The organism is Actinocorallia sp. A-T 12471 (assembly GCF_033875155.1).
Lineage (GTDB): Bacteria > Actinomycetota > Actinomycetes > Streptosporangiales > Streptosporangiaceae > Actinocorallia.
Map to the genome: position 1 here is coordinate 795,730 of NZ_JAWZTE010000001.1, position 112,673 is coordinate 908,402.

Here is a 112,673-nt window from a genome sequence, read left to right on the forward strand (position 1 = left end):
ATCGGACTCGCCACCGCCAAGGCGTTCAAGGCCAAGGGCGCGACAGTCGTCATCGGGGACGTCGATGAGGAGGCGGTGGCCAAGGCCGCCGAGGAGATCGGGGTCAAGGGAGTCCGCCTCGACGTCACCGACCGCGCCTCGTTCGAGGCGTTCCTCGCCGAAGCGGGCGACTACCGCGTGCTCGTCAACAACGCGGGCATCATGCCGATCGGGCCGGTCCTCGAGGAGTCCGACGCCGACGCGCGCCGCTGCATCGACGTCAACGTGCACGGGGTGATGCTCGGCACGAAGCTCGCCCTCGCCAAGTTCGTGGCGGACGGGCGCGGCCACGTCGTCAACGTGGCGTCGATCGCGGGCATCCTCCCGACGCCGGGCCTCGCGCTGTACAACGGCAGCAAGGGCGCGGTCCTCATGTTCACCGAGGCGGCGCGGCTGGAGGTCGCCAAGCACGGCGTGCACGTGAGCGCGGTGCTGCCGACGTTCACCAACACCGAGCTCGTCGCGGGGACGCGCAGCCCGAAGGGGCAGAAGAACGCAGAGCCCGAGGACATCGCGGCTGCCGTCGTCGCGCTGATCGCGCGGCCGAAGCCGCGGGTGACCGTGCCCGCGAAGTTCGGGCCGCAGCTGAGGTTCGCGAGCCTGCTGCCGCAGGCGGTCCAGGACAGGCTGAACGCGCGCCTCGGCCTCGACACCATCTTCCTCGACTTCGACGAGTCGGCTCGCAAGGGCTACGACGCCCGCATCCGCTCGTGACCCGGCCCCCGGAGGCCGCGCCGCGGCCTCCGGGACCGCAGGTTCGGACGAACCCGCCCGGAAAGGGACAGACCGCTTTCGGTCGTTCAGGATCGTTACGACAGCTTAATTTTCGCTCGGACGGAGCCGCGACAGGCGGCGCGCAGATGGTGGTTTCCCGTGCTGACGCCTGTTCTGTCGGCTCTGTCGTACCAGCGTGCTCGCGGGTGTTAACGAATTGTTCGCGGCAACCAAGATCGTCTCTGGCTGTAACATACGTTTCATCCGAATGACGGAGTCTGATTGGGTAGGGATTCGCCCTAAACTCGCAACGTGAGTGAAGATCGGCCGGTTTTCGTTGACGGTAGCGGCAGACGCCGCCGCCTCCTGCGCATCGGGGGCATCGTCCTGAGCGTCCTCGTGCTCGGCTACGTCGCCGTTCTCGCGGTCAGCGTGGCCGTGCGCTCCGATGTGCCGATGAAGACCTGGGTGCTTCCGGAGGAGCCCACCGAGAGCCCCAAGGGCAAGACCCCCACCGAAGCGCCGCCGACGCCGGAGGCGCGCAGGGTCCCCGACGGCCAGCGCAACGGCCAGGGCGGCCAGAACCCGCAGCGGCCCGACGACGACACCCCGCAGGACAAGCCGTCGTCGCAGACGCCGCAGAGCGGATCCCCCAAACCCGCGACGCCCCGGCCGGTCGAGACCGATACGGCACAGCCGAAACCGGACCCCGAGCCGGAACCCGATCCCGAGCCAGAACCCGAGCCGGTCGATCCCGTCGACCCCGTCGAAGAACCCCCGGTGGGCGCACAGAGATGAAACACCGCGAACCCCGAGCCCACTGGTTCCTCATCGGGCTCGGCTCCTTCCTGCTCGCGCTGCTGCTGCTGTTCGACGGGTTCGTGCAGGGCGTCGTCGGCGAGACCAAGGACACCGAGGCGGCGGGCGGCGGCATGCTCGGCCCCGCCGAGGTCACCCAGGGCGGCCCGGTCGTCAACACGGGCCAGGGCACCACCCAGTCCGCGCGGATGCCGGACAAGACGATCGCCCTGACCTTCGACGACGGCCCCGACCCCGAGTGGACCCCGCAGATCCTCGACGTGCTCGCCCAGTACGACGCCAAGGCGAGCTTCTTCATGATCGGCGGCCATGTCTCCGAGCACCCCGACCTCGCCCGCAGGGTGCTCGCCGAGGGCCACGAGATCGGCAACCACACCTACTCGCACGTCGACCTCGCGTCCTCGCCCGAATGGCGGATCAAGCTCGAACTGAGCCTCACCCAGCGCGCGCTGGCCGGCGCGCTCGGCGTGAAGACGCGGCTCATGCGCATGCCGTACTCCGGCAGCGCGGGCGGCGCGACCGAGGGCCAGTGGCGGGCCGCGCAGATCGCCGGCGCGGAAGGCTACATCGTGGTCTTCACCGACCGCGACACCCGGGACTGGGAACGGCCCGGGGTGCAGTTCATGGTGGACGAGACGCTGAAGAACACCGACTCCGGTGAAGGCGCGATCATCATGCTGCACGACTCCGGCGGCGACCGGACGCAGACCGTGCAGGCGCTGAAGGAGTTCATCCCGATCCTCCAGGCCAAGGGCTACCGCTTCACCACGCTCGCCGAGGCCCTTGAGCTGCCGCGCGCGGAGGTGCCCGCGTCCGTCCGGAGCCAGGCCGCGGGCAAGCTGATCGTCAACAGCCAGCGGGTCGCGCACTTCGCCGTCGACGTCCTCGGCGTGCTGTTCCTCATCGGCGGCGCGCTCGGGCTCATCCGCATCTTCCTGCTGATGGTCATCGCCGTGCGGCACGCCCGCACGACACGTCGCGCGCGCAAGGCGCCCGGCATGGACGACGATCCGCCCTCGTTGACCGTCATCGTCCCGGCGTTCAACGAGGAGATAGGGATCGCGGCGACTATCTCGTCGCTGCGGGACACCGACTTCGCGGGCGACCTGCGGATCATCGTCGTCGACGACGGGTCGACCGACCGGACCGCCGAGATCGTCAGGGAACTCGCCGACTCCAAGCTCACGCTGATCACCAAGGACAACGGCGGCAAACCGTCCGCGCTGAACGCGGGGATCACCCACGCCACCAGCGAGATCGTCGTCATGGTCGACGGCGACACGGTCTTCCAGCGCGACACGCTGCGCAAGATCGTCAGACCGTTCCGCGACCCGCGCGTCGGCGCGGTCAGCGGCAACGCCAAGGTCGCCAACCGGCGCGGCATCCTCGGCCGCTGGCAGCACATCGAGTACGTCATCGGCTTCAACCTCGACCGCCGCATGTTCGACGTGTTCGACTGCATGCCGACCGTGCCCGGCGCGATCGGCGCGTTCCGGCTCGCCGCGCTGAAGAAGACCGGCGGCGTCAGCGAGGACACCCTCGCCGAGGACACCGACCTCACCATGGCGATCAACCGCGCCGGATACCGCGTCGCCTACGAGGAGTCGGCGATCGCGTGGACCGAAGCGCCCGCGTCGCTCAGCCAGCTGTGGCGACAGCGGTACCGGTGGTGCTACGGCACGATGCAGGCGATGTGGAAGCACAAGTCGTGGTTCCGCGAGAAGAACGGCAGGCTGTGCCTGTCCTACCTCACGCTGTTCCAGGTCTTCTTCCCGCTGCTCGCCCCCGCCGTCGACGTGTTCGCGCTGCACGCGCTGCTGTTCGGCGACCGCAAGCAGATCGCGGTCATCTGGCTCGTGTTCATCGGCGTCCAGGTTCTCGGCGGCGCGCTCGCGCTGATCCTCGACAAGGAGAAGCTGACGCCGCTGTGGGCGGTGCCGCTCCAGCAGCTCGTCTACCGCCAGCTCATGTACCTGATCGTCATCCAGTCGCTCGCGACCGCCGTGCTCGGCTCGCGGATGCGCTGGCAGACGATCCAGCGCGCGGGCACGTTCAACGAGCCTGGCGCGGTCGTGCCGATGGTCGTCACCGACACCGGGCCGATCTCGGTGCCGATGGAGTTCCGCAAGCCCAAGTCCGAGCCGGACGCCGCCGTCAAGGTGGCGGGGACGCTGAACGAGCCCGTCGCCCCGGCCGTCCCGGCCCCGAGGGCCGAGCCCGTCGCGTCGGCGGAGCCGAAGGACGACGTCGTGTCCGCCTGGGCCGCCGAACTGAAGGGCGAGCCCGCCGCGCCCGCTTGGTCGAGGGAGCCGAGGGACGAGCCCGTCGCGTCGGCGTGGTCCGCCGAGGCCACGGACGAGCCGGTCGCGTCGGCCTGGTCGGGCGAGCCGAAGGACGAGCCTGTCGCGTCCGCGTGGTCCGGGGATCCGGACGAGCCCGTGGCGTCGGCGTGGTCCAGCGAGCCGAAGGACGAGCCTGTCGCGTCCGCGTGGTCCGGGGATCCGGACGAGCCCGTGGCGTCGGCGTGGTCCAGCGAGGCGAAGGACGAGCCCGTGGCGTCCGCGTGGTCCAGCGAGGCGAGGGACGAGCCTGTGGCGTCCGCGTGGCGTGCGGATCGGGCCGAGCCCGCGCCGCGCGACGACGACCCGACCCGGACCCTCCTCGACGCCACCTCCGCGTTCCCGCTCCCGGTCCCCAAGGACCGCCCGGCCGACCCCGCGCCGGAGGAGGAGCCCCCGCCCGCCCTCACGACCGCCGTCGACGTCCCCAGGCCCACGAGCGCCGCCGACGACCCCTACCCCTACGCGACCCACCTTGACGACGGCCCCGCCGCCCGCGCCTGGTGGGAGGACGACACCCCCGACGAGCCCGAGCCCGCCGACCCGAGGCCCTGGTGGGAACAGGACACCCCGCTCCCCGCCACCCCGACCGTCCCGACGCCTGAGGTCGCGACCGTCGCCGACGCCGACCCGTCCGACGAGGACGCCGAGTGGACCCCCCTCGACCCGGCCGCCTCCCAGACCGACGTGACAGTCGCCCTTTCCACGACGTGGCTTGAGGACTCCTCGAACCCCGAGGACCCCGTCTCCGAGCCCCTGGAAGGTTCCGACGCCGCCTCCGCCGCGTCCCTGACGGACCCCGAGCCATCGGACGCGCCGGAGGAGCCGGACGGCTTCCAGCCGCCGGAGGAGCCCACGGACCCCGAGGCCGACCCCGACGGCGATCAGGAGCCGACCGACCTGACGGACTCCGCGGAAGCGCTGGAGTCAGAGGACGCGGAGACCTCCCCGGAGGACGAGCCATCGCCGTCCGGCCTGTTGACTTCTCTGGAGGATGAGCCCGAGCCGTCCGGCCTGCCGGAGCCCGAGCCGTCGGAGAAGCCCGAGGAGCCGGACGGCGTCGACCGCCCGGATGAGCCGGTCGGCACCGGGCCCGTGCGCCTGCCCGAGCCCCGCCGGGGCTCAGTGGTCATGGCGGCGGCACGCCCCACGACCACGAAGCCCGACCCCGACAACGAACCCGACCACACGAGCTGACGCCCCCGCAGCGAACCCGCTCGCGCTCGCGGGCGGGTTCGCTGCGTTGAGCGGCGGGTGCGGTCAGCGGCGTTCCTGGAGGCCGGAGATCAGGGCGAAGGCGCTGCCCTGGGGGTCGCGGACGGTGACGAGGCGGCCCGCGGGGCTGTCCACGAAGGGTCCGGTCTGTTCGGCGCCCAGGTCCTTGGCGAGCTTCAGGGAGGCGTCGACGTCGTCGACGGCGAAGTAGACGAGCCAGTGGGGCGGCACGTCGGGCGGCAGGTCGGGCGGGATCGGCATCATGCCGCCGATGGTGTTGCCGCCGCTCTTCCACTCGGTGTAGTAGGCGTCGCCGCTGGTCTCCCAGCCGAAGACCTTCGGGTAGAAGGTCTGGGCGGCGGCCGGGTCGCGGGTGTTGAGCTCGTTCCACGCCCACGCGCCGGGCTCGTTGACGAGTTCCGCGCCCTTGTGGTCGAGGGCCTGCCACGCCATGAAGAAGACGCCCTCGAGGTCGGTGTACCCGGCCAGCTTGCCCGCGTTGAGCACCTGCATGGGCGGCACCTCGACGGTCCCGCCCGCCTCCCTGACCTTCTCGGTCGTGGCGTCGATGTCGTCGGTCGCCACGTAGGTGGTCCAGTGCGGCGGCGAGTCGGGGCTCATCGTCGGCGAGATCCCCGCGACGACCTTGCCGTCCAGATGGAACTGCCCGTATCCCTGCGCCTCGGGACTGGCGTCGAAGCCCGCCCGCCACCCCAGCAGCGCGTCATAGAACCGCGCGGCCGCATCGGTGTCCGGCACCGCCACATCCACCCAACACGGCGTCCCCGCCTCAAACCCACGACGATTCGACATACCCGATTCCTCACACCACCCCCCACCCCCCAAACCCCCCACCCCCACCCCTTTACCCCAACCCCCCCAACCCCATACCCCACAGTCCCTTCGGGACCGCGAGCCCAGACCCCCCCGCCCCCCACTCCCAAGCCCGCAGAGCTAAAGCCCCTCAGCCCCGCACCCGGGACCGTGAGGAACCCCCAGCCCCATGCCCTACGCTCCTGGGCCCGTAGGGCTAAAGCCCCTCAACTCCCGCACTCGGGACCGTGGGGAACCCCCAGCCCCACGCCCTACGCTCCCGGGCCCGTAGGGCTAAAGCCCTCAGCCCCCGCACTCGGGACCGTGAGGGCAACCCCCAGCCCCACGCCCCGCCGTCCCCTCCGCGACTCGCGAAAACCCCCAGCCCCCCCGCCCTACACTCCCGGGCCCGCAGGGCCAGAACCCCAGCCCCACACTCCCGGGCCCGCAGAGCTAAAGCCCCTCAGCCCCCCACTCGGGACCGTGGAGATAGCCCCCCAGCCCACGCTCTACGCTCCCGGGCCCGTAGGGCTAAAGCCCCTCACCCCCCGCACCTGGGACCGTGAGGATAACCCGCCAGCCCACGTCCTACGCTCCCGCGCCCGTAAGGCTAAAGCCCCTCACCCCCGCGCTCGGGACCGGGAGGATAACCCAGCCCACGCCCTACACTCCCGCGCCCATAGGGCTAAAGCCCCTTAGCCCCGCGCCCGGGACCGTGAGGAACCCCAGCCCCACGCCCTACGCTCCCGGGCCCGCAGGGCTGAAGCCCTTCAGCTCCCGCACTCGGGGCCGTGAGGGTAACCCCCAGCCCCATGCCCCGCCGTCCCCTCCGCGACTCGCGAAAATCCCCAGCCCCGCACGCCAGGGAGTTGATGGCGCGTCGGTCAGTGCGAGGCCCGCGTGCCGGAGCGCCGCGCGGGCGCGCACTCTTCTCCGCGCAGTTCCGAACGGGCTGCGCGGCAAGTCCGCACCGCGCAGACAGAAAGCCTCCTCCCGCCGGGGAGGGCGGGCCGCGGCCGGAGCGATTCCCCCTCCCGCAGTCCCCAAGGGACCACGGGAAACCTAGAAAGCGCGGGCCCCCACCGCAGGGGAAGGCCGGGCGCGGTCGGGGGTTCCGTCCCACAGTCCCGAAGGGACCGCGGGAAAGCGGGGCGCGCGGGCCGGGTCTTCCTCCCGCAGTGGGGAGGGCGGGGTGGGCGGACTTCTTCCCATGGTGTCGAAGGGGCTGTGGGTGAGGCCGGGGTGCGGGGGCAGGGGTCTTTTCGGGCAGTGCCGGAGGGGCTGCGCGGGGGGTTTGGGGCGTGCGGGTGGGAGCCCTTGTTCCTGCGGCGTTGGGGGCAGGAGGGCTCTTCTTTTCGCAGTCCGGATGGGCTGCGGGGAGGTTACGGGCCTAGGCGGCGGCGGCCTTGGTCGCGGAGGCGGCGTTTTTGGGAGGGGTCGAGCATGAGGTAGGCGGCGGCGGGGATGGCGATCACGCCGAGGATGAGGAGGGCGGCCAGCCAGCCGGGCAGGATCCACCAGAGGAAGATCGCGGCGGCTCCGCCGATGAGGATGGTCTTGGTTCGGGGTGCCATGGGCTCCACCTTTCCCGCTTGGTCCCTCCACACTATGCGGTGACCAGCGCGAATTCCTCCCTCACGAGAGGTAGCCCAGGACCTCCTCATGGAGGAGGCCGTTGGAGCAGACGACGCTGCCGCCCTCGGCGGTGTGCTCGCCGGACAGGGACGTGAAGGTCCCGCCCGCCTCCTCGACGATCACCTTGAGCGGCGCGATGTCCCACAGGCTGACCTCGGGTTCCGCCGAGACGTCGACGGCCCCCTCGGCGACCATCATGTGCGACCAGAAGTCGCCGAACGCCCTGGTCCGCCAGACGTTGCGGGTGAGGTCGAGGAACCCGTCGAGGCCGCCGCGCTCCTCCCAGCCGCTGAGGCTCGAGTAGGAGAACGACGCGTCCGCCAGCGAGGAGACCTTGGAGACCTGGAGGCGCTGTGCCTTGGTGAGGCTCCGCCCGGTCCACGCCCCGCCGCCCTTGGCGGCCCACCAGCGCTTGCCGAGGGCGGGGGCCGACACCAGCCCGACGACGACGTCGCCGTCCTCCATGAGCGCGATGAGGGTCGCCCAGGCCGGGACCCCGCGCACGAAGTTCTTGGTGGCGTCGATGGGGTCGACGACCCAGACGCGCTGGCTGAAGCCGCTCTTGCCGTACTCCTCGCCGATCACCGCGTCGCGGGGCCTGGCGCGCCTGAGCGTGCCCCGGATCTGCTCCTCGACCGCGCGGTCGGCGTCGCTGACGGGGGTGAGGTCGGGTTTTGTCTCCACGCGCAGGTCGAGCGCCTTGAACCGGCGCGTCGTCAGGTCGTCGGCCGCGTCCGCCAGGACGTGGGCGAGGCGGAGATCGTCAGAGTATCCATCGGCCACGACTGGAAAATCTACTGTATGCGGGGCGTCGCGGGTCGGGTCGGGTCGCTGACTCTCGGTCAAGTGGCCAGACATATCCGTACTTGTAATGGAACCGCTGTCTACTTGTGAGTAACGGACTGTTGATCAGGCCATGGTGGGACGATGGCCGCATGCCGCACGTTTTCCCCGAGTGGGTGGCCGAGCTGACCGATCCGCGCCGCGCGCGGACCCTTGAGGAGCTCGCCGACAGGCTCGTCCCGCTCGCCGAACAGGCCGTCGACGTCTCCCGCAGGCTCCAGGAGCAGCTCGCCGACCTGAATGCGCCGTTCGAGACCGACGCCCTGCGCGCGCTCGTCGACGGCCTCCAGCGCCGTGCGGAGGGCGCGTTCACGGAGGTGAACGCCGAGATCGAGGGCACCGCCCGCACCCGGATGGACCGCCTGCTGGCCAGCGAGCGCCCCGAGGGGCGCGACGCCCTGCGCGCCGAGCTGATCGAGGCCCTGACGGGACAGCAGCGGGTCGTCGCCGAACGCCTGAGCGCCTGCACGGGCACGGCGGTGCAGAACGCCGCAAAGGTCCTCCTCGACCGGACCGCCGAACTGGCCAGGTCCGTCGCGGGCCTTGTCCAGCAGGTCCTGCCCGCCGCCCAGGAGGGCCTCGCGCTCGCCGGACGCGTCTCCGGCCTCACCGGACGGGTCCGCGCCCAAGGCCGCGGCGGCGTCCCCAGGTGGATCATGACCGAGGCCGCCGAGCTCGCCGGGGTCGCCGACGAGACCCTCGCCAGGCTGGAGCTCGAATGGTCGATGACGGGCGCGCGGGCCGCCGCGGCGCGCACCGCGCTGCGCGCCGCCGAGGAGGCCGCGGTGAGCGAGGTGACGGCGGCGCTCGCTCGTGAGGTGGCCGACCTCGCGCCGGAGCACATCAGGGTGCTCGGTGATCTGGAACATCGTGTGCTGACCCGGATCGCCACGGAATCGTCGGGGGATTTGCCGGAATCAGTCCGGTAAGAGACCATGGTCCCGATTCCTTGAGACATAAGGTTCGGTGGCCCGTCCCGTGCATGATCACGTCTCCCACTTCACCTACGGCCCGGTCACCCCGGTCCTCGGGTACGTCTTCTCCGTTCTCGGCTCCATGCTCGGCCTCCAGTGCACGGCCCGCGCGCGGGCCGTCCAGAGCGTCCAGCAGCGCAGCGCCTGGCTCGTCGGCGCGGCGGTCGCGCTCGGCGGGACCGGCATCTGGGTGATGCACTTCGTCGGCATGCTCGGCTTCAGCATCCCCGGCACCCGCATCGGCTATGACGTGCCGCTCACGATCTTCAGCGCGGTGTTCGCGATCGCCGTCGTCGGCGCGGGGCTGTTCCTCGTCGGGTTCGACAGGCCGCTGCTGCCGGGCGGCGTCCTGGCCGGCTGCGGCATCGCGGTCATGCACTACACCGGCATGGCCGCCATGAACACCGGCGCGACCATCGAGTACGCGCTCGACCTGGTGATCGTCTCGGTGCTGATCGCGATCGCCGCCGCGGCCACCGCGCTGTGGTGCGCTGTCCGGCTCGACGGCTGGGCGACGATGCTCGGCGCGTCGCTGATCATGGGCGTCGCGGTCAGCGGCATGCACTACACCGGCATGGCGGCGCTGCGCGTCTCGGACGTCACCGACGTCGCCGTCGAGGGCACCGGGATGTCCCACGTGCTGCTCCCGCTGGTCGCGAGCGTCGGCCTGGTGACGGCGGTGCTGCTCGTCGTGGTCGGCGGCTCGGCGAGCAAGCGCGAGCGGGAACGCGAGAAGGAGTTCATGGACCGCCTCGACCGCCAGATGCGTCTCCTCGACTGACCCTCAGACGCCCGCTTCATCCCGGTTCGTCAGCAGTCTCCGGAAGGACTCGAGCCGCTCCGGCGAGCTGTGCCCCGCCGCGACCCAGGCGTCGAGCGCGCACGCCTCCTCGACGTGCGAGCACTGCGGCGGGCAGAGCGCCGCGCCCTCGACGAGGTCGGGGAAGCCGAGGATCAGATCTTCGGGCGGGATGTGCGCGAGCCCGAAGCTGCGCACGCCCGGCGTGTCGATGATCCAGCCGCCTTCCGGCAGTTCGAGCGCGATCGCCGACGACGAGGTGTGCCGCCCCCGCCCGGTGACCGCGTTGACGTGCCCGACGGCCCGCCCCGCGTCCGGCACGAGCGCGTTGACCAGGGTCGACTTGCCGACGCCCGAGTGCCCGACGAGCACGCTCATCCGGTCGGCCAGCAGTTCACGCAGCCCGTCGAGTTCGCCGCCCTTGCGGGTCGAGAAAGATTCGACCCCCAGCGGCTCGTAGATCGCCAGCAGCTTCTCCGGCGACGCCAGATCCGCCTTGGTCAGGCACAGCAGCGCGTCCATCCCGGCGTCCTTGGCGGCGACCAGGCACCTGTCGATCATCCCGATGCGCGGCTCGGGGTCGGCGAGCGCGGTGACGATCACCAGCTGCTCGGCGTTGGCGACGATCACCCGCTCGACGTCCTCGGTGTCGTCGGCGGTCCTGCGCAGGACCGAGGTGCGCGGCTCGACCCGGACGACCCTGGCCAGCGCGTCGGGCTGGCCTGAGACGTCGCCGACCAGGCCGACCCGGTCGCCGACCACGACGCCCTTGCGGCCGAGTTCGCGCGCCCGCATCGCGGTGACCTCGGTCCGCCTGCGCCGCGACTGCCGCACCAGCACCCGGTACCGCCCCCGGTCGACCGCGACGACGAGGCCCTCGACCGCGTCCTCGTGGGCGGGCCGCTGACGGGTGCGCGGCCGCGAGCCGCGTCCTGGCCGTACCCGGACGTCGTCCTCGTCGAGATGTTTCCAGTCGCGCGCTATGACAGCTCCAACATCCGGGTCCACAGTTCGGTGAACGTCGGGAGGGTCTTGCCCACGGTCGCGGGGTTCTCCACCTCGACGCCCGGGACGGCGAGGCCGAGGGTCGCCGCCGCCATCACCATCCGGTGGTCGTCGTAGGTGTGGAACAGGCCCCCGTGCAGCGGGCGGGGCCGGATGACGAGGCCGTCGGCGGTCTCCTCGGCGTCGCCGCCGAGCCGGGTGATCTCGGTGACGAGCGCGGCGAGCCTGTCGGTCTCGTGGCCGCGGATGTGGCCGATGCCCCGGAACCGCGACGGCGAGTCGGCGAGCGCGGCGACCATCGCCAGCACCTGGGCGAGCTCGGAGCACGCGCTGAGGTCGACGTCGACGCCGTGGATGGCCCCGGTGCCGCGCACGGTCAGTCCGCGCTCGGCCGACCAGGACACCTCGCCGCCCATCAGCGCCAGCAGGTCGCGCAGCCTGTCGCCGGGCTGGGTGGTGTGCTCCGGCCAGTGCCGCACGGTCACCTCGCCGTCGGTGACGAGGGCGGCGGCGAGGAACTGGGCGGCGTTGGAGAGGTCGGGTTCGATCTTCCACTCGCCGCCGCGCAGCGCGCCCGGCGCGACCCGCCACACGTCGGGCTCGGTCTCCACGCTCGCGCCGGCCTCGCGCAGCATCCGCACGGTCATCTCCAGGTGCGGCGCGGACGGCACGGGCGGCCCATCGTGCCGCAGTTCGACGCCCTTGCCGTAGCCGGGCGCGCTGAGCAGCAGCCCGGACACCAGCTGGGAGGAGCTCGACGCGTCCAACACCACGGTCCCGCCCGCGACCGCGCCGGTGCCGCGCAGCGTGAACGGCAGCAGCCCGCGCCCCCCGTCGTCGATCGCGACGCCGAGGTCGCGCAGCGCGCCGAGCAGCGGGCCCATCGGACGGGTGCGGGCGTGCGGGTCGCCGTCGAACGCGACGGGCCCGTCTGCGAGCGCGGCCAGCGGCGGCACAAAACGCATGACGTTGCCCGAGAGCCCGCAGTCGATCGACGCGGGCGCGGTCGGCGTGCCGGGCGAGACCCGCCACGTGGTGCCGTCCTCCTCCACCCCGATGCCCAGCGCGCGCAGGGCGGCGGCCATGAGGAGGGTGTCGCGCGAGCGCAGCGCGCCGGTGAGCACGGCGCCGTCGGGGGAGTGCGCGGCGAGGATCAGCGCGCGGTTGGTCATGGACTTGGAGCCCGGGAGCTCGACGACGGCCGAGACGGGCCCGCGCGCGACCGGAGCGGCCCACGGGGTCGTGCTGGTGGTCATGCGGCAAGCCTATCGGGGCCGCGCAGGGGGTGGATCGGGGCGGGAAAAGGACCAATGTAGGGTCGAAGCGAACCTTGGTCCTCCCCCTTTCGGAGGAGGCGCGGTAAATGCTTGTCCTGACCTCTTTTCTGGGAAGGTGCCTTCATGGATGAGCTGCTCCTCGCGCGCCTTCAATTCGGCGTGACGACGGTGTACCACTTCATCTTCGTGCCCGTCACGATCGGGCTGTCCCTGCTGGTTGCGCTGTTGCAGACGGCCTGGGTACGGACCGGGCGCGAGCACTACAAAAGGGCCACCAAATTCTGGGGGAAGCTCTTTCTCATCAACTTCGCGCTCGGCCTGGTGACGGGAATCGTGCAGGAGTTCCAGTTCGGTATGAACTGGTCGGACTATTCGCGGTTCGTCGGCGATATCTTCGGCGCGCCGCTGGCGATCGAGGCGCTGCTGGCGTTCTTCCTCGAATCGACGTTCCTCGGGATCTGGATCTTCGGCTGGGGCAAGCTGCCCAAGCTCGTGCACCTCGGGTGCATCTGGCTCGTGGCGATCGGCACGACGCTGTCGGCCTACTTCATCCTCGCCGCGAACTCCTGGATGCAGAACCCGGTCGGCTACACCTTCAACGAGCAGGCGCAGCGCGCGGAGCTGACCAGCTTCACCGACGTCCTCACCAACAAGGTGCTGCTGTGGGCGTTCCCGCACACCATCAGCGGCTGCCTGGTCACCGGCGGGCTGCTCATGGCCGCCGTCGCGGCCTGGCACCTCAAGCGGCAGCGCAACCTCGACACGATGCGCTCGTCGCTGCGGCTCGGCCTGGCCGTCACGCTGATCGGGACGTTCGGGTTCTTCCTCAGCGGCGACCAGCTCGGCAAGGTGATGACCGAGACCCAGCCGATGAAGATGGCGGCCGCCGAGGCGCTGTACGAGACGAGCCAGCCCGCGTCGTTCTCGCTGTTCACCATCGGCACCCTCGACGGGACCGCGCCGACGTTCTCCATCGAGATCCCCGACCTGCTGTCCTTCCTGGCCACAGGAACCCTGGACGGCGAGGTCAAGGGCATCAACGACCTCCAGGCCCAGTACGAGGCCCAGTTCGGCCCCGGCGACTACCGCCCCTACATCCCCATCACCTACTGGGGGTTCCGGATCATGGTGACGGCCGGGATGCTCATCGGCCTCGTCACCGTCGTCGGCCTCTGGCTCACCCGCAAGGGACGGCTCCCGACGAAGAAGTGGGTGTGGACCCTCGCGATCTGGTCGGTCGTGCTGCCCTTCGTCGGCAACGCGTTCGGCTGGATCTTCACCGAGATGGGCCGGCAGCCGTGGCTGGTGTTCGGCCTGCTCAAGACCGAGGACGGGGTGTCGCCGACCGTGCCGGGCGGGACTGTCCTCACGTCGCTGCTCGTCTTCACCGCCCTGTACGGAATCCTCGCGGTCGTGGAGCTCGGCCTGATGATCAGGTTCGCCCGCAAGGACCCGCCGGAGGAACCGAAGACGCCCGACGCCGCCAAGCTCGAGTTCGCGTACTGAGGACGGGGACATGCACCTTCACGACGTCTGGTTCATCGCGATCGCGGTCCTGTGGATCGGCTACTTCTTCCTCGAGGGGTTCGACTTCGGCGTCGGCGTCCTGACGAAGTTCCTCGCCAGGGACGAGCGCGAGCGCCGCGTGATGATCAACACGATCGGGCCCGTCTGGGACGGGAACGAGGTATGGCTCATCACCGCGGGCGGCGCGACCTTCGCGGCGTTCCCCGAGTGGTACGCGACCCTGTTCAGCGGGTTCTACCTGCCGCTGCTGCTCATCCTCGTCGCGCTCATCCTGCGCGCCGTCGCGTTCGACTACCGGGGCAAGGGCAAGACGCCGAGGTGGCGCGACGCCTGGGACCGCTGCATCTTCTGGGGGTCGCTCGTCCCGGCGATCCTGTGGGGCGTCGCGTTCGCCAACATCGTGCGCGGCGTCAAGCTGAACGCCGACCACGACTACGTCGGCTCGTTCCTCGACCTGCTGAACCCGTACGCGCTGCTCGGCGGGCTGGTCACGCTCGTGCTGTTCACCTACCACGGCGCGGTGTTCACCGCGCTCAAGACCGACGGCGAGATCCGCGCCCGCGCCAACCGCTTCTCGATCGCGCTCGGCGTCGCGGCGCTCGTTCTCGCCGGGGGCTTCCTGCTGTGGACGCTGGTCCAGCGCCCCGACGCCTGGGCCATCGGTACTGCCGTCGTCGCGGCGGTGTGCCTCGCCGCGTCCGTCCTGGTGTCGCTGCGGCTCCGTGAGGGCTGGGCGTTCCTGCTGTCGGGCCTGGCGATCGTCTTCGCGGTCGGCACCCTGTTCCTCGCCCTCTACCCCTACGTGATGCCCTCGACGCTGACCGAGGCGTCGAGCCTGACCGTCGAGAACGCCTCGTCCACGCCCAAGACCCTCGGGATCATGACGTGGGTCGCGGCGATCTTCCTGCCGATCGTGCTGCTCTACCAGGGCTGGACGTACTGGGTGTTCCGCAAGCGCATCCACGTCGACCACATCCCCGACGCCGAGCCCGAGGCGAAGGCCGCGGCCGCGTCATGAGGCCCTTCGACCCCCGGCTCGCCCGGTACGCCCGCGCGACAATCCCCTACCTCGTGGTGTGCGTCGTGCTGGGCGGGGCCGCGGCCGTGCTCGTCATCGCGCAGTCGTGGCTGCTCGCGCACGCGATCGCGACCCTGAGCGTGCCCGCCGCGCTGCTCGCGGTCTTCGCCGGACGGGCGGTGCTCGCCTGGCTCCAGGAGGTCGCCGCGCACCGGGCGTCGGCGGGGGTCAAGGCACAGCTGCGCGCGGCGGTGCTGCGCGCGGTCACCCGCGAGGGGAGCGCGCCCGGATCGTCGGGCGCGCTCGCCGCCCTCGTGACGCGCGGGGTCGACGCGCTCGACCCGTACTTCGCGCGGTACCTGCCGCAGCTCGTGCTCGCCGTCGTCGTGCCCGTCACGGTGCTGGCGGCGCTGTTCGCGCTCGACCCGGCGACGGCCGTCATCGTGGCGGTGACGCTGCCGCTGATCCCGCTGTTCGGCGTGCTCATCGGCACCTACACCGCCGCGCGCACCCGGCGGCAGTGGCGGGCGTTGAGCCTGCTCGCCGGGCACTTCGCCGACGTCGTCGCCGGCCTCACCACGCTCAAGGTGTTCGGCAGGGCGCGCGCCCAGCTCGCCAAGATCGAGGAGGTGTCCGGCGAGCACCGCAAGGCGACGATGGCGTCGCTGCGGATCGCGTTCCTGTCCGCGCTCGCGCTCGAACTCGCCGCGACGCTGTCGGTGGCGATCGTCGCGGTCTCGGTCGGGCTGCGGCTCTTGCACGGCGGGATGCCGTTCGAGACCGCCCTTTTTGTCCTGATCCTCGCGCCCGAGGCGTACCTTCCGCTGCGGCAGGTCGGCACCCACTTCCACGCTGCCCAGGAGGGCCTTGCGGCGGCCGAGGAGATCTTCGCGGTGCTGCCCGAGGAGCAGAAGAAGGCCGCGCCTTCGCCCTTCCCCGCGCAGGACGGGCCGCCGCGCGTCGCGATCGCGGGTCTCGTCGCGCGGCCCGGGCTGCCGCCGCTCGACCTCGTCCTCGAACCCGGGACGAGCACCGCGCTCATGGCACCGTCGGGGACGGGCAAGTCGAGCCTCGCCGCGGTCATGCTCGGCCTGCTCACCCCGCACGCCGGACGCGTCGACCTCGACGGCCGCGCGCTGGGGGAGGGCACCGACTGGGACGGGTTGCGCCGGACCGTCGCATGGATGCCGCAGAAGCCGTATCTGTTCCCCGGCACCGTCGCGGAGAACATCGCGCTGGCCGTGCCGGGCGCGCCCGACGACGCAGTTCGCGCGGCCGCCCGCGCGACGGGAGCCTACCCCGACCGGGTGCTCGGCGAGAACGGGCACGGGCTGTCGGCCGGGCAGCGCCAGCGCGTCGCGCTCGCCAGGGTGCACCTGCGCTGCGCGCTCCTGCCCGTCACGCTCGTCCTGCTCGACGAGCCCACCGCGCACCTCGACGCGGCGACCGAACTCGACCTCGCCGGGGGCATCGAACGGCTCGCCGAGGGCCGCACCACACTGCTCATCACCCACCGGCGCGGCCTGGCCGACCACGCCGACCTGACCGTCGTCTGGTCGGCGGCGCAGGAGAAGACGGGAGCGCTGCTGTGAACTCCATCCGGGCGAGGCTCACCCTCGGCGCGGCGCTCGGCGCGGGCGCGCTGGTCTGCGGGATCGGCCTCATGGCGACCTCCGGCTGGCTGATCTCCCGCGCCAACCAGCAGCCGCCCGTGCTGTACCTGATGGTCGCCATCACCGCCGTGCGCACGTTCGGGCTCGGCAGGGGGGTGCTGCGCTACACCGAACGGCTCGCCTCCCATGACGCGGCACTGCGGCTGCTCACCCGGACCCGCGTCGCGGTCTTCGACAGGCTCGCCGACCTCGCGCCGGGGCGGCTCGGCGCGTCACGCACGCTCGGGCTCGTGGTGACCGGCGTCGACGGCGTCGCCGACCGGTGGCTGCGCGGCAGAATCCCGATGTTCTCGGCGGTGGTCGCCGCGCTGGCCGCCCTCACGCTGCAGACCTGGCTGCTTCCCGAGGCGGGGCTCGTCCTGCTGGCGTCGCTCGCGCTCGGCGGGGTCGCGGCCCCGCTCGTCGCGGCCTCGGCGGTCCGGCGCGCGACCGTACGCGAGGCGAGGGGACGCGACCGGATGTCCGAGGTCGCGACCCGCACCCTGCACGGGCTGCCTGAACTCGTCGCCTACGGCGCGGTGCCCGACCGGCTCGCCGAACTGGAGAAGGCCGACGCCGAACTCGACAGGGCCACCGGACGGTCGGCCTGGTCGCTCGGCGTCGCCGACGGGATGACCCTCCTCTCCTGCGGGGCGGCGGTCTTCGGGGCCCTGGCCCTTGCCGTGCCCGCCGCGCGGGCTGGCGACCTCGATCCCCTGTACGTCGCGGTCCTCGCGCTGACGCCGCTCGCCGCGTTCGAGGCAGTCACCGCGCTCTCGTCCTCCGCGCAGCAGATGCTGCGCTCTCGCGCCGACGACGCCCTGCTCGCCAGGGTCCTCGACGCCGAACCCCCCGTCACCGACCCCGACGCGCCCACCCCGCTCCCGCACGGGGTCGCGCTGCGCGTCCGCGACCTGCGCGTCCGCTGGCCCGACGCCGACCGCGACGCGCTCGACGGACTCGACCTCGACCTGCCGCCCGGCCGCAAGGTCGCGGTGTTCGGCGCGAGCGGCGCGGGCAAGTCGACCCTCGCCGCGGCGCTGCTGCGTTTCACCGGGTACACCGGGTCCATCACGCTCGACGGCGTCGAACTCGCCGACCTCGCGGGCGACGACGTCAGGCGGGTCATCGGGCTGTGCGCCCAGGACGCGCACGTCTTCGACACCACGGTCGCCGAGAACGTCAGGCTCGCCAGGCCGGGCTCGTCCGACGCCGAGGTCGCCGCGGTGCTGCGCCGCGCGGGCCTCGACCTGCCGCTCGACCGACGGGTCGGCGAACACGGCGCTGCCGTCTCGGGCGGCGAACGGCAGCGGATCGCGCTCGCCCGCGCGCTCCTCGCCGACTTCCCCGTCCTGATCCTCGACGAGCCCGACGCCCACCTTGACGAGGACACCGCCGACCGCGTCCTCGCCGACCTCCTCGCGGCGGCCGGGGACCGCACAGTCCTGCTGATCACGCACCGGCCCGGCGTGCCAGGCGCGGACCCCGTCCTGCGGCACGTGGACGAGGTGATCACGCTGACCGCGCCGGAGCCCGCCGATTCTGTCGGGGCGGCTGCGTAGTCTGGGGACCATGTGCGGGCGATACGCGACGGCGCGGGCGCGTCAGGAACTCCTCGACGAGTTCCGGATCGAGGTCGATGAGACGGTGGCCGACGACGGCCGCGACCTCCTCCAACCCGACTACAACGCCGCCCCCACCAAGGACGTCCCCGCGGTCCTGGTCAGGCCCCCGCACGGCTCGGACACCCCCGAACAGGCCCTGCGCACCCTGCGCATGGTCAGGTGGGGCCTCGTCCCCTCCTGGGCCAAGGATCTGTCCATCGGCAACCGGATGATCAACGCACGCGTCGAGACCCTCGCGGAGAAGCCCGCGTTCCGCCGTGCCTTCGCCCGCCGCCGCTGCCTGCTGCCCGCCGACGGCTACTACGAGTGGTACAAGGGCGAGAACGGCAAGAAGCAGCCGTTCTTCATCCGTCCGGACGACGGCGGCGTGCTGCCCATGGCCGGGCTGTACGAGCTGTGGAAGTCCCCGGAAGGCGAGTGGCTGTTCACCTGCACGGTCATCACCGCCGAGGCCGCCGACGAACTCGGCCACATCCACGACAGGATGCCGATGACCGTCACCGACCCCGACGCCTGGCTCGACCCCGCCCTCACCGACACCTCCCGCGCCGGAGCCCTCCTTGTCCCCGCGATGACCCGGAACCTCGAGGCGTACCCCGTCGGCAAGGAGGTCGGCAACGTCCGCAGCACCGGCCCCCAGCTCATCAAACCCCTGGCCGACCCCACCCCACCCATAGGCGACCCCTCCGACACCCCCGACGAGGGCGACACCCTCTTCTGACCCCCTACGCGTGTGCGGGTGGGGGTCGGTCAGCGGAGGACGCGGCGGTCGAGGACTCGGGCGAGGGCTTCGACCACGGCCGGGTCGTACTGGTAGGCGGAGTCGGCGCGCAGGCGGTCGAGGACGGCCGCGCCGCGGTCGCGGTCGCGGGAGTCGCCCATCAGGTCGTCGTAGGCGTTGGCGGCCTTGATGATGCGGCTGGCCAGCGGCGGTCCCGGCTTGCCCGACGCGTCGCGGTACGGGTCGCACTGGGCGCGCACGATCCGCGCGACCATGTCGAGCACGCCGGTCTGCTCGATGACCGCCGCGCCGAGGTCGGCGATGCGGCACTGGTCCTCGGGCGCGGCGAGCACGGTCGCGCCGCCGGGGATCGGGTCGGGCAGCGACAGCTGCCCGATGTCGTGCATGAGCGCCGCGTACTCCAGCTCAAGAAGTTCGGCCTCGGCCATGCCGAGCTCGCGGCCCATCGCCACCGAAAGGCGGCTGACCCGCAGCGAGTGGCCCGTCTCGACGTACCCGCCGACCTCGGTGACCCGCGACAGTGCGCGGACCGTCTGGAGGTAGGTCGTCCGCACCGCCGCGTACCTGCGGAACGCGAACTGGGTGGTGAGTATCGGGGCGGTGAACAGCAGCAGCGCCGCGAGCCCCATCACCGACGTCGCGACCGCGATGAGCATCCCCGTCGCCGACGAGGCCGCGCACAGCAGCGCGCTCGCGCGGAACTCGTCAAGGAACGCGATCCCGAACCGCGCGCGCACCGCCTCGGACCTGATGAGCGCGGCCACCGTCATGTCCGCGAGCGCGGCGGCCATCGAGATCGCCGTCATCAGCCCGAGCGCCGTCCACCACTGATGCCGGGTCAGCGGCTCGCCGGTGAACAGCACGTCGGCCAGCGGCCGGAACAGGATCGCCACGACCGCCGCCGCCACCAGCCGCCGCGCCATCGCGTCGATGCGCGGCGACCGGTTCACCGCCACGTGCGGCAGCGTCCCGGCGACCATCCCGCACGCGGTCACCGCGACCACCTGGAACGGCGAGTGCGCGACGGGGTCGCCGCCGACGCTCAGCAGCATCCCGTACGCCAGCGCGCCCGCCCGGCTGATCGGCGCGACCTCACGGCCGCCCGGCATGTTCATCCGGAACAGCTCGCCGAGCGCGATGAGCACGCCGAAGATGATGGCAGGTTCGAGGTCGTCAACACCGCCGTTGGCCGCGAGCCACGTCATCGCCGCGACGACCAGCGCGGCCGCCGCGCCCATCACCACGAGCTGGGCGGAGTCCAGATGCTGCCAGGCCGAGCGCTCGCGGGTCGCCTGGAGTCTGCTGCCGGCTACCACGCGCCCTCACCTGACACCCGGATCGGCGTGCTGGGGTCGTCGTGGTCCTGGCGGGTGGTCTGCGCCTCGGCGGGCGCGACGACCTGGTCGGGGGAGACCCAGCCGACCTTGTCCAGCGCGCGCAGGAACGCCGCGACCATCTCCGGGTCGAAGTCGACGCCGCTGCACCGCTCGAGCTCCGCGACGCCCTCGGCGACCGACCGCGCGGGCCGGTAGGAGCGCGTCGACGTCATCGCGTCGAAGGCGTCGGCGACCCCGATGATGCGGGCGAACTCGGGGATCTCGTCCCCGGCGAGGCCCATCGGGTAGCCGCGCCCGTTCAGTTTCTCGTGGTGGTGCATGATCCCCGTCAGGGCCTCGTCGAGGAACCCGATCTCGCGGATGATCTCCAGCCCGCGCATGGGGTGGAGCTGGATGGCGGCGAACTCCTCCTCGGTGAGCGGCCCCTCCTTCTGGAGCACCTTCGTCGGCACGCCGAGCTTGCCGACGTCATGCAGCATCCCGGCGAAGCGGATCGCCTCGACCCGCGCCCTGCCCATCCCGATCTCCTCGGCGATCATCACCGAGCCGCGCGACACCCGCTCGCTGTGGCCGCGCGTGTAATAGTCCTTGGTCTCCACCGCCTGGCACAGCGTCGCCAGGGTCGCCTCGTGCGCGCGCTGCTGGGCGAGGGTCTGCGCGAACGCCCACCGCGCCACCAGCAGCGGCAGCAGCACGAGCACCGCCGAGAACGCCCCGATGGTCCCGTAGATCCCGGCGATGAGCAGCCCGAACGAGCCGTAACCGAGCAGTCCTGGCGCGAGCAGCCGCGTCTCGGCGCGCAGCTCGCGGACCGTCGCGGACTTGCTGAGCAGCAGAATCCCCCACACCAGCGCGAGGTTGCACGTGACGTACGCGAGCAGCGCCACCGCGAACGGAAGGATCTGCTCCTCGGGCGCGGCCGCCAGATCCGGGTTGAGCGCGTCGAAGATGAGCCCCGCGACGAACCCGCACAGCGCGAACTGCGCCCCGTTGTACACCCGCTTGACGAGCGCGACACGCTGCCAGGTGAACAGCGCGCACGCGCCGACGAGCCCCGCCCCGGCCGGGCCGAGCAGCACGACCGAGGCGAGGCACGCGGAGAAACTCAGGGAGACCCGTGCCCGCTCCACGCTGAGCAGCGCGGGCACGGAGTCGCAGACCAGAAACAGGACAGCCATCGCCGCGAGCTTCGTCCATTCGACGTCAGCGTAGGACGCGGTGGCCATGAGGGTCGCCGAAAGGGCGACCACGGTGCCCACGTACGTCCAGGCAGCGAGGGGAAGACCTGCGACCGGCAATGCCGCCTCCGGTGTGACGAGGTGACCGACGCCGCCGGGGTCAGACCCAGGAAACGCCCGCGGGATCGGTCAGCAGCACCATCGCGGACGCCGCGGCTCCCGCGGCGACCATCAAGTACCTGAGCATGGCGATGTACTCCCCCCGAAGTGAATCCGGGGAGTCTCCCCCGGATTCCGTCCTTGCTCCCGGCCACTGGCCAATGACAAGACTAGCCAACGAGATGATCGTCCTACAGGAACAAAGGAAATCGAGAGCAAAGCGTGAACTCTGCGTCACTCTGTGTTCGTGAGGTGGACGGGGCCGACGGGGGTCGGTGGGGCCGTCAGCGGCTCCTCGCCCACTCGACGGTGGCCTCGAGGCCGTCCTCGAGTGCGGTCGTGGGACGCCAGCCGAGCCCCGCGAGCGCGGGAGCCGGGTCGAGGGCCATCGCGGGCAGGTCGCCGAGCCTGAACGGCGCGGAGCCCGGCTCGTCGGCCGCGCCGGCCACCCGCGCGACGAGCGTGTGCAGCGCACGGTCCGACGTCTGAACACCTGTGCCGATGTTGAAGCGGCCGCCCGAGCCGGACTCCAGCGCGCGGGCGTAGGCGTCGACCACGTCGAGGACGTAGACGTAGTCGCGGGTGTTGCCGCCGTCGCCGAACACGATGGTCGGCTCGCCCTTCAGCAGCGCGGCGGTGAAGATGGAGACGACGCCCGCCTCGCCCTCCGGCGTCTGGCGCGGCCCGTAGACGTTCCCGGGGACGATCGTGGTGAAGTCAAGACCGTGCAGGTCGCGGTAGGCCCCGAGGTAGGTCTCGCCCGTCGTCTTGGAGGCGGCGTAGGGGGAGCGGGGACGCAGCGGCGCGTCGCCGCCCACCGGAAGCGCGTCGGGGACGCCGTAGACGGCGCAGGAAGAGGTGTAGACGGTCTTGCGCGCGCCCGCCGCCCGCGCCGCCTCGAGGACGTTGACGGTGCCGAGCACGTTCGTGTGCGCGTCGCGCAGCGGGTCGGCCACGCTCACCCGGACGCTCACCTGGGCGGCCAGATGGCAGATCACCTCGGGCTCGACCTTGACGGCGAGGGCCTTGAACGCGGGATCGGCGACGTCGAGATCGTGCAGTTCGACGGAGTCCGCGAGGTTCGCCCGGTTCCCCGAGACGAGGTTGTCGACCGCGACCACCTCGTGCCCGTCGCCGAGCAGGCGGTCGACAAGATGGGACCCGATGAACCCGGCGGCGCCGGTGACGAGAATGCGCACGCCAACACACTAGCTGTGTTTGTCCGGTCGCGGTTTCGCCGCTCCGGCGAGTCCGAACGGGAGGGCTAGTCCTCGTCGCCCGCGAGGACGCTCTCGATGCGGCCGAGCACCTTGGCCTTCAGGTCGGCGGGCACCGGGTCGCAGCCACAGGACTTGCTCACCAGCTTCTTCACCGCCTCTTCCAGGCCGTACTCGCGCAGGCAGGGCCCGCACTCGTCGAGGTGCTCGGTCACCTCGGCGCAGCTCGCGTCGGCGAGCTCGCCGTCGATGTAGGTGTAGACCTTCGCGAGCACCTCGGTGCACGGCGTCGCGTGCTCGTCGCCACAGCTCATCTCGAACCCTCCCGCGTGAGGCCGCGCTCGGCAGCGTAGTCCTCAAGCATCGAACGAAGCTGCCGACGGCCGCGGTGGAGCCGGGACATCACGGTGCCTATCGGCGTGTTCATGATGTCGGCGATCTCCTTGTAGGAGAAGCCCTCCACGTCGGCGAGATACACCGCGATGCGGAAATCCTCGGGCAGGTCCTGCAGGGCCTGCTTCACGTCGGAGTCAGGCAGGTGCTCCAGCGCCTCGGCCTCGGCCGACTTGAGCCCCGACGAGGTGTGCGACTCGGCCCTGGCCAGCTGCCAGTCCTCGATCTCCTCGGTCCCGGAGTTCTTCGGCTCCCGTTGCTTCTTGCGGTAGGAGTTGATGAAGGTGTTGGTGAGGATGCGGTACAGCCACGCCTTGAGGTTCGTGCCCTCCTTGAACTGGTGGAAGGAGGCGAACGCCTTGGCGAACGTCTCCTGCACGAGGTCCTCGGCGTCGGCGGGGTTGCGGGTCATCCGCAGCGCCGCCGGATACAGCTGGTCCAGGAACGGAAGCACATCACGCTGAAAGCGCTCTCGGCGCTGCGCTCCGGTCTCCGCGGTGCCCGGTACGGTACCCACCCCCTGTGCAGGGATCATCGTCGGATGATCCAGACCCACTTGCGGTCTGTACGACAATAGCGGTACGCCCTTACCGACCGTGTCGGCGGGCCCCGTGAGTACCTGCATCCTTTCCTTCCTCTCCTAAGCGTTACGTCAAGGTCGAACAGGCGAACCCCCTCCCGCATTCCCGCTGCTCGGCACGGTGTTGACCAAAGCGAAGAAGGTTAACCGGGGGCGCGGCGGGGGAGGATGTACCGGCACGCTTTCTAAGGAGTCTCCGCCTTGCTGCCGCTCCCGGGCAGGCCGCACACGCTGCGCTCGCCCGCCGATGATCCCCACCTCGGCTACTGGAAGTTCTACCGGGCCGTGGCCCACGCCCAGCTCGCCCGCTGGCTGCCCCGGCGCAGTTCGGTGATCCTCGACGTGTCCGGGGGTGAGAGCCGGTCGGCCAAGCAGGCGGCCGCCGCCGGGCACCATGTCCTCGAGGTCGTCTCGCGCCCCGAGGGGCCCGCGGCGCACCAGCGGATCGTGGCCGACCCGTTCTCCCTCGACTTCCTCGTGGACGGCGGGATGGACGCGGTGATCGCCGAGGACGGGGTGCTGTCGCGCAGCCTGGCGACCGAGCAGACCGTCCACGAGATCGCCAGGGTGCTGCGGCCCGGCGGGCGCGTCCTGCTGTGCGTTGACTCCCTGACGCTCGGCCTCGCGGTGCTGGCCGAGCAGAACCTGTGGCCGCACCTTTCCGACGTGCCGCGCGCGGAGGTCGTCCTTGTGCCCTGGCCGGACGGGACGATCACCCGCTGCTTCTGGTCGGACCAGCTGCGCGAGTTCCTCACCGACGCAGGTCTTGAGGTCGAGTGGATCAGGCCGCGCACGGTCGTGTCGCCGTCGACGGCCGAGCACGTCCTCACCAAGGACCCCGACGCCCTGGCCAGGCTCGTCCGCACCGAGCTGCAGACCCCCTACGACACCCGCGTGGAGGACGAGTCGGTCGGCATCCACCTGCTGGCCAGCGCGATCAAGACCTGGTGACGCGCTCCCCGGCGCGCCGACCCGCGCGCCGGGGCCGGCTCGGTAGGTTCGGATGCGCACATTCCGTGACCGATCCCGACCGCCGGGTGATCGGGGCGGGCGCGAGAGGACAGGGGGTTTCGGTGGCCGAGGTGCGTGCGGAGCTTGTGTCGAACGTCTGGAAGGTGCTGGTCGTCGAGGGGGACCGGGTGGACGAGGGCGACACGCTGGTGATCCTTGAGTCGATGAAGATGGAGATCCCCGTCCTGGCCGAAGATCCCGGGGTCGTCGCGGTGCTCGACGTGGCCGAGGGCGACGTCATCCAGGAGGGCGACCGCATCGCCGTCATCGAGTGAGCCGTGATCGAGTGAGCCGCGATCGAGTGGGCGGCGACGGGCTCGGGTGGCGGATGGGTTCGCCCGGCGTGCACAATCGCGCCATGGAGAATCTGGCCACGGATGGGCACGAGGCGGCGTTCTGCGCGCACTGCGGCGGCGAGACCGCGCACGCGGCGGACGGGGAGCACGCCGCGTGCGCGGCGGCGCTGGTGATGGAGCCGCCGCGGTACTGCGTCGCGTGCCGTCGGCGCATGGTCGTCCAGGTGACGCCGCTCGGGTGGCGCGCGCGCTGTGCCGCGCACGGCTCCCTCGCGTCCGCCTGACGCGCCTCTGACAACGGCGCGGCACCCCAGAGACGACCCCTCAAGAACCCCTACCGCTACAAGTCGCGCAGCTGATTTCTGTGGGAACCCGCGAGGGATCGGCCCGGGGGTGCGGCACTAGGGTCGGGACTCGTGAGTGTGCTCGTCGTGACCGGTACCGACACCGGGGTGGGGAAGACCGTCGTGACGGCGGCGCTCGCGGCGTTGGCCGCCGCGCGCGGCGCGAAGGTCGCCGTGGTGAAACCCGCCCAGACCGGGGTCGGTCCGGACGAACCCGGTGATCTTTCCGAGGTGGGCCGGCTCGCCGGCGTCACCGACCTGCACGAGGGGAACAGGTTCCCCGACCCGCTCTCGCCCGCGGCCGCCGCCCGGGTGAGCGGGCTGCCGCCCGTGCACCTGCCGCAGGCGGTCCCGCTGATCCGCGACCTCGCCGCGACCCGTGACCTCGTGCTCGTCGAGGGCGCGGGGGGCCTGCTCGTCAGGTTCGACGAGGAGGGCAACACCGTCGCCGACCTCGCGCGCTGGCTCGGCGCGCCCGTCGTGGTGACCGTGCGGGCCGGGCTCGGCACCCTCAACCACACGGCTCTGACGCTCGAGGCGCTCGCGCACCGGGGCGTCCAGCTGGCCGGACTCGTCATCGGGTCATGGCCGGACGAGCCCGATCTCGCGATGCGCTGCAACCCGCGCGACCTGGAGACCCTGGCGGCCCGGCCGCTCGCCGGCGCGCTGCCCGCCGGGGCGGGGCGGATGGACGCCCCCGAGTTCCTGCTCGCCGCCCGCGCCGGGCTCTCCCCGGTGTTCGGCGGCGTTTTCGACGCTGGTACTTTCCGTCAGACTCAAGCGAGAGGCGCATAGCGTGACTGACATCCTTGCGATAGCCAGGCAGCAGGTGCTCGAAGAGGGCAGGGGCCTTGACGCCGCGCAGGCGCTCGAGTGCCTTTCCCTCCCCGACGACAGGCTTGAGGAGCTGCTCGGCCTCGCGCACGAGGTGCGGATGCGGCACTGCGGCCCGGAGGTCGAGGTCGAGGGCATCGTCTCGGTGAAGACCGGCGGCTGCCCCGAGGACTGCCACTTCTGCTCGCAGTCCGGCCAGTTCTCCTCACCGGTCCGCGCCGCGTGGCTCGACATCCCGTCGCTGGTGGAGGCCGCGCGCGAGACCGCCAAGACTGGCGCGACGGAGTTCTGCATCGTCGCCGCCGTCCGGGGGCCGGACAAGCGGCTGATGGACCAGGTGAAGAAGGGCGTCGAGGCGATCAACGCCGCGGTCGACATCCAGATCGCCTGCTCGCTCGGCATGCTGACCCAGGAGCAGGTCGACGACCTGGCGTCCTGGGGCGTGCACCGCTACAACCACAACCTTGAGACCGCCCGCTCCCACTTCCCCAAGGTCGTCACGACCCACACGTGGGAGGAGCGCTGGGACACCCTGCAGATGGTCCGCGACGCCGGGATGGAGGTCTGCTGCGGCGGCCTCATCGGCATGGGCGAGTCGCTTGAGCAGCGCGCCGAGTTCGCCGCGCAGCTCGCCGAACTCGACCCGCACGAGGTCCCGCTGAACTTCCTGAACCCCCGCCCCGGCACCCCGTTCGAGAACTTCCCCCTGGTCGAGGGCGCGGAGGCGCTGAAGACCATCGCGACGTTCCGCCTCGTCCTGCCGCGCACGATCCTGCGCTACGCGGGCGGCCGCGAGCTCACCCTCGGCGACCTCGGCACCAAGGACGGCCTGCTCGGCGGCATCAACGCCATGATCGTCGGCAACTACCTGACGACCCTCGGCCGCGACGCCACCAAGGACCTCGACCTTCTCACCGAACTCCAGATGCCCATCAAGGCCCTCAGCCAGACTCTGTAAAGCAGTAGGGCCCGTGCCGAGCACGGGCCCTTTTCAGTTACCTGGCCTTCTGAGGCGGGTGACGAACTTGTAGCGGTCGCCGCGGTAGAAGGACTGCGCCCATTCGACGGGTTCGCCGGTGGTGTCGAAGGACTGGCGGGAGATCAGCATCAGGGGCAGGCCGACGTCGACGCCGAGGATCTGGGCGTCGTAGGGGGTGGCCAGGACCGTCTCGATGGTCTCCTCGGCCTCGGCGAGGTGGACGTCGTACGCGGCGGCCAGGGTCTCGTAGAGGGAGAGGTTGCGGGACAGCTCCTTGCGGAGGCCAGGGAAACGGCGCGCGGGCAGGTGCGTGTAGTCGATCGACATGGGGTCGCCGTCGGCAAGGCGCAGCCGGTGGATGCGCAGGACCCGGCCGCCCGGCCGGATGCCCAGCAGGGTCGCGAGGCGTTCGTCGGCCGTCAGGTAGGCGACGTCGAGCATGCGGGTCTCGGGGAGCAGGCCGTGGTGGCGCATGTCCTCGGTGTAGCCGACGAGCTGGAGCTGGTGCGGGACCTTCGGCTTGGCCACGAAGGTGCCCTTGCCCTGGATGCGCTGGAGCCGTCCCTCCACGACGAGTTCGGCGAGCGCCTGCCTGACCGTCGTGCGCGAGGTGCCGTAGCGCTCGGCGAGGGTCCGCTCCGGCGGGAGCGGGCTCCCGGCGGGCAGCGACGTGATCAGCTCGACCAGCAGCTCCTTCAGCCGGTAGTACTTCGGCACTCGGGGCGAGCTGGCGAGCGGGTTGCCCGGCATCTGCGGCCTGCCGGGCGGGCTCGCGAGCCCGTAGTCGCCCAAGGCGTGTTCGGCTGTCAACGAAGCTCCTTGTTCACCGCCGGTTTGGCTCGATGTTACGCGAGCAGGTTACGGGGCCACAGAGCGGGCGACCGCCGCCAGTGCCTGGTCGAGGGCTGTGAGTTCCGCCTCGTCAAGACTCGCCCGCGCGGTGATTCTCAGGCACGCGCGCCCGTCCGGCACCGAGGGTGGCCGGAAACAGCCAACCCGCAATCCATGGTCAAGGCATATTTCCGCAGCACGAAGGGCCTTTTGGGGCTGTCCGAGAAACACCGGGACGACCGCCGCGTCCGGAACGCGGGTCTCCAGCCCGTGCGCCTCGGCGATCTTGGTGACCCGCCTGGCGACGGCGCGGGCGCGTCCCGGCAGCTCGGGTGAGTTCTCGATCACATCGAGCGCGGCGAGCGCCGAGCCGAGCGCCGCGGGGTTCAGACCGGTGTCGAAGATCATGCTGCGTGCGGTGTCGATCAGCGTCTCGCGTACCTCGGGCGCGCCGAGGACGGCCCCGCCCTGGGAGGCGAGGGACTTCGACAGCGTCAGGGTGAGCACCACGTCGGGTTCCCCGGCTATGCCCGCCGCCCACGCCGCGCCGCGCCCGTGCTCGCCGACGACGCCGAGCGCGTGCGCCTCGTCCACCACGAGCATCGCCCCGTGCGCCCGGACGACCTTGTGCAGCGCGGCGAGCGGCGCGAGGTCGCCGTCCACCGAGAAGACCGCGTCGGTGACGACGAGGGCGGTCTCCTCGTCGCGTTCGGCGAGCGCCCTGTCCACGGCCGCGACGTCACGGTGCGGCACGATCTTCACCCGCGCCCGCGAGAGCCGGCAGGCGTCGACGATCGAGGCGTGGTTGACCTGGTCGGAGACCACTAGCGCGCCGGCCCCGGAAAGGGCGGTCACCGCGCCGAGGTTGGCGAGGTACCCGGAGGAGAACGTGAGCCCGGAAGCGGCCCCGCAGAAGGCGGCGAGCCTGGCGTCGAGCTCGTCGTGCAGGAGCGTCGTCCCGGTGACGAGCCGGGAGCCGGTCGAGCCGGTGCCGAACTCGCGCAGCGCACTGACGGCCCCGTCGACCAGCCGGGGGTCGCGGGCCAGGCCGAGGTAGTCGTTGGAGGCGAGGTCGACGAGCCCGTCGAAGTCGCCGGTGCGGGGGCGCAGCCTGCGGCGCAGCCCCGCGGCGTCGCGCCGCGCGGTCGCCTCGGTCAGCCTGCGCAGTGGGTCGGGACGGTCGGTGGCGCTCACCGGCCCATCCTCGCAGCACGGCTTTCCCGTGGTCCCTCGGGGACCGCGACAAAAGAAGGCTGGAATGATGAGAAGGTGCCTACCTTGCCCGACCTCGTCCGCAGGCAGACCGATCTTGACCAGCGCGACCTGGAGTGGCTGCACGCGCTGGTCTCGGACTGGCAGCTGCTCGCTGACCTGTCGTTCGCCGACCTCGTGCTGTGGGTGCCGCAGAAACGCCCCGACGGGGCCGCGAGCTGGCCGCCCAAGGCCGTCGAGGGCTGGGTGTGCGTGGCCCAGATGCGCCCGACGACGGGCCCGACCGCCTACCCCGACGACCTCGTCGGCAGGATCGTGCGCACGGGCAAGCGCGGCCTGATCGACGTGGCGTGGCGGGAGCGGCGCATCGTGCGCGAGGGCGACCCGGAGTGGGGGAGCGGCATCCCCGTCCGGGAGGAGTCGATCCCGATCCTCGCCAGGCACGGCGGCGAGGCCAAGATGATCGGCGTCATCCAGCGCAGCACCAACCTGAGCTCGGCGCGGACCCCGTCGCGGCTTGAGCTGACCTACCTGCAGAGCGCGAGCGACCTCGCCCAGATGATCGCTGAGGGACGGTTCCCGGTGCCGGGCGCGGAGGCCAACCTGATCCGCTCCCCGCGCGTCGGCGACGGGCTCCTGCGCGTCGATCGGACCGGCCGCGTCGTCTACGCCAGCCCGAACGCCCTGTCGGCCTACCGGCGGCTTGGCCTGGCCACCGACCTCGTCGGCGAGCACCTCGGGGAGACGACGGCCGAGCTGTCGGAGACCGGCCAGCCGATAGACGAGTCGTTCATCGGGATGCTCAGCGGCAAGGCGCACCGCGAGGTCGAGGTCGAGGCGCACGGCGCGTTCGTGCAGCTCAGGATGATCCCGCTGATCGTCGCGGGGGAGCAGATCGGGTCGATCGCCCTCATCCGCGACGTGACCGAGCTGCGCTGGCGCGACCGCGAACTGCTCACCAAGGACGCGACGATCCGGGAGATCCACCACCGGGTGAAGAACAACCTCCAGACCGTCGCGGCGCTGCTGCGGCTCCAGGCGCGGCGGCTGCGCGTCCCGGAGGGCAGGGAAGCGCTCGAGGAGGCGGTCCGGCGGGTCGGGTCGATCGCGATCGTGCACGAGACCCTGTCGCACACCCCCGACGAGCTGATCGACTTCGACGAGATCGCCGACCGCGTCATCGCCATGTCGGGCGAGGTGATGGCGTTGGAGATCAGGGTGCATCCGCGTCGGCGCGGCAGTTTCGGGGTGCTGCCCGCGGCGATCGCGAGCCCGATCGCGATGATCCTCACCGAACTGCTCCAGAACGCGCTCCAGCACGGCCTCGCCGGACGCGGCGGGACCCTTGAGGTCGTCGTCTCGCGGACCGAGGAGCGGATCTCGGTCGAGGTCAGCGACGACGGCGTCGGCCTGCCCCCGGACTTCGACCCGGAGAGCGCCGACAGCCTCGGCCTGCAGATCGTGCGGACGCTCACCGAGTCCGAGCTCGGCGGGAGCCTGAAGTTCGGGAACCGGGAGGGCGGCGGCACGAGCGTCGTCCTCGACCTGCCGTTGGAGCCTCGGCCCGCGGGGCCGAGACCGTACTAGCGCGGGATCAGGTGTCGCCTTCCGGGCGGATGTAGACCTCGTCCTGGCCGTCGGGGCGGGTCAGGGTCAGCTTGGCGTTCGCGACGGCCCAGCCGTACTCGCCCGCCTCACGGCCGCAGCCCTCGCGGGTGACGGTCAGGGTCAGCTTCCGCTCGGCGGCCTTGTACCCGCCTCCGGCCTGGCAGCCCGGCTCGTCCCAGCTCCATGTGCCGTCCACGGCGAACGCGTACGAACCCTCACCTTCGGCCACCTGCCAGGGGCCGATCAGTTCGAGGGGGAGGCCGGGCATGCTCCGCACCGGGGTCGGCGTGGCCTCCGGGAGGTCGTCCTCGCCGCCTCCGCACCCGCCGAGCGCGCCGAGGAGCGCCGTGGCGACGCCCGCGATGATCACCGTCCGCATCATGCCGCCGAACCTACACCGCGACGCGGTCATCACGCCCGTTTCGTTGGAAACAGCACAAGGGACGCACGCCTGAGAACCCGCACACGCCTGAGACGCCTTCGCGCGGCGGCGGCAGGGTCCCGGAAGGTACAGGCCCGATGCCGCACGCCGCGCGAGGTGTGCTTGCGGTGCCGCTCAGCCGTGCTCGACGCAGGACTGTGCGGGCTTGGTGTGCTACAGGGCTGCGGCGTTGGCGCGGGCGCGGGCCCGGGCGGCGCGGCGCTTGACGGCGCGACGCTCGTCCTCGCTCATGCCGCCCCAGACTCCCGCGTCCTGGCCTGACTCAAGCGCCCAGCGCAGACAGGCGTCGGTCTCGGTGCACTTGCGGCAGACCTGCTTGGCCTCTTCGATCTGAAGCAGGGCCGGGCCGGTGTTGCCGATCGGGAAGAACAGCTCGGGGTCCACGTCACGGCAGGCTGCGCGGTGGCGCCAGTCCATGCGTCCACTCCTTACTCGCCGTGAAACCCATGTGAATGGTTTCACGATGTCGGGTCGCCCCGGGCCGGGGTGTGGCATCCGGGTGGTCGCGCCTGCGCATCCCAACGGCTGGGTCCTTCGCGGCGCACTTTGAGCGTGTCAGGGCGGCAATGGAGCGCGCAAGTACTTGGAGAAAGGTTTCTCCTGGTATGGCTGTCGGTTGTGTCACACCGTTGGAACATGGGTGACACATTCACCGGGTAAGCGGTTGTCCACAGACGTATCCGCAGCTCAGTGCAATGAGAGTTAGGTCTCAGCGCATTTGTGGCAGAGGTCTCCGGGGTCTCGGAACGGTCTCAGATGACGACTCGTAGCGCCGCTGGCACACTGCGGAACACCATGTGCTCGCGCGTTCCCACATAATCGCCGTCCACCTGCAATGCGATCGGCCTGCGCGCGGTGAGGGTGAGTTCCGACGCGTCGTGCAATTCCACGATCTGTCTTCCCCTCGGTCCGCCGGTCGCCGGAAGGAGCATGTGGGCGAGGGCGGCGAGCACGGGGCCGGTACGGAGAGTACGGATCGCGAAGAGGTCGAGGCCCGCGCCGAGGCTCGCCCTTGGGCTCGGCACGATGGGCCGGGGACCCAGATAGGTGTAAGGGGAGGTGTTGGCGACAAAGGCGAGGAAAATGCCGCGCGCGACGCGTCCGTTCGCGTGCGCCTCAAGCGCCGGAAGCGACCGGTTCGTCCCGGCGAAGAACCGTCGCAGCGCGCACTGCACATAAAGCAGGTTCGACGCCTTGCCCGAGCCCTTCGCGCGCGCCTCCTCGACGGCCTCGACGACCTCGGCGTCGAAGCCCGCGCCCGCCGTGAACGTGTAGTAGCGGCTTTCCTGGCCCGTGGTGACGTGGCCGAGCGCGACGGTTCTGGTGTGCCCGCCGCGCAGCGCGCCGAGGATCGCCGCGAGGGACCGCATCGGATCGCCGGGCAGGCCGAGGGAGCGGGCGAAGACGTTGGCGTTGCCGCCCGGCAGGATCGCCAGCGCGGGCCTTGTCTCGGCGGTGCCGGGGACCGACATGAGGCCGTTCACCGCCTCGTTGACTGTGCCGTCGCCGCCCAGCGCGATGAGGACGTCGTACTCCTCACGGGCGGCGCGCGCGGCGAGCTCGATCGCGTGGCCCCGGTGCCCGGTCTCGGCGAGCTCGACCTCGAGATCGCCCACGAAGGCGCGGACGAGAAGGTCACGGACCTTGCGGGTCGTGGTCGACGCCTTGGGGTTGGCGATCAGCATGGCACGCACCGCGCCAGCGTATGCCACGGGCACGCGGCGGTACCCTGGCGGGCGTGTCACAACGTCCCGCCGCCCTCGCCGCCGCAGCCGCCCTCCAGTCCGCCACGGGCCTCGCGGCCCTCGCGTTCGGCCTGTCGATCGCCGTCGAGACGGTCCTCGGGCACTGGTCGAACCTCGCCACCGCGATCTCGGCGTCCGCCCTCACCGCAGGCGGCGGCCTGCTGATCCTCTGGATAGCCAGGGGCCTGTGGACGGCCCAGCGCTGGAGCCGCTCCCCGGCCGTCCTCACCCAGCTCTTCGCCCTCCCGGTCGCGGTCTCCCTCATCCAGAGCGACCGCCCCTGGTGGGGCTACCCCCTCATCACCGTCGCGATCCTCGCCCTCCTCACCAACCTCAGCCGCCCCGTCCTGGAAGCCCTCTACGCCGACGACATAGCCGAGGCCGAACGCGCGGCCGAGGAGGCCGAGCGTGCGGAGGCGGAAGCCGAGGCCGAGCGCAAGGCACAGGGCAAGCGCAAGAAGGGCCAGAACAACAAGAAGGCCGTCTAGGGTCCCAGACGGCCTTCTCGGTGTTCTCTAGTCCTCCGCTGTCAGACCCTCTCTGAGCTGGGCGAGGGTTCTGGCGAGGAGGCGGGAGACGTGCATCTGGCTGATGCCCAGTTCGGTGGCGATCTGGGACTGGGTCATGTTGCCGAAGAAGCGCAGAAGGAGGATCTTCTTCTCGCGCGGTGGCAGTTTCTCCAGCAGCGGCTTCAGGGACTCGCGGTACTCGACGCCCTCGAGGGACTCGTCGATCATGCCGAGGCTGTCGGCCACGGCGGGCGCGTCCTCGTCGCCGGAGTCGGGCGCGTCGAGGGAGACCGTGGAGTAGGCGTTGGCGGACTCCAGGCCCTCGAGCACCTCCTCCTCGGTCATCTGGAGATGGGCGGCGAGTTCCGCGACGGTGGGCGCGCGGCCCTCCTTCTGGGCGAGCTCGCTGATGGCCTTGGTGAGGCTCAGCTTGAGCTCCTGCAGCCGGCGCGGGACCCGCACCGCCCAGCCCTTGTCACGGAAGTGCCGCTTGATCTCGCCGACGATGGTGGGCGTGGCGTAGGTGGAGAACTCCACGCCCCGCTCGAGGTCGAACCTGTCGATCGACTTGATCAGGCCGATCGTGGCGACCTGGACGAGGTCGTCAAGCCATTCGCCGCGGTTGCGGAACCTGCGCGCCAGATACTCCACAAGGGGTAGATGCATCTCGACGAGCTGGTCCCGGATGCGCTGCCGCTCCGGGTCGTCCTCGGGCAGCGCCCGCATCGTGTGGAAGAGCTCCTTGGCCCGGGTGCGGTCGGGGACCGCGCTCGACCGGGGAGGCTCAGGCACGACGACCTCCTCGGTCACCGTCTCCTCCTGGGTTTCCTCCGGGGAGGTGCGCTCGGCCGGCGTCACGCCGCTCCACCCGCGCCGCGCCGCTTCTGGAGGGTGACGGTCACCCGGTCGTCCGGCCCGGCCGCGGCGTCCACCTCGCCGGCCAGGGACGAAAGAACGGTCCAGGCGAACGTGTCGCGGCTCGGTGTGCGGCCGTCGACCGTCAGCACCGAGACCGAGATGCGCATGGCGTCACCGGTGAGTTCGAACTCGCAGTTCAGGTCGGTTCCCGGCACCGCCTGGGCGAGCAGCATCGCGCATGCCTCGTCCACGGCGATGCGCAGGTCCTCGATCTCGTCGATGGTGAAGTCGAGCCGTACCGCGAGCCCGGCCGTAGCGGTGCGGAGCACCGACAGATAGGCACTCGCGGCAGGCAGCTTCACCGTGACCACATCGCGCAGGGTGAGCTTTGTGCCTGCCGTCATGGCAGCGGTTTCCTCAGTCACGTGTCTCCCTCTTCGGGGTTGCTCCGCTCCCTTGAAACTACCGTGTGCCGAGCCCTCCGGGGTGATGCCACGCTACCGCGCCACCGCGCGGAGCGCCTCGCCCGCGAGCCGGTACCCCGTCCACTCGTTCATCGCCTTGGCCCCGAGGGACTCGTAGAAGCGGATGGACGGGGTGTTCCAGTCCAGGCAGGCCCACTCGTAACGCGCGTATCCGCGGGCCACGGCGACGCGGGCGAGCTCGGCGAGCAGCGCCTTGCCGTAGCCTCCGCCGCGCGCCTCCGGTGTGACGTAAAGATCTTCCAGGTAGATCCCGTGCTTACCGGTCCAGGTGGAGAAATTGAGGAACCACAGGGCGAAGCCGACGGGTGTGCCGGACGGGTCCTGCGCGATGTGGGCGAAGACCTTCGGCTCCTGGCCGAAAAGGGCCGCGCGCAGGTCGTCCTCGGTGGCCTCGACCTTGTCGAGTTCCTTCTCGTACTCCGCGAGGTCGCGGATGAACCCGAGGATGACGGGCACGTCGGCGACGGTGGCGGATCGGACCTTGATGCTCATACCGGCCACCCTAACGACGGGACGGCCGTGCGGCGGCTCAGTTTCCGCCGCGCCAGAGGTCGGGCCCGAAGACCTCGTAGGCGATCCGCTCGGCGGGCACTCCCTTGGCCAGCAGGGCCGCCTTGGCGGACCGCAGGAAGGGCAGCGGGCCGCACAGGAGCGCGGTGACGCCGTCGGGGAGGTCGAGGGAGGCGAGGTCGGGGTAGCCGCGCAGAGCGCCGGACGCGCCCGGCTCCTCGTACCAGACGTGCAGCGACGCCCCGGGCAGCTCGGCCGCGCACGCCTCCTGGTGGGCCCGGTGCGCGTGCGTGTCGGGGCCCCGGTCGCCGTGTACGACGATGACGCGTCGGCCGGACCGTTCCCGCGCGAGGGCCAGCAGCATGGACAGCGTCGGGGTGATCCCGATTCCCGCTGACGCCAGCAGGAGGGGCCCGTCGCCGTCGGGGAGGACGAGGTCGCCGAACGGGGCCGAGACGGTGATCTCGTCGCCGGGCAGGACCGCGTCGTGCAGGATCGCCGAGACCTCGCCCGCGGGGCCGTCGTCGGGCCTGACGCGCTTGACGCTGATCTGCCACTCGGCGCGTCCGGGCGCGGAGATGAGGCTGTACTGGCGGATCTGGCGCGCGCCGTCGGCCGCCTCGACCTGCACGCTCACGTACTGGCCGGGCAGGAACGGCCCGGCGGGCGTGCCGTCGGAGGGGCTGAGGGTGAAGGAGACGACGTCGGCGGTCTCGCGGACGCGTCCGGTGACGCGCATCGGCCGCCACACCGCGCCCTCGGCGGTCCCGGCCGCGCGGTACAGGTCGGCCTCGGCGGCGATGAGCGCGTCGGCCATCGACCAGTAGACCTCGTCCCAGGCGGCGGCCACCTCGGGCGTGACGGCGTCGCCGAGCACCTCGCCGATCGCGGCGAACAGGTGCTCGTGCACGATCTTGTACTGCTCGGAGGTGATGCCGAGCGAGGCGTGCTTGTGCGCGATCCTGCCGACCACCGCGCGCGGGTCGGCGGCGGGCGCGTCGGCGAGCAGCAGGCCCGCCCAGGCGGCGATGGAGCCCGCGAGCGCGCGCCGCTGGTCGCCGCTGGCCTGGTTGCCCCGGTTGAACAGGTCGCGCAGCAGCTCGGGGCGGGCGGCGAACATCCGCGCGTAGAAGCGCTCGGTGATCCGGTCGAGGTGCGCCCCGACGACGGGCAGGGTCGCGCGGACGACGGGTGCGGCGGTCGCGGAGAGGGACATCGGGGCCTCCTGATAACTGGTAGATCATCTACTGATTTAAGGGCGAAGAAAAAGCCGCGCGGGGGCGCGGCGGCGGTCTCAGTCGGGCGGCCGGACCGAGAGCCCGATGAGGACGGGCCCGGACGGCGAGGAGACCAGGTCCTGGATGGTGAGGGGGTCGAGCGAGGCGTAGAAGGCGTCCTGCGCGCGGCGCAGCGCCCCGCGCAGGCGGCAGTCGCCGCGCAGTGGGCACGGGGTGTCGCCATCGCAGGCGACGACCTCCTCCTCGCCCTCGAGTTCGCGGACGAGCCAGCCCACCGACGCGCGGCGGCCGAGCGCGGTGAGGCCGAGGCCGCCGCCCCTGCCGCGCCGCGTGTCCACCACGCCGAGGTGGCCGAGCCTGCTGATCGCCTTGGCCATGTGCGCGTACGGCACCTCGACGGACGCGGCGATCTCCCGCGTCGTCAGCGGTCCGCCGTCGCCCTCGGACGACGCGAGCCGCATGACCGCCCGCAGGGCCAGGTCGGTGAACTTGGTGAGCCGCACACCTCGACGCTAACAAACTCGCATCTTGGATACCAATTAAAAGCGCCGTGGCCTCCGTCACGCCATGACGTGTCGTGGGGGAACGAAAAGCGCCCTGGCGCCGTCCCGCAGGCCGCTAGGGCAGGAGGGGCGGCGCCAGGGCGTCAGACGCGCGGGCGCCGCCGCGGCGGCGCCGTGGCGAGGGTCACGCCTTCTTGGTCTCCCAGAAGATGGCGTCGATCTCGGCGATCTTGCCGAGGAGGTCCTCGGCGACCTTCACGTCGAGGCTGCCCTTGGTGCCACCGGCTCCGGCGAGCTTGGTGGCCTCGTTGAACAGCTCGTGGAGCTGCGGGTACTTCTCGAAGTGCGGCGGCTTGAAGTAGTCGGTCCACAGCACCCACAGGTGGTGCTTGACGAGGTCGGACCGCTCCTCCTTGATCGCGATCGCGCGGGCCTTGAACTGCTCGTCGTCGCTGGCGTGGTACTTCTCGATGGTCGCCTTGACGGACTCGGCCTCGATCCGGGCCTGCGCGGGGTCGTAGACGCCGCACGGCAGGTCGCAGTGCGCCGAGACGACCGTGGTGGGTCGGAGAACGCTCACGGGTCGTGGTTCCCTTCGTGAGTCATGGTGGATCGGATCTTGTGGTTCAGACATTACTCCGGCCGTGGGGCGGCGTGATCGAGGAGGTGCGCGCAGGTGTGGAAGAGAACGCGGACGCGGTTCAGGCCGGTGCGGGTCGAGGGCGTCTCGATGCTGCCGGGACTCGCGCCCGGCGACCTGCTCATGGTCGGGACGGGCGCGCGGGTCCGCCCCGGCGACGTCGTCGTGGCCGAGCACGCGGGGGTGCTGCTGGTCAAGCGCGCGACGTTCCGGCAGGCCGTCGACGGCGGGGGCGAGGGCTGGTGGCTGGAGAGCGACAACCAGAAGGCCCCCGGCCGACGGGACAGCTGGGACTTCGGCGCGGTCGCGGACACCGCGATAGTGGGGCGCGTGCTGTTCCGCTATTGGCCCCTGCTGCGTTTGCGGCATTGGGGCGAGCAGTAGCGGCCGCTCCTTTTGCCGTCCTCGGCGAGAAAGATGTTGTCGCAATTGTCGGCGGCGCACACGCCGAGCGCGGTGAATCCGCGCGCGCCGATCACCAGGCCGAGGCCCATGGCCGCGCCCGCCGCATAACGGTCGGGTACCGAACCGTCCTCGATGAGGTGCATGTGCCAGGAGCTGTCGTCGTGGTTGGACAGCGTCGGATGGACCGGATGGCGCAGCAGCAGCTGGTTGACGCCGTCGGCGGCGCGGTTGTGGTCGCCCTCGGCGGCGGCCTGGAACACCGCGCGCAGGTCGGCGCGGAGCTGCCGCATCGCCTCGAGGTCGCGCTGGGTCACCCTGCCCATGAGGTGCGGCCGGATGAGCAGCAGTTCGCGCAGTGTGTCGAGGTCGCGCAGCGCGTCGACCGACGGCTCGCGCGTGTTGACCAGCTCGACCACCAGGTCCGCGTAAGAAAGGAGGTCCACGAGCGCCCTCACGGTGATCACAGAAATCGTCGCCGGCGGTATGCCAGAAATCGCCCTTGTCTGTGAGTATCACACCCGGCCGGGACAGGTGAACCGCCGATTCGCGGGAACGCCGGATAATTGTCCGCCGAAAGTGCCGGCGGCCGGAGTTCCCCGGGGGAAGCCGCTGGTCGGACGGAGATTATCCGGCGTCCCGTGCGCGCCGGAGGCCGCCGAATTCACATGGTGAAAACAATCTTGCCGAACTGCTCGCCCGCAGCCATCGCGGCGAAGCCCTCGCGCGCGTCGGCGAGCGGCAGGACCCGGTCGATCGGCGGGCGCAGACCCGTCGTGTCCAGCAGGCTCAGCAGCGCGGCGAGCTGGCCGCGGGTGCCCATCGTGGTGCCGACGACCTGGAGCTGGAGGAAGAACGTGCGGGTCAGCTCGGCCGGGGGCGCGTCGCCGGACGTCGCCCCGGAGATGACGATCCGGCCGCCGGGCCGCAGCGCCCGCGTCGAGTGCGCCCAGGTGGCCGCGCCGACGGTCTCCATGACCGCGTCGACCTTGCCGGGCAGCCGCGCACCGCTCTCGAAGACCGCGTCAGCGCCGAGTTCGAGCGCGCGCTTGCGCTTGGCCTCGCTGCGGCTCGTCGCCCAGATGCGGTAGCCGGTGGCCGCGCCGAGCGCGATCAACGCGGTCGCGACGCCGCCGCCCGCGCCCTGCACGAGCACGGTTCCGCCCGGCTTGACGCCCGACTTGTCGAACAGCATCCGGTAGGCGGTCAGCCACGCCGTCGGCAGGCACGCGGCCTCCTCGAACGACAGGGACGCGGGCTTGGGCACGAGGTTGCGGCGCGGCACGACGACCTGCTCGGCGAAGGTCCCGTCGTGGACCTCCGACAGCAGCGACCGCTTCGGGTCGAGGGTCTCGTCGCCGTGCCCGCGGTCGGGGTCGCCGATCACCGCGTGCACGACGACCTCGTTGCCGTCCTCGTCGATCCCCGCCGCGTCGCAGCCGAGCACCAGCGGAAGCTGCTCGGCCCGCACCCCCACGCCCTTCAGCGTCCACAGGTCGTGGTGGTTGAGCGCGGCGGCCTTGACGGTGACGGTCGTCCAGCCGTCGGGCGCCACGGGGTCGGGGCGCTCGCCGAGCTGGAGTCCGGACAGCGGGTCCTGCGCGTCGATACGCGCTGCGGTGACAGCGAACATGGCCGCACCCTAACGGGAGGGTGAGGTCGGCCCCGGCGCGGGGTTGGTCCGGGGCGACGGACTGTCCCCCAGCGCCGGGCCGGGCCTCAGATGCGGTTGACGCCCTCGGCACGGGCCTGGGCGGCGACCGCGGCGATCACCGCGGGGGCGACGCGCTCGTCGAACGGGCTGGGGATGATGAAGTCCTCGGTCAGCTCGGCGTCGGTGACGACGTCGGCGAGCGCCTCGGCGGCGGCGACCTTCATGCCCTCGGTGATCGAGTGCGCGCGCACGTCGAACGCGCCCTTGAAGATCCCGGGGAAGGCCAGCACGTTGTTGATCTGGTTGGGGAAGTCGCTGCGGCCGGTGGCGACGACGCGGGCGTGCGCGCGGGCCACCTCGGGGTGGACCTCGGGGGTCGGGTTCGACAGCGCGAAGACGATCGCGTCGTCGGCCATCGTGGCGATGGCGGACTCCGAGACGGTCGAGCCGGACAGGCCGATGAAGAAGTCGGCGCCGCGCAGGGCCTCCTCGGTCGAGCCGGTCAGGCCCGCCTTGTTGGTGTCGGCGGCCAGGGCCTTCTTGACGTCGTTGAGGCCGTCGCGGCCCTCGTAGACGAGGCCCTTGCTGTCGGACACCGCGATGTCGCCGACGCCCGCGTTCAGCAGGATGCGGCAGACCGCGACGCCCGACGCGCCAGCGCCGGCGATGACGCCGCGCATCTGCGACAGCGGCTTGCCGATGAGGCGCGAGGCGTTCTTCAGCGCGGCGAGCGACACGATCGCGGTGCCGTGCTGGTCGTCGTGGAAGACGGGGATGTCGAGGGCGGCGCGGAGCCTGTCCTCGATCTCGAAGCAGCGGGGGGCGCTGATGTCCTCGAGGTTGATGCCGCCGAAGGACGGGGCGAGCCTGATGACCGTCTCGACGATCTCGTCGACGTCGGTCGTGGCGAGCGCGATCGGCACCGAGTCGACGCCAGCGAACTCCTTGAACAGCAGCGACTTGCCCTCCATGACCGGCATCGACGCGGCGGGCCCGATGTCGCCGAGGCCGAGCACCGCGGTGCCGTCGGTGACGACCGCGACGACCTTGGAGGTCCAGGTGTAGTCGTAGGCGAGCTCCGGGTGGTCGGCGATGGCGGTGCAGACGCGCGCCACGCCGGGCGTGTAGGCGAGGGAGAGGTCGTCCTTGTCGCGGACCGGGATGGTCGAGCGGACCTCGAGCTTGCCGCCCACGTGGAGCGCGAAAGCCGGATCGTCGGAGTAATCGGGAAGGTCAGTAGCCACAGCGACCCCACTGAAAGAAGAAGTTTCGGAATTTCGGGCAGACGCCAGAGGTAAAGACACCCTGCCTTCAGGTGGGGGGGTGTCGGGTTGGTCGCCTCTCGAGAACACGGGGGTCACCCGTCCAGCGATTGTGACATACCCGTGCCGGACTTCAAACAGCAGGTCCCGGGTGAGGGATAGGTCACTCTTGTCCGTTTCTTTCCGGTTCGCTGGAGCGGTCGACGGCGGCCGTGATCCAAAGGATCGCGGCCTCGTCGGCGTGCGGCCACGCCCCACGCTGGACGCGGCCCCCTAGGACATTATTTAGCCCTGAAGGAAAAGGCGCAATATTTCTGCGGGAGCTGTCTTGCCTGTTGGGACAGATTTGTGCTGCGGCTTTGTGCCCCGTCAGTCCAGGTCGTCGTCGTCCTCGTCGTCAAGCCGGGCGAGCCAGGTGGCCAGGCGCTCGACCGGCGTCTCGAACTCGGGGTTGAGGTCGACGAACTCGCGCAGGCGCTCGGCCACCCACACCATCGAGACCTCCTCCTCGCCGCGGCGGGCGACGAGCTCCTCGATGCCGCGGTCGGTGAAGTACATGCCGTCTGTCTCCTTGCGTCCGGGTCTTCTTGAGCCGAGAGGGCCCCGGCGCGTACGCCGGGGCCCTCCCACTGATCTCACCGGCCCCTCAGGGCCTGTCCGTCGCGGCTAGCCGCGCGGGAACAGCCGCGTGAGGATCGCCTCCTGCTCGGCGAGGTGGGTCTTGGTGGACCCGACCGCCGGAGAGGACGACGCCGGACGCGACACGAGGTTGAGCTTCGCGTCGAGGTAGTGCGGCAGCACGAGCGCCAGCGTGGGCCACGCGCCCATGTTCTTCGGCTCGTCCTGCACGTAGGTGATCTCGACGCCCGCCGGGTACTTGGCGAGCTCGGCCTTGATCTCGTCGATCGGCAGCGGGTACAGCCGCTCGATCCGCACGACGGCCGTGTCGTTCGCGCCTGCCTTGTCGCGGGCCGCGACCACGTCGTAGTAGATCTTGCCGGTGGTGAACAGGACGCGCCTGACGCCCGCCGGTTCGGTCTTGTGGTCGGGGATGACCGGCTGGAACGCGCCCGAGGTGAACTCCGCCGCCGCCGAGGTGGCGGACTTGGAGCGCAGCATCGACTTCGGCGTGAACACCACGAGCGGCTTGCGGCGGCCCGAGAGGGTCTGCCAGCGCAGCAGGTGGAAGTAGTTCGCCGGGGTCGTCGGGTACACGACGGTCATGTTGTCCTGGGCGCACATCTGCAGGTACCGCTCGATGCGGGCGGAGCTGTGGTCCGGGCCCTGGCCCTCGTAGCCGTGCGGCAGCAGCAGCGTCACCGACGAGCGCTGACCCCACTTCTGCTCGCCGGAGGAGATGAACTCATCCACGATCGACTGCGCGCCGTTGGCGAAGTCGCCGAACTGCGCCTCCCACGCCACGAGCGCGTCGGGGCGCTGGAGGGAGTAGCCGTACTCGAAGCCCATCGCCGCGAACTCGCTCAGCAGCGAGTCGTGGACGTAGAACTTGTTGACGCCGTGGAAGAACGCCGACAGCGGGGTGTGCGTCTCGCCGGTCTTGCGGTCGACCAGCACCGCGTGCCGCTGGCCGAACGTGCCGCGCTGGACGTCCTGGCCGACGAGGCGGACCGGGTGGCCGTCGATCAGCAGCGAGCCGAACGCGAGGAGCTCGCCGGTCGCCCAGTCGATGGCGTCGTCGTCGATGCTCTTGACGCGCCGGTCCAGCACGGGCTGCAGGCGCGGGTGCACCTGGAAGCCCTCGGGCAGCGACGACTGCGTCTCGATGATCCGCTTGACGGTCTCGGCCGAGATCGCCGAACCCGCCGCCGCGTGGTCGATCGGGATGCGGTCCTCGTCGGGCGGACGGACCACGGCCCCGGGCGGGGTCGGCTGGCTGGCCGCCTCGCGCACCTCGGTGAAGGCCCGCTCGAGCTGCTGCTGGTAGTCCTGCAGCGCCTGCTCGGCCTCCTCGACGGTGATGTCGCCGCGGCCGATCAGGGCCTCGGTGTACAGCTTGCGGACCGAGCGCTTGGCGTCGATCAGGTCGTACATCAGCGGCTGGGTGAACGAGGGGTTGTCCGCCTCGTTGTGGCCCCTGCGCCGGTAGCAGACCATGTCGATGACGACGTCCTTCTTGAACGCCTGCCGGTACTCGAACGCCAGGCGCGCGACGCGGGCGCAGGCTTCGGGGTCGTCGCCGTTGACGTGGAAGATCGGCGCCTGGATCATCCGGGCCACGTCGGTGGAGTACACCGACGAGCGCGAGTACTCCGGCGCGGTGGTGAAGCCCACCTGGTTGTTGACCACGATGTGCACGGTGCCGCCGGTGCGGTAGCCGCGCAGCTGCGACAGGTTCAGGGTCTCGGCGACCACGCCCTGCCCGGCGAACGCCGCGTCGCCGTGGATCAGGATCGGCAGCACCGAGAAGCCCGACTCGCCGATGTCGATGACGTCCTGCTTGGCCCGCACGACGCCCTCGAGGACCGGGTTGACGGCCTCGAGGTGCGAGGGGTTGGCGACCAGCGAGGTGTGGATGTTGTGCCCGTTCCACGCCGCGAACTCGCCCTCGGCCCCGAGGTGGTACTTGACGTCGCCGGAGCCCTGCGCGGAGCGCGGGTCGAGGTTGCCCTCGAACTCGCCGAAGATCTGCGAGTAGGACTTGCCGACGATGTTGGCAAGCACGTTCAGGCGGCCGCGGTGGGCCATGCCGATGACGGCTTCGTCGAGGTTCGCCGTCGCCGCGGCGGTGATCACCGAGTCGAGCAGCGGGATCAGCGACTCGCCGCCCTCGAGGGAGAACCGCTTCTGGCCGACGAACTTGGTCTGCAGGAACGTCTCGAACGCCTCGGCGGAGTTGAGCCGCTGCAGGATGTGCAGCTGCTCCTCGCGCGAGGGGGCCTCGAACGGCCGCTCGACCTTGTCCTGAATCCAGGCCCGCTCTTCGGGGTCCTGGATGTGCATGTACTCGATGCCGACGGTCCGGCAGTACGACGCGCGCAGCACGCCGAGGATCTCGCGCAGCGGCATGGTCGGCTTGCCGCCGAAGCCGCCGGTGGCGAACTCGCGCTCCAGGTCCCACAGGGTGAGGCCGTGCTGGAGGATGTCGAGGTCGGGGTGGCGGCGCTGCTTGTACTCGAGCGGGTCGGTGTCGGCCATGAGGTGGCCGCGCACGCGGTAGGCGTGGATCAGCTCGTGGACGCGCGCGATCTTCGCGATGTCGTTCTCGTGGGTCGCGGAGATGTCCTGGACCCAGCGGACCGGCTCGTACGGGATGCGCAGCGACTCGAAGATCTCGTCGTAGAAGCCCTGCTCGCCGAGCAGCAGCGCGTGCACGACGCGCAGGAAGTCGCCGGACTGCGCGCCCTGGATGATGCGGTGGTCGTAGGTCGACGTGAGCGTCATGACCTTCGAGATCGCCATCCGGGCAAGGGTCTCCTCGGAGGCCCCGGCGTACTGCGCCGGGTACTCCATCGCGCCCGCGCCGACGATCGCGCCCTGTCCCGGCATGAGGCGCGGCACGGAGTGGACCGTGCCGATCGTGCCGGGGTTGGTCAGGCTGATCGTGCCGCCCATGTGGTCTTCGATGGTGAGCTTGCCGGCGCGCGCCTTGCGCACCAGCTCCTCGTACGCCGCCCAGAACTGGCGGAAGTCGAGCGTCTCGGCGGCCTTTATCGACGGGACGACGAGCTGGCGCTGGCCGTCGGACTTCTTGATGTCGATCGCCAGGCCGAAGTTGACGTGCTCCGGCTTCACCATGGTGGGCTTGCCGTCCACCTCGGTGTAGTAGGCGTTCATCTCCGGCATCGCCTTGAGCGCCTGCACGATGGCGTAGCCGAGCAAATGGGTGAAGGAGACCTTGCCGCCCGTGCCCCGCTTCAGGTGATTGTTGATCACGATGCGGTTGTCGATCAGCAGCTTCGCCGGTACGGCGCGCACGCTGGTCGCGGTGGGCACCGACAGGCTGTTCTCCATGTTGGCCACCGTCTTGGCGGCCACTCCACGCAGTTTCACCTCCTCCGCTCCGGAGGACACCGGCAGGGGCTGCGCCTTGGGCGCGGCCTTCGCCGGTGCGGGGGCGGGCGCGGCCTTGGGCGCCGCGGGCGCGCTGGGCGCCGCAGGGGTGCTAGGGGCGGCCGCAGGCGCGGCGCCGTTCACTGGCTGAGCGGGCTTCGCGCCCGGCTGGTAGTCCGCGAAAAAGCTCCACCAGGCACGGTCGACCGTCTCAGGGTCTTCCAAGTACTTCTGGTAGAGCTCATCGACCAACCACTCGTTGGCGCCGAAATCACTCAGATCGGCAGGGGTGTGCGACTCGCTCGACACGGCGGAGATCGCCCTCTTCCGCAGCTCGCAGGTGGGTTCTAAACGTCCATAAGGCTACTCGCCTTGGCGAGCGTGTGCTGCCGTGACCTCCGCCGTACGCGGGGACGGCCCGTGTCCGGGGACGGCCGGGACGTGTCGGACAGGGGTGGGGTCGCACTAGAGCCGGATTCGGTTCAGTGCTACCAATGGGTATCGGCCCATGGTCCACTGGGGTCCCACCCGCTCTCGGCTCGCCCGCCGACGCCCGAGGGCCGCACACGTCAACGTCAGGGAGCGCAAACAATGTCTGAACTGCGGTACGACGGCAAAGTCGCGATCATCACCGGCGCCGGGCACGGCCTGGGACGGCAGCACGCGCTGGAGCTCGCCTCCAGGGGCGCGAAGGTCGTCGTGAACGACCTCGGCGGCGACCTGCACGGCGAGGGCGAGTCGGCGAGCCCCGCGCAGGAGGTCGTGGCGGAGATCATCAAGAACGGCGGCGAGGCCGTCGCGAACGGCGGGAACGTGGCCACCGAGGAGGGGGCCGCCTCCATCGTGCAGACCGCGCTGGACGCGTTCGGCCGGATCGACATCGTCATCAACAACGCGGGCATCCTACGGGACAAGTCGTTCAAGAACATCACCGTCGCCGAGTGGGACGCGGTCATCGCCGTCCATCTGCGCGGCGCGTTCCTGGTCACCAACGCCGCGTGGCCGCACCTGCGCGAGGCCGGTGCGGGCCGGGTCGTCAACACCTCGTCGCCGGCCGGGCTGTTCGGCAACTTCGGCCAGGCCAACTACTCGACGGCCAAGATGGGCCTCGTCGGCTTCACCCGGACCCTCGCGGCCGAGGGCGCGAAGGCGGGCATCAAGGTCAACGCGATCGCGCCGGTGGCCTACACCCGGATGACGTCCGACCTGTTCCCCGCCGAGTTCGCCGAGAAGCTGGGCGTCGAGCAGGTCACCCCGCTGGTGGCCTACCTCGCGCACGAGAGCGTGCCGGACAGCGGCCAGGTTTACACCGTGGGCGGCGGGCACATCGCAAGGATCTTCGTCGCCGAGGGCCCCGGCTTCACCAAGAAGGACGGCCTGAGCGTCGAGGACATCCGGGACAACTGGGGTCAGATCTCTGAGCAGGAGCCGTCGGCGGTGTACGCCAACATCGGCGAGCAGACCACCGCGACCTTCCAGAAGCTGGCCTGATGATCAAATTCACCAGCCGGGACGGGGTGGGCACGATCACCCTGTCCCGGCCAGAACGGCTCAACGCGATCACCCCGGAGAACGTCGAGGAGATCATCGCGATCCTCAACGGCCTCAAGACCGACGCCGAGACCAAGGTCGTCATCCTGACGGGCGAGGGCCGCGGTTTCTGCGCGGGGATGGACATCCAGGGGCAGGGCCTCGGCGACTCCGGCGGCGGCTCGGGCGAGGGCCAGGGCCGCGTCCAGCGGATCTACCAGGGCATGGCGCGGTCGGGTGAGATCGTGCTCGGGCTGCGGGAGATCCCACAGCCGGTGATCGCGGCGCTGCGCGGACCCGTCGTGGGGATGGCGTTCTCGATGGCGCTCGCGTGCGACCTGCGGGTGGCCGCGCCGTCGACCAAGTTCCACACCCCGTTCCTGAACCTCGGGTTCTCGGCGGGCGACCTCGGGCTGACGTGGATGCTGCCGCGCCTCATCGGCACCGCGCGGGCCGGGGAGATCTTCTACCGGGCCCAGTCGATCGACGCCGAGCGCGCGCTCGGTCTCGGGCTCGTCACCGAGATCGCCGACGACGACGTCGCGGCGGCCGAGGCGCTGGCGGCCGAGCTGCTGACGCGTTCGCCGTTCGGGCTGCGGCACACCAAGGAGCTGCTCAACCTCTCCCTCGACGCGCCGGGCCTGCGCACCCAGCTCGCGATCGAGAACCGCACGCAGACCCTCGGGTTCCTCACCGAGGACCTGCTCGAGGGCATCGCGGCGACGATGGAGAAGCGGCAGCCGAAGTTCCGCGACCGCTGAGCCTGCCGGGAGCCCCCGTGACGTCGTCCGGGGGCTCCCCGCGCGGGTCATTCGGTCGACAGCGCCGCCTTCGGGCATGACCTGACGGCGTGGCGCACCTTGTCCTCGAGACCCGGCGGGACGTCCTCGACGAGGATCGTGAGGTTGTCGTCGTCGTCCAGGTCGAAGACGTCGGGGGCGAGCCCGACGCAGACGCCGTTGGCCTCGCACACGAGGTAGTCAGCGGTGACCTTCATGGCAGTTTCCTTTCAGACGGGCTTGCGACGCGTTGTACCACCGCGCGCCCCAACTCTCCGAATCCCGTTCGGTTCTGTCAACGCCCCCGGTCCGTCGCGGACGGGCCGCCACGGCCGAAGTAGAACACGTTCTAATATGACGGCACAAGCCCCCGTCCGGGGCCGGTGTGGGCGAGGCCACACCCCCCGGCACTGGGCTGTGTCCACCCCATGCGGGAGGGTTTCCTACCCACCCCGAACACGTGTGAACAAGAGGCCCCCGGACATGAGCGAGACAGTTCCCGAGATGCCCGCCGACCTGCTGCGCGCGGCCCTCAACGCCAAGGGCTTCATGCCCCCGGACGAGGGCAGGGCGCTGTATGAGACCGCGGTGCGGTACGGGCGGCTCGGACCGATGCTCGAGGTCGGCACGTACTGCGGGAAGTCGGCGGTCTACTTCGGCGCGGCGGCGCGCGCGGCCGGGACCGTCCTGGTGACGGTCGACCACCACCACGGCAGCGAGGAGAACCAGGCGGGCTGGGAGCACCACGACCCGTCCCTGGTCGACCCCTGCACGGGCCGCATGGACACCCTCCCGGTCTTCCGCAAGACCATCGGCTCCGCGGGCCTCGAGGACGTCGTCATCGCCATCGTCGGTACCTCCGAGGCCGTCTCCGCCCTGTGGTCGACCCCTCTTTCCCTGCTCTTCATCGACGGCGGCCACAGCGAGCACTTCGCCCAGGCCGACTACACCCTCTGGGCCGACAAGATCATGGTCGGCGGCTGCCTCGCCATCCACGACGTCTTCCCCGACCCCGCTGACGGCGGCCAGGCCCCCTTCCACGTCTACAACCGCGCCCTGGCCTCCGGCGCCTTCACCGAGGTCCGCTCCGAAGGCTCCCTCCGCATCCTCGAACGCACCTCAGAAACCAACCCCCTAACCCCCGCCTAAAAACTCACCCCTCACCGGGCGCGACGAGGCCGTGTTCGTAGGCGAGGATCACCAGGTGGACGCGGTCGCGCACGGCGAGTTTGGTGATCGCGCGGGTCACGTGGGTTTTGGCGGTCAGGGGGCTGATCAGCAGGGTGCGGGCGATCTCGTCGTTGGACAGGCCCCTGGCCACCAGGCGTACCACCTCGTTTTCGCGGGTGGTCAGGGCGGCGAGGGAGGCGGCCGGGCGGGACGGCTTGCCGGCGAAGCGTGCGATGACGCGTTGGGTCACGCCGGGGGAGAGAAGGGCCTCGCCGGCCGCCGCGACGGCCACCGCCCTGCGCAGCTCGGCGGGCTCGATCTCCTTGGTGAGGAAGCCGCTCGCCCCGGCCGCCAGAGCCTCGAAGAGATGGTCGTCGGTGTCGAAGGTGGTGAGGATGACGATCCTCGTCGTGGGGCGGGCGGCGCGGATTCTGCGCGTTGCCTCGATGCCGTCGATGCCGGGCATGCGGATGTCCATGAGGACGACGTCGGGGGCGAGGCGGGCGGCGAGGTCGACGGCCTCGGTGCCGGACGCCGCCTCGCCGACGACGGCGATGTCCTTCGCCCTGGCCAGGAGGCTGCGGAAGCCCGCGCGGACGAGGGCCTGGTCGTCGGCGAGGAGCACGGAGACGGTCACGCCGGGGAGCCTTCCACAGGACAGGGGAGGGTGGCGTGGAGGGTGAAACCGTCGTGGGACTGCCACTCCAGGGTGCCGCCCAGGGCGGTGACGCGCTCGCGCATTCCGGTGAGGCCGTGGCCGGGGACGACGGGGGAGGACGCGGACCCGTCGTCGGAGACCGTGACGCGCAGTGCGCCGCCGTCGGCGGTGAGGCGGACGGTCAGGTGTGCCGCGCCGGAGTGCCTGAGCGCGTTGGTGACGGCCTCGCGCACGACCCGGTAGGCCAGGAGGCCCTGCGCGGCGGGGACCGCCTCCAGATCGCCTTCGCGGACGATCTCGACGGCCAGGCCGCCCGCACGCGCCGCGGCGAGCAGCGTCCCGATGTCGGCGACGCCGCCGCGCGGCGCGCCGCGCAGTTCGCCCACGAAGGTCCTCAGGTCGGCCATGGCCGCGCGGCGGGCCGTGGCGGCGGTGCCGAGGGCGTCGCGCGCGGCGGGGAGGTCGACGCCCGGGCCGTCGGGGTCGTCGGTGAGGGCGTCGGCGGCGACGCTCAGGTGGACGCCGACGACGGCGAGGGTGTGCGCGACCACGTCGTGGACCTCGCGGGCGATCTCCAGCCGCTGCTCGGCGAGCCTGGTCAGCTCGACCTGCGTCAGCCGCGCCTCGTGCTCGGCGCGCCACCTCGTGTACTGCCGCCACGCGGTCGCCCCGCTCAGCAGCAGCCCGAGCCACAGCGCCTCGGTGCCGACCCGCGCGATGACCGCGCCGCCGTCAGCGCCGAAGAGATGAGCCTCCCCGCCCACGCCATAGGCGAGGACGAACAGCCCGACCCCCACAGCCCAGCCGAGCCGCCCGGCCAGAGCCGCGCCCACCAGCGCCGCGCTGAACGGCCACAACCACCCGCCCCCGTACAGCTCGGCGGTACGGAACCCGAGCAGAACGAGCCCCGAGAACACCAGCACGGCGACCGGAAACCGCCGCCGCACCAGCAGCGCCCCGCCGAGCAGCACCCCCACCGAGAACGCGCCCTCATACGTGACAGGCTCACCGATCAGCGCGGGCCACACGCACACGGCACAGAAGGTCAGCGCCGCAAGCACCCCATCGCCCCCGAAGCCCCTCACCAGGCACCCCTCCGGCCCACAGCCGCCGCGAGCACGACCCAGACGAGGTCGGCGGCGAGCAGCACACGTTCGACGAGTCCGATCGGCGCGGAGTGCGTCAGCGCCATCCGGTCCACCAGGCACACGACGAACAGTACGAGCGATCCCCCCGCGACCACCGCGCACCAGGTCAGCGCCCGCGACGGCATCCCGCCCGCCCGCGTGAACACCACGATCCCGGCGAACAGCAGACTCAGCCCCGCCCACGCCGCGAACCCGTGGACACTCTCCGAAACCGACGGCGCGTGCCACATCCCGGGCGGATCAGCCGGAAAGACCACGCACAGCGTCAGTGACGCCGCCGCCCCACCGAACAACCACCTCGCCCTCCCCTTTCCGACGAGCGTCGCGAGTCCCGCGACGGCGACCACGATCCCCGCGATCCCGACGGTCACCAGCCACCCGTAAGGCCCGTTGACGTACCGGCTCACCACCTCCGCGACCGGGTCGTACTCCCGGTGCACGAGATCGGACGCCGCGAACGCCACACCCGTCACCCCCGCCCCCACCCAGGCAAGCCAGACGACGGGATTTACGGCGGTATGAGCCATGTTTTGTGTCATGGACGGAAAGCTAGGTTCCGTACCCGGTTGTCCGCGTCGTTCGGGGAGAGGCGGTCTGTCGTGCTCCGTGCGAGTACCCGCGTACGCCGTGGGGAGTACGCGGGTGTGCGGTGCGGAACGCGTCAGGTGTGGGCGGGTTGGGGGCAGTCGCAGGGGGGGGAGAGGGGGGAGGGGGCCAGGGGGCGGCCGTTGATCTCCTTGAAGATGCGGGCTGCGGGGGTGGCGTCGGCGAGGGCCTCGTTGGCCAGGAGGACGGCGGCGGCGGTGTAGGTGGAGCGGTCCCCCGGGAAGTGGCGCTGGTGTTCGAACTGCCAGCCGGTCCAGTAGGAGCCGTCCTCGTGGCGCAGGAACTGGATGTCGGCGAAGACGTCGAAGGCGCGGGGGTCGCCTGCGGCGTTGAGGGCCATGACGAGTTCGCAGGTCTCCGCGCCGGTCACCCACGGCTGGTCGGAGACGCAGCGGCAGCCGAGGCCGGGCGCCATGTAGGTGTCCCAGCCCTTGGCGATGAGCTCATCTGCGGCCCTGCCGCGCACCGCGCCGCCGAGGACCGGGTAGTACCAGTCCATCGACCAGCGCGACTTGTCGGCGAACGCCTCGGGGTGGTGGGCGATGACATGGCCGAGACTGTCGGCGGCGAGCTCCCAGTCGGGCTGCGGCTCGCCGAACCGCTCGCCGAGCGCCACCGCGCAGCGCAGCGCCTGGTAGATGGACGAGCAGCCGGTCAGCAGCGACTCCGCGCCGACCGAGCCGTCCTCCCAGCGGATCCACTTGACGTCGCCGAGCGGCGTCTGCAGGCCCACGACGAAGTCGATCGCCGCCCGCACCATCGGCCACATCGAGCGCACGTAATCCTCGTCGCCCGAGACGAGCAGTTCGTGCCACATGCCGACGGCGATGTAGGCGGCATGGTTGGACTCGCCGCCGGTGTCGGTGACCTTCTCGTCCTCCCACTTGGCCGGCCACGACCCGTCGGGGCGCTGCTCGCCTTGCAGCCACCCGTACGCGCGCCGGGCCTCCTCCCCGAAGCCCGACGCCGACAACGCCATGGCCGCCTCGACGTGGTTCCAGGCGTCGACCTTCCCTGCCGGGTAGCCGTCGAAGGACGCGTACCAGGGGATGGCCCCCGAGGGGTACTGCTGACGGACGATCGAAAGGGCCGTCGCCTTGACCTGCTCGGGGGTGAGGATGACGTCAGCCCGCATAGGACGGCTTGGTCAGGTAGACGACGACGCTCTTGCCGATGACCGGGTTGAGCACCTTCTCCGCCAGACGGGTCGCCAAAGGCTGCTTCATGATGTCCCACACGAGGATCTGGTGGTACGCCTTCACCGCGGGGTTCTCGGTGTTCTCCAGCCCGGCCGCGCACTTGAGCCACCAGTACGCCGAGTGCAGCCCGTGCGCGTGGTGGTGCCCGTCGATGCGGAAGCCGATGGACTTGAGCTTGGCCTCGAGCTCGGCCCGGGTGTAGATGCGCACGTGCCCGCCGGGCGCGGTGTGGTAGTCCTCCGACAGCGCCCAGCAGATCCGCTCCGGCAGCCATGACGGCACGGTCACGGCGACCTGGCCGCCCGGCTTGAGGACGCGGAACAGCTCGCGCATCGCCTTCATGTCGTCGGGGATGTGCTCCATCACCTCGGCGGCGACGATCTTGTCGAAGGTGGCGTCCTCGAACGGCAGGTCGAGCGCGTCGCCCTCGACGGTCTCGGCCGACGCGCCCTCGGGGGCCTGCCCCTCGAGCTCCATCGCGCCGAACATCGACTGGACGCTCTTCAGCTCCTCGGCGTCCATGTCGAAGGCCGTCACGGAAGCGCCTCGGCGGTACAGCTCGAAAGCGTGCCGTCCGCCGCCGCAGCCCATGTCGAGGACGCGCTCCCCCAGGGCGATGGGGAACCGCTGGAAGTCAACGGTAAGCAGAGGGGGCTCCTTCCACCGGCGGATCGGGTGGTGATCCGCGATCGGGGGTCAGCGTGCGGATGCGATCGCTGCCCGGTAGTGCTCGACGGTCGCCTTGGCGACCGCGGACCAGGTGTAGCGCTCCTGGACGCGCCGGTATCCGGCCTCGCCGACGCGCTCGCGTTCCTCGGGGGAGTCGTGCAGCTTGCGCAGTGCCGCGGCGAGTTCCTCGACGTCGCCGGGCGGCACGAGGACCGCGGCGTCGCCGACGACCTCGGGCAGCGCCCCGGCCGCGCTGGCGACCAGCGGGGTCCCGGACGCCATGTGCTCGACGGCGGGCAGCGAGAACCCCTCATACCGGGACGGGACCACCGCGATCTCGGCCGACGCGAGCAGGTCGCCGAGTTCCTCGTCGGAGATCCCCGACACGAACCTGACCTTGTCGCCGAGCGCGAGTTCCTTGACGAGCTTCTCGGTGGGCCCGTCCTTGCGCGGCCGGCTGACCACGACGAGGTGCACGTCGCGTTCGGTGGCGAGCTTGGCGACGGCGCGCAGCAGCACGTCGACGCCCTTGAGCGGCGAGTCGGCGCTGGCCATCGCGACGATCCGGCCCGCGACGCGCTCGGCGCGCGGCCCGCGCGGGTGGAAGATCGAGGTGTCGACGCCCAGCGGCAGCACGTGGATGCGGCCGGGGTCGGTCTTGAAGTCGTGCGCGATGTCCCGCTTGGACGAGCTGGAGACGGTGAGGACGCGGCCGATTCTGGCCGACACGAACGCCTGCATCCGCACGAACCCGTACCACCGGCTCTTGCCGAAGACCTGCTTCAGCCCGGCCCAGCCGCCGATCTTGCGGGCGGCGTCGAGCTCGATCTTGCGGTCCTGGCTGATCGGGTGGTGGATGCTGGTGACCATCGGCAGGACCTTGGGGATGCCGAGGTTGCCCAGGCCAAGCACCTGGTTGTCGTGCACGACGTCGAAGTCGCGGCGGCGCTTCTTGAGCGCGCGCAGCACGCGCAGGCTGAAGGTCAGCGGCTCGGGGAACCCGCCGGTCCGCATGTGCGCGAACTCCAGCACGTCGATCCAGTCGCGGAACTCGCCGAGCTTCGGGGTCCGGAAGGGGTCGTCGTCGTTGTAGAGGTCGAGGCTGGGGACCTTGGTGAGGGTGATCGACGCACGGTCGAGGACGGGATAGGGCTGGCCGGAGAACACCTCGACGGTGTGCCCGAGATCGGCGAGTTCGCGGCTCAGATGCCGCAGATAGACGCCCTGCCCTCCACAGTGGGGCTTGCTCCGGTAGGAAAGCAGTGCAATCCGCAGCGGCTTCTCAGCGCTCACGCCCACCTCTTCATCATCGCGCCCGGATCAATCCAATGTTGTACAGAGTGTCTGACTCTAGCCCGGCCATGTTACCGATGGGTTCCTTGGTCTTCTATGGGGAAGGGCGGGCCACCTTGGGGTGACCCGCCCTTGTTTGAGGGTATTCGCCCAACGTTGTAGGGAGTTGTAGCGGTTCAGCTGCGCCGAGGGGTCGGCGTGAACCTGACCGGGATCTCCTTGAAACCGTTGACGAAGTTCGACCGCATCCGCCGGACCGGCCCCGCCTGCTGGATGTCGGGCAGCCGCTCGGCCAGCGCCCCGAATAGGACGGTCAGGTTCATCCGGGCCAGGTGGGTGCCCAGGCAGTAGTGCGGGCCGCCGCCGCCGAACCCGATGTGCGGGTTCATGCCGCGCCCGATGTCGAACGAGAACGGGTTCTCGAAGTGCTCCTCGTCCCGGTTGCCCGACGGGTAGAACATGACGACCTTGTCGCCCGCCTTGATCTTCTTGCCGCGCAGCTCGACGTCCTGGGTGGCGGTCCGCCGGAACAGGTTGAGCGGGCTGGTCCAGCGGACGATCTCGTCGGCCGCCGAGGAGATCAGCGACGGGTCGGCCTTCAGCCGCTCCCACTGGTCGGGGTGCTCGAAGAACGCGAGGATGCCGCCCGCGGTGGCCGTCCGGGTCGTCTCGTTCCCGGCGATCGTGAGCATCAGGATGAAGAGGTTGAACTCGTCGTCGGTGAGCAGGTTGCCGTTCTCGTCCGGCTGCAGGAGCTTGGTGGCGATGTCGTCGCGGGGCTCGGCCTTGCGCTGCTCGGCGATGCCCTGCGCGTACATGTAGATCTCCGCCGCGGCGGCCTGGGCGGCCTCGGGGCCCGCCTGGAGCTCGGGGTCGTCGTAGCCGACGAGCTCGTTCGACTTCTCGAACAGGAAGTCGGCGTCCTCCAGCGGCGCGCCCATCAGCTCGCAGATGGTCTGCAGCGGCAGCGGCGCGGCGATCTGCCTGACGAACTCGGCCTCGCCGGTCTCGCACACGTCGTCGATCAGCCGGTGCGTGATCTCCTCGATGTGCTCGCGCAGCCGGTTGATCATCCGGGGGGTGAAGCCGCGGTTCACATAGGACCGCTGCCGGGTGTGCTTGGGCGGGTCCATGAACAGCATCATCTGCTGCTGCAGCGCCAGGTCCTCGGGCGTCATCTCCTGGAACATCGACGTGCGCAGCGCCGCCGAGAACAGGTCGGGGTTGCGCGAGACGTAGACGATGTCCTCGAGCTTGGTGATGGCCCAGAAGCCAGGGACGCTCGGGTCGGGGTCGTAGTGCCAGTGCACGGGGTCGTTGTGGCGCAGCCACGTCCACTGCTCGTGCGGCGTACCGCTGCGCTCGTACTGCTCGAGCGCGATGATGTCGATCTTCGGGATCTCGGGTGCGGACATGCGCGGACTCCTCGAAGGGTGGGACGGACGTGCTTCAGCCGAAGTTGAGGTGGGCGGAGGAGTTGAACCCCCCGTCCGGGACGCGCAGCGCGCCGGCGAGGCCGGAGGGCGTCCAGGGGCCGTCCGGCGAGGTGACGACCTGGGCGACCGCCGCCGCGGCCATGACGGCGACCTTGCCGCCGTAGACGACGAACACCTGCCCGTTGACGGACTCGGCGGCGGGAGAGGCGAGGTAGGCCACGAGGGGCGACACGTGGGCGGGCGACAGCGGGTCGGGTCCGTCGGCGGGGGCGGCGCCGAAGACCCCGGCCGTCATGTCGGTGCGCGCGCGGGGGCATATCGCGTTGGTGCGGACGCCGATCCTGCCGACGGCCAGGGCGGTCGAGAGGGTCAGTGCGGTGATGCCGCCCTTGGCCGCCGCGTAGTTCGGCTGGCCCGGCGCGCCGATCATGAACGCCTCGGACGAGGTGTTGATGATGCGCCCGTAGACGGGACCGCCCTCGCTCTTGGAGACTCCACGCCAGTACGTGACCGCGTGACGCGAGGTGACGAAGTGGCCCTTCAGGTGCACCCTGACGACCGAGTCGAACTCCTCCTCGGTCATGTTGAAGATCATCCGGTCGCGGGTGAAGCCCGCGTTGTTGACCAGGATGTCGAGCGACCCGAACGCGGCGAGCGCGGCCTTGACCAGGCCCTCGCCGGTGTTCCAGTCGGCGACGTCGCCCGCGTGCACGACGGCCTCGCCGCCGCCGTCGCGGATCTCCTCGGCGACCGCGTCGAGCGCGTCGCCGGGCAGGTCGTTGAGGACCAGCCGCGCGCCTTCCGCGGCGAGGGCGAGGGCTTCGGCGCGGCCCAGGCCCCGGGCCGCGCCGGTGACGATCGCGGTGCGCCCGTCGAGGCGCGTGTCGGCGGCGGGAGGGGTGTCGCTCATGAACGCTCCGGGATGTGACTGCGGATGATCTAACGCTTGCTTGGTTCAACTCAAGTCAACGGTGAGACGCGAGTCTCGTCAAGGGTCTCACTCCGGTGTGCGGTGTGTCACACGCCACTTCCCCGGAGCGCCCGTCGCGGATGGTCAGGGGCTGAGCGCGTACCGCATCGGAACCTGCCCGTCGACGCGCCGGACCATGCCCCGTCCTTCCAGCACGCGCAGGTGTGCGGCGGTCTCACCCGTGGCCAGATGACGGCTGACCGGCGGCATCGTCTCCCACGGGTAACTCCAATGGCACCGCGAGGTGAGGGCCCACAGCGTCTGCGGCTCGGCCGTCAGCAGGCCGAGCACCTCGTTGAGCCGTTCCTCGTGGTGCTCGATGATCTCCTTCGCGCGGCGCGGGATGCCGCTGAAGGAGTACTGGTGCGCCGGAAGCGCGTCCTCGATGCCGAGCCCCGCGGTCATCTCCAGGGAGCGCAGGTAGTCGCCGAGGGGGTCGACGTCGGGCAGGTCGTAGGGGTACAGGCCGACGTGCGGGGTGATCTCCGGCAGCACGTGGTCGCCGGTGAACAGCACGTCTCGGTCTTCCAGGTGCAGGCAGATGTGGCCTGGCGAGTGGCCGGGCGTCCACACCGTGCGCAGCGCGCGGCCCGGCAGGTCGATCAGGTCGCCGTCCTCCAGCTCACGGTCCGGCACCGCAGGCGGGTCGGGGCGGTAGTCGTTGTCGGTGAAGTCCGACCCGTCGGCCTCGGACGCGCCCGCGCGCACCAGCCAGTCGCCGAGCCGCTCGTCGGCGCGCTCGCGCATGATCCGGATCAGCTCGGCGTCCGCGCGGTGCATCGCGACCCACGCCCCGGACGCCTCACGCACCCTGCCCGCGAGCCCTGCGTGGTCAGGATGCATGTGCGTGACGACGACCCCGTACACGTCCGCGACTGACGTGCCGAGCTCCACGAGCCCCTCCTTGAGCGCCTTCCACGACGCCGGATGCTCCCACCCCGCGTCGATCAGCACAGGCCCCCTGGGACTCTCCAGCACGTACACCAGCGTCCGCCCCAGCGGATTGCCGGGAATCGGCACTGGCACGCTCCACACGCCCGGCCCGTGATCCGGCATGGCACTCCTTCTGTTGGGGGTAACGCCGTTGAGGGGTAACGCCGTTGAGGAAAACACTGTCGACGCGCACGCGCGGCGCGTCGGCGGCGGTGCGGCCGCCGACGCGTCACGGGGTCGCTCAGACCCGCTCGATGATGGTGGCCGTCGAGAGGGCTCCGCCGCAGCACATCGTGACGAGCGCGGTGGCGCCGTCGCGGCGTTCCAGCTCGTGCAGCGCGGTGGTGATGAGCCGCGCGCCAGTCGCGCCGACCGGGTGGCCGAGGGCGATCGCGCCGCCGTTGACGTTGACCTTGTCCATGTCGGGCTTGTGCACCGAGGCCCACGACAGCACGACGGCGGCGAACGCCTCATTGATCTCGACGATGTCGATGTCGTCGAGGGACATGCCGGCGGTCTCCAGCACCTTCGCGGTCGACTGGACCGGCCCGTCGAGGTGGTAGTACGGCTCGGCGCCGACGAGCGCCTGCGCGCGGATCACCGCGCGGGGGGTGAGGCCGAGCGCCCGTGCCTTCTCCTCGGACATGACGAGCACGGCCGCGGCCCCGTCGGAGATCTGCGAGCTGCTGCCCGCGGTGTGCCGGTTGAGGACGGGCCGCAGCTTCGCCAGGCCCTCGAGGGTCGTCTCACGCAGGCCCTGGTCGCGGCTGACGGTGATGCGCTCGCCGGTCTCGTTGCCCTCTTTGTCCACCTGCGGGATGTCGTGCAGCGGCGCGATCTCGCGCTCGAACCTGCCGTCGGCCCACGCCTTGGCGGCCAGCTGCTGTGAGCGCAGGCCGAACGCGTCGAGGTCCTCGCGGGTGAGGCCGCGCCGGTCGGCGATCCGCTCGGCCGCCTCGAACTGGTTCGGCAGGTCGACGTCCCAGTCCGGCGGGCGCGGGTTGGCGGGCAGCACGTTGGAGCCCAGCGGGGCGCGGCTCATCACCTCGACGCCGCAGCCGATCGCGACGTCGACTATGCCCGCCTCGACCAGCGCGGCGGCGAGGTGGACGCCCTGCTGGGCGCTGCCGCACTGGGCGTCGACCGTGGTGACGCCGGTCTGCCAGGGCAGTCCCGCGTACAGCCACGCCTGGCGGCCGACGTGTCCGCCCTGCTCGCCCGCCTGGGTGACGCAGCCCGCGAACACCTGGCCGACCTCGGCGGGGTCGATCCCGGCCCGCTCGACCAGGGCCTTGAGGGTGCGGCCCAGCACCTCCTGCGCCTTGACGCCAGCGAGCCAGCCGCCCCGCTTGCCCTGCGCGGTGCGGACCGCCTCGACGATGACAGCTCGTCCCATGCCAGGCTCCTCCCGAATAAGGTTCGGGGCTAACTGTAACGTGTTCTAGTTTGGTGCGTCGAGACTCACCTTCAGCGAGTGGTAGGTCGGCACGAGCACACCGCGCGCGGCGCGCCGCGACACGACGCGGTAGGGGCGGCCGGTCTCGGTGAGCGCCTGGAGCATCCGCGTCACCTGGGTCCGCGCGACCGCCGCACCGAGGCACAGGTGCCGCCCGGCCCCGAACCACAGCTGCCGCGTCTCGGCGACGTACTCGCGCGTGACGTCGAAGGCCCCCGCCCCGTTGTTGGCCCGGTGGGTGAGCACGATGACGCGCTCACCGGCCCTGATCAGCCTGCCCTCGACCGTCACGTCCTTGGCCACGTGCCTGCCGATCACCGGCGCGGGCGTGGCCACCCGCAGGCCCTCGCGCACCGCGTTGGGCATGAGGTCGGGCCTGGCGAGCAGCGTGCCGAGCTGTCCGGTGTCGTGCAGCAGCGCCACGGTCCGCGACGTGCCCGACGCGCCGGTCTCGGTCCCCGCGACGGCGAGCAGCGTCGCCAGGCCGCGCGTCAGCTCAAGGCTGAACCCCAGCTCACGGCAGCGCCCGAGGATGGTGTCCTGTCCCGCCGACGCGTACGCCTCGGGGACGGCACGCGTCAGCTCCGCCGCTATCTCGGCGGCCTTGCGCACCTTGTCTTCCGGCAGTTCCGTCGATGACGTGGTGCCGAGCGCGAGCGCCGCCAGCTGCTCGCCGAGTGAGAACAGGTTCTCGTAGGGTGCGTCCTCCTTGCCGAGCCGCAGGCCGAGCAGGTCGGCGACGAGCCGTCCGGCCAGCACGCGGGTCGCCACGGCGACGTCAACCGTCTCGCCCTCGCGCAGCCGTTCGGCAAGCCGTCTGTAGTGCTCGCCTTGCGCGCGCTCCACGAGTTCGGCCGCCGCCTGTTCGGTGAACAGATCCCTTGCGGCGGTCCTTACGCGGGTGTGCTCGACGCCGTCGAAGAGCCCGGCCATCTCCGCGCCGAACAGCTGGCTCCACATGTGCCCGACGCCGCCCTCGCCCGCCATCGTGAAGCCGCCGTGGTCGTTGAGCACCCTGCGGGCGACGACCGGGTCGGTCACCAGCCAGCCGAGCCTCGGCACCCGGGTGAGCCGCCCGGCCAGCCTTGAGCCCCTCAGCAGGGCGTACAGCCAGGGATTCCCCTGGCGGAGGAGGCGAGCCTCATACCGGTCCATTTGGTTCTCCGTCCTTGTTCCCGTGCGATGATGCCGCGAACAAAGCAGGGCAAAGTAGGTACTAACCCCCAAATGCATTGAGTACGACGACGCCTGGGCGACCACGGCGCGAGGGGACAGGCTGGTCGGCATGAGAGCACGGATCGCGGGCGTCTCGGCGTATCTGCCCGAGCACACGGTGACCAGCGCGGAGGTCGAGGCGCGGATCGGCCCCTACCGGCCGCACCCGACCATCGTGGAGCGGATGACCGGCATCCGTGCCAGGCACGTCATGCGCCCTGACCAGCAGGCGTCGGACCTGGCCGTGGAGGCCGCCGCCAAGCTGCTCGCCGACACCGGCGAGGCCCCCGACCTGCTGCTGTTCGGCTCGGCGTCGCAGGACCTCGTCGAGCCCGCGACCGCGCACATCGTCGCCGCCAAGCTCGGCCTCACCTGCCCGGTGTTCGACGTCAAGAACGCCTGCAACAGCTTCCTCAACGCCATGCAGGTCGCCGACGCGCTCATCCGCACGGGACAGCACCGCAAGGTGCTCGTGTGCAGCGGCGAGGCCCCCTCGCGCGCGGTCCGCTGGGACGTGCGCGACCGCGCCCAGTTCGTCGACTCCTTCGCGGGCTACACGCTGTCCGACGGCGGCGCGGCGATGCTGCTGGAGGCCGCGCCGACCGGCCTGTTCGGCTTCGAGTTCGCGGCGGTTTCGGCCAAGTGGAAGGTCGGCACACTCCCGGCCGGAGGGTCGATGCATCCGCGCGACCCCGACTACACCTACTTCTCCGGCGACGGACGCAGGCTCAAGGACGCGTTCCTCGGCCAGGGCCCGGGGCTCTGGCTCGACGCGCTCGCCAAGAACGACCTGACCTGGGACGACTTCAAGGTCGTCCTCGTCCACCAGGTCACCCTTCCCTACCTGGAGACCCTGCGGACGATCCTCGGCATCCCCGCCGACAGGCTCGTCGTCACCCTCGCCGACCACGGCAACGTCGCGTCCGCGACCATGCCGCTGCAGCTGGCCGGGGCCGTCGCCGAGGGGCGGCTGTCGCCCGGCGACAAGATCGCGTTCGTGGGCCTCGCCGGGGGCGTCAGCCTCGGGGTCGCCTTCGCCGAGTGGTCGTGAGGAGGCCCCGTGAACCTCTGGGTGGTCATCCCGGCCTACAACGAGGAGAAGTCGATCGGCGCGACGCTCACCAGGCTCGCGCAGCAGACCGACCTCGACTTCACCACGCTCGTGGTGGACAACGGCAGCACTGACGGAACCGCGGAGGTCGTCCGGGGCTTCCCCGGCGTGCGGCTGCTGGCCGAACCGGACAAGGGCACGGGCTCGGCCGCCGACACCGGATTCCGGCACGCCATCTTCGGCGGCGCGACGCACATCGCCCGCACTGACGCCGACTGCCTGCCCGACGACGCCTGGATCGCGGCGGTGCGGGCGGCGTTCGGCGCTGGCCTGGAGATGGTCAGCGGCCCGCTGCGGCCGCGCACCGACGAGTTCAGGCTCAGGTTCTGGGAACGCCGCCTGCTGCCCGCCGTGGTGTCCGTGGCCGCCACGTTCGGGCGGTTCAGGCCCGGCAACCGTGACCCCGAATACCTCGGCCCGTACGTGATGATGCCGGGCTGCAACCTCGCCATCACCGCCGAGCTGTACGAGAAGGCCGGGGGCTTCCCGCGCACCAGGATCGAGGACGTCCACGAGGACCGCGCCCTGGTCAACCGGGTCAGGAAGATCACCCGCGCGTACGGGCTGCGCAAGGACATGACCGTCTACGGCTCGGTGAGACGGCTGCGCGCCTACGGCCTTACAGGGACGCTCGCCTGGTACGCCGACCATCGCTACACGCCCACTGTCGTGGACATCAGGTGAGGTCGGAGATGGGCGGAACACGGAAGGGAGGGGACTGGGAGAGACGGCTCTACATGAGCGCGCATCCCTTCGCCTACCCACTGCTGCGCGCCTTGGCCCGCTTCGGCGATGTCGTACGCGTGCCGGGCCTCGGCGTCGTCGTCAATGACGCGTCCGCCGCGCGCGACGTTCTGCTGGACGGTGAGACGTTCCGCAAGGACGGGCCCGGCTCGCCCGGCGACCTGTGGACGCCGATCCTGGGCCCGTCGGTGCTGCTCAACATGGAGGGCGACGCCCACCGGGCGCTGCGCCGCAAGCTCGCCGACCTGTTCACGCCGTCGTCCACCGCCGAGATCTGCGCGCGCGTGCTCGCCGAGCCCTTGCGCGACCTGTCAGCGCGGTTGGACAAGGGCGAAGAGATCGACCTCGTTGACGTCATGCGCGTCATGGCCGGGGGCGTCATCTGCGAGGTGATCGGACTTCCCGACATCGACGAGCACGCCTGCCGTGAGATGTTCGAGGCGGGCGAGCGGATCGTCTCCATGGTCGGCCTGCGCACCCGCACGCTGTCGCCCGCCCAGGTCGCGGTGGCCCGCGAGGTGCTCGACCCGATCGGCGAGGTCGCCGCCCGCTCCTTCCACGCGGGCGACGAGACGACCGTCATGGGCCGGATGCGCGCGCTGGGCCTGTCGGAGGGCGAGGCGCGCGGCGCGGCCGGGGCGTTCTTCCTGACCGGCACCGAGACCGTCGCGACGCTCGTGCCGCGCCTCGTCGCGCTGCTGCACGACCACGGCGAGCTGGCCCGCGTCGCGGCCGACCCGGCGCTGCTCGACCCGGCGATAGACGAGGCGATGCGGGTCACCACGCCGACCCCGGTGATGCTGCGCAGCGTCCACGCCGAAGCCGACATCCGCGGCGTACACGTGCGTCCCGGCGACCGCGTCCTCATCGCCACCCACACCTGCTGCCGCTCCCTCGGCCCGTTCGCGCTCGACAGCGACCCGGCCAAGACCGCGCTGCGCAGGCTCTGGTTCGGGGCCGGGCCGCACTTCTGTCTCGGGTATCCGCTCGCGCACGCCGAGATCAGGGCGGTCATGTGGACGCTGCTCGACCACGCGCCCCTGGAGATCGTGTCCCGGCGTGCCGCGCGCGGCGTGCTCATCCCGACCTACGCGTCGCTGAAGGTGCGCCGCGCCACCAGTGAGGGGCAAGTGTGAGTCTCGTCAGGCAGGTGCTCGAGCGCGCGCACGAGCACCCCTCCCGAACCGCCCTGATAGCCGGTGACGGGACCGCGCTCACCTACGGGGAGCTGCGCAGCCGCGTCCTTGCCGTCCGCGACGGGTTCGTCAGGGAAGGGCTGCAAGAGGGCGACGGCGTCCTGTTCTCGGTGCGGCCGTCCCCGCAGGCGCTGGTCCTCGCGCTCGGGGTCGTCGCGGCGGGCGGCGTCGTCGTCTTCGCCGACCCGGGCGCGGGCCCCGAGATGTTCGAGGCGCGGCTGCGGCTCGCCGCGCCGCGCTGGTCGGCGGCAGAGTCGCTGCTGTACGCGGCGAGCCGGATAGCCCCCGTACGGGCCTACGCGCGCCGCAGGGGCCTGCTGCTGCCCCGGCTGGCAGGGCTGCCGCTCAAGCACGTCTACAGCGGCAGACGGCTTCCTGGCGTGCCGCGCGGCGCGCGCTCGCTCGACGCCTGGGCCGCCGCGACCCCCTCGGGCGCGCCGGTCCGCGAGCCACGCCCCGGCGACCCGGCCGTCGTGATCTTCACCTCGGGGACGACCTCGGCCCCGCGCGCGGTCGTCCACACCGAGGAATCCCTCGCCGCAGGGCTCGACCTGTTCCGCGCGCGGGTGCCGCTCGCGCCCGGCGACGTCGTGCACACCGACCAGCTCATGCTCGGCCTGCCGACGCTGGTCGCGGGCGCGTGCTGGTCGATGCCGCCGCTCGGCTGCCCGCCCGCGCGCTTCCGCGACCAGCTCGCCGAGCGCCGCGCCACGCACACCTTCTGCGTCCCGGTCCACCTCGCCGAGATCCTCGACGCGGCCCCCGGCCCGCTCCCGGACACGCTGCGGCACGTGCTGCTCGGCGCGGCCCCCGCGCCCGCCGGCATCCTGCGCCGGGCGACGGCCGCGGCCCCGAGCGCGGAAATCCTGTCGGTCTACGCGATGACGGAGATAGTCCCGGTGGCGATCGCGTCGGCCGCCGAGAAGGTCGCGCACGCCGAGTCCGCCGAGGGCGGAGACCTTCTGGGGGAGCTGCTTCCGGGGGTGAAGGCGCGGGTCGCGTCCGACGGCGAACTGCTGCTTTCCGGCCCGAACCTGTGCAAGGGCTACCTCGGGCAGGACGACCACACCGAACTCAGAACGGGGGATATGGCCAGGTTGGAGGGGGAAAGGCTAATTCTGTTGGGAAGGAAGAAAGACATGGTGATTCGGGGAAAGTTCAATATCTATCCGGGACTTTACGAGCCCGCGGTGATGGCCATAGACGGCGTTCGAGAGGCGGCCTTCGTGGGCGTCGCCGACGCCGAGACCGGTGACGAGGAGGTCGTCCTGGTCGTCGCGGGGGAAGTGGAGCCGGACGAGCTCGCCGCGCGTCTGAAGGGCGTTCTGGACGCGGGGGCGTGGCCCGACCGGATCGTCAGGGTTGAGGAGTTGCCCTACGGGGGCCGTGGCCGCAAACTCGACCGGAATGTTCTGAGAGGAATGGTTTCGCCAGGGGAGAGTTGATGAGGGTAGCTGTGACCGGAGCATCCGGGTTCGTAGGCGGCGCGGTGTGCCGCGCGCTCGTCGCCCGAGGGGTACGGGTCAACGCCTACGGCCGCCGGGCGGCGGTGCGCCCCGAGCACATCGGCGGCGCGCGCTACCGGTCCTGGGACCTCGCGAGGGGGCCGCTGCAGACGGCCCCCGCCGTCGACGCCGTCGTGCACTGCGCGGGCAGCGTCACCGACTGGGGGCCGGTCAAGGAGTTCTTCTCGGTCAACTACGACGGGACCAAGCACGCGCTCGCCAGCTTCCCCGGCGCGCGGTTCGTGCACGTCAGCACCGCGAGCGTCTACGACCCCTACGAGCCGACCGTCATGGCCCGTGAGGACCGCGCGCCCGTCGCGCGTTACGCCAACGCCTACGGTGCGTCCAAGGCGGCCGCAGAAAGGGCGGTGCTGAAGTCCGGCGCGGAGAGCGTCATCCTGCGCCCGCACGCGGTGTACGGGCCGGGGGACACCACGCTGCTGCCGCGCGTGGAGGGCTCGGTGCGCGGCCCGTGGCTGCTCGCGGTCGGCACCGGACGGCAGCGGATCAGCCTGACCGGCGTCGGCAACCTCGTCCAGGCATGTGTGCTGGCCTGCGAGGCGGGGGTGACCGGCGTCTTCAACGTGACCGACGCCGAACCCGTCGTCCTCGACGACGCGCTCGCCCTGATCCTCGCCGAGCGCGGCGTCGAGGCGGAACGGATCTACCTGCCGGCCGGTCCCGCGCTCGCGCTCGCCACGGTGGTCGAGGGCGTCGCCCTGCTCGCCGGAGCGCGGCGGCCGCCAAGGCTCACCAGGTACGCGGTCGGGCACCTCGCCGTCGAGCGCACCCTCGACATCACCGCCGCGCGCGCCAAGCTCGGCTACCGGCCGGAGCCCACGTCGTTCGCGGGGGCCTACTCCTGGTAAGGAGTCAGGCGCGGTAGGGGGTCAAGCGGGGGTCTCGCCCTGGCCCTCGGCCGCCTCGTCCTCGGGGTCCTCGAGGAGGTCGTCGAACTCGCCGTCCTTGACGCCGAGGACGAACGCCTCCCACTCGCTCTCGGTGAAATACAGGCGGGGGCCCTCGGGCTCGGCGGCGTTGCTCATCACGATGGCCTGCGTGCCGGGCAGGAACACCTTGTTGTCCTTGCGGATCTCGTCCGGAACCTCCTCGGACGGGATGAATTCGATGATGACGCCGTCTTCTTCGTCGCCGTACAGCTCGGTCCGGTGCTCGGTCATGCCCACAGCGTAGTGGCGTCGGGCGGTGCCGGGTCGGCCGAATGCCGCAAAACGCGAGGGCCCGGGCCGCCTCAGAAGTCCGCGAGGAGCCGTTCGGCGGCGACCTCGAGCCGTCCGTGGGTCTCCTCGGCGCTCGAGTGGCCGCGCAGGATCTCGATCATCTCCATCACCCAGACGCTGTTCAGCGCGCCGACCAGGGTGCGCTGCTCGTCGGTGGCGTCGCCGTCGGACGCGACCCGCAGCAGCATCGAGGTCATCCGCGACCCGAAGTTGGTCTTGACGTCCGACAGCAGCAGCGAGCGGATGAGGGCGTCGGCGAGCTCGGGTTCGCGCATGAGGCCGCGGGTGGCGCGCATCAGCAGCTCCACCGCGCGCGACGCGGGCGTCGACGACCCCGGCGGGCGGCGTTCCATGCTGCCTTCGAGGAGGTCCATCTCCTCGCTGACGACCGCCACGACGAGGTCCATCTTGGACGGGAAGTAGCGGTACAGGGTGCCGAGCGCGACCCCCGCGCGCTCAGCGACCGTGCGCATCTGCATGGCCTCGACCCCGCCGCGCGAGGCGAGCGCCGCGGCCGCCTGCACGATGCGCCTGCGGCGCTGGTGCTGGCTGCGCGCCCTTGTGGGGGTCTGGGCCGGATCGGTAGTCACAGCCGTTCATTCTAGGCCCAGCAGCGAGAACCTGTTATCTCCCCACATGCCCGGCTGTGGCCCTCTCTACCTACGTTCCTTGCGGTGAATCATGCGCTATGGACAGAAACTAGAATCTGTTCTAGTTTCGTCGTGATCCGGTGGACGAAGGGGGTTCCTTGAGCACAGTCACCGCCTTGTTGGCCGCCCGGAGCGCCGACGACGCGCCCGGCCTCACGTTCGAGGGGCGCACCTGGACCTGGCGTGAGCTGGCCGGGGAGTGCGCGGCCCGCGCGCACTGGCTGCGCGGCCTCCGCCCGGCCGACCCGGCGCGGCGGCTGCACGTGGGCGCGCTGCTCGACAACGTTCCCGAGATGCTGTTCCTGTTGGGCGGCGCGGCGCTGTCGGGAACCGTGCTCGTGGCGCTCAACACCACGCGCACTCCCGACCTCCTCGGGGGCGACGCGCGCCGCGCGGACTGTGACCTGATTCTCACCGAGCCGCGCCATCTTGACGCCGCGCGCGCCGCCGCGAAGGACGCGGGGATCGAGGCGGTGGACTACGAGGACGCCTCCTACGCCGCCGCGCTCGCCCCCTACAAGGACGCGCCCGCGCCCGACGTCCCCGTGGACCCGGGCACGCTCCTCATGCTGATCTTCACCTCCGGCACGTCCGGCGATCCGAGGGCCGTGCGGATCACCCACCGCAAGGTCGTCGTGCCGGGGGAGAACCTCGCCGGACGCCTGGTGAACGCCGCCGACGTCGTCTACAGCCCGATGCCGCTGTTCCACAGCGGCGCGATCATGGCGGCCGTCGCACCCGCCCTCGCCGCAGGGGCGCACATCGTCCTACGGCGTCGGTTCTCCGCCTCGGGACTGCTGCCGGACCTGCGCGAGCACGGCGTCACCTACATGCACTACGTAGGCAAGGCCCTGTCTTACGCGCTCATGGCGACGCCGGAGAAGGTGGACAACCCTCTGCGCATCGCCTTCGGCAACGAAGCGGCCCCCGCAGAACAGGCCGCCTTCGCCGAACGGTACGGCTGCTTCGTCATCGACGCCTACGGCTCCACCGAGACCGCCATCACCTTCAGCCCCGACCCCTTCGGCCCGCCCGGCGCGCTCGGGAAGCTCGGCGAAGGGGTGGCCATCCTGGACCCCGAGACGGGCGAGCCGTGCCCGCCCGGCGTCTCCGGCGAACTCGTCGCGACGACGGACACGGGCCTGTTCGACGGCTACTACCGCGACGACGCCCCCGAGCGGACCCGTCAGGGCATGTTCTGGAGCGGCGACCACGCCTACGCCGACGAGAACGGCTACGTCTTCTTCGTCGGCAGGTCCCTGGACCGCCTCAGGGTCGACGGCGAGAACTTCGGCGCGGCCGAGGTGGAACGTGCCCTGGGCGGCGACCTGCCCTCGCCGTTCGCCGTCTACGGCGTCCCCGACACCGCGTCCGGCGACCAGGTGATGCTCGCCGTCACCGGCGGCTTCGACCCCGACGCGTTCGCCGAGCTCGCCGGACGGCTGAACCCCAAGTGGGTGCCCCGGTTCGTCCGGGTCTGCGGTGCGCTGCCGCTCACCGCGTCCAACAAGATCCTGAAGCGATCGCTCGCCGCCGAGGCGTGGCTGACCGCTGACCCGGTCTGGTACCGGCCCGGCCGCGGCCCCGCCTACCGGCCGCTCACCCCCGACGACGTGACGGCGCTGCGCGAGGAGTTCGCGCGGACCGGCCGCACCCATCTCCTGGAAGGGCGCTGATGAACTTCGACCTCGACGACGACCAGAAGGAACTGCGGTCACTCGCGACCGACCTGCTGGCAAAGGAGGCGACCCCGGAACGGCTCGAGGCATTCGAGCGCACCGGCGAGCCATATGACGCCGCGCTGTGGTCGGCTCTGGCGCAGACCGGCCTTGTGGGCGCGGTGCTGCCCGAGGCCGCGGGCGGCTCCGGCCTGGGCGCGGTGGAGTACACCGTGATCCTGCGCGAGATCGGCCGGGCCGTCGCGCCGGTGCCCGCGTACGCGGTGCTCACCGCGGGCGCGGTCGTCGCCGCGCACGGCGACGCCGCCCAGATCGCGGCGCTCGCGCCCGTCGGGGAGGGAAGTGAGCTCATCACCTTCGCGCCCCGGACGCTCGGCGACCCGCAGATCGACGGTGATCGGCTGTCGGGTATTGCGGTTTATGTGCCTTATGCCGCGCAGGCTGACCGGATTCTGATCGCGGTGGGGGATGAGGCGTACTTCGTCAAAGCCTCCGACGCCGTCATCACCGCGCAGCCCTCGGCGACGTCCGAGCCGCTCGCGCGGGTCCAGCTGAACCAGGCCCCGGCCGTCAAGGTCGGGTCGGGCGCGGGCCTTACGCTGCGGCGTTACGCCGCGCTCGGCGCGGTCGCCCTTGTCTCCGGTGTGGTCGACGGCGCACTGAAGCTGACTACCGAGTACGTCAAGACGCGTGAGCAGTTCGAACGCAAGCTCGCCGAGTTCCAGGCCGTCACCATGCAGGTCGGCGACGTCTACATCGCCAGGACCGCGCTCGACGTGACGGTGTGGGCGGCGGCGTGGCGGCTCGCGCACGGCAGGCCGGACACCGACGAGGTCCTCGCGATCGCGGCCTACAACGCGGCCGAGCCCGTCGCCCGCGCGCTGTACACCTGCCAGCACCTGCACGGCGGCATCGGCCTCGACGTCACCTACCCGCTGCACCGCTACTTCGCCGAGGGCAAGCACCGCGCGCACCTCCTGGGCGGCGCGGAGGCGGCCCTGGAGACGCTCGGTGAGCATCTGCGGACCCCGAGCGGCGAGCAGGGCCCGACGCCCGAGGGCGACGGCCTGCTGGTCGAGCTGACCGACGAGCAGCGCGCCCTGCGCGACGAACTGCGCGCCTACTTCACCACGTGCCTCACCGCCGAGGACCGCGCCCGCATCGCCGGCGACCCGTTCGGCGACGCCTACATCGAGCACTGCCGCAAGCTCGGCCGCGACGGGATGCTCGGCGTCGCGTTCCCCGTCGAGTACGGCGGCCGCGGCTACGGGCCGATGGAGCAGCAGATCTTCGCCAACGAGATCGCCCGCGCCGAGGTGCCCTACCCGATCATCACGCTGAACTCCGTCGCGCCGACGATCATCGAGTACGGCACCGACGAGCAGAAGGCGTTCTTCCTGCCGAAAATCCTCGCGGGCGAGTGCCACTTCGCCATCGGCTACTCCGAGCCCGGCGCGGGCACCGACCTCGCCTCGCTGCGCACGACCGCCGTCCTGGACGGCGACCACTTCGTCGTCAACGGCCAGAAGATCTTCACTTCGGGCGGCCACTACTCCGACTACATCTGGCTCGCCGCGCGCACGTCCACCGAGGCCAAGAAGCACAAGGGCATCACCATGCTCATCGTGGACTGCAAGGACCCCGGCTACTCCTGGACGCCCATCGTCACCATGGACGGCCGCCACCACACCAACGCCTCCTACTACCAGGACATCCACGTCCCGGTGAAGGACGTCATCGGCGAGGTGGACAAGGGCTGGAACCTCATCGTCAACCAGCTCAACCACGAGCGGGTCACCCTCGGCCCCGCCGGGAACATCGGCCACCACTTCGACAGGTTCGTGGAGTGGGCGCGCCGCACCGGCAAGATCGAGGAGCCCGGCGTCGCGCGCGCGGTCGCCCAGGTGTACGGGTTCCTGCGCGTCAACGAGTTCCTGAACTGGCAGGTCGCCGCGAACGCCGCGCTCGGCTGGCTCGGCGCGGCCGACGCCTCGGCCACCAAGATCTACGGCTCGGAGCGGATGCAGGACACCGGCCGGATCATCGGCGAGACCCTCGCCCGCTACGGCGACCCCGGCGACGAGGGCACCGCGCACTTCATGGACCTCGTCGACCACTCAGTCAAGGGCGCGCTCGTGCTCACCTTCGGCGGCGGCGTCAACGAGATCCAGCGCGAGCTGATCGCGATGCTCGGCCTCGGCCTGCCCCGCGCGCCCCGGTAGGAGGACCGACGTGCACGAGGAACTGACCGCGCTCGCCGAACGGCTTGCGGCGCTGGGCGAGCAGCCCGCGCCGCCGCCGCTCGACGCCGTCAACGAGGCGATGATCCGCAACTGGCGGCAGGCGCTCGGCGACGGCCACGACTGGGGGGAGGAGGCCCCGCCCGCGATGGCGCAGGTGTGGTCGATGCCCGGCCTTGTCACCCGCAAGGAGCCGTCGGCCGCCGACGACATCCTGCAGACCCTCAACGCCAACGGCTTCACCGGCGTCGTGGCGACCAACTGCGAACACGTCTACGACAGGCCCGTCCGGGTGGGGGAGCGGCTGACGTCCACCGCGCGGTTCGGCACGCTCGTCGGGCCGAAGCAGACCGCGATGGGGCTCGGCTACTTCGTCACCTGGTACCAGTCGTGGTACGCGGGCGACGAACGCGTCGCGGAGATGCTGTTCAGGGTGCTCAAGTTCCAGCCCGTCAAGCGCAGGCCCAAGGGCAAGCCCCCGCTGCCCGCGATAGGGCTGGACTCCGAGTACTTCTGGGAGGGCGCGCGCGAAGGCGAGCTGCGCATACAGAAGTGCGGCGAGTGCGGGGAACTGCGGCACCCTCCGGGGCCGATGTGCGCGAGCTGTCACTCGGCCAAGCGCGACCACGTGGTGGCGAGCGGACGCGGCACCGTCTACAGCTATGTCGTGCACCATCACCCTCCGGTTCCCGGACGCACCCCGCCTTACGTGGTCGCCCTTGTGGAGCTGGAGGAGGGGCCGAGGATCGTCGGGAACATCCTGGGGGCCGAGCCGTCGGAGGTGTCCGTCGGGATGGCCGTCGAGCTCGACTTCGAGCGGATCGACGACGAGGTGACGCTCCCGCAGTGGCGTCCGGCCGGACGTCCCGCGCCCGCGCCGCGGCCGGTGCCCGAGCGCGTCTCGGACTGGCCCGCCCTGGAGATCCCGCTGACGCCGACCTTCATCATCTCCACGGCGCTCGGCACCCGGGACTTCACACCCGTCCACCACGACGTCGCGCTCGCCCGCGCCCAGGGCTCCAAGGACATCTTCCTCAACATCCTCACCACCATGGGGCTCGTCCAGCGGTACGTCCTGGAGAACGACCCCGACGCCGTGCTGTCCGGCATGAAGGTGCGCCTCGGCGCGCCCGCCTACGCCGGAGACGACCTGGTGCTCACCGGCACCCGGGAAGGAGACACCGTGACCGTCAGGGGAACCGTCTCGCTCGGCGACCACGTGAACGCGACGGTGACGCTGCGATGAGCCACACGCTTTCCGGCAAGGCGGCGATCGCGGGGATCGGGGCCACCGAGTTCTCCAAGCAGTCGGGCCGCTCCGAGCTGCAGCTGGCGTCCGAGGCGGTGCTCGCGGCGATCGCCGACGCGGGACTCAAACCGTCCGATGTGGACGGGCTCGTCACGTTCTCGTCAGACGTCAACACCGAGATCGCCGTCGCGCGTGAGACCGGGATCGGGGAGCTGAGCTTCTTCTCCCGGGTCGAGTACGGCGGCGGGGCGGCCTGCGGGACTGTTGCGCACGCCGCCATGGCCGTCGCCACCGGCCAGGCGGAGGCTGTCGTCTGCTACCGGGCGTTCAACGAGCGCTCGGGACACAGGTTCGGACAGGCCACCGCCTCCACGCGCGGCGCGACCTCGCAGGGCCTGGAGTTCTCCTGGCACCTGCCTTACGGCTTCGCCACGCCAGCCGCCTGGGTCGCCATGTTCGCGCGGCGTTACATGCACGAGTACGGGGCGACGAGCGAGGACTTCGGACGGGTCGCCGTCGCGATGCGCAGGCACGCGGCGACCAACCCTGCCGCCTGGTTCCACGGGCGTCCTATCACCCTTGAGGAGCACCAGGACTCGCGCTGGATCGTCGATCCGCTGCACCTGCTTGACTGCTGCCAGGAGTCCGACGGCGGCGTCGCCATCCTCGTGACGTCGGCCGAGCGCGCGCGCGACCTCCCGAACACCCCCGCGGTGATCGCGGCGGCGGCGCAGGGCGCGGCGGCCGACCAGTACATGATGTTCAGCTACTACGGCCAGACCGATCTGACGGAACTGCGCGCGATGGGCGTCGTGGGCGAGCGGCTCTGGCGGGATTCCGGCCTCACCCCGGCCGATATCCAGACCGCGATCCTCTACGACCACTTCACGCCCTTCGTCCTGTACCAGTTGGAGGAACTGGGCTTCTGCCCGCGCGGCGAGGCACGCCACTTCATCGCCGACGGCACCATCGAGCTCGACGGCAAGCTGCCGGTCAACCCGCACGGCGGCCAGCTCGGCGAGGCGTACATCCACGGCATGAACGGCATCGCCGAAGCCGTCAGACAACTGCGCGGCACCGCCGCCAACCAACTCCCCTCAATCACCAACACCCTGGTCACCGCCGGCACCGGCGTCCCCACCAGCGGCCTGATCCTCACCACAACCTGACCCCCACCACCCCCGGCCCGCTAACGGCCCGGGGGTGGCCCCAAGCGATCACATAAACCCGGCTTCCCGGTCTCGTCGCGCGGCGCATCCGGGTGGATCTTGAAGTGTGGGACCGGCAGACGCTCGGGCACCAGGAGACGGTCATCGGGCGGGTCAAGGCGTCGGGCGCGCCCGTCGGGGGGAGCGGTGAGCACGACAGACCTGATCTGCGCCGGATGGACGAACGGGCGCATGTCCGGCTCGTCCATCCCGAGGCGAACGGCGGCGCGCGTCTTCTGCGGCGCGGCTACTCCTACGCCGACGACCTGCTCGGGCCGTACGTGACGCACACGTCGTCGGGGGTGTACGCGGTGCCGCCCGGGGTCGTCGAGGGCGGTTTCTGGGGCGAAGGACTGCTCGGCTGACCGGGGAGACCCTTTTGTGATGCTTCTTCTCTCTTGTGCGGTACTTCGGAATGCGGAATAGTGTGCGGTGCGAAGGAGGAAGAGTGGACACGACGCAGTTGCTCAAGGGGGTGCTGGACGTGGCGGTGCTCGCGGTGTTGGACGAGCGGGACAGCTATGGGTACGAGGTCGTCCGGCGGCTGAGGGAGGCCGGGCTCGACGACGTCGGGGACGCCTCGGTGTACGGGACGCTCCGGCGCCTTTTCAAGGCGGGAGCCCTGACCTCCTATGTGGTGCCCTCCGAGGAGGGGCCGCACCGCAAGTACTACGGCCTCAACGACGCCGGGCGCGTCACCCTGAAGGACTCCCGGGCGACATGGAGCAGTTTCGCCCGGACCATGGACACCCTCCTGGAGCACAGATGAGCATCGTCACCGACTACGCGGCAGCGGTCCGCGCGGCGCTCGCCGACATCCCCCAGGCCGACCGGGACGAACTCCTGGAGGACCTCGAAGAACACCTCGCCGAGGTCGCCGCCGAACACGACGGCCCCCTCGAGGACCGCCTCGGCACGCCCGAGGCGTACGCGGCCGAACTGCGCGCCGCCTACACCGAGCCCGTCTCGACCAAGACGCGGCGCGGGCCCCGCGAACTCGTCTCCGGGCTTGAGCGCGGCACCCAGCGGCTCTTCGACGGCGTCCTGCCCGAGGGGTCGGCGGGCCGCGACCTCGCCCGCGACCTGCGGCCCCTGTGGTGGGTCGCGCGCGGCTACCTCGCGGGCTACCTCGTCAACGCGCTGCTGCTGAACGACGGCACGGACCTGTGGCCCAACGGCAGGCTCGCGCTGCTCGTGCTCGTCATGGCCATCGCCGGGTCGGTGCTGCTCGGCGGCAGGGGCCGCCGCCGTCCCCGGCGCGGATCGGTGATCCTGCTCGCCGTCGCGGGCCTGACGGGCCTCGCCGTGCTCGGCGCGCTGGCCTTCAGCGTGAGCGTGCGCGACGGCTACGCCGAGGCGGTGCCATCGGCGTCCGAGCCCGGCTCCCAGCTCGGTGCGGTCGCCAACATCTACGTCTTCACCCGCGACGGCAAGCCCGTCAAGGACGTGCTCCTGTACGACGAGTGGGGCCAGCCGATAGTGACGACCCCCGACGCCTGGGGCTACATCGAACGCGGCGGCGACCCCCTCACCCCGAACGTCTACCCCAAGCAGATCTGCGCCGAATCAGGCATGGAAAGCACCCTCGTCCCGCTCTGCCCGGACAACGCCCAGGTAGGCCCCTTCCCCGACGAGGCAGGCCCGACCTTCCCGGCGGTGGCCCCGACGGCCTCCCCGGCCGCCACCCCGCCCCCGTCGGACAACCCTTCCGCCGACCCCACCGACAGCCCCTCACCCACCCCCTCGGACTGACGCCCCCGCCTCCCGCCCGCCCCGAGCCCGGGCGGGAGTCCGGCGCGCCGTATCGCCGGGGGACCGGCCGACGCGGAAGTGCCGGAGAACTCGGGATCGGGCGGCTCCGGCGAAAAGGTAAGTTCTGGCCATGCGGAGAGAGCGGGTGGCCGACGTCGGGCTGTTCCTTGTGCTCGGCGCGCCCGCCGCGTTCGCGTTGGGGATTCCTGAGGGGCTCAGCGAAGCGCCGCAGGCGGTGGGGCTCGTCGGGCTGGCGGGGGCCGTCGCCGTCGCGCGGCGGTTCCCGGCCGTCGCGCTGGCCGGGGCGATCGCGCTCACCGCGCTGCACGGCAACTTCGCGTTCGCGATCCCGGTGATGAGCCTGCTCGCGGGGCGCAGGATGGCGCGGGTCAGGCCCGTCGTCTGGGCGCTGTGCGGGGTTTTCGCTTTGGGGACCGTCCTGCACCTCGTGCGCGGGGAGCCCGCCGAGACGTGGTTCCAGCTCACCTGGTGGTTCGTCGTCGCGGGGGTGCTGCCCTGGCTGCTCGGACGGTACTGGCGGCTGCGCGCCGACCTCGAGGAGTCCGGGTGGGAGCGGGCGCGCAGGCTCGAGCGCGAGCAGCGCATCGTGGGCGAGCGCGAACGGCTGCGCGAGCGCGCGAGGATCGCCGCCGACCTGCACGACAGGCTCGGCCACGAACTCAGCCTCCTCGCGCTGCGCGCCGCAGCCCTGGAACTCGCCGCCGACCTGCCCGAGCGGCACAGGACGGCGGCCGCCGATGTCCGCGAGGGCGCGGCCGCCGCCACCGAACGCCTCCAGGAGATCCTCGGCATCCTGCGCCCCGGCGACGCCGCGACCCGCCCGTCCGGCGAGACCGTCGCCGACCTGGTGGAGCGCGCCGCCGCCTCCGGCATGGCCGTCACTCTTGACGAGTCGGGCCCGCCCGCCCCCGCCCTCGCCGACCGCGCCGCCCACCGCATCGTCCAAGAGGCCCTCACCAACGCCGCCAAACACGCCCCCGGCGCGGCCGTCTGCGTCAACGTGACCCGCACCGACCACGACACATCGGTCGAAATCATCAACAACCCCCCACCCGCGGGCCCCCTCCCGTCCGCCCCTGGCAACCGCCTCGGCCTCACCGGCCTCCGCGAACGCGTACGCCTGACCGGCGGCACCCTCACCGCCACCCCCGAAGCCCACGGCTTCGCCCTCCGCGCCCACCTCCCCCACACCCCACCCCCCACCCACCCCGACCACCCCACCCCCGCCCACCCCGACCCCACTCGGTCCGCCCTCGCCCAGTTCGACCCCGCGCGGGTTGACCCCGGGCGGATCGACCTTGACCGGGCGGGCTTCGGCCGGTTCGACCCCGTCGACCCCGATCTCGCCGGGTATCGCGACGCCGACGGCGGCCCCGTGAATGCGGGCGTCGTGCGGGGTGGGGCGAGTGGGGCGGGGTGGGATGAAGTGGACTCGGCGGTCGCGGCGCGGAGGTCAGGGCGGCGGGCGGCGCGGCGGGGGCTTGCCGCCGCCGTCGCGGTGCCGGTGGCGCTGGTCGGCGCGCTCGGGCTCGCGATGGCCGCGTATTACACCTACACCGGAGGTTTCACATGGTGACGGATATGTCGGGCGGGCCGATCCGGGTGCTGCTCGCCGATGACGAGCCGCTGCTCCGGGCCGGGGTCAAAGCGGTCCTCGCGGCAGATCCCGGGCTTGAGGTGGTGGGCGAGGCCGGCGACGGGCACGAGGCGGTCGCCGCCGCGCTCGCGCACCGCCCCGACGTCGTCCTGCTCGACATCCGCATGCCCCGCATGGACGGCCTCGAGGCCGCCGCCGAACTGCGCAGGACGTCCCCGCAGACCGCGGTCGTCATCCTCACGACCTTCTCCGAGGACGCCTACATCACCCGCGCGCTGGCCGAGGGCGCCGACGGCTTCCTGCTGAAGACCGGCGACCCGCGCGACCTCCTCGCCGGGGTCCGCGCCGCCGCGTCGGGCGGGGTGTGCCTCGCCCCGTCCGTCGCCCGCCGCCTCCTCGACGGCCTGGGCGGCGAACGCCTCGCTCGCGCCGCCCGGGCCCGTGACGCCGTCGCACGCCTCACCCCAAGGGAGCGAGACGTGCTCGCCCTCGTCGCCGAGGGCATGTCGAACGCGGAGATAGGACGCCGCCTCCACCTCGTCGAGGGCACGGTGAAGGCGCACGTCAGTTCGATCCTCGTGCGCCTCGACGCCGCCAACCGGGTGCAGGCGGCGATCGTGGCGCACGAGGCGGGCTTGGGCGTCCCCTAGACGTCCCGCTTGCGCAGCACGTACAGCGCGCCGAGTGAGCAGGCGCACGCCCACCCGACCACGACGGCCAAGCCGACTGCCGGAGGGTAGGGGTCGGAGACGCCGGTCATGAACACCGTCCCCGCGACGCTCGGAAGGCCGTTCGCCAGGGAGGTCTCGGCTTCCATCGCGATAACGGGCACCACTACCAGCAGCACGAACAGCGCGGACAAGGCTCCGGCCGCGCTACGCAGCAGGTACACGAGGGCAAGGGTGACCACGCCCATGACCGCCGAGTACGCCCCCATCGCAAGGCTGTCGCCTACGAGCCCGTCAAGGGTGCCCCACTCGCCGAGCAGTGGGTAGGTCGCGAGCGCGCCGAGCACGCACAGCAGCGCCCCCGCGACGAACATGACGGGGCCGAGCACCAGCGCCTTGGCCAGGTAGACCCTGCCGCGCACCGGCACCGCCTGGAAGATCCACCTGACGTTCCCGTTGGCGTATTCGGCGCTCACCCACAGGACAACGAGGGCGAGCAGGACAAACTGCCCCATGCTGAACGCGTCGGCGGCGATCGCGCCCGCGGTCGTCACGCCCGAGTCGTTGTCGAGCCGGTCGTCGGTGTTGTCGTTGGCGTGGATGAGCCCGAGCTGGGCACAGGTCAGGCACATCACGACAAAAGCCCCGGCGAGCGTCCACCAGGTCGAGCGGATCGTCGTCAGCCGGGTCCACTCGCCGGCCGCCGCCGCGCGCAGTTCCGCGTTCACGCGCCCACCCCGTATTCCACGGACTCGCCGGTGAGCTCCATGTACTTCTGTTCCAACGATGCCTCCTCGACCGTAAGTCCGTGCAGCCGCACGCCGAGCTGGTAAGCGAGGTCGCCCACCCGCTCGACGGACTCCCCGGCCACATAAAGCGTCCCCGGCGCGCTCGACCGGGCCCCGGGCAGCCGCTCACCCAACGCGGCGAGCCCCGCCGCGTCCGGCGACGTCACCCTCACCCCCCGCCCCTCGGAGACGAACTCCGCGACGGTCGTGTCCGCGAGCAGCCGCCCCCGCCCGATGACGACAAGGTGATCCGCCGTCATCTGCATCTCGCTCATCAAATGGCTGGACAGCAGAACTGTCCGCCCTTCGGCCGCGAGCGACCGCAGAAACGTGCGCACCCACCGCACCCCGTCCGGGTCGAGCCCATTCACGGGCTCGTCGAACAAAAGCACCCCCGGATCCCCGAGCAATGCCGCGGCTATTCCCAGCCGCTGGCTCATCCCGAGCGAATAAGTCCCCGCCCGCCGATCCGCCGCCTTGCTGAGCCCGACGATTTCCAGCACTTCCCCGACCCGCCCCGCCGGCACCCCACCGGCCCGCGCAAGCGCCTTCAAATGGTTCCGCCCGGTCCGCCCCGGGTGCACGGCCCGCGCGTCAAGCAAGGCCCCCACCTCCCGCAACGGCCACTTGAGTTCCCGGTACAAGCGCCCCCCGACGAGCGCACTCCCACGCGTAGGCGCATCAAGCCCGAGCACCATCCGCATCGTCGTGCTCTTCCCGGCCCCATTAGGCCCAAGAAACCCGGTGACCCTCCCCGGCTCAATCCGAGCACTAAGCCCATCAACAGCCACCACATCCCCATACCGCTTCGTCAATTCCCGCAGAACAATCACTCCGAACCCCTTCGTCTCCCCCCAAACCTACAAACCCACCCCACCCCCCAACCCGACACCAACGCCCCCACCACCCCCCCACTTTCGTCAGGCCCCCCACCCCCCCAAGCACTACTCCCCCCACCCAGAACACGCGCGTCGACCGTCGAACCGCCGGAGCTGGATCGTGCAGGGAGACCGGCGGGAGGAGCCTGAGGTCGTCGCGCAGGTCGTAGGGTTCAAGTCCGAGGAAGGGCTTGTCGAGCTCCCCGAAGCCCTTGTCGACCTGCTCGCCCGGATGTACGTGAAGGAGAACTATGGAATCGATCTCGGCGTCGGAGCGGCAGGAGATGATCAGCCGGATCACCCATGAGGCCCTCCACCTGGAGCTCAGGGATCGCTATGCGATGGACGCCGAGGTGATCGCCCGTTGGCAGGCCGGGGAGCGAGACGAGGTGTTCGCGTCGGTCAAGCCCTGGTGCGACGAGGTGCGTGCGGGGGTCGCCGCAGGTAAGACCTATCGCCGAGCGAGTGTGGTCTCCGAGCCGCTGTCGGTGTACCAGCGGTTCTGTGTTGCGGCGAACGCGGTCAAGGTGGAAGCGGGGGAGGACATCCGTGTCGTGCCGCGTCGGCTGCTGTCCGCGATCGGCGTGCCGGGCAATGATTTCTGGCTGCTCGACAGGCGGGTCGTCGTCTTCGGAATCTTCTCGGGTGATGATGAGCGGGTCGATATTCAGTGGACGGAGGAGCACGCGGTGGTGGGCTTCTGCTTGCGGGCGTTCGAGTCCATCTGGGCGCTGGGCATTCCGCAGCCCGAGTACGAACTGATCTAGCCGGTGTCCGGTCGTGCCGTCGAGGCCCGCAAAGCGTTCGGGGCGAGGCTCAAGGAGCTGAGACTCGACGCGGGGCTGACCGGCCGCGCGCTCGCGCAGGCGTCCGGCATCCACAACACCACGATCTCGCGGATCGAGCAGGGTCGGCTCAGCCCGTCCGAGGACAACATCCGGGCGTGGGCGATCGCGTGCGGCTCGGCCCGTCTGATTCCGGAACTCGTCGCGGTGCGTCGCGAGGTCGAGCAGATGTGGGTGGAGCACCGTCGCGAGTTGAAGGCGGGCCTGAAGCGTGTTCAGGCAGAAGGCGACCTTTACGAGCGAACCGCGCTGCTGCGCGTGTACGAGTCGAACCGGGTGCCCGGCATTCTCCAGGCCCCCGGTTACGTCGCCGCGGCGATGCGGGCGGTTTCGGCTTTTCACGGCAGTCCGGGAGATGACGACGACGTCGCCCAGGCGACGTCCGCGCGTCTGGCGAGGCAGCGGCTGCTCACCGAGGGGACGGGCTTGAACCGCTACTCCTTCGTCATCGAGGCCGGTGCGCTCGACCTCACCATGGGCGTCGCCATGGACGAGCAGTTCGACTTCCTCCTGTCGGTCATCGGCCTTCCCCACGTGGCTTTCGGCGTCATCCCTCCCGGCCGCTCCCGCGAGATCTGGGCGGGCGAGGGCTTCTACCTCTTCGACGACACGTTGGTCCGCACCGAGATGTGGACCGGTGAGTACCGGACGAACCGCCCGGAGGAGATCGCCGACTACGCGCGCATCTTCGACAGCCTGCGCCGCTCCGCCGTCTACGGAGACGCCGCACGAGCGCAGGTAGAGATCGCCCGGCAAAGAGTGAGCACTCAAACTCTTTAAAATCTCTCGCCCCAGCCAGATGTGCCCTCCTACCTTCGAGGTATGAGCGTTGAGGGGTTTGGGGAGGGTGGGTGGAGCGGGGAGGGGGTGTCGCCTCGGCTTTCGCCGCTGCCCGGTTTGCGGGAGACCTATCTGGAACTGCTGCGCATTGAGGTCGTCAGGCATCCTCATATGGGGGCCGGCGTCGTTTTGCGGGAGGGGCGACGGGTCCTCTTCGTGGTGCACGGGGAGACCGGGCGGCTCGCCGACATCGACCTCACCGTGGAGGGCGACGCCCACTGGTACACGTGGGCGCTGGACCACGGCCCCGGCCGCCCGATCGGGACTCCGGCGCGTTCCGCCGACGTCGCCGCGACCATCGTCAAGGCACTGTCCGAGGCCACCCGTCCCGACCGAGCCCGCTGAGCGGGTCGCCGCCGGGCGCGCTCAGCGGCGGGGCAGGGGGGCGCTGCACGGGGCTGTTGGGGTGGGGGTTGAGCTTCTGGCTCAGGGCTTCCGGGGTTGTGGTCTCGAGGAGGCCGTCGGCTGTCATCGCCCACCATCGGCGGGTGGTCTCGCCGTACCAGATGAGGTTCGGGTTCATCTCGCGTAGGTGGGAGAGTTGGCGGTCGCGCCACTCGTCGGCGTCTTCGCGGAGCTCCCAGCACCAGGCGGAGGTTCCCGGGCCGGTCGGGACGCTCTGCCACCGGACGCACAGTTCGTCGACGATGGCCAGGCCGCGGCCTCGGGCGGCGGTGCCGTTCGGCATCCGCACCGGAAGGTCCCTCGCGCGTGCCCCCAGTCGGGCCACGACCGCGTCGTTGATCACCGGGTCGGCGTCGTGCACGAGCAGGCCGAGCAGCGCGCCGCGCGCGGGCAGCAGCCACAGCCCGACCTCTCCGCCCCCGCCGTGCTCCACCACGTTCGCGATCAGCTCGGACACGACGGTCACGCAGTCGTCCCCCACGCTCGGCCCCTCCACCACCCGCCGCACCCACCCCCGCAACTCCCGAACCTCCCCATGACTCCCGGTCCCACCCCGCACCTGCCGCCCCGCCCCCAAAACCCCCCGAACCGCCTCCCACACACTGACGACCCCCGGAGGCCGCACACCTCCCCCCGACGCCCTACGACCACCCATGGCCGGACTCACCTCCGATCAAGGCCCCGGAGCCGGTGATCCACCACCGCCTGGGGCTGTTCCGTTGAGAGGGGAAGCCTTGGTTCCCCCGGCCAGACTCACCGATCCCGGGGTGGCCGGAACAGGGCCAGGATTAGGGGCCAAACGGGGTCCGGTTGAACGGCGCGGTCCTCTCCGGAAAATGGTCAGGTTGTTGCGACTGATATGGCGAAATGGCTGTGCGGTGTTCGACGCCGCGTGCAAACTGGGTGCATGACGGTAGGGCCGTTCATACAGGAGCTCCGCGAAGCCTTGGATATGTCACAAGGTGAGCTGGCTGCCCGACTTTGCGAAGTTTCCCAGCGGCCGACGGTGACCCGTGAGCAGGTCTCCCGCTGGGAACGGGGTGTGCGCAACCTCGGGCCCTTCTGGGCGCGATTCATGGCGCAAGCCCTTGAGATCCCGGAGGATCTTCTTCATCCTGGCCGAGTGAAACGCCGTACGTTCCTTACCTCGATGACAGTCGCGTCCCTTGGCGGTACCGCCTTCGGCAGGAAGGCGTCGGAGATCATGTCCTCCGTCGCGGGTGCCGATTCGGGTCCGCTGGCGGGTGTTCAGACTTCCCATCAGACCGACCTTGTTCTGGCGGGGCTGGTCAGGGCGGACAAGGCCGCGCTGCGCCGGCTGGCGGCGTGGACGTCTGACGGGGAGTCGGCTGTCCTGCGGGTGAACGCGGCGGGCATTCTGGCCAAGTTGCCCGACAATCCAGTGGACATGGTCGTCATCAGATCCCTGGCCAACGACCTTGAAGTGCGGGAGCGCTATCTGTCGGCGGTGAAGGCGCGGGTGGGGATGACCGTCCCCGCACTGGTCAGTGAGGCCGCGAACCCTCATGACGCCGGTGCCCGCTGGTGCGCCGCCTACCTCTTGGGAACCCTCGGATGATCGTCATTGAGGTCAGGGACGCGGAACTGATCGCGGATCTTGAGAGGCAGCTCGCGGCGGAGGGGGTTGTTTCGGGGGCGATCGTGTCGCTGATCGGTGCCGTGGACTCGTTCACGATCTCGACAATGCCCGCGCATAATGCGAGTGCGGACATCGTCACTGAATACGGTCAACCAGCCGAGATGCATGGGACCGGGGAGATCGTTGACGGTAAGGCACATATTCACGCGACGATGGCGGTGGAAGGGGACAGGGGGATCGCGGGGCATCTTCACCGGGCGCAGGTGGGGTACTGGTTCGCTCGCGTGTATGTCGAGCCGTTGGACTTATGGCATCGCGTGGGTTCTAGGGGGTGGGGCAGGGGGGGTTTGGGGGGTCGGGGAGGTGGTGGGTGTCGGCGAAGTTGAGGGTTGAGGTGTGGGGGAAGGGGGCTGTGGTGCCGGTGAGGTGGAGGTAGTGGTCGGGGGGGAAGTGGAGGCAGGCGGTCAGGGTGGCGGAGGTGGGGGAGGGGTGGGTGACGGTGATGGTGACGGGGCCTGGGTGGGTGGAGTATTCGGAGATCAAGTAGGTGGTGGCTGCGTCTAGGTCTTGGCCGGTGGCTTCGGGGGAGGTGTGGTCTAGGGATTTGAGGCGGGTGGGGTCGGCGGAGCGGAGGGCGGTGAGGAAGTCGGTGAGGGCTACGCGGTCGGGGCGGGTGGTGCCGTGGAAGGTGACGTTTTCGGGGTAGGGGCCTCGGGACCAGTGGACGGCGTAGAGGGTCGCCGCCGTCAGGGCCAGTAGGGCGGGCGGGATGAGCCAGCGGGTGGGCAAGGGCGGTCCGGGCGGTGAGGTGGGCGGGCAGAGGCGGCACTGTGTGTGACTGGATGATGGGGGTGGGGTTACGCGGTGTCAACGAGTGGGCTTCGGCGGGTCGTAGGACGGGTGCGTAGGGTGAGGGGAGGGAGAGGCGGACGGAAGGGGAAACCATGGGGCGGTTGCCGGAGGACGAGATCCTTACGCGGCTGGTGCAGGTGCCGCTTTGGCGGCGGAGCGGGAACGTGATCACCCGGACGGTGGAGGCGCCGAGCTTCCTCGCAGGGATCGCCATCGTGGACGGGGCCGCCCAGGCGGCCGAGGACGCCAACCACCATCCGGACATCGACATCCGCTGGCGGAACGTGACGTTCACGCTCACCACCCACGACGAGGGCGCGACGCTCACCGACAAGGACTTCGATCTCGCCGAGAAGATCGACAGGGTGGCGCGGGAGAACGGCGCGTGAGCCTGCCGCGGCGGGGGTGATCGCCGTGGCGTTTGCCGTCCGCTGGGGCTAGTGACGCCCGATCACGGGGAGAACCGGGTTTATGCAGGTAAGACGATTAATCCAGAATTTCCCGAAGTTTCTGGGAGACCGCGGGATAACTGATCCGGTTCACCTGGGAAGGGCTACTGACCCTATGCCCAAGGGGAGGCACGGTGTCGGTGACGGTGGAGGACGTGTACGAGCACGTCCATGGAGTCTGCTTCAAGAAGGGCCCGCCCGGGACGGTCGGAGCCGAGACCGAGTGGTTCGTCAGGGAGAAGGGGAGACCGCTCGCCCACGTCCCCGTAGCGCGCTTGCGCGCGGCGATGGCCGAGCCCCTGCCCGGCGGCAGCCGGGTCACCTTCGAGCCGGGCGGCCAGCTCGAGCTGAGCTCGGTCCCCATGGACGGCCCCGAGGGCGCGTGCGCGGTCCTCGCCGCCGATCTCGCCGAGACGAGACGCCGGCTCCCGGGCCTCGAACTGCTCGGCATGGGCGTCGATCCCGAGCGTCCCGCGCGCCTGCAGGTCCGCGACGAGCGTTACCGCACGATGAGCCGCTACTTCGACGACCTGACGATGATGTGCTCGACCGCGTCGGTCCAGGTCTGTCTCGACATCGGCCGTGACGCCGCCGAGGCCGCCCGACGCTGGCGGCTCGCCCACCTCCTCGGCCCGGTCCTCGTCGCGGCGTTCGCGAACTCGCCGCTGCGCGCGGGCCGCCGCACCGGCCACCTGTCGACGCGCCAGGCGGTGTGGGCGGGCATGGACCGCTCCCGCACGACCGCGCCCGTGGGCGACGTCCCCGAGACGGCCTGGGCCGAGTACGCGCTCGACGCGAGGGTCATGCTGATCCGCCGCGCCGAAGGCTGGGTGGAGAACCCCGGGATCACCTTCCGGCAGTGGATTCACGAGGGCGGCCCGACCGCCGACGACCTGCGCTACCACCTCACCACCCTCTTCCCGCCGGTACGGCCGCAGGGCTGGCTTGAGCTGCGCATGATCGACGAGCTGCCCGACCCGTACTGGCGGGTCCCTGTCGCGCTCGCCGCCGCCCTGCTCGACCGGGCCCCGGACGCCGCCGAGCGCGCCGCGGCCCCCGCGGCGGGCCTGTGGGCGAGGGCCGCGCGTGACGGGCTGCGCGACCCCGTCCTTGCCCGCGCCGCCGTCGCCTGCTTCGAGGCGGCCGTCCCGCGCCTGCAAGGCCCGCTGAGGGAGCTCGTTGAGGAATACGCCGAGAGGTACGTCGTGCGGGGCCTGTGCCCGGCCGAGGACGTCCTGAAGGGGGAGCACGCATGGACGCGCTGAGGGAGCGGATCGCGGCCGAGCTCGTCGCCGCGCGGGAGCGCAGTAACCTCCTGACCGCGCTCGACGACCGGGACCTCACCTCGCAGGTCTCGCCGCTGATGTCGCCGCTGGTGTGGGACCTCGCCCACGTCGGCAACTACGAGGAGCTGTGGCTGCTGCGCGCGGCCGCGGGCGTGGAGCCGCTGCGTCCGGAGATCGACGGCCTGTACGACGCGTTCGAGCACCCCCGCGCGACCCGTCCTACGCTGCCTCTCCTACCGCCCGACGAGGCCCGCGCCTACATCGGCACCGTACGCAACATGGTTCTGGACTCCCTGAAGGACCTGAGGGAGGACCGTCTCTTCCTCTACGAGATGGTCATCCAGCACGAGCACCAGCACGACGAGACGATGCTGGCCACCCACCAGCTCCGCAAGGAACCCTCCGGCCTCACCGAGCCCTCGGCCGACGGCCTTGTGCCCGTAGTCCCGTACCGCCCGGAGACGTTCATCCCCGGCGGCCCGTTCACGATGGGCACGGACGACCCCCAGACCTACGACAACGAGCGGCCCGCCCACGTCGTGGACGTCCCGCCGTTCTTCATCGACACGGTCCCGGTCAGCAACGCCGACTACATGGCCTTCATCGAGGACGGCGGCTACGACCAGGAGCGCTGGTGGGACCCGCGCGGCTGGGCGTGGCGCAAGGACAAGGACGCCAAGGCCCCGGCCTTCTGGTTCCGCGAAGGGGTCTGGCTGCGCCGCAGGTTCGGTGACGTCGAAGCCGTCCCGCCCGACCAGCCGGTCCAGCACGTCAGCTGGTACGAGGCCGACGCGTACGCGCGCTGGGCGGGTAAGCGCCTCCCGACGGAAGCCGAGTGGGAGAAGGCCGCCCGCTGGGACGAGACGGAACAGCGTTCCCGCGTCTACCCCTGGGGCGACACCTACGCCCCGGACAAGGCCAATCTGGGTCAGCAGCGCTTGCAACCGGCGAAAACGGGTTCCTTCCCCGATGGAGCCTCGCCCTCGGGAGTCAGGCAGCTCCTGGGCGACGTCTGGGAGTGGACCTCCACCGACTTCCACGGCTACCCGGGGTTCCAGGTCAAGCCGTACAAGGAGTACTCGCTGGTGTTCTTCGGACCCGACTACAAGGTGCTGCGCGGAGGCTCGTGGGCGACCGACCCCGTCGCCGCGCGCGGCACGTTCCGCAACTGGGACTACCCGATCCGCCGCCAGATCTTCGCCGGTTTCCGCTGCGCGAGGAGTGCCTAGTTGTGCAGGCACCTGGCCTATCTGGGCCCGCCGCGGACCCTGCACTCGCTCGTCTACGGCCCCCCGCACTCGCTGGAGAAGCAGGCGTGGGAGCCGAAGCTGTGCGTCCGCAACAAGCTCAACGCCGACGGCTTCGGCGTCGGCTGGTACGCGGGCGACCGGACGCTGCGCTACCGCCGCGCCCAGCCGATCTGGACCGACACCGGCTTCGCGGAGCTGAGCGAGGTCCTGACGGCCGGGATCGCCCTCGCCGCCGTCCGCAGCGCCACCCCCGGGTTCCCGGTGGACGAGTCCGGCGCGCAGCCGCTGCGCTGCGAGCGCTGGCTGTTCAGCCACAACGGAAGGGTCGAGGGCTTCGGCGCGGTCGAGGCCAAGCTCCGCGAACTCGCCGGGGACCTGTCGCTGGTGCCCGAGGCGCGCGCGCCGCTGGACTCGGCGCTGCTGTTCGCGCGGGCCGTCAGGTCGTGGCGCGGCGGCAGGAACCTCGCCGACGGGCTCGCCGAGACGGTCCGCACGGCCGCCGCGATCGCCCCCGGCGACTACAACCTGCTCGCCTCCGACGGGTCAGGCATCGCCGCCACCGCGTGGGGCGCGTCACTGTTCGTCCGCGCGACGGACCAGGCCGCCGTCATCGCCTCAGAACCCTACGACGGGAACCCCGCGTGGCAGCGGGTGCCCGACCGCTCGCTCGTCGCCGCGCACCGGCACGGCGACACAGTACGACTGGCCGTCCATCCGCTGCGCTGAAGGAGTGACATGGAAGCCCGACCCACGCCCGAGATCCTGCTCGAGCCGGGCGCGCTCGACGCCGCACTGCGCGCCGACGTCCGCGCCGGCCTCACCGCGACGCCCAAGACGCTGCCGCCCAAGTGGTTCTACGACGACAGGGGCAGCGCCCTGTTCGACGAGATCACCAGGCTCGAGGAGTACTACCCGACCCGCAGGGAACGCGCGATCCTTGTCGAGCGCGCGCCGGAGATAGCGACGCTCACCGGCGCGCGGACCCTTGTGGAGCTCGGCGCGGGCTCGGGGGAGAAGACCCGGATACTGCTCGACGCCCTCCCGCTCGACACCTATGTGCCGGTCGACGTCAGCGGGGAGTTCCTCGCCGACGCCGCCACCAAGATCGCCGCCGACTACCCGGGCCTCACGGTCCGGCCGGTCGTCGCCGATCTCGAGGAGCACCTGGCCGAGGTGTCGGGCGGGCCCGCCGAACTCGTCGTGTTCCTGGGCGGGACGATCGGCAACATGGTGCCCGAGGAGCGCGCCGCGTTCCTCGCGACGGTGCGGTCCCTGGTCGGCGACGACGGGGCCTTCCTGCTCGGGGCCGACCTCGTCAAGGACCCGGAAAGGCTGGTCCGCGCCTACGACGACGCCAGGGGCGTCACCGCCGAGTTCAACCGGAACGTGCTCTCGGTGATCAACGCGCGGCTCGGCGCGGACTTCAATCCGAAGGAGTTCGAGCACGTCGCGGTGTGGGACCCCGTCGAGGAGTGGATCGAGATGCGGTTGCGCGCGAGATCCGCCCAGACCGTCCGCATTCCGGCGCTCGACCTGACCGTCGAGTTCGCCGAGGGCGAGGAGACCCGCACGGAGATCTCCGCGAAGTTCCGGCCCGAGCGGATCAAGGAGGAGCTGACCGTCGCGGGGTTCGGCATCCGGGCGCTCTGGACCGACCCCGACGGTGACTTCAGCCTCACTCTGGCGGTGCCGACGTCCGTATGAACTGCCGCATCCCCTTGTACGTCGCGGGATCGAAGGTGTGACGGGAAACCGGCGAAACACGCTGCAAAGGAACTGTCACAGTGTCGATCTAGGGTGGGTGCATGCCGAATTCGCGGGGCCGCGTCACGATCCGTGAGCTGGCGCGGGCCACTGGCCTGTCGCCGGCCGCGGTGTCGTACGCGCTGCGCGGCATGCACACCTCCGCCGAGACCCAGCGCAGGGTGCGCCGCGCGGCCGCCGAACTCGGCTACCGGGCCGATCCCATCGCGCGCGCCCTGGCCAGCGGCCGTACCGGCACCGTCGGGGTGCTGTGCGGCTCGCTCGAGGACTACTGGCAGCAGGATCTTGCCGTCCGGGTGGGCCGGGAGCTGCTCGACGGCGGCAGGTACGCGATCATCCTCGACGCCGCGGGCGACCCCGCCCGCGAGGCCGAGCACGCGAGACGCCTGCGCGAACAGCAGGTCGACGGCATGATCGTGCAGGCGCTCGATCCGGCCGCGCCGCTGTGGGCGGAGCTCGCCCAGACCGTCCCGGTCGTGCCGATCGGCGATTCACTCGCCGGGAACGCGCACGGCGAGGTCGTCTTCGACAACCGGCGCGGCGTCACCCTCGCCCTGGAACACCTGCACGGCCTCGGCCACCGCAGGATCGGGGTGCTCACCTCGACCCTCGCCAGCACCCCCGACCGCCCGGCCGATCTGCACGTCAACGCCGAGGCGGCGCGGCTCGGGCTCACCGCCGAGGTGGCCGTCAGCGGCGCGGGCCGGGCCGAGGCCGCCGAGGCCGCGCGGGTGCTGCTCACCCGCGCCCCGCCCCCCACGGCGATCTTCTGCTTCTCGGATTCCATCGCCTACGGCGTCTACGACGCGGCACGCGCGCTCGGCCTGCGCGTCCCGGCCGACGTGTCGGTGTGCGGCTACGACGGGCACGCCCTGTCGGATCTGCTCACCCCGCCGCTCACCACGGTCGACTGGAGCCTCGCGGAGGTCGCGGCCGACGCGGTCGGCCTCGTCATCGCGGGCATCGACGGCGGGCCGCCCGGCCGCCGGGTCGTCCGCGAGCCCGCCCTCATCCCGCGCGCCTCCACGGCCCCGCCCACGCGCCCGGGAACGCACAATGATCGGATGGACCTGTGATCACCTTCTCCGGCGTCACCAAGAGGTACGCCGACGGCACGGTCGCCGTGGACGGCCTCGACCTGGCGCTCGCCACCGGCGAGATCACCGTGCTGGTCGGCCCCTCGGGCTGCGGCAAGACCACGACCCTGCGCATGATCAACCGCATGGTCGAGCCGACCGACGGCGTCATCGCCATCGACGGCGTCGACGTCACCACCAAGCCCGCCGCCGAGCTGCGGCGCGGCATCGGCTACGTGATCCAGCAGGGCGGCCTGTTCCCGCACCGCACGGTGGTCGACAACATCGCGACTGTCCCGCTGCTGCTCGGCTGGGACAAGAAGAAGGCACGTGAGCGCGCCCGCGAGCTGCTGCCCAGGGTCGGCCTGGACGAGGCGCTTGGAACGCGCTATCCGCACCAGCTGTCCGGCGGCCAGCAGCAGCGCGTCGGCGTAGCGCGGGCGCTCGCGGCCGACCCGCCGGTCCTGCTGATGGACGAGCCGTTCAGCGCGGTCGACCCCGTGGTCCGCGCCGGGCTCCAGGAAGAGTTCCTGCGGCTGCAGGCCGAGCTGCACAAGACGATCGTGTTCGTCACCCACGACATCGACGAGGCGGTCCGGCTCGGCCACCGCATCGCGGTCTTCGCCAAGGGCGGCAGGGTCGCCCAGTACGCCGCGCCGCGCGACCTGCTGAACGCGCCGGAGCCCGGGTTCGTCACCGAGTTCCTGGGCGGCGAGCGCGGCCTGCGCAAGCTGCGGTTCTTCGCCGAACTCGACGCCACCCCCGAGGCGGACCGCCCGCTGGACGTGGGGGAGGACGCCGATGAACAGTGACGAACCCCTCGTCAGATGGGACTGGATAGGCAGCCACCTCGAACTGTTCGGCGACCTCACCGTCGAGCACCTGAAGCTGTCGCTGCTCCCGGTGCTGCTCGGCCTGCTCATCGCGGTGCCGCTCGGTGTGCTGTGCGTCAGGTGGGGGTGGCTCTACCCGCCGGTCCTCACCCTTGCCAACATCCTGTACGCGGTCCCGTCGCTCGCGCTGTTCCTCGTGCTGCTCGACTTCACCGGCCTCACCATCTGGACGGTCGTCATCCCGCTCACCCTCTACACCCTGTCGGTGCTGGTCCCCAACGTCGTGGACGGCCTGCGGCAGGTGCCCGACAGCACCCGGCAGGCCGCGATCGCGATGGGCTACACCCCGCTGCGCAGGCTGCTCGCGGTCGAACTGCCGATCGCCGTCCCGGTGATCATGGCCGGGGTGCGGGTCGCGACCGTCTCCAACCTCTCCCTGGTGAGCGTCGGCGCGCTGATCGGCATCGGCGGCCTCGGCAGGCTGTTCAAGGACGGCTTCGACCTCCAGTTCACCACGCCGGTCTTCGCGGGGATCGTGCTGATCATCGCCCTCGCCGTCGTGTTCGACTTCGCGCTGGTGCTGCTCCAGCGCGTCCTCACCCCCTGGACGGCACGGTGAACGCGGGCTGGGAGTGGATCACCGATCCGGCCAACTGGCACGGCGCGGACGGCATCCCCGTGCGCCTCGCCGAACACGTCGGCTACACCCTGCTGGTGCTCCTCGCCGCGCTGCTCATCGGGCTGCCGGTCGGCCTGCTCATCGCGCACGCCGCGCCGCGCTGGGCGTTCGCGGTGATCAACACCGCCAACGGCGCACGCGCGCTGCCGACGCTCGGCCTGCTCGTGCTGATCTTCCTGCTCACCACCGGAAGCTCGATCGCCGGGCTGATCCCGCTCGTGGTGCTGGCGATCCCGCCCATCCTCATCAACGTCTACGAGGGCATCCGGCAGGTCGAGCCGCAGGTCCGCGACGCCGCGCGCGGCATGGGCATGACCGGCCGCCAGGTGCTGTTCGGCGTGGAACTGCCGATCGCGACACCCCTCATCCTGCTCGGCGTGCGCACCGCCGCCGTCCAGGTCGTGGCAACCGCGACGGTGGCCGCCTACATCAACCTCGGCGGCCTCGGCGGCTACATCATGGACGGCATCCTGCTGCGCGAATACGGCGAGGCCGTCGGCGGCTCGGTGCTCGTGGTGCTGCTGGCGGTCGCCGTCCAAGGACTTTTCACCCTCCTCACCCGCCTGGTCACCCCCAGGGGACTGCGAAAGGAACCCACCTCATGAGATCCCTGCGGATCATCGCCGGAACGGCACTGCTCGCGCTGGCCGCCGCCGGCTGCGGCGGCGGCTCGTCCGACAACCCCCTCGACTCGGGGGCCACGTCCGACGGGGGCAAGACCGTCACCGTCGGCTCGGCCGCGTTCCCCGAGAGCGTGCTGCTCGCCGAGATCTACGCGGGCGCGCTGGAGAAGGCGAACGTCAAGGTCGAGCGCAAGCTGAGCATCGGCGAGCGGGAGGTGTACTACAAGCTGCTGGAGAACGGCGGCATCGACCTGCTGCCGGAGTACAACGGCGCGCTGCTGGCCTACCTCGACCCTGAGGCGGCCCTCCCGGCCACCACCGAGGAGACGAACTCGGCGATCACCGCCAAGCTCCCGGCAGGGCTGAAGATCCTCGCGTCCGCCGCGGCCGAGGACAACGACTCGCTCACCGTCACCGCCGAGACCGCCGAGAAGAACAACCTGAAGACCGTCGCCGACCTCGCCCCGGTCGCCAAGGACTTCACCGTCGGCGGCCCCGCGCCGTTCCAGAAGCGCTTCGAGGCCAAGCTGAAGGAGGCGTACGGGCTCACCTTCAAGGGCTGGAAGCCGGACCGTTCCGGCGGCGGCAACATTCCGACCTGGCTGAAGAAGGGCGAGGTCCAGGTGGGCAACGTGTTCACCACGACCCCGGCGATCGTGCTCGACAAGCTCGTCGTGCTCGAGGACCCCAAGGGCGTGTTCGGCCGCCAGAACATCACCCCGCTGGTCCGCGCCGACGGGATCTCCGCCGAGGGCCAGCAGGCGCTCGACGCGGTCTCGGCGAAGCTCACCACCGAGGGGCTGCTGGAGATGATGAACAAGGTCGCCACCGACAAGACCGACCCCGCGGTCGTCGCCAAGGAGTGGCTGAGCGCCAACGGCTGACCCGCCTGAGGGGTTCTAAAAAAGTAGGACAGCGGGGCCGGCCGACCACCCCAGATCGGCGGGCCCCGCTGAGTTGGTGAGCCGTGTTCGCGGACCCGGGCAAAGTCCGCGAACACGGCTTCCTCCGCCGATGATCCCTTCGCGCGACCGGGCGGCCGCTCGCACAGACGGGATCGCTGCGCCACCCGGACCGGAGGGCGCTAGGGGATCTCCGGCGGTCCCGGACACCCCGGGCTGACGGGAACGGGGGCAGAACCCGTCGTGGGTGTCCGGAGTCTTCAGTTGTGGTCGTGGGCCCGGCGTGCGGGCCCTGGTCTTCAGGTCAGGTCATGGGGTCGTCGGGGTGTTGTCCTGGGTGGGCCACGGCAGGTCCAGGCCGTCGTCCCGGTCCGTCCGCGGCTTGTCGGTTCTGGGTTTCTCGGTTCGCGGTTTCTCGGTCCTGCCGGGCCGCGGCTTCCTCGGCTTGTCGTTCCGGTCGCCGCTGACCTGGGGCCAGCCTTGCGGCCATCCCTGGGGCCAGCCCTCCGGCCACGCGGTGGGCCAGTCCTTCGGCCAGTCCTTCAGCTCCGGCCAGTCCTCGGGCCACTGGGTGGGGTCGGGGGCTTGGCCGGACAGCAGCGCCCGGCACAGCGCGAGCGCCTTGTGCCTGCCGCCCGCCGCCTTGACGAACGGTTCGAGCTGCTTGCGCTGCTTGCCGTCGATCAGGGTCTTGCACAGCTCCACGAGCGACGAGCCCGTGGTGGGCTGCGGCACCGAGGGGACCGGCGCCTGCTTGCGGGTGAGCGGCGGCGCGCTCATCGACGGCGTCGCCTTCTTGGGGACCGGGACCGGATTGCGCCCCGGCACACCGCCGCTGGCGATCGCCACCCCGCCGACGGCGCTCGCCACGAGGACCGCCCCGGAGACCCTGATGGTCCACGTCCGGGCCGACCTGCGGCTGAGTACTGCTGGCAGCGGTGATGACTTCACCCCTCGGTGCGCGCCCCGCCGCGGTGCGGCTGAGCTGAGGTCGAGCTTCGGTCCGTCGGAGAACGCCTCCTGGAAGGCCGACATGGCCTTGGCCTCACCGGTGAGCTCCTCGGTGCGGCCCGGTGCGGCCGCGGCGGCGAGCAGATCGGCGAGAGGGCCCTGATGGCCTGCCGAATTCCCGCCGAGCATCTGCTCGGCGGCCCTCCGGCTGATCCGTTTGGCGTTCATCTCACTTCTCTCAGCGTCGGGGTGGGCTGAAATGTCACTGGAGTTCTCCGGCGAGTTTTCGCAGACCTCGGTACGCCGCCGTGCGCACCGCCCCCGCGCGCTTCCCGAGCACCTGACCTGCGGTCTTGGCGTCGAGTCCGATCACCACCCGCAAAAGCACGGCCTCGGCCTGGTCGCGCGGCAGTCGCATGATGAGCGACAGGGCGCGCTCGGTGCCCAGGCCGTCGAGCGCGCTGAGCGCGGTGTCGTGCTCGCCCGCCATCCCCGTGAGCTCCTCGAGCTGGGTGTCCGCGCGCGGCCGCCGCTGCCGCATCCTGACGTGGTCGAGCGCGCGGTTGCGGGCGATGGTCGTCGCCCAGCCCCGGAAGCCGTCATAGGAGCCGCGGAAGGACGGGAGGTCCTTCACGATGTGCAGCCATGCCTCCGACGCGATGTCCTCGGCGTCCTCGGCGACCAGCGCGCGCAGGTAGCGCAGCAGCCGGGGTTGGAGGTCCTGGTACACGCACCGGAAAGCCGCCTCGTCTCCCTGCTGCGCCGCCGCGACCGCCGCCGACAGCTCGGCGTCGTCGGCGGGGGCCCGCTGAGCCACCTTCCGATCCACCCGCCTAACTATGGTCGCTCAGCGGGTCATAAGTGAACAGGACAGGACTTTTCTCGCTTCTTTTCGTCGCCGTCGGGCATCCCGGGGACCGGTCAGTGTGTCGGGTCGGCCCATCCGGGCAGGACTAGGGGCATGGGGGCAGTGCGGGCCGGGGACCCGCTGATCGAGATCGGGACCTGCCCGCTCACCCTTGCGCAGGTCGTCGCGGTGGCCCGGCGCGGCGCGGTCGTCGGACTGACCGGCGACGCGCTCGCCGCGATGGCTCAGGCACGCGCCAGGGTAGAGGAACAGGCCGCCCGGTCAACCCCTGTTTATGGGATCTCGACCGGTTTCGGCGCGCTGGCGACCCGGCACATCGACCCGGCACAGCGCGTCCGCCTCCAGATCTCCCTCGTCCGCTCGCACGCCGCGACCAGCGGCGCCGAGGTCGAGCGCGAGGTGGTCCGCGCGATGATGCTGCTGCGGCTGGCGACCCTCGCCACCGGGCACACAGGAATCCGTCCGCGCACCGCGCTCACGCTCGCCTCCATGCTCAACGCCGGAATCACCCCCGTTCTCGGCGAGTACGGCTCGCTCGGCTGCTCCGGCGACCTCGCCCCGCTCGCGCACTGCGCGCTCGCGCTCACCGGCGAGGGCGACGTACGGGACTGCTCGGGGGCCGTGCTGCCCGCCGCCGCGGCGCTCGCGGCGGCCGGGCTGCGTCCGGTGGAGCTCGCCGCCAAGGAGGGGCTAGCGCTCGTCAACGGCACCGACGGGATGCTCGGCATGCTGGCCCTGGCCGTCGAGGATCTGCGGCTGCTGCTGCGCACCGCCGACGTCGCCGCCGCGATGAGCGTCGAGGCGCTGCTCGGCACCGACCGTGCCTTCGCCGCCGACCTCATCGCGCTGCGGCCGCATCCCGGCCAGGCAGTCTCGGCGGCCAACCTGCGGGCGCTGCTGGAAGGCTCGCTGATCATGGAGTCGCACCGGGGGCCCGACTGCAACCGCGTCCAGGACGCCTACTCGCTGCGCTGCGCCCCGCAGGTCGCAGGGGCGGCCCGCGACACCCTCGCGCACGCCGTCGCGGTCGCCGAACGGGAACTGGCCGCGGCCATCGACAACCCGGTGGTCCTGCCGGACGGCAGGGTCGAGTCGAACGGCAACTTCCACGGCGCGCCCGTCGCGTACGCGCTCGACTTCCTCGCCATCCCCGTCGCCGACCTCGCGTCGATGTCCGAGCGGCGCACCGACCGGATGCTCGACCGCGCCCGCTCGGCCGGGCTGCCGCCGTTCCTCGCCGAGGACCCCGGGGTGGACTCCGGGCTGATGATCGCCCAGTACACCCAGGCGTCGATCGTCGCCGAGCTGAAACGGCTCGCCGTCCCGGCGTCGGTCGACTCGCTGCCGTCGTCGGGGATGCAGGAGGACCATGTCTCGCTCGGCTGGAACGCCGCGCGCAAGCTGCGCCGCGCGCTCGACGGCCTCACGCGGGTCCTGGCGATCGAGATCCTGACCGCCGCCCGCGCGCTCGACCTGCGCGCCCCGCTGCGCCCCGCCCCCGCGACGGCCGCCGTCGTCGCGGCGCTGCGGCACAGGGTCCCGCCGCCGGGGTCCGACCGCTTTCTCGCCCCGGAGATCGAGGCCGCGGTGCGGCTTGTCAGAAAGGGCGTTCCGCTCGACGCCGCCGAGGCCGTCACCGGGCCCCTTCCGTAGGAGGACGCGATGAGCCACTTCCCCGTGCGCGCCGCGCGCGGCACGGTACTGACCGCCAAGGGCTGGCCCCAGGAGGCGGCCCTAAGGATGCTCGACAACAACCTCGACCCCGAGGTCGCCGAGCACCCCGACGAGCTGATCGTCTACGGCGGCACGGGCAAGGCCGCGCGGAACCGCGCGTGCTACGAGGCGATCGTCAGGTCGCTCACCGACCTCGAGGACGACGAGACGCTGCTCGTGCAGTCCGGCAAGCCCGTCGGGGTGTTCCGGACGCACGAGTGGGCACCGCGCGTCCTCATCGCCAACTCCAACCTCGTGCCGGACTGGGCGAACTGGGACGAGTTCCGCAGACTCGAGGCCCTCGGCCTGACCATGTACGGCCAGATGACGGCAGGGTCGTGGATCTACATCGGCACCCAGGGCATCCTCCAGGGCACCTACGAGACCTTCGCCGCCGTCGCCCGCAAGAGGTTCGACGGGACCCTCGCCGGGACGATCACGCTCACGTCGGGCCTCGGCGGCATGGGCGGGGCGCAGCCCCTCGCCGTCACGATGAACGGCGGCGTGGCGATCTGCGTCGAGTGCGACCCGTCGCGGATCGACCGGCGGGTCGAGGGCGGGTACTGCGACGTCCAGGTCCTCACCGTCGGGGAGGCGATGGAGCTCGCCGTCGAGGCGCGTGACGCGCGGCGGGCGCTGTCGATCGGGGTGCTCGGCAACGCGTGCGAGGTGCTGCCCGAACTGCTCGCGGCGGGCGCGCCCGTCGACGTCGTCACCGACCAGACCTCCGCGCACGACCCGCTGCGGTACCTGCCCGAGGGCGTCCCGTTCGAGGAGATGGCCGAGCTGCGCGAGACCGACCCCGACGGGTTCGTCCGCCGGGCCCGCGCGTCGATGGCCAGGCACGTCGAGGCGATGGTCGGGTTCCAGGACGCCGGGGCCGAGGTGTTCGACTACGGCAACTCGCTGCGCGCCGAAGCCAGGCTCGGCGGCTACGAGCGCGCCTTCGACTATCCGGGGTTCGTCCCGGCCTACATCAGGCCGCTGTTCTGCGAGGGAAGGGGCCCGTTCCGGTGGGCCGCTTTGTCCGGCTCGGCGTCCGACATCGCCGCCACCGACCGCGCGGTCCTCGACCTCTTCCCGCACGACGAGGCGCTGAACCGGTGGATCAGGCTCGCGGGCAAGCGCGTCAGGTTCCAGGGGCTGCCCGCGCGGATCTGCTGGCTCGGCTACGGCGAGCGCGCCGAAGCCGGCCTCCGGTTCAACGAGATGGTCGCGCGCGGCGACATCACCGCGCCCCTGGTCATCGGCCGCGACCACCTCGACTGCGGCTCGGTCGCCTCGCCCTACCGCGAGACCGAGGCGATGGCCGACGGCTCCGACGCGATCGCCGACTGGCCGCTGCTCAACGCCCTGCTCAACACCGCGTCCGGGGCGTCGTGGGTGTCGATCCATGAGGGCGGCGGCGTCGGGATAGGCAAGTCGGTGCATGCCGGGCAGGTGTGCGTCGCCGACGGCGGTGCGCTGTCGGCCCGCAAGCTGGAACGTGTGCTCACCAACGATCCCGGCCTGGGCGTCGCGCGGCACGCCGACGCCGGATACCCGCGGGCCCGTGAGGTCGCCGCTGAGCGCGGCGTGCGTCTGGCGATGGAGGGTTGATGGCGACCTTCGCCGAACTGTGGGAGTCGCTGCTGCCGATCGGCCGTGACGCCGACACCGGCGGCTACTTCCGGCACGCCTGGACCGAACCCGAGCTGCGCTGCCGCGCCTGGTTCGCGCACCAGGCCGAGCGGCGCGGCATGGCCGTCGAACGCGATGGGAACGGCAACCTCTTCGCCTGGTGGCCGGCGGGCAAGGGCCAGGCCGTGCTGACCGGCAGCCACTTCGACTCGGTGCCGGGCGGCGGCGCCTTCGACGGGCCCCTCGGCATCGTCTCGGCGTTCGCGGCGGTCGACCTGCTGCGCGCGGAGGGCTTCGAGCCCGTCCACCCGATCGGGGTCGCGGCGTTCGCCGAGGAGGAGGGCGCGCGGTTCGGCGTCTCGTGCCTTGGCTCGCGGTTGCTGGCGGGGGAGATCGACCCGGACAAGGCGCGGAGCCTCACCGACCCTTCCGGGACGACCTTCGCCGAGGCGGTCTCCAGCGACCTCGGGCAGGAAGCCCTTGAGGCGTTCCAGATCGGGCGTGACGACGACCTGCTCGGCAGGATCGGGTGCTTTGTGGAACTGCACGTCGAGCAGGGCCGCGCCCTCGACGTGCCCGTCGGGGTCGCGGGGGCGATCTGGCCGCACGGGCGGTGGAAGCTCGAGTTCGCCGGGCGCGGCGACCACGCGGGCTCCACCCGCCTTGAGGACAGGCACGACCCGATGCAGCCGTTCGCGCACGCCGTCATCGCCGCGCGCGAGGCCGCCGAGCGGCACGGCTCGCGCGCGACCGTCGGACGGGTCCTGGCGCTGCCCGGCGGCACCAACGTGATCGCCTCGCACGTGACAGCCTGGCTCGACGCGCGCGGCCCCGGCGACGAGGTCGTGCGCGCGACGGTCGCGGAGATCAGGGAGCGGGTGTCGCTCGCGGCGGCCTTCCACGGCGTCGAGTTCGGCCTGACGCCCGAGTCCTACACCCCGCTCGTCGACTTCGACCCCGACCTCCGCAAGCGCATCCTGAGCGCGCTAGGAGAGGTCCCGGTACTGCCGACGGCAGCCGGGCACGACGCGGGCATCCTCGCCGCCCGGCTGCCGACCGCGATGCTGTTCGTGCGCAACCCGACGGGCGTCTCGCACGCGCCGGAGGAGCACGCCACCGAAGCCGACTGCCTGGCCGGGGTCGCCGCCCTCGCCGCCGTCCTGCGCGACCTGGCGGGCGGCTGATGCGCTGGCACGCCGAACTCGCCTGGACCGGCGACGGGCTCGCCGAGGACGTCCTGATCGAGGCGTCCGGCGGCAGGTTCACCGCGATCCGGCCGGGCACGCCGCGCCCGTCGGACGCGTTCCGGCTGCCCGGCCTCACCCTGCCCGGCTTCGCCAACACCCACTCGCACGCGTTCCACCGGGCGCTGCGCGGCCGCGTCCAGCACAGGCAGGGGACGTTCTGGACCTGGCGCGAGCGGATGTACGCGCTCGCCGCGCGGCTCACGCCCGACGGGTACTTCCGGCTCGCCAGGGGCGTCTACGGGGAGATGGCGCGGGCCGGGATCACCTGTGTGGGGGAGTTCCACTACCTTCACCACAAGCCGGACGGAACGCCCTACGACGAGCCCAACGCGATGGGCGAGGCGCTGCTCGCGGCGGCCGCCGAAGCGGGCATAAGGATCACGCTTCTCGACGCGCTGTACCTGCGCGGCGGCTACGGCAAGGAGTTGGAGGGCGTCCAGCTCAGGTTCGGCGACGGCGACGCGCGCGCGTGGGCGCGCCGGGTGTCGGCGCTGCGCTCGCGGGCGCTGACCAGGCCGCACGCGCGGGTCGGCGCGGCCGTCCACTCGGTGCGCGCGGTGCCGCGCGAGCAGATCCCGACCGTCGCGGCATGGGCGCGCGAGCACGCCGCGCCCCTGCACGTCCACCTGTCGGAGCAGCGCGCGGAGAACGAGGAGTGCCTCGCCGAGCACGGGATCTCGCCCGCGCGGCTGCTCGCCGAGGCGGGCGCGCTCGGGCCCCGGACCGTCGTCGTGCACGCCACGCACGTCACCGCCGCCGACCTCGACCTGCTCGCGGGCACGTCGACCGGCGTGTGCCTGTGCCCGACGACCGAACGCGACCTCGCCGACGGCATCGGCCCGGCCGCCGCGTTCCGCGACGCGGGCTGCGACCTCACCCTGGGCACCGACCAGCACGTCAGCACCGACATGTGCGCCGAGGCCCGCGCCGTCGAATGGGGTGAACGCCTTAAATCCGGCAAGCGCGGCACCTTCACCGCCTTCGAACTGCTCACCGCCGCGACCTCGACCGGCCACGAGGCCCTCGGCTGGCCCGACGCGGGCCGCCTCGAGCCCGGCGCCCGCGCCGACCTCGTCACCATCGCCCTAGACTCCCTCCCCCTAACGGGCACCGACCCCGCCCTGGCCGCCGAATCCGCAGTCTTCACCGCCACCCCCTCCACCATCCACCACGTCGTCGCCTCCGGCCGCACCATCGTCCGCAACTCCCACCACCTCCTCCTCCCCCACCTAGAACCCAACCTCAACACCACAATCCAGGACCTCTGGTCGACCCTCACCCCGCTCAGCCCGTGACCGGGCTCTGGCGAGCCCGGGGGCCTGGCCCTACGGCCCGCTCGCCTGGCGGCTCGCGTACCTACGGGCCAGGCCCGAGGAGCCCGGGCCGGTGCAGCCGGGTGCGTGGGCCTACGACCCGGCCCCGGGGACCCGGGCTGGTGCGGCCGGGTTCGCGTGCCTCCGGGCCGGGCTCCGGGGAGCCCGGGCTGGTGCGGGCGGGTGCGTGGGCCTACGGCTCGGCCCCGGGGACCCGGGCCGGTGCGGCCGGGTTCGCGTGCCTCCGGGCCGGGCTCCGGGGAGCCCGGGCTGGTGCGGGCGGGTGCGTGGGCCTACGGCCCGGCCCCCGGGGACCCGGGCCGGTGCGGCCGGGTTCGCGGGCCGGAGGGCAGGACCTCTGGGGATAACCCAAAGCGGCCGGGTTCGTGGGGAGGTCGGCCGCTTTGGGGTCGTCAGAAGGTGAAGGGTTGGCGGATTACTCCGTTGTCGAAGTTGGACAGGAGGAGGGTGGGGTCGCCCTTGGTGCGGATGTCGGGGAGGCGGGTGAAGAGCTCGCGGAACATGATCTTGAGTTCCATGCGGGCCAGGTTCGCGCCAAGGCAGAGGTGGGCGCCGGGGCCGCCGAAGGCGACGTGCGGGTTGGGGGAGCGGGCGACGTCGAACGCGTCGGGGTCGGGGAAGACCTCGGGGTCGCGGTTGGCCGCCTGGTAGAACAGCACGACCTTGTCGCCCGCCTGGAAGGCGTGCCCGCCGAGCGTGTACGGCTCCTTCAGGGTGCGGCGGAACTGGATGATCGGCGAGACATACCGGACGATCTCCTCGATCGCCGGGCCGATCCGCGCCTCGTAGTCCTCCAGCAGGTAAGCGCGCTGGTCGGGGTTCTCGGTGAACAGCCGCAGCCCGTGCGACAGCGCGTTGCGGGTCGTCTCGTTGCCCGCGACGAGCAGCAGGTCGAAGAACGACCCGAGCTCCCTGACGGTCAGCGCCTCACCGTCGACGTTCGCGTTCACCAGCGCCGACACCAGGTCCCCGCGCGGGTTCCCGCGCCGCTCGCGCCCCATCTTCGCGACGAGCCTGTGCAGGTCCACGATCGCCTTGAGGTTGCCCGCGAGCAGCCGCAGCGTGCGCGGGTGGAACAGCGAGCCGCGCACCCCGGAGTACTCGGTCATCACGTCGATGCGCTTGAGCACATACGGCCGCCGCTCGGGCGCGATGCCCATCATCGCGCAGATGACCTCGATGGGCAGCCGCGCCGCGACCTGCTCGACGAAGTCGTCGGCCCCCTCCCGGATCACATCGTCCACGATCTTGGTCGCGGTCGCCTGGATCTCGTCGGCCAGCCCCGCGAGCATCTTCGGACTGAACGCGCGCGACACGATCCGCCGCAGCCGCCCGTGCCTCGGGTCGTCCATGTTCACCATCGGCCTGCCGAACAGCGCGGCGATCCACGGCGGCGGCTCCGGCGACGTCGCCGCGGGCTCACTGGAGAACACCTTCGTGTTCCGGCTCGCCTCCACCACGTCGGCGTGCCTCACCAGGGCATAGAACCCCTTACCCGACCGAACCAACGGAATCCGCGGCTCGGCATAGTAAACCGGCGCGTTCAACCCCCGCAGCCTGGCGAACTCCGCATACCGCTCCCGGTGCGGCCGCCCCCAGAACTCCGTCCCCACAAGGTCCGGTCCGACGAGGTCCGGTTCTGCCGTCATCGCTTCGTCCACCTGATTTCGTAGGGCTTGAGGTCGAGGTCTTCGCCGTCAACTGAGGCGGTGAGGGAGGCTTCCGAGGTGTTGACGACGAGGAGGTCGGTGCCTGAGGCGAGGGTGCTGACCTTCGGCTCGGACACGTCGACGCGGCGGAGTTCGGTGCCGGGGGGGAACAGGCGGACGAAGTTCTGGAGCATCTCCAGCGGGGGGAGCGCGCGGCCGTCGTTGCCCCACAGGCAGCTCGTGCAGTTGGGGATGCCCTGCGGGCTCCAGTACAGCGCGCCCGCCGCGCCCGACTTGGCGAAGTGGATCATCGCGTCGGCCTGGACGGCCTGGAGCTTCGGCGCGGTCCAGCCGGAGTTCTGCGGCTCGGTGTACCACTCGGCCCACACCGCGGGCAGGTCGGTCTTGCCGCGCAGCCACTCGGTGACCGCGCTGAACTTGGCGTTGTCGCGGAACGGGTCCTCGTGCGCGGTGCGGTCCTCGGGCAGCGACGAGCCGTCCACGACGACGAAGTCCGCGCCCTGCTTGTGCTCGATCCAGTATTCGATCGCGGTGAGCGCGCGCTGGTCGGCCGCGCCCCACGGGCCGGTGAGGTCCTTCGACGCCGCCGAGTGCGCGCCGGAGTAGGAGTTCACCGGGATGTACGGGCCGCCGACCTGGAGGCTCGAGTCGACCTTCTTCAGCGCCGCGTACACCTTGTTGTACAGCTGGGTGTAGCCCTCGAAGTCCCAGCGGTTGGCGTCCTGGTTGAAGAAGCCCTTGAACTCGTTCCAGACGAAGTAGTACTTGACGTCCGGGTAGCGCCTGGCGACGTCGGCGGCCTGCGCGGCGAACGCGTCGAAGAACTTCGGCAGCGGCGAGTCCTCGAGGTGGTTCCAGTCGGTGGAACCCTCGGGGCCGCCCTTCATCCAGTCGGGCGCGCAGCACAGCGTGATCATCGGGACGCCGCCGGTCTCCCGGATGTCCTTCATGCGCCGGTCGAGGGAGCTCCAGTTGTACTGGCCGGGGGTGATCTGCGGGTTGTCCGCGCCGAACCCCATGATGTGCTGCACCTGGAGCATCGGCACGCCGGCGACCGCCGCCTTGGCCGCCGGGGTCGCCTCAAGGCTCGTCTGGGTGTGGGTGAAGCCCCAGTTGGTCCAGTCGCCGGGCAGCCCGGCGTTGATCTGGCCGACCTGGGCGACGTCGACGCCGCCCTGGCCGGGCCGCTCCTCGTCATCGCCGAGGACGAACAGGACGAGCGCGGCGAGTGCCGCGCCGCACACCAGGGCGGCGAGGGCGATCATCCACAGGGGTCGCCGGCGGCCGTGCCGGCCGCGCCGTGGCGCTGTGGCGGTGCGGATCTGCGGCGGCGAAGGGTGGCCGTGCACGGTGCCTCCAGAGTCGGATTGCGCTTTCCCCGTGTATGAACGCCGGACCGCCGCCCTGGTTCACCCGGATTCCTCGCCGGAATGGCTTGCCTGGAAAGTACGGTTCAATTACTCACGGTACCGAGAGTCTTCCCGGAAAGCGATCATCCATACCGGCGCCCGCGCACCCCGCCGGATGTGGCCGGTTTACTCGGCGGCGTCCTCTTTTCCGGCCTTCTTGGCGGCCTGGTCGGCCAGCAGCGCGCGCAGGCCGGGCTCGTCGTCGGAGGCGAGCGTCATCGCCAGCCCCGCCTGGAGTTGGGCGTCGGTGAGGTCCCCGGTGCGGGTCGCGTACCACCTGCCCGCGTCGCTGCGCCAGACCTGCCAGCCCGGATAGGCCGCCTCGATGAGCGCTTTGAGGTCCGCGAAGTCTCCCATCGCCCGGTCCCTTCCCCGATCAATACATTCCGTATACAAAAGTGATACGCGCCCGAAGAACCGTCAACCCGCAGGTAACCGGAACGTTTCCCCGTGGTGAGGCGGTGGCAGTGGGGAGGTGTCACGCGTGCCGCGACCCGCATATCTCAAGATCGCCGACGAACTGCGCGAAGGTATTCGCTCAGGAACCCATCCGCCGGGCACCAGACTGCCCACCCTCGTCGAGCTGGCCGCCCGGCACGGGGTCTCCCAGATCGTGGCCCGCCAGGCCGTCGCGGTGCTGAGCGCCGAGGGCCTTGTGCAGACGCGGCGGGGCGGCGGCACCGTCGTCCGGGCGAGGCCGACGGTCCGCAGGATCGCGATGGACAGGTACCGGGTGGAGACCGAACCCGGCGACGAGCCCGCGACGTCGTTCACGCACGACCAGCGGATCGACTGGTCGCAGTACCGCCTTGAGCGCCGCTACCGCAGGGTCGCCGCCGACCGCGAGCTCGCCGCGCTGTTCGAGCTTCCGGCGGGCACCGCGCTGCTGCGCCGCAGGTTCGTGTTCTTCGCGCGTGACGAGCCGCAGCAGATCTCGGTGAACTACCTGCCGTGGGACCTCGTCGCGGGCACGCCGGTCGCCGACCCGGCGCGCGAGCCGTGGCCCGGCGGGACGCCCGCGCAGCTCGCCTATCTCGGCCATCCGCCGACCCGCGTGGAGGAGGCCGTGCGGTCGCGGATGCCGTCGCGGGACGAGGCAGAGACGCTGCGGATGGGCGCGGGCGTCCCCGTCATCACGGTGACGCGGCGGATGATGGCGGGGGACCGGGTCCTCGAGGTCTGCCGCGACATCGTCATCCCGGCCGACCGCGTCGTCCTGGACTACGCGATCGACCTGTGACGCGCTCAGTCGAGCTGGTCGAGCAGCGTGCGCGGCCCCACGACCTCCGCGCCGCGCGCCTGGACGCGGGCGCGCAGCTCGCGGTCGGCGGTGACCACCACGTACCTGACGGCGTCGTCGCCGCGGACCTCGGCCACGATCGCGTCGTCCCCGCTGCCCGGCGCGGACACCACGGTGACGCCCTCGACCCCGGGAAGGCTCTTCGCCGCCCCCTCCACCACAAGGACGACCTCGGCCTCGACGGGCTCACCCGCCCCGACGGAGACGGGACCGAGCCCGGTAAGCGAGTCGCGCAGCCTGCGCGCGGCCCCGAGACGGTCCCGCCACCATCCGTCCGGACGGGACCCCATGACATTGGCGGCGTCGACGATGAGTACGGTGCGCATCCCCGCAGCGTAAGGGTCGGGGGCGCGACGCGCCGGTGATCACACGGAGCCGTCAGGTGGTTGCGGCCCTTCCGATCGCTTGGTTGGATACCTGCAAACCAGGAGGGACCATGGGCGAAGCACTCAGGCCCGACGATCCACGCCAACTCGGGCGTTTCACCCTGCTCGAGCGGCTGGGCGAGGGCGGGCAGGGCATCGTCTATCTCGGCCGCGCGGACGACTCGCCGGAGCTCGTGGCCGTCAAGGTGCTGAAGGCCGCCGACGCCGAGGCGCGCGGCAGGCTCGAACGCGAGATGAACGCGGCCCTCCAGGTGCGGCTCAGGTACTGCATCGCGCGCGTCATCGGCTTCTCCTTCGAGGGCACCCGCCCGTACATCGTCACCGAGTACGTCGACGGCCCCTCGCTGTTCGACCGCGTCGCCGACCAGGGCCCGCTGCGCGGCGGCGACCTGGAACGCCTCATGGTCTTCACCGCACACGCCCTGGTGACCATCCACGGCTCGGGGATCGTGCACCGCGACCTCAAGCCCGCCAACGTGCTGCTCGGCCGTGACGGCCCGCGCGTCGTTGACTTCGGCATCGCCCGTCACGTCGACCACCACACCCGGCCGCAGCTGATGGGCACCCCGTCGTACCTCGCCCCCGAGCTGCTGCGCGAGGAGCAGGCGTCGCGCGCGTCGGACATCTGGGCGTGGGCGTGCACGATGGCGTTCGCCGCCACCGGCCACCCGCCCTTCGGCCCGTTCGACGGCGACGGCTCCAACGTCGCGGCGATCCTCGGCAGGATCATGCACGCCGAGCCGCGCCTCGGCGACGGTCTCGAGGAGTTCGCCCCGCTCGTCATGGCGTGTCTCGACAAGAACCCGCTGAACCGGCCGACCGCGCGCCAGCTGCGCGACAGGCTCGAGTCGGCGCTCGAAGCCGACCTTCCGCACGGCGAGTCGTCGGGTCCGCTGCCGTTCGCGCCGCCGTCGACGCCTCCGGCCTTCACGCCCGGGTCGTCGTGGGCTGTCCCGTCCGTCGACGGCGGTCCGTTCGCGCGGCCGACCCCGGCGACGTTCCCGCCGATCCCCGTCGGGGTGGCGACGCCGCAGCCGTTCGCGCCGCCGCCGCCCGCGCAAGGCGGCTCGCGCAAGGCGGTCAAGGTCGTGCTCGGCGCGCTGCTCGCGGTCGCCGTCGCGGTGGCCGTCTACTTCGGGGTCTTCGCGCCGGGCTCCCCGGGCGACCCCACCGGACCTGGCGGTGGCGGCGACGCCGTCGTCCCGGCCGCGCTCGCGGGCACCTGGACGGGCGGGCTGACGGTCTCGGGCGGGACGTACTACCGGGTCAAGATCACGCTCTTCGCCGGGCAGCCGTCGGGCCAGTCCGAGCTGGAGAACGGCGACCTGTGCTCGGGCACGCTCACCGTCCGCGAGGCCGCCGCCGACTCCGTCGAACTCGACCTCGTGCACACCGCGGGCAGCTGCCCGAGCGGCGTCCTCACCATGGCCGTCTCCGGCGACGGGTCCGCCGCGCTCGCCTTCACCGGCGGCGGCGAGTCTGGCGAGGGCGCCGTCCAGTCCGGTCAGTGAACCCGGTGACCGGTCAGGTATAAGCGGCGGGTTACCCTCGCCCTTGTGTCAAGTGAACTGGAACTGTGGAAGACCCTGTCGGGCGCGGAGCTGCTGTGCGCCATGGCCGACGGGCGGATCAGCGACGGGCTCGGCCACGTCGCGCACTACGTGGGGCAGACCGTGGTCGAGGCCGAGCCGGGCAAGGTCGTGCTCGGCTGGACCCCCACCGAGAAACTGTGCAATCCGGGCGGAACCGCGCACGGCGGCTTCATCGCCCTCGTCCTGGACAACGCGGTAGGTCTCGCCGCCGCGAGCCTCGGCGAGCGCTTCGTCCCGCAACTCACGCTGAACCTCAACATCGACTACCTGCGGGTCGTCAACAAGGGCGTGCCCTACCTCGTCACCGGGACGGTCACCCACCACGGCCGCCGCAGGACGGTGTGCGCGGGCGCGATCACCGACCCCGACGGCGTCCTCGTCGCGTCCGCGACGGCGAGCACCACCCCGAACAAGGCGTTCGAGCGCGGTCTGGGGAGCCTGAACGGCGCGTAGGGTTTGAGCTATGGCGTTCAAAGGACTCGACTCGCTCACGGCACTCGGCCCGGTCAGGGAGCTGCGCGACCGCCGCACCGGTCCGCTGATCCTGGAACTCGACCTGTCCGAGGGGCTTGTCGAGGGGTCGCCGCCCGATCCCGTCACCGCGCTCATGTCGATGCGCCGCACCCACCTGCGCGACGTCCTCGATGGCCTGCGCAAGGCGCGCACCGACCCGCGCGTGAAGGCGCTCGTCGCGCGGATCAACGGCCCGGTCGGCATCGCGCTCGCGCAGGAGCTGCGCGACGCCGTCGCCGAGCTGCGCGCGGCGGGCAAGCTCACCGTCGCGTGGACGGAGACCTTCGGCGAGTCCGGCGAGGGCACGCCCGCGTACTACCTGGCTTCGGCTTTTGAGCGGGTGTGCCTTCAGCCGTCCGGGGATGTCGGGATCACCGGGTTCGCCCTGTCTGAGCCGTTCGTCAAGGACGCTCTAGACAAAGCGGGCATCGCTTTCCGGTTCGGGCGGCGCGCGGAGTACAAGACCGCGCCGAACATGTTCCTTGAGACCCGGTACACCAGCGAGCACGCCGAGGCGTCCGAGCGGCTCGTGGCGTCGGTCGGCGAGCAGTTCGTGGACGGCGTCGCCGCCTCGCGCGGCATCGCGGCCGAGGACGTCAGGGAGTTGGTGGACCGGGCGCCGCTGCTGGCGTCCGAGGCGCTTGAGGCCGGGCTCGTCGACGAGCTCTGCTACCGCGACGAGGTTTACGCGCGCGTCCGCGAGGCGGCCGGGCCGGACGCGCGGCTGCAGTACGTCTCGCGCTACAACCGGGCGAGCCTCACCGACCGGGTGCCGCGCAAGCCCGCCGACGGGATCGCGCTCATCCAGGCCCAGGGCATGATCAGGCTCGGCCGCTCCGGCCGCGGCCCGGTGCCGGGGCAGGGCGGCGCGGTCGGCTCCGACACCCTCGCCGCGGCGCTGCGCGCGGCCGTGCGCGATCCGAAGACCAAGGCGATCGTGCTGCGCGTCAACAGCCCAGGGGGCTCCTATGTGGCCTCCGACGTCATCTGGCGTGAGGTGATCCTGGCCCGGCGCGCGGGCAAGCCGGTGCTGGTCTCCATGGGCAACGTGGCGGCCTCAGGCGGGTACTTCATCGCGATGGCCGCCGACAAGATCGTCGCGCAGCCCGGCACGTTCACCGGCTCGATCGGCGTCTACACCGGCAAGCCCGTCGTCACCGGCCTGCTCGACAGGCTCGGCGTCGGGTTCGGCTCCGCGTCCTTCGGCGACCACGCCGGGATGCACAGCACCGTCCGGGACTTCACCGAGGGCGAGTGGGCGCGGATCAACACCTCACTCGACCGCATCTACGCCGACTTCACCTCAAAGGCCGCGCAGGGCCGTGGTCTGGAGCTCGACAAGATCGAGGACCTCGCGCGCGGCCGCGTCTGGACGGGCGCGGACGCCGCCGAGCGCGGCCTGGTCGATGAACTCGGCGGCCTCGACCGCACCCTCGACCTTGCCCGCCGCGCGGCGAAGCTGCCCGCCGACGCCCCCGTCAGGTCCTTCCCGCATGTCTCCCCGCTCGACAGGTTCCGCCCCCCGGAGTCCAGCGACGACCGCACCGCCGCGAACACGAGATTCGAAGCCTGGGGCTCCCTGGCCGGAGCCGCCGCCCGCCTCGGCTTCCCGACCGCCGGTCCCCTCGTCATGCCCGGCTACGGAGACCTCCGCTGGTGATCGGCCCCCAGGACTTCACCGCGGCCCTCGCCTCCTTCGCCACGGGCGTCACCATCGTGACGGTCCGCGAGGGCCGCGACGACATAGGCACCACGGTCACGTCCTTCGCCTCGGTCTCCCTTGACCCGCCCATGCTCCTGATCGGCGTGGCGGCGACGTCCTACCTCTGCGAAGTCCTCCACCGCACCCCCTCCTGGGCCGTCACGATCCTCAGCACCTCCCAACGCGCCCTCGCGGGCCGCTTCGCCGCCGAAGGCCGCCCCTCCGCCCGCCTCCTCCTGGGCGGCCACCCCCACCACCGAGGCCGCCGCTCCAACGCCCTCATAATCGAAGGCGGCGTGGCCGCCCTCGAATGCGAAACCCGCATCCGCATCCCCGCCGGCGACCACGTCCTCTTCGTAGCCGAACTCCTCACCGTCGACTACCTCACCCGCCAACCCCCCCTAACCCGCACCCACCACCGCTACAACTAACCCCCCCCGAACTCAGCGACACGCGACGACCCCCACAAGACCCCCGCCACCCGCCGCGCGGGGGTGTGAGGGGTGGGGTTAGCGGAGGCGCATGCCGGCGCTCCAGACGGCGACGGTGAGGGGGACGCCGGGGCGGTAGGGGAGGTGGAGGGCGGAGGGGGCGTCGAGGATTTGGAGGTCGGCTCGCGCGCCGGGGGTGAGTTTGCCTATGTCGTCGCGGCGGAGGGCTTGGGCGCCGCCCAAGGTCGCGGCTTGTACGGCTTCCAGGGGGGTCATGTGCATTTCGCGGACGGCAAGGGCGATGCAGAAGGGCATTGAGGAGCTGTAGCAGGAGCCCGGGTTGCAGTCTGTGGCCAAGGCGACGGCGACGCCCGCGTCGAGGAGGGTTCTGGCGTCGGGGTAGGGCTGGCGGGTGGAGAACTCGACTGCGGGGAGCAGGGTCGCGACGGTGCGGGAGGAGGCCAGGGCGTCCACGTCGGCGGGGGTGAGGAAGGTGCAGTGGTCGGCGGAGCCCGCGTCGAACTCCACCGCGATCTGGACGCCGGGGCCCGGGCCCAGTTGGTTCGCGTGCAGGCGGGGGCGTAGGCCCGCCGCCACGCCCGCGCGCAGGATCTCCCGGGTCTGGTCGGCGTCGAACGCGCCGCGTTCGCAGAAGACGTCGATCCAGTCGGCGTAGGGGGCGCAGGCTTCCAGCATCTCGCCGCAGACCAGCGCCACATACGCGTCGGTGTCCATGCCCTCGGGGACGACGTGCGCGCCGAGGAACGTCACCTCGTCGGCCATCTCCCCGGCGATCCGCAGCGAGCGGACCTCGTCCCGGACGGTGAGCCCGTACCCGGACTTGCACTCGACGGTCGTCGTGCCCTGCCGCGCCATCTCCGCGACGAGCCTTGCCACATTCGCGCGCAGCGTGTCGTCGTCGGCCTCACGGGTCGCCTCGACCGTCGTGCGAATGCCCCCCGCCTCGTACGGGCGGCCGGTCATCCGCGCGGCGAACTCCTCGGCCCGGTCCCCGGCGAACACCAGGTGCGCGTGGGAGTCCACGAAGCCCGGCAGCGCGGCCCTGCCCCCGGCGTCGAAGCGCTCGTCGGCTTCGGGCGCGCGGCGGGCGTCGCCCACCCACGCGACGCGGCCGCCGTCCATGACGACGGCCGCGTTCCGCAGGATCTCCGGCTCTCCGTGCCGCCCCGCGTTGGTGAGGAGTTCCCCGATGCCGGTGATGACCGTGCTCACACGGTCAAGGGTCCCACCCCCGCGGCGCGGCGCGGCGGACGGGGTCAGGCCGCGAGTAGCGCGTCGAGCTTGGTGAAGGAGCTCTCCCAGCCGGCGCTCGCGTCGTCGAGGATGTCCTCGTTGTGCGGGCTCTGGATGATGACGAGCCGGGTCTTGCCGTCGCCCTCGTCATGGAACTCGATCCGCGACTCGAACCTGACGATCCCCTCGAACCCGGGCATGCCCTCGACGTCCTCATAACCGACGATCAGCTCGTTCTCGATGACCTCGCGGTACGTGGCGTTGACGGGCGAGGTGAACGACGGGTCGTCGTCCTTGACCATGGTGAACCGCTCGTGGCCGCCGGTGCGCACGTCGAGGTCGACGGACTCGCGCGGCACGTGGAACCCGACCGGGCCGAACCACTGGGCGAGCTGGTCGGGGTCGGTGAAGGCCCGGTAGACCAGGTCGCGGGGGGCGTCGAACACGCGGTTGATGACGAGCTCGCTCATGACGGGTTCCTCTTCTCTGTCTCCGGCGGCTGCGCGGCCGTCGGCGCGTTCCGCTGCGGGTCGTTGTCCTGCCGCGCGGCCTGTATCCGGCGCAGGTGGGCGTCGAGCCTGTCGAGGTTGACGTCCCAGTACCGGCGGTAGTGCTCCATCCAGCCCTGGACCTCGCGCAACGGCGCGGGGTTCAGGCTGCTCGACCGCCACTGGGCGCTGCGGCTTCGGGTGATGAGTCCGGCCCCCTCCAGCACCTTCAGGTGCCGGGAGATCGCCGGAAGGCTGATGGCGAAGGGCTCGGCGAGCTCCGACACCGTGGCGTCGCCCTCGGCGAGCCTGGCGAGTATCGCCCTGCGGGTGGGGTCGGCGAGCGCGGCGAAGATCATGCTCAGCCGGTCCGTCGCCATGCCACACCCCTTCCCGCCTCGGTATTTAGCCACTCAGTTAATTAACTGATGTGTTAAACATAGGCCGCGCGACACCCCGACGTCAACCCCCCGGAAAACGCCGAAGGCGCCCTCGGAGCACGAGGACGCCTTCGGCAGGCGGGGGAGGCCCGGGTACAGGCGGGCCGGAGAGGATTAGTTCTTCTTTGCCTTCTTCTTCGGCTTGAAGTTCATGGTCAGGGTCTCGGTGAAGGTGTCCCACTTGCGGACGTCCTTGATCACCAGCTTCTTGCCGGGCGTGCAGGTGAACTTGGCCTTCTTCACCACGGGGGTGTCGAAGTGGCCGATCTTGGCGTGGTCGGCGACCTTCCAGGTGCCCCACGACACGGCGGTGGGCTTGGTGTTGGCCCCCGTCCCGGTCGCCGGGCCGCGCGCCTTCTTGTTGCGGCTGGTGATGACGCCCTTCTTGTCCCCGGTGATCTTCGCCGGGAGGTACAGGACGCCGGTCAGCTTCTCCCAGCCCGTCGTGTAGACGCCCTCGACGTTGGTGCCCTTGAACGTCTCACGCTTGGAGCCGGTGAAGTTGTAGGTCAGCCCGCTCACCGGGTCGAGCTTCAGCTTGATCCCGGCCATCCCCTTGTAGGTGACGTTCTGGGTCTTGCCGGTCTGCGCGGACTTACCGGTGATCTTCGCGGTAAGGCCCGTGCTGACCCACTGGCCGGTGTAGCACTTCTTCTTCGGCGCGGCCGCGGCGGGCGCGGCGGTCAGCGCGAGCGCGCCGCTCGCGGCGACCGCCGCGGCGAGCCCCACCCGCAGGGCTTTGGCGCTTCGTCTCTTCTGGTGCGAACTTGAGAATCCGGACAACACTGCTCCCGTCGATGACGGCGGGTCTCTCCCACCTCAGCGGTTGGAGTATCACAGGGCCGGGTCAGGTTCGCCTCACTCGTCGAAAATCCAGTCTTCGTCCTCATGCCGCGCGACGGGCTCGGCGGCCTCCGCCCCCGCCGCCGGACGACGCCACCACGCCGCCGCCGCAAGAAGCAGGCAGATCGCCCCCACCGCGACGAGTCCGCCGGTGGGCGACCAGGCCCGCACGATCAGCATCGTCTGCGGAACCAGGATCAGCAGGCACAGCGCAGCCGCGACGCCGACCATCGCCCTGCCGAGCGGGTCGAGCCCGCGCAGCAGCCAGGCGAAGCACGCCGACGGAACGGCGATCATCACAAGAATCAGCAGTGCCGTCACACGCCCCGTCCGATCCGATCGAGGTTCTTCATGATGAAGGCGGCCGGGACGCCGACGGTCACCGCGAGCGCGAGCAGCGCGCGCGGGTCGAGCGGCCGGGCGACCATGGTCCGCCAGATCCACTTGAGCGCCGACGACCGCCGCGCGCTGACCGCCTCGGCGAACGCGACCTTGCCCGCCCAGTGCGCGTAGCCGCCGCACGGGAACTCGTGCTTGGCGAGCATCCACTGGGCGGCCTCGGAGATGAGCGGCGCGTTGTTCAGCACGGAGAAGTACGAGCCCTCGTGCCAGCGCAGCCCGAGCCCGACGAACGGGATCTGCCGG

The 112,673-nt window shown here is 71.2% G+C and carries 115 protein-coding genes and 2 pseudogenes (2 of these 117 only partly in view); 61 read left to right on the forward strand and 56 right to left on the reverse strand.

The annotated features are described in order from the left end of the window. The 3 genes from R9X44_RS03745 to R9X44_RS03755 all read left to right on the forward strand — a co-directional run. Window positions 1-753, forward strand: the 3' portion of a protein-coding gene (locus tag R9X44_RS03745; RefSeq protein ID WP_319812515.1) for an SDR family oxidoreductase. The gene continues 33 nt to the left of window position 1, outside the view; 753 of the gene's 786 nt are visible here — the last part of the coding sequence; its start codon lies off the left edge, out of view; it ends in the stop codon at window positions 751-753. 312 nt (window positions 754-1,065) lie between these two features. Next, window positions 1,066-1,551, forward strand: coding sequence for a hypothetical protein (locus R9X44_RS03750; RefSeq protein WP_319812516.1), 486 nt, complete (start codon window positions 1,066-1,068; stop codon window positions 1,549-1,551). Then, a complete protein-coding gene (locus tag R9X44_RS03755; protein ID WP_319812517.1) occupies window positions 1,548-5,108 on the forward strand; it encodes a polysaccharide deacetylase family protein in 3,561 nt (1,186 codons plus the stop codon). The genes R9X44_RS03750 and R9X44_RS03755 overlap by 4 nt, the downstream gene beginning before the upstream one ends. Before the next feature lie 63 nt (window positions 5,109-5,171). Here the strand turns inward: R9X44_RS03755 and R9X44_RS03760 are convergent, their stop codons facing one another. The 3 genes from R9X44_RS03760 to hisN form a co-directional block, all read right to left on the reverse strand. Further along, window positions 5,172-5,885 (reverse strand): VOC family protein, encoded by a 714-nt coding sequence (locus tag R9X44_RS03760; protein WP_319812518.1) that lies wholly within the window; start codon window positions 5,883-5,885, stop codon window positions 5,172-5,174. Between the two features lie 1,436 nt (window positions 5,886-7,321). Then, on the reverse strand, window positions 7,322-7,513 hold the full coding sequence (locus R9X44_RS03765; RefSeq protein ID WP_319812519.1) for a hypothetical protein: 192 nt from the start codon (window positions 7,511-7,513) through the stop codon (window positions 7,322-7,324). A 61-nt stretch (window positions 7,514-7,574) separates the two neighbouring features. Then, the gene (gene hisN, locus R9X44_RS03770) at window positions 7,575-8,357 is read right to left on the reverse strand and encodes a histidinol-phosphatase (RefSeq protein ID WP_319812520.1); all 783 of its coding nucleotides are present in this window, start codon (window positions 8,355-8,357) and stop codon (window positions 7,575-7,577) included. A gap of 152 nt (window positions 8,358-8,509) precedes the next feature. Between hisN and R9X44_RS03775 the strand changes: the two genes are divergently transcribed. Then, on the forward strand, window positions 8,510-9,346 hold the full coding sequence (locus R9X44_RS03775; RefSeq protein ID WP_319812521.1) for a hypothetical protein: 837 nt from the start codon (window positions 8,510-8,512) through the stop codon (window positions 9,344-9,346). A 49-nt stretch (window positions 9,347-9,395) separates the two neighbouring features. Further along, entirely contained in the window at window positions 9,396-10,172 is a 777-nt protein-coding gene (locus R9X44_RS03780; RefSeq protein ID WP_319812522.1) for an MHYT domain-containing protein, read from the forward strand. A gap of 3 nt (window positions 10,173-10,175) precedes the next feature. Here the strand turns inward: R9X44_RS03780 and rsgA are convergent, their stop codons facing one another. After that, window positions 10,176-11,198 (reverse strand): ribosome small subunit-dependent GTPase A, encoded by a 1,023-nt coding sequence (gene rsgA, locus R9X44_RS03785; RefSeq protein WP_319812523.1) that lies wholly within the window; start codon window positions 11,196-11,198, stop codon window positions 10,176-10,178. Next, window positions 11,171-12,451, reverse strand: a complete 1,281-nt coding sequence (gene aroA / locus R9X44_RS03790; protein ID WP_319812524.1) for a 3-phosphoshikimate 1-carboxyvinyltransferase — start codon at window positions 12,449-12,451, stop codon at window positions 11,171-11,173. Before aroA ends, rsgA begins: the two co-directional genes overlap by 28 nt. Before the next feature lie 144 nt (window positions 12,452-12,595). Between aroA and R9X44_RS03795 the strand changes: the two genes are divergently transcribed. Genes R9X44_RS03795 through R9X44_RS03815 form a run of 5 tightly spaced genes read left to right on the forward strand, consistent with a single transcriptional unit; the run spans window position 12,596 to window position 19,015 of the window. Beyond that, window positions 12,596-13,978: a cytochrome ubiquinol oxidase subunit I gene (locus R9X44_RS03795; RefSeq protein ID WP_319812525.1), complete on the forward strand. Its 1,383-nt coding sequence runs from the start codon at window positions 12,596-12,598 to the stop codon at window positions 13,976-13,978. 10 nt (window positions 13,979-13,988) lie between these two features. Then, window positions 13,989-15,017: a cytochrome d ubiquinol oxidase subunit II gene (gene cydB / locus R9X44_RS03800; RefSeq protein ID WP_319812526.1), complete on the forward strand. Its 1,029-nt coding sequence runs from the start codon at window positions 13,989-13,991 to the stop codon at window positions 15,015-15,017. Beyond that, on the forward strand, window positions 15,014-16,609 hold the full coding sequence (gene cydD / locus R9X44_RS03805; RefSeq protein WP_319812527.1) for a thiol reductant ABC exporter subunit CydD: 1,596 nt from the start codon (window positions 15,014-15,016) through the stop codon (window positions 16,607-16,609). Before cydB ends, cydD begins: the two co-directional genes overlap by 4 nt. Beyond that, window positions 16,606-18,231, forward strand: a complete 1,626-nt coding sequence (gene cydC, locus R9X44_RS03810; protein WP_319812528.1) for a thiol reductant ABC exporter subunit CydC — start codon at window positions 16,606-16,608, stop codon at window positions 18,229-18,231. The genes cydD and cydC overlap by 4 nt, the downstream gene beginning before the upstream one ends. A gap of 10 nt (window positions 18,232-18,241) precedes the next feature. Next, window positions 18,242-19,015 (forward strand): SOS response-associated peptidase, encoded by a 774-nt coding sequence (locus R9X44_RS03815; protein WP_319812529.1) that lies wholly within the window; start codon window positions 18,242-18,244, stop codon window positions 19,013-19,015. A 29-nt stretch (window positions 19,016-19,044) separates the two neighbouring features. Here R9X44_RS03815 and R9X44_RS03820 read toward each other — a convergent pair whose 3' ends face one another. The 5 genes from R9X44_RS03820 to R9X44_RS03840 form a co-directional block, all read right to left on the reverse strand. Next, a complete protein-coding gene (locus R9X44_RS03820) occupies window positions 19,045-20,352 on the reverse strand; it encodes an HD-GYP domain-containing protein (protein ID WP_319812530.1) in 1,308 nt (435 codons plus the stop codon). After that, complete coding sequence (locus R9X44_RS03825) at window positions 20,346-21,632, reverse strand: HD-GYP domain-containing protein (RefSeq protein ID WP_319812531.1); 1,287 nt, start codon at window positions 21,630-21,632, stop codon at window positions 20,346-20,348. The genes R9X44_RS03820 and R9X44_RS03825 overlap by 7 nt, the downstream gene beginning before the upstream one ends. Window positions 21,633-21,994: 362 nt before the next feature. Beyond that, a complete protein-coding gene (locus tag R9X44_RS03830) occupies window positions 21,995-22,909 on the reverse strand; it encodes an NAD-dependent epimerase/dehydratase family protein (RefSeq protein WP_319812532.1) in 915 nt (304 codons plus the stop codon). Between the two features lie 65 nt (window positions 22,910-22,974). Further along, the gene (rsrA, locus tag R9X44_RS03835; RefSeq protein ID WP_319812533.1) at window positions 22,975-23,241 is read right to left on the reverse strand and encodes a mycothiol system anti-sigma-R factor; all 267 of its coding nucleotides are present in this window, start codon (window positions 23,239-23,241) and stop codon (window positions 22,975-22,977) included. Next, window positions 23,238-23,855 (reverse strand): sigma-70 family RNA polymerase sigma factor, encoded by a 618-nt coding sequence (locus R9X44_RS03840; protein WP_319812534.1) that lies wholly within the window; start codon window positions 23,853-23,855, stop codon window positions 23,238-23,240. The genes rsrA and R9X44_RS03840 overlap by 4 nt, the downstream gene beginning before the upstream one ends. Window positions 23,856-24,101: 246 nt before the next feature. Between R9X44_RS03840 and R9X44_RS03845 the strand changes: the two genes are divergently transcribed. From R9X44_RS03845 to bioB, 5 genes are all read left to right on the forward strand, one after another. Beyond that, window positions 24,102-24,851 (forward strand): class I SAM-dependent methyltransferase, encoded by a 750-nt coding sequence (locus R9X44_RS03845; RefSeq protein WP_319812535.1) that lies wholly within the window; start codon window positions 24,102-24,104, stop codon window positions 24,849-24,851. 122 nt (window positions 24,852-24,973) lie between these two features. Then, window positions 24,974-25,186, forward strand: a complete 213-nt coding sequence (locus R9X44_RS03850) for a biotin/lipoyl-binding carrier protein (protein WP_319812536.1) — start codon at window positions 24,974-24,976, stop codon at window positions 25,184-25,186. An 83-nt stretch (window positions 25,187-25,269) separates the two neighbouring features. Continuing rightward, entirely contained in the window at window positions 25,270-25,491 is a 222-nt protein-coding gene (locus R9X44_RS03855; RefSeq protein ID WP_319812537.1) for a hypothetical protein, read from the forward strand. A gap of 132 nt (window positions 25,492-25,623) precedes the next feature. Further along, a complete protein-coding gene (gene bioD, locus R9X44_RS03860) occupies window positions 25,624-26,346 on the forward strand; it encodes a dethiobiotin synthase (RefSeq protein ID WP_319812538.1) in 723 nt (240 codons plus the stop codon). A gap of 1 nt (window position 26,347) precedes the next feature. Beyond that, window positions 26,348-27,343 carry a biotin synthase BioB gene (bioB, locus tag R9X44_RS03865; protein ID WP_319812539.1) on the forward strand — a complete coding sequence of 332 codons (996 nt, stop codon included), beginning with the start codon at window positions 26,348-26,350 and terminating at the stop codon, window positions 27,341-27,343. Between the two features lie 33 nt (window positions 27,344-27,376). On the opposite strand, the gene R9X44_RS03870 is transcribed toward bioB, so the two are convergent. Then, window positions 27,377-28,114: a GntR family transcriptional regulator gene (locus tag R9X44_RS03870; RefSeq protein WP_123670248.1), complete on the reverse strand. Its 738-nt coding sequence runs from the start codon at window positions 28,112-28,114 to the stop codon at window positions 27,377-27,379. A 108-nt stretch (window positions 28,115-28,222) separates the two neighbouring features. After that, window positions 28,223-29,389 (reverse strand): 8-amino-7-oxononanoate synthase, encoded by a 1,167-nt coding sequence (locus R9X44_RS03875; RefSeq protein ID WP_319812540.1) that lies wholly within the window; start codon window positions 29,387-29,389, stop codon window positions 28,223-28,225. 75 nt (window positions 29,390-29,464) lie between these two features. On the opposite strand from R9X44_RS03875, the gene R9X44_RS03880 reads away from it, so the two are divergent. Then, the gene (locus R9X44_RS03880; protein WP_319812541.1) at window positions 29,465-30,994 is read left to right on the forward strand and encodes a histidine kinase N-terminal domain-containing protein; all 1,530 of its coding nucleotides are present in this window, start codon (window positions 29,465-29,467) and stop codon (window positions 30,992-30,994) included. Window positions 30,995-31,001: 7 nt separating this feature from the next. Here R9X44_RS03880 and R9X44_RS03885 read toward each other — a convergent pair whose 3' ends face one another. The 3 genes from R9X44_RS03885 to R9X44_RS03895 form a co-directional block, all read right to left on the reverse strand. Then, window positions 31,002-31,397: a hypothetical protein gene (locus R9X44_RS03885; RefSeq protein WP_319812542.1), complete on the reverse strand. Its 396-nt coding sequence runs from the start codon at window positions 31,395-31,397 to the stop codon at window positions 31,002-31,004. Between the two features lie 213 nt (window positions 31,398-31,610). After that, window positions 31,611-31,874, reverse strand: coding sequence for a WhiB family transcriptional regulator (locus tag R9X44_RS03890; RefSeq protein ID WP_319812543.1), 264 nt, complete (start codon window positions 31,872-31,874; stop codon window positions 31,611-31,613). A 335-nt stretch (window positions 31,875-32,209) separates the two neighbouring features. Continuing rightward, window positions 32,210-33,142: a diacylglycerol/lipid kinase family protein gene (locus R9X44_RS03895; RefSeq protein WP_319812790.1), complete on the reverse strand. Its 933-nt coding sequence runs from the start codon at window positions 33,140-33,142 to the stop codon at window positions 32,210-32,212. 53 nt (window positions 33,143-33,195) lie between these two features. Between R9X44_RS03895 and R9X44_RS03900 the strand changes: the two genes are divergently transcribed. Continuing rightward, a complete protein-coding gene (locus R9X44_RS03900) occupies window positions 33,196-33,690 on the forward strand; it encodes a hypothetical protein (protein ID WP_319812544.1) in 495 nt (164 codons plus the stop codon). Between the two features lie 27 nt (window positions 33,691-33,717). On the opposite strand, the gene R9X44_RS03905 is transcribed toward R9X44_RS03900, so the two are convergent. The 6 genes from R9X44_RS03905 to sodN all read right to left on the reverse strand — a co-directional run bounded on the left by R9X44_RS03905 (window position 33,718) and on the right by sodN (window position 37,939). Continuing rightward, window positions 33,718-34,437, reverse strand: a complete 720-nt coding sequence (locus tag R9X44_RS03905; protein WP_230612830.1) for an RNA polymerase sigma factor SigF — start codon at window positions 34,435-34,437, stop codon at window positions 33,718-33,720. 128 nt (window positions 34,438-34,565) lie between these two features. Further along, entirely contained in the window at window positions 34,566-34,994 is a 429-nt protein-coding gene (locus R9X44_RS03910) for an anti-sigma factor (protein WP_319812545.1), read from the reverse strand. 72 nt (window positions 34,995-35,066) lie between these two features. Beyond that, window positions 35,067-35,546 (reverse strand): GNAT family N-acetyltransferase, encoded by a 480-nt coding sequence (locus R9X44_RS03915; protein WP_319812546.1) that lies wholly within the window; start codon window positions 35,544-35,546, stop codon window positions 35,067-35,069. A gap of 37 nt (window positions 35,547-35,583) precedes the next feature. After that, window positions 35,584-36,780, reverse strand: coding sequence for a globin domain-containing protein (locus R9X44_RS03920; protein ID WP_319812547.1), 1,197 nt, complete (start codon window positions 36,778-36,780; stop codon window positions 35,584-35,586). A 78-nt stretch (window positions 36,781-36,858) separates the two neighbouring features. After that, window positions 36,859-37,305: an Rrf2 family transcriptional regulator gene (locus R9X44_RS03925; RefSeq protein ID WP_319812548.1), complete on the reverse strand. Its 447-nt coding sequence runs from the start codon at window positions 37,303-37,305 to the stop codon at window positions 36,859-36,861. Between the two features lie 184 nt (window positions 37,306-37,489). Continuing rightward, window positions 37,490-37,939 carry a superoxide dismutase, Ni gene (gene sodN, locus R9X44_RS03930; RefSeq protein WP_319812549.1) on the reverse strand — a complete coding sequence of 150 codons (450 nt, stop codon included), beginning with the start codon at window positions 37,937-37,939 and terminating at the stop codon, window positions 37,490-37,492. Window positions 37,940-37,981: 42 nt separating this feature from the next. Here sodN and R9X44_RS03935 point away from each other — a divergent pair, with 42 nt between their 5' ends. Beyond that, on the forward strand, window positions 37,982-38,329 hold the full coding sequence (locus R9X44_RS03935; protein ID WP_319812550.1) for a S24 family peptidase: 348 nt from the start codon (window positions 37,982-37,984) through the stop codon (window positions 38,327-38,329). Here R9X44_RS03935 and R9X44_RS03940 read toward each other — a convergent pair. The 5 genes from R9X44_RS03940 to R9X44_RS03960 form a co-directional block, all read right to left on the reverse strand. Next, window positions 38,287-38,814: an ABATE domain-containing protein gene (locus R9X44_RS03940; protein ID WP_319812551.1), complete on the reverse strand. Its 528-nt coding sequence runs from the start codon at window positions 38,812-38,814 to the stop codon at window positions 38,287-38,289. The genes R9X44_RS03935 and R9X44_RS03940 overlap by 43 nt on opposite strands. A 197-nt stretch (window positions 38,815-39,011) precedes the next feature. Beyond that, a complete protein-coding gene (locus R9X44_RS03945) occupies window positions 39,012-39,980 on the reverse strand; it encodes a zinc-binding dehydrogenase (RefSeq protein WP_319812552.1) in 969 nt (322 codons plus the stop codon). Window positions 39,981-40,066: 86 nt separating this feature from the next. Further along, on the reverse strand, window positions 40,067-41,245 hold the full coding sequence (locus R9X44_RS03950) for an NADP-dependent malic enzyme (RefSeq protein ID WP_319812553.1): 1,179 nt from the start codon (window positions 41,243-41,245) through the stop codon (window positions 40,067-40,069). Window positions 41,246-41,632: 387 nt separating this feature from the next. Then, window positions 41,633-41,821 (reverse strand): DUF6104 family protein, encoded by a 189-nt coding sequence (locus R9X44_RS03955; protein WP_319812554.1) that lies wholly within the window; start codon window positions 41,819-41,821, stop codon window positions 41,633-41,635. A gap of 108 nt (window positions 41,822-41,929) precedes the next feature. Beyond that, a complete protein-coding gene (locus R9X44_RS03960; protein WP_319812555.1) occupies window positions 41,930-45,583 on the reverse strand; it encodes a multifunctional oxoglutarate decarboxylase/oxoglutarate dehydrogenase thiamine pyrophosphate-binding subunit/dihydrolipoyllysine-residue succinyltransferase subunit in 3,654 nt (1,217 codons plus the stop codon). A 282-nt stretch (window positions 45,584-45,865) separates the two neighbouring features. Here R9X44_RS03960 and R9X44_RS03965 point away from each other — a divergent pair, with 282 nt between their 5' ends. Both R9X44_RS03965 and R9X44_RS03970 read left to right on the forward strand, forming a co-directional pair. Beyond that, window positions 45,866-46,765: an SDR family oxidoreductase gene (locus R9X44_RS03965; protein ID WP_319812556.1), complete on the forward strand. Its 900-nt coding sequence runs from the start codon at window positions 45,866-45,868 to the stop codon at window positions 46,763-46,765. After that, window positions 46,765-47,565, forward strand: coding sequence for an enoyl-CoA hydratase/isomerase family protein (locus R9X44_RS03970; RefSeq protein ID WP_319812557.1), 801 nt, complete (start codon window positions 46,765-46,767; stop codon window positions 47,563-47,565). The genes R9X44_RS03965 and R9X44_RS03970 overlap by 1 nt, the downstream gene beginning before the upstream one ends. Before the next feature lie 47 nt (window positions 47,566-47,612). Here R9X44_RS03970 and R9X44_RS03975 read toward each other — a convergent pair whose 3' ends face one another. Continuing rightward, window positions 47,613-47,801: a ferredoxin gene (locus tag R9X44_RS03975; protein ID WP_319812558.1), complete on the reverse strand. Its 189-nt coding sequence runs from the start codon at window positions 47,799-47,801 to the stop codon at window positions 47,613-47,615. Between the two features lie 265 nt (window positions 47,802-48,066). On the opposite strand from R9X44_RS03975, the gene R9X44_RS03980 reads away from it, so the two are divergent. Continuing rightward, entirely contained in the window at window positions 48,067-48,732 is a 666-nt protein-coding gene (locus R9X44_RS03980) for a class I SAM-dependent methyltransferase (protein WP_319812559.1), read from the forward strand. 4 nt (window positions 48,733-48,736) lie between these two features. Here R9X44_RS03980 and R9X44_RS03985 read toward each other — a convergent pair whose 3' ends face one another. The 11 genes from R9X44_RS03985 to R9X44_RS04035 form a co-directional block, all read right to left on the reverse strand. Beyond that, window positions 48,737-49,390: a response regulator transcription factor gene (locus R9X44_RS03985; RefSeq protein WP_319812560.1), complete on the reverse strand. Its 654-nt coding sequence runs from the start codon at window positions 49,388-49,390 to the stop codon at window positions 48,737-48,739. Then, complete coding sequence (locus R9X44_RS03990; protein ID WP_319812561.1) at window positions 49,387-50,445, reverse strand: sensor histidine kinase; 1,059 nt, start codon at window positions 50,443-50,445, stop codon at window positions 49,387-49,389. Before R9X44_RS03990 ends, R9X44_RS03985 begins: the two co-directional genes overlap by 4 nt. A 47-nt stretch (window positions 50,446-50,492) precedes the next feature. Continuing rightward, window positions 50,493-51,098, reverse strand: a complete 606-nt coding sequence (locus R9X44_RS03995) for a DUF998 domain-containing protein (RefSeq protein ID WP_319812562.1) — start codon at window positions 51,096-51,098, stop codon at window positions 50,493-50,495. A gap of 122 nt (window positions 51,099-51,220) precedes the next feature. Further along, complete coding sequence (locus R9X44_RS04000) at window positions 51,221-52,300, reverse strand: prenyltransferase (RefSeq protein WP_319812563.1); 1,080 nt, start codon at window positions 52,298-52,300, stop codon at window positions 51,221-51,223. Then, window positions 52,290-53,012, reverse strand: a complete 723-nt coding sequence (locus R9X44_RS04005) for a class I SAM-dependent methyltransferase (RefSeq protein ID WP_319812791.1) — start codon at window positions 53,010-53,012, stop codon at window positions 52,290-52,292. The genes R9X44_RS04000 and R9X44_RS04005 overlap by 11 nt, the downstream gene beginning before the upstream one ends. 48 nt (window positions 53,013-53,060) lie before the next feature. Beyond that, entirely contained in the window at window positions 53,061-54,326 is a 1,266-nt protein-coding gene (locus R9X44_RS04010) for a glycosyltransferase family 4 protein (RefSeq protein ID WP_319812564.1), read from the reverse strand. Between the two features lie 176 nt (window positions 54,327-54,502). Beyond that, window positions 54,503-55,741, reverse strand: coding sequence for a cytochrome P450 (locus R9X44_RS04015; protein ID WP_319812565.1), 1,239 nt, complete (start codon window positions 55,739-55,741; stop codon window positions 54,503-54,505). 34 nt (window positions 55,742-55,775) lie between these two features. Continuing rightward, entirely contained in the window at window positions 55,776-56,672 is an 897-nt protein-coding gene (locus R9X44_RS04020; RefSeq protein ID WP_319812566.1) for an SDR family NAD(P)-dependent oxidoreductase, read from the reverse strand. 144 nt (window positions 56,673-56,816) lie between these two features. Then, a complete protein-coding gene (locus R9X44_RS04025; RefSeq protein ID WP_319812567.1) occupies window positions 56,817-57,788 on the reverse strand; it encodes an MBL fold metallo-hydrolase in 972 nt (323 codons plus the stop codon). Window positions 57,789-57,906: 118 nt separating this feature from the next. Continuing rightward, window positions 57,907-59,061 (reverse strand): steroid 3-ketoacyl-CoA thiolase, encoded by a 1,155-nt coding sequence (locus tag R9X44_RS04030; RefSeq protein WP_319812568.1) that lies wholly within the window; start codon window positions 59,059-59,061, stop codon window positions 57,907-57,909. A 45-nt stretch (window positions 59,062-59,106) separates the two neighbouring features. Further along, window positions 59,107-60,276, reverse strand: coding sequence for a cytochrome P450 (locus tag R9X44_RS04035; protein ID WP_319812569.1), 1,170 nt, complete (start codon window positions 60,274-60,276; stop codon window positions 59,107-59,109). 130 nt (window positions 60,277-60,406) lie between these two features. On the opposite strand from R9X44_RS04035, the gene R9X44_RS04040 reads away from it, so the two are divergent. The 5 genes from R9X44_RS04040 to R9X44_RS04060 are packed head-to-tail and all read left to right on the forward strand — an operon-like array spanning window position 60,407 to window position 65,761. Next, on the forward strand, window positions 60,407-61,387 hold the full coding sequence (locus R9X44_RS04040) for a ketoacyl-ACP synthase III (RefSeq protein ID WP_319812570.1): 981 nt from the start codon (window positions 60,407-60,409) through the stop codon (window positions 61,385-61,387). Between the two features lie 9 nt (window positions 61,388-61,396). Continuing rightward, window positions 61,397-62,131, forward strand: coding sequence for a glycosyltransferase family 2 protein (locus R9X44_RS04045; protein ID WP_319812571.1), 735 nt, complete (start codon window positions 61,397-61,399; stop codon window positions 62,129-62,131). Between the two features lie 53 nt (window positions 62,132-62,184). Further along, window positions 62,185-63,327, forward strand: coding sequence for a cytochrome P450 (locus R9X44_RS04050; protein WP_319812572.1), 1,143 nt, complete (start codon window positions 62,185-62,187; stop codon window positions 63,325-63,327). Further along, window positions 63,324-64,832, forward strand: coding sequence for a class I adenylate-forming enzyme family protein (locus tag R9X44_RS04055; RefSeq protein ID WP_319812573.1), 1,509 nt, complete (start codon window positions 63,324-63,326; stop codon window positions 64,830-64,832). Before R9X44_RS04050 ends, R9X44_RS04055 begins: the two co-directional genes overlap by 4 nt. 11 nt (window positions 64,833-64,843) lie before the next feature. Further along, on the forward strand, window positions 64,844-65,761 hold the full coding sequence (locus R9X44_RS04060; protein ID WP_319812574.1) for an NAD(P)-dependent oxidoreductase: 918 nt from the start codon (window positions 64,844-64,846) through the stop codon (window positions 65,759-65,761). A 21-nt stretch (window positions 65,762-65,782) separates the two neighbouring features. Here R9X44_RS04060 and R9X44_RS04065 read toward each other — a convergent pair whose 3' ends face one another. Next, window positions 65,783-66,073 carry a DUF397 domain-containing protein gene (locus R9X44_RS04065; protein ID WP_319812575.1) on the reverse strand — a complete coding sequence of 97 codons (291 nt, stop codon included), beginning with the start codon at window positions 66,071-66,073 and terminating at the stop codon, window positions 65,783-65,785. Between the two features lie 71 nt (window positions 66,074-66,144). Then, window positions 66,145-66,723, reverse strand: a complete 579-nt coding sequence (locus R9X44_RS04070) for a TetR family transcriptional regulator (RefSeq protein WP_319812576.1) — start codon at window positions 66,721-66,723, stop codon at window positions 66,145-66,147. Between the two features lie 158 nt (window positions 66,724-66,881). Between R9X44_RS04070 and R9X44_RS04075 the strand changes: the two genes are divergently transcribed. The 10 genes and pseudogenes from R9X44_RS04075 (at window position 66,882) to R9X44_RS04120 (ending at window position 77,179) form a co-directional block, all read left to right on the forward strand. Further along, a complete protein-coding gene (locus R9X44_RS04075; RefSeq protein ID WP_319812577.1) occupies window positions 66,882-68,459 on the forward strand; it encodes an AMP-binding protein in 1,578 nt (525 codons plus the stop codon). Beyond that, window positions 68,459-69,469 (forward strand): annotated as a pseudogene (locus R9X44_RS04080) (acyl-CoA dehydrogenase family protein); the annotation flags it as partial. The gene R9X44_RS04075 and the pseudogene R9X44_RS04080, both read left to right, overlap by 1 nt. 60 nt (window positions 69,470-69,529) lie before the next feature. Then, complete coding sequence (locus tag R9X44_RS04085; RefSeq protein WP_319812792.1) at window positions 69,530-70,684, forward strand: acyl-CoA dehydrogenase family protein; 1,155 nt, start codon at window positions 69,530-69,532, stop codon at window positions 70,682-70,684. A 10-nt stretch (window positions 70,685-70,694) separates the two neighbouring features. Beyond that, window positions 70,695-71,948, forward strand: coding sequence for an OB-fold domain-containing protein (locus R9X44_RS04090; protein ID WP_319812578.1), 1,254 nt, complete (start codon window positions 70,695-70,697; stop codon window positions 71,946-71,948). Then, window positions 71,945-73,120: a lipid-transfer protein gene (locus R9X44_RS04095; protein ID WP_319812579.1), complete on the forward strand. Its 1,176-nt coding sequence runs from the start codon at window positions 71,945-71,947 to the stop codon at window positions 73,118-73,120. The genes R9X44_RS04090 and R9X44_RS04095 overlap by 4 nt, the downstream gene beginning before the upstream one ends. An 86-nt stretch (window positions 73,121-73,206) precedes the next feature. Continuing rightward, a complete protein-coding gene (locus R9X44_RS04100) occupies window positions 73,207-73,524 on the forward strand; it encodes a Dyp-type peroxidase domain-containing protein (RefSeq protein ID WP_319812793.1) in 318 nt (105 codons plus the stop codon). Between the two features lie 83 nt (window positions 73,525-73,607). Next, window positions 73,608-73,928, forward strand: coding sequence for a PadR family transcriptional regulator (locus R9X44_RS04105; protein ID WP_319812580.1), 321 nt, complete (start codon window positions 73,608-73,610; stop codon window positions 73,926-73,928). Then, complete coding sequence (locus R9X44_RS04110) at window positions 73,925-74,911, forward strand: HAAS signaling domain-containing protein (protein WP_319812581.1); 987 nt, start codon at window positions 73,925-73,927, stop codon at window positions 74,909-74,911. The genes R9X44_RS04105 and R9X44_RS04110 overlap by 4 nt, the downstream gene beginning before the upstream one ends. 130 nt (window positions 74,912-75,041) lie before the next feature. Further along, the gene (locus R9X44_RS04115; protein ID WP_319812582.1) at window positions 75,042-76,508 is read left to right on the forward strand and encodes a sensor histidine kinase; all 1,467 of its coding nucleotides are present in this window, start codon (window positions 75,042-75,044) and stop codon (window positions 76,506-76,508) included. Continuing rightward, window positions 76,502-77,179, forward strand: coding sequence for a response regulator transcription factor (locus R9X44_RS04120; protein WP_319812583.1), 678 nt, complete (start codon window positions 76,502-76,504; stop codon window positions 77,177-77,179). Before R9X44_RS04115 ends, R9X44_RS04120 begins: the two co-directional genes overlap by 7 nt. On the opposite strand, the gene R9X44_RS04125 is transcribed toward R9X44_RS04120, so the two are convergent. Both R9X44_RS04125 and R9X44_RS04130 read right to left on the reverse strand, forming a co-directional pair. Next, window positions 77,176-77,925: a hypothetical protein gene (locus R9X44_RS04125; protein ID WP_319812584.1), complete on the reverse strand. Its 750-nt coding sequence runs from the start codon at window positions 77,923-77,925 to the stop codon at window positions 77,176-77,178. The genes R9X44_RS04120 and R9X44_RS04125 overlap by 4 nt on opposite strands. Beyond that, window positions 77,922-78,818, reverse strand: coding sequence for an ABC transporter ATP-binding protein (locus R9X44_RS04130; protein WP_319812585.1), 897 nt, complete (start codon window positions 78,816-78,818; stop codon window positions 77,922-77,924). Before R9X44_RS04130 ends, R9X44_RS04125 begins: the two co-directional genes overlap by 4 nt. A gap of 166 nt (window positions 78,819-78,984) precedes the next feature. Between R9X44_RS04130 and R9X44_RS04135 the strand changes: the two genes are divergently transcribed. From R9X44_RS04135 to R9X44_RS04150, 4 genes are read left to right on the forward strand one after another with little or no spacing between them, the layout of a single operon-like run. Beyond that, window positions 78,985-79,170, forward strand: a complete 186-nt coding sequence (locus R9X44_RS04135) for a hypothetical protein (RefSeq protein WP_319812586.1) — start codon at window positions 78,985-78,987, stop codon at window positions 79,168-79,170. Further along, complete coding sequence (locus R9X44_RS04140) at window positions 79,115-79,630, forward strand: DUF6879 family protein (RefSeq protein ID WP_319812587.1); 516 nt, start codon at window positions 79,115-79,117, stop codon at window positions 79,628-79,630. Before R9X44_RS04135 ends, R9X44_RS04140 begins: the two co-directional genes overlap by 56 nt. A 3-nt stretch (window positions 79,631-79,633) precedes the next feature. Next, window positions 79,634-80,488, forward strand: coding sequence for a helix-turn-helix transcriptional regulator (locus tag R9X44_RS04145; protein ID WP_319812588.1), 855 nt, complete (start codon window positions 79,634-79,636; stop codon window positions 80,486-80,488). Window positions 80,489-80,530: 42 nt separating this feature from the next. Then, window positions 80,531-80,893: a hypothetical protein gene (locus tag R9X44_RS04150; RefSeq protein WP_319812589.1), complete on the forward strand. Its 363-nt coding sequence runs from the start codon at window positions 80,531-80,533 to the stop codon at window positions 80,891-80,893. Here R9X44_RS04150 and R9X44_RS04155 read toward each other — a convergent pair. Further along, window positions 80,850-81,434, reverse strand: a complete 585-nt coding sequence (locus R9X44_RS04155; protein WP_319812590.1) for a hypothetical protein — start codon at window positions 81,432-81,434, stop codon at window positions 80,850-80,852. The two genes, R9X44_RS04150 and R9X44_RS04155, sit on opposite strands and share 44 nt — an antisense overlap. Before the next feature lie 426 nt (window positions 81,435-81,860). On the opposite strand from R9X44_RS04155, the gene R9X44_RS04160 reads away from it, so the two are divergent. Together R9X44_RS04160 and R9X44_RS04165 are read left to right on the forward strand one after the other, a co-directional pair. Beyond that, a complete protein-coding gene (locus R9X44_RS04160) occupies window positions 81,861-82,532 on the forward strand; it encodes a helix-turn-helix transcriptional regulator (protein ID WP_319812591.1) in 672 nt (223 codons plus the stop codon). Then, a complete protein-coding gene (locus R9X44_RS04165; protein ID WP_319812592.1) occupies window positions 82,529-82,939 on the forward strand; it encodes a PCC domain-containing protein in 411 nt (136 codons plus the stop codon). The genes R9X44_RS04160 and R9X44_RS04165 overlap by 4 nt, the downstream gene beginning before the upstream one ends. On the opposite strand, the gene R9X44_RS04170 is transcribed toward R9X44_RS04165, so the two are convergent. After that, window positions 82,878-83,342, reverse strand: coding sequence for a hypothetical protein (locus tag R9X44_RS04170; RefSeq protein WP_319812593.1), 465 nt, complete (start codon window positions 83,340-83,342; stop codon window positions 82,878-82,880). The two genes, R9X44_RS04165 and R9X44_RS04170, sit on opposite strands and share 62 nt — an antisense overlap. Window positions 83,343-83,497: 155 nt before the next feature. Here R9X44_RS04170 and R9X44_RS04175 point away from each other — a divergent pair, with 155 nt between their 5' ends. The 10 genes and pseudogenes from R9X44_RS04175 to R9X44_RS04220 all read left to right on the forward strand — a co-directional run bounded on the left by R9X44_RS04175 (window position 83,498) and on the right by R9X44_RS04220 (window position 92,249). Next, on the forward strand, window positions 83,498-83,794 hold the full coding sequence (locus R9X44_RS04175) for a 4a-hydroxytetrahydrobiopterin dehydratase (RefSeq protein WP_319812594.1): 297 nt from the start codon (window positions 83,498-83,500) through the stop codon (window positions 83,792-83,794). A 194-nt stretch (window positions 83,795-83,988) separates the two neighbouring features. Further along, window positions 83,989-85,119: an ergothioneine biosynthesis glutamate--cysteine ligase EgtA gene (gene egtA, locus R9X44_RS04180; RefSeq protein WP_319812595.1), complete on the forward strand. Its 1,131-nt coding sequence runs from the start codon at window positions 83,989-83,991 to the stop codon at window positions 85,117-85,119. Further along, window positions 85,107-86,369: an ergothioneine biosynthesis protein EgtB gene (egtB, locus tag R9X44_RS04185; RefSeq protein ID WP_319812596.1), complete on the forward strand. Its 1,263-nt coding sequence runs from the start codon at window positions 85,107-85,109 to the stop codon at window positions 86,367-86,369. Before egtA ends, egtB begins: the two co-directional genes overlap by 13 nt. Further along, window positions 86,370-87,116: an ergothioneine biosynthesis protein EgtC gene (egtC, locus tag R9X44_RS04190; protein ID WP_319812597.1), complete on the forward strand. Its 747-nt coding sequence runs from the start codon at window positions 86,370-86,372 to the stop codon at window positions 87,114-87,116. A 9-nt stretch (window positions 87,117-87,125) separates the two neighbouring features. Beyond that, entirely contained in the window at window positions 87,126-88,094 is a 969-nt protein-coding gene (egtD, locus tag R9X44_RS04195; protein WP_319812598.1) for an L-histidine N(alpha)-methyltransferase, read from the forward strand. A 101-nt stretch (window positions 88,095-88,195) separates the two neighbouring features. Continuing rightward, on the forward strand, window positions 88,196-89,230 hold the full coding sequence (locus R9X44_RS04200) for a LacI family DNA-binding transcriptional regulator (protein WP_319812599.1): 1,035 nt from the start codon (window positions 88,196-88,198) through the stop codon (window positions 89,228-89,230). Continuing rightward, window positions 89,227-90,015 (forward strand): annotated as a pseudogene (locus R9X44_RS04205) (ABC transporter ATP-binding protein); the annotation flags it as partial. The gene R9X44_RS04200 and the pseudogene R9X44_RS04205, both read left to right, overlap by 4 nt. Before the next feature lie 16 nt (window positions 90,016-90,031). Beyond that, the gene (locus R9X44_RS04210; protein WP_319812600.1) at window positions 90,032-90,682 is read left to right on the forward strand and encodes an ABC transporter permease; all 651 of its coding nucleotides are present in this window, start codon (window positions 90,032-90,034) and stop codon (window positions 90,680-90,682) included. Beyond that, the gene (locus tag R9X44_RS04215) at window positions 90,679-91,347 is read left to right on the forward strand and encodes an ABC transporter permease (protein ID WP_319812601.1); all 669 of its coding nucleotides are present in this window, start codon (window positions 90,679-90,681) and stop codon (window positions 91,345-91,347) included. The genes R9X44_RS04210 and R9X44_RS04215 overlap by 4 nt, the downstream gene beginning before the upstream one ends. Continuing rightward, window positions 91,344-92,249 carry an ABC transporter substrate-binding protein gene (locus R9X44_RS04220; protein WP_319812602.1) on the forward strand — a complete coding sequence of 302 codons (906 nt, stop codon included), beginning with the start codon at window positions 91,344-91,346 and terminating at the stop codon, window positions 92,247-92,249. Before R9X44_RS04215 ends, R9X44_RS04220 begins: the two co-directional genes overlap by 4 nt. Before the next feature lie 327 nt (window positions 92,250-92,576). On the opposite strand, the gene R9X44_RS04225 is transcribed toward R9X44_RS04220, so the two are convergent. Both R9X44_RS04225 and R9X44_RS04230 read right to left on the reverse strand, forming a co-directional pair. After that, window positions 92,577-93,446 (reverse strand): hypothetical protein, encoded by an 870-nt coding sequence (locus tag R9X44_RS04225; protein ID WP_319812603.1) that lies wholly within the window; start codon window positions 93,444-93,446, stop codon window positions 92,577-92,579. Window positions 93,447-93,480: 34 nt separating this feature from the next. Beyond that, window positions 93,481-94,047, reverse strand: coding sequence for an RNA polymerase sigma factor (locus R9X44_RS04230; protein ID WP_319812604.1), 567 nt, complete (start codon window positions 94,045-94,047; stop codon window positions 93,481-93,483). A gap of 132 nt (window positions 94,048-94,179) precedes the next feature. Between R9X44_RS04230 and hutH the strand changes: the two genes are divergently transcribed. The 4 genes from hutH to R9X44_RS04250 are packed head-to-tail and all read left to right on the forward strand — an operon-like array spanning window position 94,180 to window position 99,961. Further along, a complete protein-coding gene (gene hutH, locus R9X44_RS04235; RefSeq protein WP_319812605.1) occupies window positions 94,180-95,739 on the forward strand; it encodes a histidine ammonia-lyase in 1,560 nt (519 codons plus the stop codon). Window positions 95,740-95,748: 9 nt separating this feature from the next. Beyond that, the gene (gene hutU, locus R9X44_RS04240; protein WP_319812606.1) at window positions 95,749-97,398 is read left to right on the forward strand and encodes a urocanate hydratase; all 1,650 of its coding nucleotides are present in this window, start codon (window positions 95,749-95,751) and stop codon (window positions 97,396-97,398) included. Then, complete coding sequence (locus tag R9X44_RS04245) at window positions 97,398-98,603, forward strand: allantoate amidohydrolase (protein WP_319812607.1); 1,206 nt, start codon at window positions 97,398-97,400, stop codon at window positions 98,601-98,603. The genes hutU and R9X44_RS04245 overlap by 1 nt, the downstream gene beginning before the upstream one ends. Beyond that, window positions 98,603-99,961: a formimidoylglutamate deiminase gene (locus R9X44_RS04250; RefSeq protein ID WP_319812608.1), complete on the forward strand. Its 1,359-nt coding sequence runs from the start codon at window positions 98,603-98,605 to the stop codon at window positions 99,959-99,961. Before R9X44_RS04245 ends, R9X44_RS04250 begins: the two co-directional genes overlap by 1 nt. Window positions 99,962-100,392: 431 nt before the next feature. Here R9X44_RS04250 and R9X44_RS04255 read toward each other — a convergent pair whose 3' ends face one another. The 3 genes from R9X44_RS04255 to R9X44_RS04265 all read right to left on the reverse strand — a co-directional run bounded on the left by R9X44_RS04255 (window position 100,393) and on the right by R9X44_RS04265 (window position 103,436). Beyond that, window positions 100,393-101,649 carry a cytochrome P450 gene (locus R9X44_RS04255; protein ID WP_319812609.1) on the reverse strand — a complete coding sequence of 419 codons (1,257 nt, stop codon included), beginning with the start codon at window positions 101,647-101,649 and terminating at the stop codon, window positions 100,393-100,395. After that, window positions 101,646-103,019, reverse strand: a complete 1,374-nt coding sequence (locus R9X44_RS04260) for a xylan 1,4-beta-xylosidase (protein ID WP_319812610.1) — start codon at window positions 103,017-103,019, stop codon at window positions 101,646-101,648. Before R9X44_RS04260 ends, R9X44_RS04255 begins: the two co-directional genes overlap by 4 nt. 186 nt (window positions 103,020-103,205) lie before the next feature. After that, complete coding sequence (locus R9X44_RS04265) at window positions 103,206-103,436, reverse strand: hypothetical protein (RefSeq protein WP_319812611.1); 231 nt, start codon at window positions 103,434-103,436, stop codon at window positions 103,206-103,208. A 127-nt stretch (window positions 103,437-103,563) separates the two neighbouring features. On the opposite strand from R9X44_RS04265, the gene R9X44_RS04270 reads away from it, so the two are divergent. Beyond that, complete coding sequence (locus tag R9X44_RS04270) at window positions 103,564-104,319, forward strand: GntR family transcriptional regulator (protein ID WP_319812612.1); 756 nt, start codon at window positions 103,564-103,566, stop codon at window positions 104,317-104,319. 5 nt (window positions 104,320-104,324) lie between these two features. On the opposite strand, the gene R9X44_RS04275 is transcribed toward R9X44_RS04270, so the two are convergent. Continuing rightward, a complete protein-coding gene (locus R9X44_RS04275) occupies window positions 104,325-104,705 on the reverse strand; it encodes a hypothetical protein (protein ID WP_319812613.1) in 381 nt (126 codons plus the stop codon). Between the two features lie 110 nt (window positions 104,706-104,815). Here R9X44_RS04275 and R9X44_RS04280 point away from each other — a divergent pair, with 110 nt between their 5' ends. From R9X44_RS04280 to R9X44_RS04295, 4 genes are read left to right on the forward strand one after another with little or no spacing between them, the layout of a single operon-like run. Next, the gene (locus R9X44_RS04280; RefSeq protein ID WP_319812614.1) at window positions 104,816-106,276 is read left to right on the forward strand and encodes a serine/threonine-protein kinase; all 1,461 of its coding nucleotides are present in this window, start codon (window positions 104,816-104,818) and stop codon (window positions 106,274-106,276) included. 45 nt (window positions 106,277-106,321) lie between these two features. Continuing rightward, window positions 106,322-106,810 (forward strand): PaaI family thioesterase, encoded by a 489-nt coding sequence (locus R9X44_RS04285; RefSeq protein ID WP_319812615.1) that lies wholly within the window; start codon window positions 106,322-106,324, stop codon window positions 106,808-106,810. A gap of 10 nt (window positions 106,811-106,820) precedes the next feature. Further along, the gene (gene sppA / locus R9X44_RS04290) at window positions 106,821-108,530 is read left to right on the forward strand and encodes a signal peptide peptidase SppA (RefSeq protein WP_319812616.1); all 1,710 of its coding nucleotides are present in this window, start codon (window positions 106,821-106,823) and stop codon (window positions 108,528-108,530) included. After that, window positions 108,527-109,003 carry a flavin reductase family protein gene (locus R9X44_RS04295; RefSeq protein ID WP_319812617.1) on the forward strand — a complete coding sequence of 159 codons (477 nt, stop codon included), beginning with the start codon at window positions 108,527-108,529 and terminating at the stop codon, window positions 109,001-109,003. The genes sppA and R9X44_RS04295 overlap by 4 nt, the downstream gene beginning before the upstream one ends. A 78-nt stretch (window positions 109,004-109,081) precedes the next feature. On the opposite strand, the gene hutI is transcribed toward R9X44_RS04295, so the two are convergent. The 6 genes from hutI to R9X44_RS04325 all read right to left on the reverse strand — a co-directional run. Further along, window positions 109,082-110,236 (reverse strand): imidazolonepropionase, encoded by a 1,155-nt coding sequence (hutI, locus tag R9X44_RS04300; protein ID WP_319812618.1) that lies wholly within the window; start codon window positions 110,234-110,236, stop codon window positions 109,082-109,084. A gap of 44 nt (window positions 110,237-110,280) precedes the next feature. After that, entirely contained in the window at window positions 110,281-110,727 is a 447-nt protein-coding gene (locus tag R9X44_RS04305; protein ID WP_319812619.1) for an SRPBCC family protein, read from the reverse strand. Continuing rightward, window positions 110,724-111,125, reverse strand: a complete 402-nt coding sequence (locus tag R9X44_RS04310) for a metalloregulator ArsR/SmtB family transcription factor (protein WP_319812620.1) — start codon at window positions 111,123-111,125, stop codon at window positions 110,724-110,726. The genes R9X44_RS04305 and R9X44_RS04310 overlap by 4 nt, the downstream gene beginning before the upstream one ends. A gap of 174 nt (window positions 111,126-111,299) precedes the next feature. Next, complete coding sequence (locus tag R9X44_RS04315) at window positions 111,300-111,914, reverse strand: hypothetical protein (protein ID WP_319812621.1); 615 nt, start codon at window positions 111,912-111,914, stop codon at window positions 111,300-111,302. A gap of 129 nt (window positions 111,915-112,043) precedes the next feature. Further along, complete coding sequence (locus R9X44_RS04320; RefSeq protein ID WP_319812622.1) at window positions 112,044-112,349, reverse strand: hypothetical protein; 306 nt, start codon at window positions 112,347-112,349, stop codon at window positions 112,044-112,046. Continuing rightward, a protein-coding gene (locus R9X44_RS04325) for a glycosyltransferase family 2 protein (RefSeq protein ID WP_319812623.1) crosses the window boundary here: on the reverse strand, window positions 112,346-112,673 show its end. Its footprint extends 605 nt past the window's final position; the window shows 328 of its 933 coding nt (coding positions 606-933); the start codon falls outside the window, past its right edge — the gene reads right to left on this strand; it ends in the stop codon at window positions 112,346-112,348. The genes R9X44_RS04320 and R9X44_RS04325 overlap by 4 nt, the downstream gene beginning before the upstream one ends.

Bases quoted from the DNA above. Each gene is read 5' to 3' on its own strand.
- R9X44_RS04115 (WP_319812582.1), top strand. From the start codon at position 75,042: ATGCGGAGAGAGCGGGTGGCCGACGTCGGGCTGTTCCTTGTGCTCGGC.
- egtB (WP_319812596.1), top strand. From the start codon at position 85,107: ATGGACGCGCTGAGGGAGCGGATCGCGGCCGAGCTCGTCGCCGCGCGG.
- R9X44_RS04280 (WP_319812614.1), top strand. From the start codon at position 104,816: ATGGGCGAAGCACTCAGGCCCGACGATCCACGCCAACTCGGGCGTTTC.
- R9X44_RS04000 (WP_319812563.1), bottom strand. From the start codon at position 52,300: ATGCGGGCTGACGTCATCCTCACCCCCGAGCAGGTCAAGGCGACGGCC.
- cydD (WP_319812527.1), top strand. From the start codon at position 15,014: ATGAGGCCCTTCGACCCCCGGCTCGCCCGGTACGCCCGCGCGACAATC.
- R9X44_RS04035 (WP_319812569.1), bottom strand. From the start codon at position 60,276: ATGGACCGGTATGAGGCTCGCCTCCTCCGCCAGGGGAATCCCTGGCTG.
- R9X44_RS04065 (WP_319812575.1), bottom strand. From the start codon at position 66,073: ATGACCGAGCACCGGACCGAGCTGTACGGCGACGAAGAAGACGGCGTC.
- R9X44_RS04120 (WP_319812583.1), top strand. From the start codon at position 76,502: ATGGTGACGGATATGTCGGGCGGGCCGATCCGGGTGCTGCTCGCCGAT.
- R9X44_RS03945 (WP_319812552.1), bottom strand. From the start codon at position 39,980: ATGTTCGCTGTCACCGCAGCGCGTATCGACGCGCAGGACCCGCTGTCC.
- aroA (WP_319812524.1), bottom strand. From the start codon at position 12,451: ATGACCACCAGCACGACCCCGTGGGCCGCTCCGGTCGCGCGCGGGCCC.
- R9X44_RS03755 (WP_319812517.1), top strand. From the start codon at position 1,548: ATGAAACACCGCGAACCCCGAGCCCACTGGTTCCTCATCGGGCTCGGC.
- R9X44_RS03955 (WP_319812554.1), bottom strand. From the start codon at position 41,821: ATGTACTTCACCGACCGCGGCATCGAGGAGCTCGTCGCCCGCCGCGGC.
- hutH (WP_319812605.1), top strand. From the start codon at position 94,180: ATGGGGGCAGTGCGGGCCGGGGACCCGCTGATCGAGATCGGGACCTGC.
- rsrA (WP_319812533.1), bottom strand. From the start codon at position 23,241: ATGAGCTGTGGCGACGAGCACGCGACGCCGTGCACCGAGGTGCTCGCG.
- R9X44_RS04015 (WP_319812565.1), bottom strand. From the start codon at position 55,741: ATGTCCGCACCCGAGATCCCGAAGATCGACATCATCGCGCTCGAGCAG.
- R9X44_RS04245 (WP_319812607.1), top strand. From the start codon at position 97,398: ATGGCGACCTTCGCCGAACTGTGGGAGTCGCTGCTGCCGATCGGCCGT.
- R9X44_RS03905 (WP_230612830.1), bottom strand. From the start codon at position 34,437: ATGCGGGCGCTGCCCGAGGACGACCCGGAGCGGCAGCGCATCCGGGAC.
- R9X44_RS03965 (WP_319812556.1), top strand. From the start codon at position 45,866: ATGTCTGAACTGCGGTACGACGGCAAAGTCGCGATCATCACCGGCGCC.
- R9X44_RS04175 (WP_319812594.1), top strand. From the start codon at position 83,498: ATGGGGCGGTTGCCGGAGGACGAGATCCTTACGCGGCTGGTGCAGGTG.
- R9X44_RS04250 (WP_319812608.1), top strand. From the start codon at position 98,603: ATGCGCTGGCACGCCGAACTCGCCTGGACCGGCGACGGGCTCGCCGAG.
- R9X44_RS03970 (WP_319812557.1), top strand. From the start codon at position 46,765: ATGATCAAATTCACCAGCCGGGACGGGGTGGGCACGATCACCCTGTCC.
- R9X44_RS03870 (WP_123670248.1), bottom strand. From the start codon at position 28,114: ATGCCGGGCAACCCGCTCGCCAGCTCGCCCCGAGTGCCGAAGTACTAC.
- R9X44_RS04160 (WP_319812591.1), top strand. From the start codon at position 81,861: ATGACGGTAGGGCCGTTCATACAGGAGCTCCGCGAAGCCTTGGATATG.
- R9X44_RS04265 (WP_319812611.1), bottom strand. From the start codon at position 103,436: ATGGGAGACTTCGCGGACCTCAAAGCGCTCATCGAGGCGGCCTATCCG.
- R9X44_RS03765 (WP_319812519.1), bottom strand. From the start codon at position 7,513: ATGGCACCCCGAACCAAGACCATCCTCATCGGCGGAGCCGCCGCGATC.
- R9X44_RS03980 (WP_319812559.1), top strand. From the start codon at position 48,067: ATGAGCGAGACAGTTCCCGAGATGCCCGCCGACCTGCTGCGCGCGGCC.
- R9X44_RS03795 (WP_319812525.1), top strand. From the start codon at position 12,596: ATGGATGAGCTGCTCCTCGCGCGCCTTCAATTCGGCGTGACGACGGTG.
- R9X44_RS04305 (WP_319812619.1), bottom strand. From the start codon at position 110,727: ATGAGCGAGCTCGTCATCAACCGCGTGTTCGACGCCCCCCGCGACCTG.
- R9X44_RS03895 (WP_319812790.1), bottom strand. From the start codon at position 33,142: ATGCTGATCGCCAACCCCAAGGCGTCGACCACGACCCGCAAGGTCCGT.
- R9X44_RS04165 (WP_319812592.1), top strand. From the start codon at position 82,529: ATGATCGTCATTGAGGTCAGGGACGCGGAACTGATCGCGGATCTTGAG.
- R9X44_RS03775 (WP_319812521.1), top strand. From the start codon at position 8,510: ATGCCGCACGTTTTCCCCGAGTGGGTGGCCGAGCTGACCGATCCGCGC.
- R9X44_RS03920 (WP_319812547.1), bottom strand. From the start codon at position 36,780: ATGTCCCTCTCCGCGACCGCCGCACCCGTCGTCCGCGCGACCCTGCCC.
- R9X44_RS03815 (WP_319812529.1), top strand. From the start codon at position 18,242: ATGTGCGGGCGATACGCGACGGCGCGGGCGCGTCAGGAACTCCTCGAC.
- R9X44_RS04255 (WP_319812609.1), bottom strand. From the start codon at position 101,649: ATGACGGCAGAACCGGACCTCGTCGGACCGGACCTTGTGGGGACGGAG.
- R9X44_RS04140 (WP_319812587.1), top strand. From the start codon at position 79,115: ATGGAATCGATCTCGGCGTCGGAGCGGCAGGAGATGATCAGCCGGATC.
- R9X44_RS04050 (WP_319812572.1), top strand. From the start codon at position 62,185: ATGAGCGCGCATCCCTTCGCCTACCCACTGCTGCGCGCCTTGGCCCGC.
- R9X44_RS04200 (WP_319812599.1), top strand. From the start codon at position 88,196: ATGCCGAATTCGCGGGGCCGCGTCACGATCCGTGAGCTGGCGCGGGCC.
- R9X44_RS04210 (WP_319812600.1), top strand. From the start codon at position 90,032: ATGAACAGTGACGAACCCCTCGTCAGATGGGACTGGATAGGCAGCCAC.
- R9X44_RS03840 (WP_319812534.1), bottom strand. From the start codon at position 23,855: ATGATCCCTGCACAGGGGGTGGGTACCGTACCGGGCACCGCGGAGACC.
- R9X44_RS03995 (WP_319812562.1), bottom strand. From the start codon at position 51,098: ATGACACAAAACATGGCTCATACCGCCGTAAATCCCGTCGTCTGGCTT.
- R9X44_RS03855 (WP_319812537.1), top strand. From the start codon at position 25,270: ATGGAGAATCTGGCCACGGATGGGCACGAGGCGGCGTTCTGCGCGCAC.
- R9X44_RS04110 (WP_319812581.1), top strand. From the start codon at position 73,925: ATGAGCATCGTCACCGACTACGCGGCAGCGGTCCGCGCGGCGCTCGCC.
- egtD (WP_319812598.1), top strand. From the start codon at position 87,126: ATGGAAGCCCGACCCACGCCCGAGATCCTGCTCGAGCCGGGCGCGCTC.
- R9X44_RS04020 (WP_319812566.1), bottom strand. From the start codon at position 56,672: ATGAGCGACACCCCTCCCGCCGCCGACACGCGCCTCGACGGGCGCACC.
- hutU (WP_319812606.1), top strand. From the start codon at position 95,749: ATGAGCCACTTCCCCGTGCGCGCCGCGCGCGGCACGGTACTGACCGCC.
- R9X44_RS04220 (WP_319812602.1), top strand. From the start codon at position 91,344: ATGAGATCCCTGCGGATCATCGCCGGAACGGCACTGCTCGCGCTGGCC.
- R9X44_RS03915 (WP_319812546.1), bottom strand. From the start codon at position 35,546: ATGAGCATCAAGGTCCGATCCGCCACCGTCGCCGACGTGCCCGTCATC.
- R9X44_RS04030 (WP_319812568.1), bottom strand. From the start codon at position 59,061: ATGGGACGAGCTGTCATCGTCGAGGCGGTCCGCACCGCGCAGGGCAAG.
- R9X44_RS04225 (WP_319812603.1), bottom strand. From the start codon at position 93,446: ATGAACGCCAAACGGATCAGCCGGAGGGCCGCCGAGCAGATGCTCGGC.
- R9X44_RS03885 (WP_319812542.1), bottom strand. From the start codon at position 31,397: ATGATGCGGACGGTGATCATCGCGGGCGTCGCCACGGCGCTCCTCGGC.
- sppA (WP_319812616.1), top strand. From the start codon at position 106,821: ATGGCGTTCAAAGGACTCGACTCGCTCACGGCACTCGGCCCGGTCAGG.
- R9X44_RS04095 (WP_319812579.1), top strand. From the start codon at position 71,945: ATGAGCCACACGCTTTCCGGCAAGGCGGCGATCGCGGGGATCGGGGCC.
- R9X44_RS04150 (WP_319812589.1), top strand. From the start codon at position 80,531: ATGAGCGTTGAGGGGTTTGGGGAGGGTGGGTGGAGCGGGGAGGGGGTG.
- R9X44_RS03890 (WP_319812543.1), bottom strand. From the start codon at position 31,874: ATGGACTGGCGCCACCGCGCAGCCTGCCGTGACGTGGACCCCGAGCTG.
- sodN (WP_319812549.1), bottom strand. From the start codon at position 37,939: ATGTCTGAACCACAAGATCCGATCCACCATGACTCACGAAGGGAACCA.
- cydB (WP_319812526.1), top strand. From the start codon at position 13,989: ATGCACCTTCACGACGTCTGGTTCATCGCGATCGCGGTCCTGTGGATC.
- R9X44_RS04275 (WP_319812613.1), bottom strand. From the start codon at position 104,705: ATGCGCACCGTACTCATCGTCGACGCCGCCAATGTCATGGGGTCCCGT.
- R9X44_RS04025 (WP_319812567.1), bottom strand. From the start codon at position 57,788: ATGCCGGATCACGGGCCGGGCGTGTGGAGCGTGCCAGTGCCGATTCCC.
- R9X44_RS03975 (WP_319812558.1), bottom strand. From the start codon at position 47,801: ATGAAGGTCACCGCTGACTACCTCGTGTGCGAGGCCAACGGCGTCTGC.
- R9X44_RS04040 (WP_319812570.1), top strand. From the start codon at position 60,407: ATGAGAGCACGGATCGCGGGCGTCTCGGCGTATCTGCCCGAGCACACG.
- R9X44_RS04310 (WP_319812620.1), bottom strand. From the start codon at position 111,125: ATGGCGACGGACCGGCTGAGCATGATCTTCGCCGCGCTCGCCGACCCC.